We start from the raw sequence: 115343 nt of genomic DNA on the forward strand, positions 1-115343 counted from the left end.
AATGAGATTACTACCGTAGCTAGTCTTTCATATTTACAGACTAACTTTCTATTCGATAACAAGGTACATACGCACTTCCTCCCGGAAGCTTCATACGATGTTGTTCGACGAAGTCTTTTAGCAGCTTATCCATCTTCTTCATCAACTTCGGATCACCATGAAGCCTGAAAGGGCCATGACGTTCTATTTCACGAATGCCTTCCGCTTTTACGTTACCCGCAACGATACCGGAGAACGCTTGACGTAAGTTTGCAGCCAGAACCTCTGGACGTTGGTTAAGGTGCAAATCTAAGTTAGCCATGTTTTCATGAGTCGGCTCAAATGGAAGCTGGAACTCAGGCTCAATTTTCAATGACCAGTTAAAGCTATACGCATCTTCATTGTCTTTACGTTGTTGACGAATTTTAGGCATGGCATTTTTCATGATGCGCGCAGCTTCCGCTGGGTCATCAACCACGATGGTGTAGTGTTTCTGGGCTTCTGGGCCTAATGTTTCACAAATAAATTCATCAATTGAACGGAAATAATCTTCGCTCTCTTTCGGACCAGTTAAGACGATTGGCATCGGCTGAGTTGCGTTGTCCGGATGCATCATAATACCCAGTAAATAAAGCAGTTCTTCAGCTGTACCCGGCCCGCCCGGGAAGATAATGATACCGTGAGCCATTCGAACAAACGCTTCTAAGCGTTTTTCGATATCCGGCATGATGATCAGTTCATTCACGATTGGGTTTGGCGGCTCTGCAGCGATAATTGAAGGTTCAGTTAAACCAATATAGCGTTTATCCGCATAGCGTTGTTTAGCGTGCCCAATCGCCGCGCCCTTCATTGGACCTTCCATCGCCCCCGGACCACATCCGGTACAGATATTTAGCTCACGTAATCCCAGTTCATTACCTACTTCACGGGTGTATTGATATTCGACAGGGTTGATTGAGTGACCACCCCAGCACACCACTAAGTTTGGAGCCGTACCCGGAATAAGCGCTCCGGCGTTACGTAAGATACCAAACACTAAGTTCGTAATGTGTGTTGAGTTGGTGAGATTGAGCTTCTGTCCTTCCGCGATGTGCATATTGACGTAAACAATATCACGCAGCACTGAGAACAGATGTTCCTGAATCCCTTTGATAATGTGGCCATCAACAAACGCGTGTTCTGGCGGATTGGTGAGTTCCAGTTTTACGCCACGTTCACGGCGCATTACCGTGATATCAAAATTCGTGTATTTATCTAACAGTTCTTTTGAGTTATCGGTATGGCTTCCAGAGTTCAGTACCGCTAGGCTACAGTTGCGGTACAGCTGGTAAAGATCACTGGATGCAGTTTTTTTAATCGTTCTACTTCCAGTTGTGAGAGTAAATCCATACTCCCCGCCGGGCTGACTTGAGTGATCATGAGAGCCTCCTTATTTAGAGGGAAAGAAGATCGCGAGGACCTTAATTAAACGCTAGTGGAGATAGCACATCATATACCAATCAAGACGAACAGGTGCTCAGAAAGTGCGTAGGAAGATTCGAGAGCCTCATAACTAGCATTATTTTCTATGCAATGAAAAAAGGCGTAGACGCGAATAAAAAGCAGCAAATCCGTTTCTTGATGGGTATATCAGTATCAATAAGCTAACTTGTTGATATTTCAAGTTTCAATCTAGTGTGCTTTGTATAGTAAGGAGAACACGATACTCTATAAACTGTGATATGTATCGTGTAATTGAAGTGAGTTTGCTTAAAATTTGCTCAGTTTACTTTTATTTGCTGTGCCTTGCTTGCTGCTATTTCCAAGTGATCTGATTTGGACCAAATTTTTTCCCGTTATTCAGCGCTAAATGTAGGCGCTCAAGAACGATTTCAGGAGAATCCGAATCTTTAAACAAGGTACTTGCTGCGCTTAAAGTGATAGTGATGTTTTTGTCACGGAACTTAAACGGCAAATGGGAAATGCTGCGCTGAATTTTTTGCACAATCTGGTAGCACTCTGAATCAGAACGCTCTGGCAGTAACAACACAAACTCTTCACCAGAAAAGCGCGCTACAGTATCAGTATCTTCAATGTTGTTCTTGATAGTGCGAGCGATAATTTTTAGTGCTTTATCACCGGCGGTATAACCAAAACTGTCATTGATCACTTTGAATTTGTCGATATCGAGCATAACAACGCGAAGGTTGTGTTGTGCGCGAATCCAACGGCGGTATTCGAGTTCTAGACGGTCATTAAATGCAGTGCGATTGTAAACCTTGGTGAGCGGATCTTGCAGCATGCGCTGAGCTTGATCTTCTAGGCGACGACGATAATCTTGCGTCACTTCGAAAAGCGTTTCCATTTGATTTTTGGTGTAATCCATACGCTCAATTAGCGCTTGTTCACGAGCTTCTGCCAGTGTCAGTCGTTCAGAGAGTGAAGCTAATTCGCTCATTAATGGATTTAAAGTGCTTTTAAGAGCGTTGATTTCAGTACCATCTCGAACCGCAGTCTGACTTCTTGAGACCAGAGAACTCAGTTCACGATGCATATCTTTGCGGTGTTCGAAATAGTTATGGCTTTGTTCTACGTTCAATGCAGAACTTTTTAAGCTGGTGGACAAAGATGCGTTCACTTGCTCTAAAAACTTTTCAGACGTCTTTCTTTCGTAATTCGTGCCAGCGACAACCAGCTTCAATACTTCTAGTGTGAGCTCGAGTAAAACTTGTGAGCTAACACCGATCAGCAGCTTAGCTCGAATATCACTCAGTAAATCTCCAGACTCACCTTCAAAATCAAGCTCAGTGATGAGCTGTTGTAGCTCTTCGTTTAACTTAAGAAGTATTTCTTTGTCTGCACTTTGAGTCAGCTCTTCAACGACGGCATTCGGATTTGAGGTGATGATTTTTATTGAGCGTTCATAGATAGTAAGAAGGCGTAAAGCTTGCTCTACTTTAGACAGATTCTGCCCAGTCGAAAAACTGAGAAGATCACGAAGATCGCGTTTGATTTTAGACGGTAAACCAGGGATGCGTAGTAATACTTCACCGCTATGCTTTACCTGTTCATCTAAATGTTGGTTCTGCTTTTCGGTGTCTAACGTTTGCTTCTTCAACATGCGCTCCAATACGGCCAAGCGAGGAATTAAAATGCTGACATCTTTCTGCTGCTCAAGCGCTTCTCGTAATTCGACCAAATTTTGGTTGAGGCGACTATCCTCACCTTTACAGGCAAGACTGAGTGATGCGACGATTCGTTTTAGGACTTTTTGCTCTAGTTTAAATTTGAGCGAGCTATCCCTATGTGTTAAACGCGTCTGTTCCAACTGCATTTTGAGTTGGTGTAACTGAATCTGGATATCTTGCTCTAATGCGCCCATTTATAAAAATGCTATATATTTAGGGAGATCTAATCCTACTTACTAATCTGTCGATAATAGCAAATTTATTTGATACGTCATCGTATCTCTTTGTTAATCGGCTGGGAACTAACCATCTTTTAATATTTTTTTGATATTCTCCTCATTATTGTGAGATGAGTGGACTTTTATCAAACCTTGGTTGATAGCGTGCTTACAGGATTTCCGCATGTTACTCGATGCGAAGCTGGCTGCAGGGGCATTATCAATCGCTTTCAAGTACACCCAATGGGAGCAATTTTCCTTCATGCTCAGTTCGCGTGCAGCACTGGTTGCCATCAACAGAATATCCAATAGCTCTTTGTCGTTAATTGCCGTGTAAGCTCTCGGCAAAAATGGATAATCGGTAATCCCCATTCGAATAATTCGGTTGATTTTGCGCTCAGGTTGAAACTCTCGAATCCATTGCTGAATCTTCTCAAACATCTCTTCAGGCGGACTGTCTCTGTCAGTGCTTGGCTCGATGAAGAGTAAGTTTGAATCTGAAAAATGATAAAGCCTTGTCGGTTCATCAATTTTAGATTTTAAGTATTCTCCAAACGCTCGCTCTAGCTCTAAGCCAGCAGTATAACCGTGTTGAAGATACATGTTACGCAGGAATGGTACGTCAATCATGGCGAAACGAAGACGGTCATTCAGTGGTTCATGAATCAGTTCGCCGACATGCCAAAGTTCATAGTTTTGACTACTTCTTTGCAGTGATTTCGGCAGTTTTGCATTCAACATGCGTAAGTTGCGCAGGCGTGAACGAGAGTGAGTAAACAAGTTGTTGTTGAGTTCTTCAATCTCTTCGTTTTGAGTCTGAATAACGTAACTTCGGCGTAAAACTAGCAAAAATAGCGCTCCTGCCACAATAAATAGGGTAAAGGTCAATTTTTGCAATTTTGAGTATTGGCGCTTAGTTTCTTTAAGTTCTTTTTCCTGACCCACTAAGTGCAGCGTTTGCTCGACAAACTCTTTTTGCTGACGGAAAGCATCTTCGCTGATTTGGTTGAGTTTTTCCTGATGGAGACTTTCCAACACGTAGCTGCGTTTCATGGCTTCCAGTGCGAGAGAATGTTTTCCGAGTTGTTCATAACCTTGAGAGAGCAGGCGATAGGCTTGTTGTTCAATATCTTGGTTGGCAATCGACTGACTGATTACTAAAGCTTTCTGAGCATTGCGAATAACCTGTTCGCTTCTATGTTGATGGTAAGCTAGGCTTGCATTAAGCAGCGCAGCTTTCCCTTTCAGATGAGGGATGTCTGCGTACTGAAGAAGGTCTTCGGCACGTTGTAAATACTGTTCCGCGAGCGGGTAGTTATAGAGATGAATATACGTGGCGGCGAGACTGAGTCGTGTTCCGATAACGCTTTCGATATTGTTGTTATTGTTCTCATGATCAATCACGTTGAAATAGTTTACCAACGCAAGGTTGTACTTTCCTAAATCAAAATAGACATCGCCCATGCGTTTTAACACCATGGCAAGCTTTGGTGATTTCTCATAGTTATCGTAAAAATCTGCTGCTTCCGATAGGTGAACAAGGGCTTTATCCAGTACGCGTCGCTCAAAGAATAACTGAGCAAGTAAAGTGTTAGTTCTGGCTAGTCTGGCACTTGAGTTCGACTCAATAGAGCTCCAGTAAGCTATCAGCAGTTCAGAGAGCGCTAGGTTGTAACGTTCATGGTCTAAGTAATGGCTGCCGACCATGATGTGATAGTCGATCTTCGTATCTTCAGACTGGATAAACTCCAAGTCTTCTTTCAGCTCAATAAACAGCTTGTTGGCCAGTTCAACATCATTAGCTTTCGATGCTATTTCAGCCCGTAACAGTTTAATTTTGTAGCCAATTCCACGAGCAGGGAAATCTTTGCTTCTGATGGACTCGTATTGTTGTGTGATATCACGCAGTTTTTCGCGCGCATCAGTGACATCGTCGTTATCCAGCCAACGCAGGCGAATTTGCAGCAACTGAATGTCTAACTGTAAATAGGGTAGGTTGAATTCTTGCGCGGTGTTAAAAGCGTCATCCAATAGTCGAAATGCAGCAATCGGATAGCCGAGATTAAACTCGGCTTGTGCGAGGATTTTCATCGCAGCTACAGTGCTCGCAGGCGTGCGCAGACGGCTGTCGGTTTCGTCTCTTGCAACGGTGGATGGGTTTTGCTCGGATTTCTCCGCCATCTTCCTTACGGTTAAATACTCACTTGTGAGTTCTTTAGCTTGTTGTGGCGATATTTCTATCAAGCTTTCAGCTTCGTTTAGCGTCGGTGATGAATACGTTGCCGCTTGTGAAAATACTGAAAAAAAGAAAAGAGCTAGAGAAAACCAACGCTTCCAGCGAATACATCCCATCCTTAATTGTGTCCTTTTTATTGGCGAGCCATACGTTTGTTGTCTTGTGGTGCGGCTTGTTCTGTTGAACGGAACGGGTTGATATCTAGGCCGCCACGTCGAGTATAACGAGCAAATACAGTCAGTTGCTCTGGCTTGCAGAAGCGAGTGATGTCCGTAAATATACGCTCAACACATTGTTCGTGGAACTCATTGTGTTCACGGAAAGAGACTATATAACGTAAAAGCGCTTCGCGGTTAATTTTTGGACCACGATACTCAATTTCAACGCTGCCCCAATCCGGCTGATTGGTGATCAGACAGTTTGATTTCAAAAGGTGGCTATGCAGAGTTTCGCTAACAATAGTATCTTCCGCAGCCTCTTCTAGCAGTGATTCGTCGAAATCATAGCTATCAATTTCGATGTCTTGATCGTCAATACAATCGCCTTTCATTGTGACAATCGGCTCTGCCGTGTAATCACTTAAAGGCTTGACCTTAACCTCTACGGTTTCACCAGCACAAGCAGAGAGATCCGTAATCAAATGTTGTTCAACCTGTTGCCAGTTCTCAAACTTAGTTTGGTTAAAGCTGTTCAGATAAAGTTTGAACGACTTCGACTCAATTAAGTTTGCACTGGTAGCTGGGATCGCGACTTCACCGATAGCCACTTGTGGCAGACCTTTGGTATTCAACCAAGACAACTCATAAAGTGTCCAGATATCACAGCCTTTAAACGGCAGTTCACTACCTAAATTCAGGTCATCACGGTTTAAGCTACGTGGAACAGGTTGCAGTAGTGTTGGGTCATACAGATGTGAGTAATCGGTTTTTTTACCTAAAGTCAGACCTGCTAACTCTTTGGCATCGGAATATTTGCTCATACTTAATGCTTAATTCGATTAGAATAGACAGAATTTTACGCAATACCGCAGCCTGTGTCATCAAAGGGCTGCTAGTTAGCTCAATCGAATTTGAACAGTGGAGATTTTCATGGCGCATTCTGTTGCAGAAGCCTTACATACTTTTAGTCAGCGCTATCTAGATGCTTATCAAGCCGCACACCAACATTTACCTGAAAATGAAGAGTTGGCGGACTGGGTTTCGCCGTGCGTTAAGCAAAAGTTTGAGCATAGTGTGTATTGGCAGCCTGTTGCCAGAGATGAAGTCGCTGATCTTACTAATGTCGAGAACGGTATTGAGATTGCTTTGCATGAAGATATTCATGCTTTTTACGGCATTCAATACAGTGCGGATATGGCTGCGAGCTGGAATGGCAATGCGCTTAATTTATTGCAAGTTTGGAGTGATGAAGATTATCAACGTTTGCAAGAGAACATTCTCGGTCATCTGGTTATGCAGCGTCGTTTGAAACAGAAACCAACGGTATTTATTGCAACCACTGACGATGAAATGGAAGTGGTATCGATTTGTAATCTGACTGGCAACGTTATTCTCGAAAAATTAGGCACAGATAACCGCCAAGTGCTCAGTGAGGATGTTGCTAGCTTTCTGCTGCAACTTGAGCCGGAGGTAGACGCATAATGTACGTGGTTGAGCTAGAGTTTGAATGTTTTGATAACACCACGATCACAGCGGTAGATAAAGCGATTAATGGATTGATGGATGCACTGCGCTACAACGGTCAGGTGCTAGGTCGTGAGTTTCCCATCGTCATGGGGGATGGAGAATTTAGTGTTCGTGCTGTGTGTCCTGAAAAAGACAGCCTTCATCCAAAGAACCATTCTGATTTTGTTAAAGTGTGCTTTAACCGACTTGCAGATGCTTGCTTACTTGCTCCTAAGTTTCGCTTGCTGGGCAGAGACATCAATTCTGAGCAAGCTGCGGAAGAGGAAACACCTAGCTGGCAGGTTCTTTATACCACCTATGTTCATACGTGTTCTCCACTGCGTAGCGGTGAAACCTTGTTGCCGATTCCTCTTTATCGCAATGAAGCGACGTTTAATGGCGACCATAAGGCCGTTGTTAAATGGCAGACAGAGTGGCAGGCGTGTGACGAGCTACAAATGGCAGGGGGCTGCAAAGCGGAACATGCAGCTTTGAAAGAGATTTGCGATGTAGACAGTGACTTATTCCGTCGTGGTTGGGATTTAAGTAAACGTATTGAATACATTACTAAAATACCGACTTACTACTATCAATACCGTGTTGGTGGTAAAAGCTTGGCGGATGAAAAAGCACGCCCTTGTCCTAAATGTGGCGGGGAATGGCTACTGGATGAACCTCTGCATGATATCTTTTATTTCAAATGTGATAGCTGCCGAATCGTATCCAATATCTCTTGGGATCATCTGAAGTAATTGGCAAGTTTGAACAATCAATAAGAGCCGCTGGTCTAAAATCAGCGGCTCTTTTTTTGAAGAGGCAGTGTTAGGCGATGTGAGTTATTTGGCAGGCGTCCCAGCGTGCTTCAAAGCTCATTGCACTGAGGTTAGTCCTGTGTGCTTCCGCTTTTGCGGAGTACATATGTTTATCCGCGAGACTCAAAATATCTTCTGCTTTCAACCCAGAGTCAGGATAGTAAGAGACACCACCAATACTTAACCCTACGTCATGTTGTACTCGTTGTGTAAAGTCATCGATCAACCGTTGGCCTACTACATTTGCACAATCAATACTGGTGTTAGGTAATAGAATAATAAATTCGTCTCCACCGTATCGAGCTGCTGTTTCAGATTGGCGCAAGGTCTTTTGGCAGGCAGTGGCAAAATCAATCAACACTTGGTCACCCGCGAGGTGTCCAAAATTATCATTAACTTGTTTAAATCTGTTCAAATCGATATAGAGCAGGGTGAAGTGTTGCTCAGATCGGAAGCTTAGCGCCCACAGTTTTTTGAGTTCTTCTAATAGAGCTCGCTGGTTATATAGTCCGGTGAGAGAATCGCGCATTGAGAGTTCTTCAAGCTCTCTGGTTCGCTTTTTAATGCGTCTTTCTATGCTATTTGCGTACTGAAGTAGCTGCTTATTTGCATTATCAACTTCATGATTTTTCGATGAGATATAAGTGTCGAAGATAAATTGATTATCGAAATAGATAACTTTTTGCAGTGCAGCGAGTGTTGAAATCGGGCTGCGACCACATTGTGCAAAATGTTTGTTGATTTCTTGATTAAGTAACGAGTGTATCTGCTGGACGCTGGCAAGATAGAACTTAGGGCTTACCCCCATTCTTTGATGAACCTTGCCAATTTTTATACGCTGTTCAGCATACTTTTGGTTGTAGTTACCACAGAAAATATCCGCCACATATTTCTTCATGGCGTTGTGAAGTCCTCCTAGCGTTTGTTTGTCTGCAATAGTTAGAGCCACTTCAGGTATTTTTATCTGATGTGCGTAAAACTGTTGCACAACCGTTGGGATGAGAGGTAACAACCACTCTTCACATGCTTTTAACAGAACTTCATCTTCTTCCGTAATGTCCATCAGCCCTTTTCGACGATCGAGTTCGTGCTCTGTGATGTTCATTTGTTCTAGAAGTGAAAGAGATAAGTCGTGCATGCTGAGTAAATAATCGTCTAATAAATGGTGCTCAAGCTTAGCGAATAATGACGATAATTAAGCCATTGTAGGTAGAAAAAGGAATATTCCTACAAGCATCTTTTGAACCCAAAAAGCAAAAGGGCTCCAATCGGAGCCCTTTACTATTTTGATAACTGATAGTGATAACAAAAGGTTATCGATTACCAGCCTTTAACCGCGCCACCTTGGAAGATGTCAGATGCAGCTTTTGCTACTTCGTCTGTTTGGTACGCTTTTAGGAACGTTTGTACGTTTTCAGCGTTTACGTTGTCTTCACGAGCAACAAGCAGGTTCACGTATGGTGATTCTTTGTTTTCTACAAAGATACCATCTTTCTCTGGAGTCAGATTGATAGAGCTTGCGTAAGTTGTGTTGATGATAGAAAGCGCTACGTCATCAAGAGAACGTGGAAGTTGAGCTGCGTCTAGTTCAACAATCTTAATGTTTTTAGGGTTTTCTACGATATCACGAACAGTAGCTAGAAGACCTACGTCTTCACGTAGTTTTAGCAGACCTTGTTGCTCAAGAAGTAGCAGAGAGCGACCTAGGTTAGTCGGATCGTTTGGTACTGCAATACGGTCACCGTCTTGGATCTCATCAACAGATTTTACTTGCTTAGAGTAGCCAGCGATTGGGTAAACAAAGGTATTACCTGCAATAGCCAGTTTGTAGCCACGGTCAGCAATTTGTTGATCTAAGTATGGCTTGTGTTGGAATGCGTTTGCATCGATTGAACCATCATCAAGTGCAGCGTTTGGCGTAACGTAGTCAGTGAAAGTTACAAGTTCAACATCTAGGTTATATTTGTCTTTTGCAATTTTCGCTGCCACTTCTGCTACTTGAGCTTCAGCACCCGCAATAACACCAATTTTTACTTTGCTGGTATCAGCTTCTTTATCACCACAGCCAGCTAGTACAAGCGCAGATGCTGCAGCAGCAATGGTCAGTAAACTTTTAAGATTGAATTTCATGGTAATCTCCTTGTTAGAAATTCTTGTATCGTTTTATCTGTGATCAACGCGGCGTACGAATGCATCACCGATTGATTGAATTATTTGTACTAGAACAATAAGCATGACAACGGTTACTGCCATTATCACCACATCGTAACGGTGGAAGCCGTAACGAATAGCCACATCACCTAGGCCGCCGCCGCCCACTGTACCAGCCATCGCTGAGTAGCTCACAAGAGTAACCAGCGTGATAGTTACAGAGTTTAGAATGGTCGGCATTGCTTCTGGTAACAGCACCTTGCGAATAATTTGCATTGGTGTTGCGCCCATAGATTGTGCAGCTTCAACAAGACCAGTTGGAACTTCCAATAATGCCCCTTCAATCAAGCGAGCAACAAAAGGAATTGCGCCGATAGTTAGAGGTACGATTGCTGCTGTTGTGCCAATGAACGTTCCCACAAGCAATTTAGTTACTGGAATAATCGCTACCATCAACACAAGAAACGGTACTGAACGGCCAATGTTGACGATTGCGCCAAGTATGCTGTTCAACTTAGTGTTTTCTAGCAAACCACCTTTTTTAGTCGTGTGCAGAATAACGCCTAGTGGAATACCCAGCGCGAAACCAATAACGCCAGCAACAGCTACCATATACAAAGTCTGCCAAGTTGCTGTTAAAAGCAGGTCACCGTTTAGTGATAACCAGTAAGCAATGGTATTAAAGGACATAACCAAGCACCTCTACTTTTACTTTATTGTCACGAAGGTATTGAATTGCAGCGTTATCGTTTTCTTCATCACCGAAGATTTCCGCTACCATCATGCCGAACTTCACACCGCCAGCGTAATCAAGATCTGAACTCAGAATGCTGACATCAATGTTGAATTTTCGCGAAATTTGCGACATCAATGGTGCATCAACAGTTGCGCCGGTAAATTCCAAACGAACTAATGGGTAACTGCCTTGCACTCGTGTTGGCTGCAAACGTGCTTGGTAATCATCAGGAATCGATAAATCCAGCGTTGAACGAATGAACTGATGAGCAAGTTCTGTTTTTGGATGAGCAAAAATATCGCCCACAGAACCTTTCTCTACTAATTCACCGTCACCGATGATAGCCACTTCATGACATATACTTTTTACTACATCCATCTCGTGGGTAATCAACAAGATAGTGATGTTTAGCTTACGGTTAATCTCTTTCAAAAGCTCAAGAATCGACTGCGTAGTGGCAGGATCGAGAGCACTGGTCGCTTCATCACACAACAATACTTTTGGATCAGATGCCAGAGCACGAGCTATCGCAACACGTTGTTTTTGACCACCACTTAGATTTGATGGGTAAGTGTCACGTTTCTCTGACAAGCCAACCAACTGAAGAAGTTCAGAAACTTTCTTCTCAATATGACTAACACTTTGACCAGCAAGCTCTAACGGCAGAGCAACGTTTTCAAACACAGTACGTGAAGAAAGCAGATTAAAATGCTGGAAAATCATGCCGATGTTACGGCGTGCTTCACTCAATTGCTTCGAGCTCAGCTTAGTAAGGTCAACACCATCAACAATAACGCTACCGTTAGTTGGGCGTTCTAACATGTTCACACAACGAATCAGCGTACTTTTACCAGCACCTGATGAGCCAATAACACCGAAAATCGTGCCTTGTTGGATGTTAAGGTTGATGTCTTTTAAAGCATTGATTTCTTTCGTGCCTTGATAAAACACCTTGTTGACGTGACTAATCTCAATCATTGAAAAACCTGCGCAGGGATAAATCTTGGTTGTTTTGTAACGAGTTACCTTTGTATTACTAAAAAAATAGCAACAACAGAATAAAATATTTAACTCGTTCTAACTTGGTAGAGGATGCTATGGCTTAACTAAGTTCAAGTCAATAGATATTTTTACGTCTAGACGTCTAAATGGTTGTTTGAGTGATACTGTTAAGTAATTAGATAGTGATGAAAGAAATAAAGCGTGCAATAATTCGCTTAGTTTGACTTTAAAGAGATGAATATTTTGGCGAAACCAGCTGTGTTTTTAGACCGTGACGGCGTAATAAATGTCGATCATGGCTATGTAAGCGACGAACATGATTTTGAGTTTATCGACGGTGTATTTGAAGCCGCGAAAACACTGCATGAAATGGGCTATCTACTTGTATTGGTGACCAACCAGTCGGGTATCGCTCGTGGCATGTTCAGTGAAGATCGTTTTCTGTCATTAACACAGTGGATGGACTGGAACTTCGTTGATAATGGCGTTGAGCTTGATGGCATCTACTACTGTCCTCACCATCCAGAGCATGGTGTAGGCAAGTATAAAGAAGATTGTGATTGTCGTAAGCCAAAGCCGGGTATGTTTATCTCTGCTCGTGACTTCTTGAAGATCGATATGGCGAACTCTGTGATGGTGGGTGACAAAGCGGAAGACATGATGGCCGCAGAAGCAGCCGGAGTCGGTACCAAGATTTTAGTTCGTACAGGCAAGCCCGTGACTGAAAAAGGTGAAAGTTTAGCCACTGTTGTACTGGACAGTTTGCGCGAAGTGCCTAACTATTTAAAAGAGCGTAAATAATACCATTACTAGTAATCGGTAGTTGAGACATTGCTGGGGTTGGTATTAATAGGTCGCTTAGGCGGCCTTTTCTATTATTTGAAGAGAGAATCATCATGAATAGAAACGATATCCTAGTCGCATTCTGCTTGGTGGCGCTACCCTTGACTGCACTAACAGCGTGTTCAAGCTCAACCGAAGTCGATGGACTTAAAGTTAGGGACAGTGATTTTCAACATTACCTTTGCGACGATGAGAAGCAGTTTGATGTAGCTTACGTATCTGAAGAAAACGCAGTGTTAAAGACCTCGGAAAGCCTGTATCGCTTGGTTCGTATTCCTTCCGGCTCTGGAGCGAAGTACATATTGGATGACCACACTTCAGCGGTAGTGAATCCTGTTACCTTGTTCACGAAAGGGGATGACGCTAGGTTAGAAGTCAAAGGTATTATTTATAAAACTTGCCGGATTGAGTGAAATTTTGCTTATATATGGCCTTGAGTAGAAGTAGTGCGGTGGTTTTCCACCGCTTTTATCACCTTGCAGACCATATTTCATGAGCAGAAAACTCACCATCCTTGATATCGCAAAACTTTCCGGAGTCGGTAAATCTACCGTTTCTCGTGTACTCACCAATGATCCAAAAGTGAAGCCTGAAACTCGAGAAAAGGTTGAGCGCGTCATTGCTGAATCTGGATATGTTCCTTCTAAATCGGCGCAGTCGATGCGCGGCGGCAGCCAGAAAGTTATCGGTGTGATTATTTCTCGCCTTGATTCGCCTTCTGAAAATCGTTCTGTCAGCAGCATGCTGGAGATTTTTTACGCTCATGGTTATGACGTCGTGATCATGGAAAGTCAGTTCGATCGGCAGAAAACCAACGAACATTTGGACGTCTTGCTGAAGCGTAATGTGGACGGCGTGATCATTTTTGGCTTTACGGATTTAGATGCGCAAGCTTTGGTACCTTGGCAGTTGAAATCGGTGGTGATCGCCACTTATTCTGAGCAGGTTTCCTCAATTAATTACGATAATATCGGTATCATCAATCAGGCATTGGATTACGTTAAGCAGCAAGGGCTAAATCAAGTCAGCTTTATAGGTGTCGATCCTCAAGATGCCACAACCGGCGAAATGCGTTTGCAAGCCTATCTAGATTGGTGTCAGGAGCAACAAATTACGCCCCGTTATCAAACGGGTAAGTTAAAACACGAAAGTGCCTATCAATTGGTTGATAAAGTGCTGTCTGAAAATACTCAAGCCATCGTCTGTGCCAGTGACACCCTAGCGTTAGGTGTGATTAAGCGCTTGCAAGAGTGTCAGCGTGAAGATGTTGTGGTGACAGGTGTCGGCGGTAATGAGTTACTGACTTTCTTGTTCCCTAAAGTCTACACTGTCGATCCTGGTTATCGACAAGCGGGAGCACAGGCTGCGAATCTGTTAATTTCGCATCTTAGCGGTGATGTACAACATCTGGTTCATCTCACTCAAGTTCCTGCCCTCTGAGCACCAACGATATTAACCAATAAGGCGAGAAAATTCGTTCTCGCCTTGAATGCTTTTCGTCTTGAAAGCTTCTCGCTTTGAATAGTATTCGCTTTGATCACTTCTCTCTTTTACCACTTCTTGCTTTGATCATTTCTCTGTTTTTACGTGAAAGCTTGCATATCTTTTGTTGAAAAAAACACCGCCTAATGTGATCGTTCTCAATTTATGGGACTGTTCCCATTTTAAGTCTGATTTGTATGTGCCACTATACTGAAAACTTAATGGGAATGTTCCCATTGTCAATTAGACTAATATAAAAGCTATAAGTAACAGGGTGGACAAAGGTATGAGTAAGATAGCGAGACAAGATGTAGAACGTCTTGTTGAATTGGTTGGCGGTAGTGAAAACATCGCCAGTGTTAGCCACTGCCTAACACGTTTACGGTTTGTACTAAATGAACCAGAAAAGGCTGATAAGCAAGGTTTGGAATCGCTGAGCTTAGTGAAAGGTTGCTTTACTAACGCTGGGCAATTCCAAGTCGTGATCGGCACTGAAGTCGACCAAGTGTTTAAAGTGCTTTTGGACATCACTGGTCAATCTGGCGCTTCAAAAGACGATGCGAAACTCGCAGCACGCCAAAACATGAATCTTTTGGAACGCGGTATCTCCCATCTTGCAGAAATTTTTGTACCGCTGCTTCCTGCGATTATTACCGGCGGTTTGATCTTGGGGTTCCGCAACGTGATTGGCGACATCAAGATGTTCGACGGTCAGACCTTAACGGAAATCAGTCAGTTCTGGGCAAGTGTACACTCATTCTTATGGTTGATTGGTGAAGCTATCTTCTTCTTCCTACCAGTTGGTGTGTGTTGGTCAACAGTGAAGAAGTTAGGCGGAACACCTATTCTCGGTATCACTTTGGGTGTGACACTGGTTTCGCCTCAACTGATGAACGCTTATCTGATTGGTAAACAAGTGCCGGAAGTCTGGGATTTTGGCCTATTCGTAATTGAAAAAGTGGGTTATCAGGCTCAGGTTATCCCTGCGATCTTAGCGGGTGTGATGCTTGCCTTTATTGAAAACACCCTAAAACGAGTGGTTCCAGCTTATCTCTATCTGGTTGTTGTACCGTTTGTTTCATTAATTTTGGCTGTCATCTTAGCGCATACGTTAATTGGACCGTTCGGCCGTGTATTAGGTAATGGCGTTGCCTTTGCTGCAAAAGCTGCAATGACGGGTGATTTCGCGGTACTGGGCTCGATGATATTTGGTTTCTTGTACGCACCACTGGTTATTACTGGTATCCACCACACCACCAACGCTGTTGATCTACAGTTGATGCAAGAGTTGGGCGGCACACCAATTTGGCCTTTAATTGCGCTTTCTAACATTGCTCAGGCTTCAGCTGTTGTAGGTATTATTCTGATCAGTAAGAAACATGGTGAGCGCGATATTTCTGTACCAGCGGCAATTTCTGCTTACTTAGGTGTGACTGAACCGGCTATGTACGGTATCAACCTCAAATACAAGTTCCCAATGCTATCCGCAATGATTGGTAGTGCTTTGGCTGCGGCGGTATGTGGTAGTGCTGGTGTGATGGCGAATGGTATCGGGGTAGGTGGTCTGCCGGGCATTTTATCTATTCAGCCTCAGTACTGGAGTATCTACCTTGTTGCAATGTTAGTTGCGATTGTGGTTCCAGCGGCACTGACTTTAGTAATGTACAAGCGTGCACAAGTCAAAGGCGCTTTATCTACCGCTTCAGCATAACGTTTTTATGAGTGGCTTTTTGCCACTCTTTTTTTCTGTTTTTGATTTTTGGTAAGTGAGAAAAGAATGGCCTTTGCTAATAGTGAATCCGACTGGTGGAAAACTGCATCTATCTATCAAATTTATCCTAAAAGCTTCTGTGACAGTGGCGCAAAAGGAACCGGAGATATCCAAGGCATTATTTCTAAACTGGACTATCTGCAAACTCTGGGCATTGATGCCATCTGGTTAACGCCTGTCTATCAGTCACCAATGATTGATAACGGTTACGACATTGCCGATTACTACTCGATCAATCATGATTTTGGCACCATGAGTGACTTCGATAACCTGCTTGAGCTGGCTCATCAGAAAGGCATTCGCATCATTATGGACATTGTTGTGAATCATACTTCGACACAGCATATGTGGTTTCAGTCAGCGCTGGAAGATAAAACTAGCCCTTATCGTGACTACTACATTTGGAAGTCCCCCGTTGATGGCAAAGCACCGAATAACTGGCAGTCAAAGTTTGGTGGCAGTGCTTGGGAATATGATGAAAAGTCGAACCAATATTACTTGCATCTCTTTGCTAAGGAGCAAGCGGATCTGAACTGGGAAAATCCTCTGGTTCGAGATGAAGTAAAAGAAGTGATCAGCTTTTGGGCTGAGAAAGGTGTGGACGGTTTTCGTTTGGATGTGATTAACCTGATTTCCAAACAACAGAATTTTCCAAACGACGAGGTAGGTGATGGCCGCCGTTTTTATACTGATGGCCCGCGTGTGCATGAGTTTTTACAAGAAATCAGCCGCGACGTTTTCCAAAAGTATGGCAGTGTGACGGTAGGGGAAATGTCATCGACAACATTGGAGCATTGTCAGCAGTATTCATCATTAAATAACAAAGAGTTATCTATGGTGTTTAACTTCCACCACCTGAAAGCGGATTATCCTAACGGAGAAAAGTGGACAAAAGCCCCCTTTGATTTCATACAACTCAAGCAGGTATTTAACCATTGGCAAACTGGCTTGAATGGGAAAGGTTGGGGAGCATTGTTCTGGTGTAATCACGATCAACCCCGAGTGGTCAGTCGTTTAGGTAATGATAGCGAGTACCGTGTTGAGTCGGCCAAAATGCTCGCAACGTCAATACATATGATGCAGGGCACACCTTACATATACCAAGGTGAAGAGATTGGTATGACGAACCCAGGGTATAGCGATATTTCGCAATACCGAGATGTTGAAAGTACCAATATGTACGACATTATGGTCAAGCAGAATGGTGTCAGTGAAGCAGATATGTTGGCGATTCTGGCGCAGAAATCTCGTGATAATTCCCGAACGCCAATGCAATGGAATAATCGTCAATATGCCGGTTTCAGTGTTGGAGAACCTTGGATTTCTGTTGCCAGCAATTATCCTCAAATCAATGCAGAACAAGCTTTAAGTGATGAGGATTCGGTATTTTATTACTATCAAAAGTTAATTCAGTTGAGAAAGGAGATTACCGTTATTACAGACGGTGACTATCAAGATTTACTGCCCGAGCATGAAGCCATTTTTGCTTATCAAAGACGCAGCTCTACACAGACGCTGGTGTGTTTGAACAACTATTATGGTGTTGAAGCAGAGTGTGAATTGCCGCAAGAACTTGAGCTGAACAATGCACGTTATCTTATCGGCAATTATTCAGACATTGAGAATCAGCTAGTTGAGTTTAAGCAAAGATTAAGAGCTTACGAAACCAGAGTCATTTTGATTGAGCACCCCCTGTAGTCTCAATAAACACAAGCCTCTTTTTATAGGGGCTTGTTCTTTTGCGCTAATGCTCTGATATTTTTAGAGTATTCTGAAATGAAAAAAGCCAGCTCAATGAGCTGGCTTTTCTGTATATGGTGGAGGGGGACGGATTCGAACCATCGAAGGCGGAGCCGGCAGATTTACAGTCTGCTCCCTTTGGCCACTCGGGAACCCCTCCAGGGTATTTTCCTAATCTTTTACAAGAAGAGGCTTGAATGAAGTTTTCCCAACGCATCAATCAAGTTTTGCTCTCACAAGAACTTATCGTCTCACAAGAAAATATGGTGGAGGGGGACGGATTCGAACCATCGAAGGCGGAGCCGGCAGATTTACAGTCTGCTCCCTTTGGCCACTCGGGAACCCCTCCAGGGTGTTTTCCTAATCTTTTACAAGAAGAGGCTTGAGTGAAGTTTTCCCAACGCATCAATCAAGTTTTATTCTCGAGAGAACTTATTGTCTCAAAAGAAAATATGGTGGAGGGGGACGGATTCGAACCATCGAAGGCGGAGCCGGCAGATTTACAGTCTGCTCCCTTTGGCCACTCGGGAACCCCTCCAGGGTGTTTTCCTAATCTTTTACAAGAAGAGGCTTGAATGAAGTTTTCCCAACGCATCAATCAAGTTTTGCTCTCACAAGAACTTATCGTCTCACAAGAAAATATGGTGGAGGGGGACGGATTCGAACCATCGAAGGCGGAGCCGGCAGATTTACAGTCTGCTCCCTTTGGCCACTCGGGAACCCCTCCAGGGTGTTTTCCTAATCTTTTACAAGAAAAGGCTTGAATGAAGTTTTCCCAACACATCAATCAAGTGCGGAGCGCATATTATCAAACTCGGACTTTGTGTAAACCATTTTTTTGTCTTTTTGAATTGAATGCTGGCTTTTTGGGCAAAGATGGCCGTAATTCCCCATTTTCTTTTTGAAATAGTGGTTTGAAAAGGAGATGGCAATATCAAATTTACGTTCCTTTACGTTTCCACGTGCTATAACTCGTTATAATAAAAGTTCTTTCTTATATGCTTGATGTGGTTTATGAAAAACGTTTCGATTCTTTCTGCTGTTCTTGCTATTGCCTTATTAAGTAGCCAAGGCGCTGTCGCTGCGGGGCCAAGAAGTGCACCTGCTATCTCTGTCGTCACTGATTTAGTGCAAGTTCATCAAATCTCTCAATCACTTGCTTTAGTTGGCAAACTGGAAGCTGAACAGTCAGTCATTATTTCGCCAGAAGTGGCAGGAAAAGTAGACGTTATTGCGGTCAAAGCCAATCAGGAAGTAAAGAAAAATCAATTATTGGTGCAGTTATCTGACGAAAAAGCTCGTGCTTCAGTCGCCGAAGCAAAAGCGTATTTGCGTGATGAAAAACGTAAGCTGGCCGAATACGAGCGTTTGTTAAAGAGAAGCGCCATCACTCAGACTGAAATTGATGCTCAGAAAACCAGTGTTGATATTGCTCAGGCACGCTTAGAAGCGGCAGAAGCGAACTGGAATGATCTTCATATCAAAGCCCCATTTGCTGGCACTGTAGGTTTTATCGATTTCAGCCGAGGTAAGATTGTCAGTACCAGCACTGAACTGATGACGTTAGATAACCTTTCATTAATGCAGTTGGATCTTCAGGTTCCTGAACGTTATTTGTCGATGCTTTCTAAAGGCATGAAAGTGGTTGGGACAACACATGCTTGGCCGGGCAAGACATTTGAAGGCGAAGTGGTTGGTATCGATACTCGTGTAAATACTGAAACGCTGAATTTAAGAGTGCGCATTCATTTTTCCAATGCTGGTGGTTTACTTAAACCAGGAATGTTGGTTTCAGCGAACTTAGCTTTCCCTGCAATTGAAGCGCCGATTATTCCGGTTCAGGCTCTCGAATACTCTGGCACCAAGCGTTATGTTTACGTTGTGAACCAAGAAAACAAAGCGGTTCGAACAGAAGTGCTTCTAGGCGCTCGTGTTGAAAACCAAGTTGTGATTGAGCAAGGGCTAGAAATTGGTGAGAAAGTGGTTGTTCAAGGCATTGTTAACATGCGTGATGGCGCTAAAGTGTCCGAAGTAACCGCTGAGGGCCTGCCAGTGAACAAGGATGACAACTAATGTTGATCTCTGATGTTTCTGTAAAACGTCCAGTTGCCGCGCTTGTTTTAAGTATGCTGCTGTGCGTGTTTGGTTTTGTCTCTTTTACTAAGCTTGCTGTGCGAGAAATGCCGGATATTGAAAATCCGGTTGTTTCTATTTCAACTCGGTATCAAGGCGCTTCCGCGACCATTATTGAAAACCAGATTACCTCTGTTCTGGAAGAACAGTTAACGGGTATCAGCGGCGTCGACGAAATTACATCAGTGACTCGTAACGGTTCGTCGCGTATTACGGTCACCTTCAACCTTGGTTATGACCTGAATACCGGCGTCAGTGATATTCGTGATGCGGTAGCGCGGGCTCAGCGCTCTTTGCCTGAAGGGGCGGATGACCCTCTAGTGTTTAAGAATAATGGTTCTGGCCAAGCGTCTATGTATATTAACTTGAGTTCATCGACCATGGACCGAACTCAGTTAACCGATTATATGGAACGAGTTCTGGTTGACCGATTTAGCCTGATCTCGGGTGTCAGCTCTGTGGACGTCTCTGGCGGTTTGTACAAAGTAATGTATGTGCGATTGCAACCAGAATTGATGGCGGGGCGGGGTGTGACCACATCAGATATTTCAGCTGCATTACGTCGTGAGAATATCGAAAGCCCGGGGGGCAAGTTCGTAACGATTCTACGGTCATGTCGGTTCGTACCGCTCGAACTTATCAAAAGCCGCAAGACTTCGAGTACCTAGTGGTTAAACGCGTTAACGGATCGCCGATTTATCTTAAAGATGTGGCCGATGTATTTCTTGGTGCTGAGAATGAAAACTCGACGTATAAAACAGACGGTGTCGTGAACGTGAGCATGGGGATTGTTCCTCAGTCAGACGCTAACCCGCTGGAGGTGGCGCAACGGGTTCATCAGCAAGTTGATAACATTCAGAAATTCCTGCCTGAAAACACCAAATTGGTGGTGAACTATGACTCAACCATCTTTATTGAACGTTCTATCGAAGAGGTATACAGCACCTTATTTATTACTGGTGGTCTGGTTGTTTTAGTGCTCTATATCTTTATCGGTCAGGCTCGCGCGACATTGATCCCTGCGATTACCGTACCGGTATCCTTGATCTCTTCTTTTATAGCTGCCTACTACTTTGGTTTCTCTATCAACCTGATCACCTTGATGGCACTGATTTTGTCGATCGGTCTGGTTGTGGATGACGCTATTGTGGTGGTGGAAAACATCTTCCACCATATTGAGCAGGGCGAGAAACCTTTACTTGCTGCCTATAAAGGCACACGTGAAGTAGGCTTTGCTGTTGTTGCCACGACCTTAGTGTTGGTGATGGTGTTCCTGCCAATCTCCTTTATGGATGGAATGGTCGGTTTGCTGTTCACTGAGTTCTCGGTGCTGCTGGCAATGTCGGTGATTTTCTCGTCATTGATAGCACTGACCCTCACGCCTGTGCTGGGCAGTAAGATTCTTAAAGCAAATGTGAAACCGAATGGTTTTAACCGCTTTGTTGATAAGTTATTCGCAAAACTGGAATCGGCTTATCGCACTATGCTGCGTTTTGCTTTGCGCTTTAAATGGTTTGCTCCTCTAGTCATTCTTGGCTGTATTGGTGGCAGTTACCAGTTTATGCAGAGTGTTCCCGCGCAACTGACACCGTCTGAAGACCGTGGGGTTATCTTTGCATTTGTACGAGGCGCAGATGCAACCAGTTACAACCGTATGTCTGCCAATATGGACTTAGTGGAAGCTCGATTGAAACCTTTGCTTGGGCAAGGCTTCTTAAGATCGTTCAGTATTCAGTCGCCAGCATTTGGTGGTAATGCTGGAGATCAGACGGGTTTTGTAATTATGACGCTGGATGATTGGAATCAGCGCAGCATTACTGCTCAAAACGCACTGGGTGAGGTAAGAAAAGCATTAGCAGGCATTCCCGATGTCCGTGTGATTCCATTTATGCCAGGTTTCCGCGGCGGTTCCAATGAGCCGGTACAGTTTGTACTTGGTGGCTCAGATTATACTGAGCTCAAAGAGTGGGCTGAGAAACTAGAAGCGGAAGCGGAAAGCTCAACCTACATGACGGGCGTGGATATCAACTATTCGGAGAAAACGCCTGAGCTGGTGGTGACGGTTGATAAACAAAGAGCATCGGAACTGAATATCAGTGTGCAAGATATTTCGGATACGCTGGAGGTTATGCTGGGTGGTAAGGCGGTTACAACCTTCGTCGAGCGTGGTGAAGAGTATGATGTTTATTTACGCGGTGACGAAAACAGCTTCAATAATGCTGCGGATTTAAGCCAAATCTATATGCGTACTGGAAACGGCGATCTTGTCACTCTGGATACCGTCACCAAAATCGAGGAAGTGGCGTCGGCGATTCGCCTGTCGCACTACAACAAGCAAAAAGCGATTACCATTACTGCGAACTTAGCCGATGGGGCAACCTTAGGTCAGGCTCTGGACTTTATGGATCAAAAAGCTTTGGAAATATTGCCAATCGACATCTCCGTCAGCTATTCCGGTGAGTCTAAAGACTTTAAGGAAAACCAGTCGAGTGTTGCGGTTGTATTCGCACTAGCCTTGTTGGTGGCTTACTTAGTGCTTGCCGCTCAGTTTGAAAGCTTTATCAACCCGATGGTGATTATGTTTACTGTACCTATGGGGGTGTTCGGCGGTTTCCTTGGCCTATTTATTATGGGGCAGGGGATGAACGTATATAGCCAAATAGGTATGGTGATGCTGATTGGTATGGTGACCAAGAACGGTATCTTAATTGTTGAGTTTGCCAACCAGTTACGCGACCGTGGCGTTGAGTTTGAAAAAGCGATTGTGGATGCTTCTGCGCGACGCCTTCGTCCTATTCTGATGACAGCATTTACAACTCTGGCTGGTTCTATTCCTCTGATTGTCTCTACTGGCGCTGGTTATGAAAGCCGTGTGGCTGTGGGTACGGTTATTTTCTTTGGTATGGCATTCGCTACCGTGGTTACCTTGTTTGTTATTCCTGCAATGTACCGTTTAATTTCAGCGAAGACACAAGCTCCGGGGCATGTTGAAGCGGAACTGAACAGAGAGTTGGGGCACGATAACAAAGGCCGAACAACTCACTAAGCCCGTATCCTTGAAGCCAAAATCAAAAAGCCCGCAAAATAGCGGGCTTTCGTTTTTCAATTCTTGTTCAACTTCGTCTAATTGTCTTTCACGGTGTCTAGATATATTTCACCGAGTAACGCGAAGGCTTATGGTTCATCGCTAATACGATGTTGAGTACAACAGCACCTGCGATAGACAAGATAATAATTGACGGTGTTAAGAAGAACAGCGAAGTAAACACAATGATGCAGTCTAAAACGAGTTGTGTTTTGCCCACCGAAATGCCGAATTTGTCCTGAATAAACAGACACAGCACGTTAAAACCACCCAAGCTTGAGCGGTGGCGGAACAGAATCAGCATACCTAATCCTGTCAGTAGGCCTCCAGCTAAAGCGCAGTAGGCGGGATCAACGTGTTCGATAGTGATGAAGTTCGATAAGTGATCAGTAAAGACTGAAACCAAGGCGCAAGAGATAGCCGTGTTGACCGAGAACCTAACCCCAAAGCGTTTCCATGCAAGCAGGTAAAAGGGCATGTTGACGAAGAAGTAGAGTGCGCCGAAGCTCCAAGGGAATACATGCGTCAGTAAAAGTGCTAAACCCGCAGTACCACCTGTGATCAAATTGGCTGCTTTTAGAAAAAATAGTCCCTGAGACACGATAAAGGTGCCAGTGAAGATCGCTACCCAATCTTCCTTCCGTGAATGTGTTTCCATTTAAGATGCCACTAATTGCTAAAAAATAAGTAATTGGTAAAGAATAAGTGGATACTAATTAAAACCTGATCTTTTCGGTAGCTAGCGAACAAAAATTAGGGTAAACCTATGTAATCCCAAATTTACATAGTGTAAAGAAAATGTAGACACTCATCTTAAATGCGCAAAAGATGAGCGGTGTTGTCAATCAACATGAAAAAACTGCATGATAATTTCTGCAATTTGGGCTTTATGATATAAATCAAATTATGTAGAATGCGCGCCATATTACGGTGACGAAAACGTTTGCTTTTGGTCGTTGTGTGGTTTTTTGCTACTTTCAGTCAAATCTGAGTCAGGAGATACAGATGCTTAAGCGTGATATGAACATCGCTGATTATGATCCGGAGCTATACGCTGCCATTCAGGAAGAAACTCTTCGCCAAGAAGAGCACATTGAACTTATCGCTTCAGAAAACTACACCAGTCCGCGTGTAATGGAAGCTCAAGGTTCTCAGCTAACAAACAAATACGCTGAAGGCTACCCTGGCAAGCGTTACTACGGCGGTTGTGAGTACGTTGATAAAGCGGAATCTCTAGCAATTGACCGTGCATGCCAGCTATTTGGCTGTGAGTACGCTAACGTTCAGCCACATTCTGGCTCTCAAGCAAACAGCGCAGTGTACATGGCTCTTCTAAACCCAGGTGACACTGTTCTAGGTATGAGCCTAGCGCACGGCGGTCACTTGACTCACGGTTCACCAGTAAACTTCTCTGGTAAACACTACAACGTGATTCCTTACGGTATCGACGAAGCGGGTCAAATCAACTACGACGAAATGGAAGCTCTTGCTCTTGAGCATAAACCTAAGATGATCATCGGTGGTTTCTCAGCTTACTCACAAATCGTTGATTGGAAACGCATGCGTGAAATCGCTGACAAAGTCGATGCTTACCTGTTTGTTGATATGGCGCACGTTGCTGGTCTGATTGCTGCGGGTGTATACCCAACGCCAATTCCACACGCACACGTTGTTACTACTACAACTCACAAAACACTAGCAGGCCCACGTGGCGGTTTGATTCTTTCAAACGCTGGTGAAGAGATGTACAAGAAGCTGAACTCAGCAGTATTCCCTGGCGGCCAAGGTGGTCCTCTAATGCATGTTATCGCTGGTAAAGCGGTAGCGTTCAAAGAAGCGATGGAACCTGAATTCAAAGCTTACCAAGAGCGTGTTGTTAAGAACGCAAAAGCAATGGTTGCTCAGTTCCAAGAACGTGGTTACAAAATCGTTTCTAACAGTACTGAAAACCACCTGTTCCTTGTTGACCTAATCGACAAAGACATCACAGGTAAAGAAGCGGATGCAGCTCTAGGTGCAGCGAACATCACTGTAAACAAAAACTCAGTGCCAAACGATCCTCGTAGCCCATTTGTCACTTCTGGTATTCGTGTTGGTACACCTGCAATCACTCGCCGTGGTTTCAGTGAGGAAGATGCGAAAGCATTGGCTAACTGGATGTGTGATGTTCTAGACAACATCAATGACGAAGCGGTTATCGAAGCAACGAAACAAAAAGTGCTTGATATCTGTAAGCGTCTACCAGTTTACGCTTAATCGCTTGAACATATGGAAAAGGCCTGCAATGCAGGCCTTTTTTACATCTTTAAACTGGCGAATTCATTGGCTATATAACATCGCCATAGAACTGTGGTTAGTTCTATTTAGCCATACTGATCAAAGTGCCGGATTTACATTTGAACATGTAGTATTTGTTGCTTTCGGTAAACTTACCTAAGCCTTCACCATCACAATATTCAATATTAATCTCGCGCATCACTTCGAGTGTATCTTCACTTGCCAGAGCAAACTTAGAACCATCTGAACAGACAATGCGAACTTTGCCATCGTCGCTGACAGAGTAGATATCGACTTCTGTATTACATAACTCAAAAGAAGCTTCGCGGAAGTTGTCTGTCTGAGAGTTCGAAGAACAACCGGCTGTAATTGCTGCTGTAGTCAGAGCGAAAGCGAGCATCGTTAAATTTTTCATTGTCATTGTCCTTCATGATTTAAGAGTCAGTGGTTAGCCTATAAAACTATTTGCATCTATTCAATCATAGACACAAAAAAGGCGACATATCCGAAGACATATCGCCTTTTCATTGATTTAGTTGTTCAAGTATTGATTACTTTACTTCTAAACCTTGCGCTTGCATATCTGCGTGGTAAGAAGAACGCACAAACGGACCACAAGCCGCGTGAGTGAAACCAAGCTCTAGCGCGATATCTTTTAGCTCATCAAACTCTGCTGGTGGAACGTAACGCTCAACTGGCAAATGGTGACGGCTTGGCGCTAGGTATTGGCCTAGGGTTAGCATAGTAACGCCGTGATCACGAAGGTCTTTCATCACTTCGATGATCTCTTCTTTTGTCTCACCAAGGCCCATCATCAAACCTGATTTTGTTGGAATCTCAGGATGTTGCTCTTTGAATTTTTGTAGCAGTTGTAGTGACCACTTGTAATTCGCGCCCGGACGCGCTTTACGGTACAGGCGAGGCGCTGTTTCCAAGTTGTGGTTGAACACATCCGGCGGGTTGTCTTTCAACAAGTCCAGCGCTACATCCATACGACCACGGAAATCAGGAACCAAAGTTTCAATTCGAATATTTGGATTCAAAGCGCGAATTTCACGGTTACAGTCAGCAAAGTGTTGTGCACCACCATCACGAAGATCATCACGGTCTACAGAGGTGATAACCACATACTTCAGCTTCATATCACTGATGGTTTTCGCTAGCTTTTTCGGCTCATCGGCTTCAGGAGCAACAGGGCGACCATGTGCAACATCGCAGAATGGGCAACGACGTGTACAGATAGCACCTAAAATCATGAAGGTCGCCGTACCGTGGTTGAAACACTCAGCCAAGTTAGGGCAAGACGCTTCTTCACAAACAGAGTGTAGGTTGTTCTTACGCATTGCTGATTTGATGTCTTGGATACGTTGGCTGTCTGCTGGCAGCTTGATCTTCATCCACTCAGGTTTACGCAAGATTTCTTTTTGTTCTGTCGGCATGTTCTTTACAGGAATCAGTGCCATTTTATCAGCGTCACGGTATTTGACGCCTTTTTCCATTTGAATGGGTTTGCTCATACTTTGTTACCGATTGAGGGTGCTTCAGTGCTGAATTCGACATGCTCGTAGCCGAATAGCGGTACGAGTTCTTGGATTAATTGTTTTTCTACTTGGTGGATATCTGCCGGGCCACCTAAGTTGCTTACTTGTACCATTTCCATGCCTTGGTAACCGCAAGGGTTAATTCGCAAGAATGGAGTGAGATCCATATTGACGTTTAACGCTAGCCCATGAAATGAACAGCCTTTACGAATTCGTAGACCAAGTGAGCAGATTTTTCTTCCGTCAACGTAGACACCCGGAGCATCCGGACGCGCTGCAGACGAAATATTGTAAGCTTTCAGAGTATTGATAACCAAATTTTCAATATCCGTTACCAGATCTCTAACACCTAATTTCTTACGTCTTAGGTTAATTAAAAAATACACCACTAACTGACCTGGGCCGTGATAAGTCACCTGACCGCCACGGTCACTTTGTACCACCGGAATATCACCTGTGTTGAGCAAGTGCTCAGCTTTACCTGCCTGACCCTGTGTGAATACTGGGTTGTGTTCGACAAGCCAGACTTCATCACGAGTCTCTTCGTCACGCTGATCGGTAAATTCATGCATAGCCTGCCAAACTGGATGGTAGTCTTGTCGACCCCATTGTCTGACAACTAGCTGGTTATCTAGTGTCATATTCCGTCAGTGGTTGTGAAAATTTTGGTGATTATAAACGCCTTAAGAGCGAGGAACTACTCATAGAGGGCATTTTTTTGACCATAATTTAAGTAATGTTTTCTTAACGTTTTGATAAATATAAAGAAAGCAGCTTAATGCTGCTTTCAAAAATATTTTAATTGATATCGAATTATTTGATTTGGTTCAGTTAAAGAACCATGCGTACAATTTCAATATCACCCAGTTCTTTATACAGGGTTTCCACTTGCACGATAGAAGTGGCGGTAATGGTCACTGACACTGAGTGATAGTTACCTTTCGCACTAGGCTTAACTCGTGGGTTGTAATCGCCAGGAGCGTGGCGTTGAATTACTTCCAGTATAAGCTCAGGTAATTCTGGTTTTGCATGGCCCATCACCTTGTAGGTAAAAGAACAAGGGAACTCAAGCAGGTCTTTTAATTTTGCATCAGAGTTGATGGTCAACATATTGGAAACTCCAAGTTTGGCATTCGATTAAGCGGTGCGGAATATTACAGCCTATCGAAGTGGATCTCAAGTGAACAAAAAAGCCGCTTTACTCTTCCTATTTGAAGCAGCAGTGGCGTTGGCCGAATTCGTTCGCCCCAATCACATAGTTATCTATGCTTATGGGGACTCACTTATTTGCCGCCTACCTGCAGTTCCAAGTAGTTTGAGTAAAAAGCAGCTTCCCTGTCAAATTACTAAAATACTATACCCAATTGCTAGAATTGGTATTAGAACAAGCCTTTGAATAGTAGAACAATGTAGTCCCATAGGCGGCTGAACAAGCTACCTTCATTCACATCTTCTAGTGCTAATAGAGGGTACTGAGCAACATCTTCATTGTCTACTTGGTAGTAAAGCTTACCAACTACATCACCTTTCTTAATTGGGGCTTTTAGCTCTTTTTCAAGTACAAAGCTTGCTGTTAGGTTTTTCGCTTGACCACGTGGAAGAGTTACATAAGTGTCTTCATCAACGCCTAGAGCAACAGTTGACTTGTCACCCATCCAGATTTGTTCTTCAACAAAGGTTTCACCTTTCTTATGTGGTGCAACGGTTTCGAAGAAACGGAAGCCGTAGCTTAATAGCTTCTTGCTTTCAGATTTACGAGCATTCGCATCTTTAGTGCCCATTACAACGGCTACAAGACGCATCTTACCTTCGGTTGCTGAGCTTACTAGGCTGTAACCAGCGTTCGATGTGTGACCTGTCTTGATACCGTCAACGTTCATGCTCTTATCCCATAACAGACCGTTACGGTTGTACTGAGTGATGCCGTTGTAAGTGAATTTTTGCTCAGAATAAAGTGCGTATTCATCTGGCACATCACGAATCAGCGCTTGACCTAGCAGGGCCATATCGTGAGGTGTTGAGTATAAATTTGGATCGTCTAGACCGTGTACGTTCGCGAAATGCGTGTTGGTCATCTTCAGTGAGCTTGCCCAAGCATTCATTAAGTCAACGAAAGCATCTTCTGAACCCGCAATGTGTTCAGCCATCGCTACACAAGCGTCGTTACCAGACTGAATGATAATACCTCTGTTCAGGTCACTCACTTTTACAGTGGTGCCGACTTCGATAAACATCTTAGAAGAGTCTGGGAAATTTTTAGCCCACGCGTTTTTACTAATCACGACATCGTCATTAGGAGAGATATTTCCACGCGCGAGTTCTTGGCCGATAACGTAGCTCGTCATCATTTTGGTCAAACTTGCAGGAGACAGCTTTGTGTCCATCTCTTTTTCAGCCAGAATCTTACCTGAATGAAAATCCATCAGAACATAGCCTTTTGCGGCGATCTGTGGTGCGTCTGGCATAACTATAGGTGCAGCTGCGGCTGTGAATGAGATAAGAGTAGAAAGCGCAGTGGACGACGCCAGAACAGAATTTAGAATCAATTTTTTCATGGTAAATGCGTGTTATCTAGTTGGTTTTGTATATCTTAACAGAAACGACTATTCAAACCAGAGCCGATATGCCTTGGCTCGTCAGTCATTACTGTGCAACTTGGTACTTTTTAATAAATGCGGTTTCGTAACCTAAGGACTTTACACGCTCTAATGTTTCTTGAGTCAGCGTATAGTCAGTAAAAGGGCCTAAAACAGCCCTATGGCTACCATTGCCACTATCGATAAAACTTTGCACCGATAAGCTTTGTCCCAAATTTTGCGATAAAGTTCGAACTCTTTCTTCACTTTGTGAAGAAGCGACTTGAATTATATATCGTGGATCTGATTTTTTAACTTGGTTTGTCAGTGGTTTATCTACTTTGATGACTTCTACCGAGACGTTAGCAGTGCCTGTTTTAATTACATCTAACTTGTAAGCCGCCGCATAGCTTAAGTCAATAATTCGACCAGAATGGAATGGCCCGCGGTCATTGACTCGAACTATGGCTGTTTTATTGTTATCAAGATTCGTCACCTTAACGTAGCTAGGTATTGGCAGTGTTTTATGTGCGGCACTCATTGAGTACATATCATAAATCTCGCCGTTGGACGTAAGGTGTCCATGAAATTTTTTTCCATACCAAGATGCTTGGCCTTGTTCTTTAAAGCCGTCGGTATTTTTAACTATCTGGTATTTTTGACCACGTAATGTGTAGTCCTTATTCCCGCCTCGGCTATATGGCTCATATTGTGGGTGTGCATCTTCAATATGTTCTACCGAAATTGGGGCATTGGGTGCTACATCATCTTTAATATCGTAGCGGCCGCCGGAGCTCGAACAGCCAGCTAAGATCATCAACACTAACAGCGGGAAAAAAACGCTTTTAATTTCATCAAGTCGCCTTTGAAAATGCTTTTCTGTGAGTGTGAACCGACATTAAGATACCGAAGCCAGCCATTAGGGTAACCATAGATGTCCCGCCATAACTAATCAAAGGAAGAGGAACACCTACCACTGGTAGAATGCCACTTACCATGCCAATATTCACAAACACGTAAACAAAGAAGCTAAGAACAACACTGCCTGCCATCATGCGGCCAAAAGCAGTTTGAGCATTGCTCGCCAAATAGAGACCTCGTCCGATAATAAATAGATATACAGATAGAAGTCCTAAGATGCCAATCATGCCCCATTCTTCGGCGATAACTGCAAAGATAAAGTCAGTATGTCGCTCTGGGAGAAATTCTAGCTGAGATTGCGTGCCGTGCAGCCAACCTTTGCCTGAAATACCACCAGAACCGATAGCAATTTTACTTTGGATAATGTGATAACCCGCGCCTAGTGGGTCGGACTCCGGGTTGAACAGTGTTCGTACGCGGACTTTTTGATACTCCCGCATCAGGAAAAACCACAATACAGGGATGAAAGCGCCGACGCCAACTGCCGCTGCGATGATAATTTTCCAACTGATACCAGCAAGAAAGATAACGAAGATACCCGATGCTGCAATCAATATTGATGTGCCTAAGTCTGGTTGCTTGGCAATCAAGATGGTAGGGACCAATACCATCACAATGGAAGCAACCAGTGTTCGAAAACTAGAAGGTAGTGGACGCTTACCCACATAGCGAGCAATCATTAGCGGTACCGCCAGTTTGAGCAGTTCCGATGGCTGGAAACGCACAAATCCCAAGTTTAACCAACGCTGTGCGCCCTTGGAGGACTCACCGAAAAAGAGCACGCCTAAAAGCAAAATAACGCCCGCAAAATAAAGCAGGGGCGCCAGGCTTTCATAAGTTCGTGGCGATATCTGCGCTAGAGCAATCATGACGGTTAATGCCAATACCATGCGCATTGCCTGACGATCCATCATCGCCATACTCTGTCCACTGGCGCTGTACATAACCATGAGCGCAAAAACAAAAACCACTAAAATACCAATCAACAAAGGTAGGTCAATGTGGAGTCTTTCAAATAGAGCCCGACTTTGTCCGGTTGAAGGATCCAGTTTCATTATTCTTCGTCCTCTTGAGCACCCATTATGATGTGATCGAATATGTGTCTAACCACTGGTGCACCATTGGTTGAACCACCACCGGCGTTTTCTAAAACGATGGTAACAATTGCTTGGGGATCATCAACTGGAGCGAAACCAGTAAATAGTGCGTGGTCGCGTAAGTGTTCTGCCAGTTCGTCTGCGTTATATTCTTGTCCTTCCGCTAAACCAAATACCTGAGCAGTACCTGATTTACCTGCACTTTTGTATTTTAGATTCTGGAAAGCTCGTCTTGCTGTCCCTTTTTTACCGTGGTTTACCAGATACATACCTTCGATTGCCATTTCCCAGTATTTTTTAGGAACGCCGGTAATTGGCGGGTAGCTGACATATTCCGCCTCTTTCTGACGAGTGAATTCTTCACCGTTATTGATGGTTGAACGGAGTAAATGAGGCGCCCAAACTTCACCATGGTGAACCAATACAGAGGTCGCTTTGGCGATTTGCATTGGTGTCGCCGTCCAGTAGCCTTGGCCAATACCAACAGGGATCGTATCACCCTGATACCACGGCGTACGATGACGAGACATTTTCCATTCTCTGGTTGGCATGTTCGCTTTACTTTCTTCGTAAATATCGATGCCTGTATAGTCACCAAAACCGAAGCGCATCATCCAGTCAGACAAACGGTCAATGCCCAAATCGTAAGCAATTTGATAGAAGAAGGTATCGACCGACTCTTCAAGTGCTTTGATGATATCGACTCTTCCGTGTCCCCAGCGCAACCAATCGCGGAATGGGCGTGTGGTTGAGTTAGGAATCTTCCAATAACCTGGGTCATTTCGGGTGGTATTGGGTGTAACAACGCCTTCTTTCAGGGCAGAAACCGCAATAAAAGGTTTAACAGTCGAACCCGGAGGATAAATACCTAGCGTTGTTCGGTTAACCAGTGGACGGTTCTTATCGTTCAACAGGCTACTGTATTCTTTACCAGAGATACCATGGACAAAGGCGTTAGGATCGTAGCTAGGACTTGAGACCATAGCCAGAATGCCGTTGTCTTTTGGATCGAGAACAACCGCCGCTCCACGCCTTCCATCCAGCAGTTTGTGCACGTAAAGTTGCAAGTCGATATCTAGGTTAAGAACAATATCTTTGCCGGGAATTGGCGGAACATATTTGAGCGTGCGGATTATACGGCCACGACTGTTCACTTCAACTTCTTGATAGCCTGCGGTGCCGTGAAGTGTGCTTTCATAATAGCGCTCAATACCCAGTTTGCCGATATCGCGAGTTGCTTGGTAGTTGGCAACTTGTTCGTCTCTTTCAAGGCGCTCGATGTCTTTATCATTGATGCGTGAAACATAACCGATAACGTGAGTCAGCACTTCGCCATAAGGGTAGTAGCGTTTCAAGCTTGCAGTAACGGTAACGCCGGGAAATTTATGTTGTTGTACTGAGAATTTTGCGACCTCAGTTTCTGTTAACTGAGTCAGTAAAGGTACTGAGTTAAAACGACGAGAGTGGCGACGCTCTTTCTCAAATGTCGCTATTTTTTCCGGCGTTATTTCGAGGAATTCTTGCAAGCGAGCGATGGTGCCGTCGATATCTTTCACTTGCTCTGGCGTGATCTCCAAGTTAAACACAGGACGGTTTTCTGCCAATAGGCGTCCGTTTCTGTCGTAGATTAAACCTCGATTTGGCGCGATAGGAACAACTTTAATTCGGTTATCGTTAGAACGAGTTTTATAGTCTTGGTATTGGTTGACCTGAATGTTGTAAAGGTTCGCGATAAGAATACCCATCATGAACACTATGCCAACAAACGAGACCACAGCACGGCTTTTAAAAAGCCGTGCTTCAGCAATGTAATCTCGAAACGGGTTACTCTTACGTAACATCGATGCCTATTCTCGGTGATATGGATGGTTGGCAGTGATACTCCACGCCCGATACAAGCTTTCGGCCATGACGACGCGAACTAACGGATGTGGCAAAGTTAAAGGTGATAAAGACCAGCTTTGTTCAGCCGCCGCTTTACAAGCTGGTGATAACCCTTCTGGACCGCCAATCAAAATTGATACGTCTCGCGCGTCTAGCTTCCAACTTTCGAGCTGGCCAGCAAGTTGCTCTGTATCCCAGCGCTTACCGGGAATATCGAGGGTAACAATTCTGTTGCCTTTTGGCACGGCAGCCAACATTGCTTCGCCTTCTTTTTGCAGTATTCTTGCAATATCAGCGTTTTTGCCGCGTTTTCCAGCTGGGATTTCAACTAACTCAAGTGGCATGTCGTGAGGGAAGCGACGGCGATATTCTTGAAAGCCTTCTTCAACCCATTTAGGCATTTTAGTGCCAACGGCAATAAGCTGAATTTTCACCATTAGCTCCAAAGTTTTTCTAATTGGTACATTTCACGCTGTTCTTCCTGCATGACGTGCACCATGGTTGTCCCCATATCGACAACAACCCATTCACCTTCGTTTTCACCGTCCATACCGAGCGGGTCGAAACCGATTTTCTTCGCTTCACTTGCGACGTGATCAGCAATCGATGAAACGTGACGTTTTGAAGTGCCAGTGCAAATGATCATGTAATCCGTCACACTTGATTTGCCTTGTACGTCTAGGGTGATGATGTCAACGGCTTTCATGTCGTCAACTTTATCTGCAAGAAAGGTATTTAATTCTTCGCGTTGCAAGGGGTATTCCTCTGAAGTGGTCTATTGGTACTATTTTTACTATTTAGGCGCGCAGTATAACACTGTTTAAACTGGCAAAGGGATGTTTGCCTGAGGTACGGCGAACTCTACGCTTATTTGATGAAGAAGTGGCCAGCATGGCTGCTCGTATTGAGTTTTAGCCAAGACTTCAATTTGAGCAAGTAATCTAATTAGGTGCAGCAACTTGCTGAGCGATAGTCTTTGCAGAGCCGCTGAATACAATGGGCGCTTATTCTGCCAGACGCGGTGTTTGTCAAAAACAGCACCTATCCCGATGGTGTTAAGTTGCTGTTTCATTTGCAGTAACAGAAACAGTTCCTTTTGCAAGGTTCGCATCAAAATGATTGGTTCAACCGCTTCCGCTTCAAGTTGACGCAGAATTCTTTGTGCACGGTTGGCTTTATCTTCAAGCAACGCATCCATCCAATGAAATGGCGTGAAATGGTTATGTCGATCAAGTGATTCCTGAAGGCGAACAAGGGTTAACTGGCCATCAGGATAATTGAGTGCCAGTTTTTGCAAGCTTTGCATCAACGCAAATAAATTGCCTTCATGCCATTGCGCCAGCATCTGAACCGCTTCGGCATCAGGGGTTAAACCCAATGTGCGGCAACGAGCCATAACAAACTGTGGTAAGCGAGATAATTCTGGTGTTAAGCAGTTAACCAGACAGCCGTTTGCCATCAGTGCTTTAAACCAAGCCGTGTTTTCTTGAGCTTTGGTCAGTTTATTGCCCATGACAATCAAAACAATATCTGGATTGAGGTAATCAGCAACAGTCGCTAGAGATTTAGACAAAGCGGCATTAAGTCCTGATTCTGCAATCTCCAGTACGATAATTTGTCGGCTACTGAATAGGCTCAAGGACTGGCAGCAGTCATAAACTTGCGTCCAATCCAAATTGTTATCGACCGTAAAATGATGTTTTTCTTCAAAGCCTTCACTGAGAGCTTTGTTTTCTATCGCTTTGACCGATTCTTGAGTCAGCAGTGGCTCGCCACCAAAGACAAGATAAACGGGCAATAACGATCTTTGTAACGAGTCGGCAAGTTTATCGGCGTAAACTCTCATTGTTTCAATTACTCAGCAGTTGTTTGAGCCGATGGCTCTTGGTGAGTTTCGATAGTGTCAATGAGATACGATTCGTTTGTCGCAGGTACTTTAGCTGGCTCTTCAGCTTCTGAAATTTCATCCATAGTACCAGCCTGAATCGACGCTTTTAGTCGACCCATTTGGCGAACGATTTGTGTCGCGGCCAGTTTTCGCATTTCGCCTTCAATCATGTCGCGCTCAACAGATTTCGCTAAAGCCGTAAGAGGGTTATCTAAGTAACTACGCGTAACACTAGTTGAAAATGTTTTAGTGCCAATATCAGGTACCGTCACTCGGTATGATGCTCTAAAGGTCAGCTCTTTTTCTGCTGCACGTGTGGTTTGATACAGAGAAAGCGTTCGTTCACTTATCCCTTCGCTGATCAAATGAATGTTAGGTACATCATCAGCTGGCTGTACGATTTCAATTTCGTTCATGCGTAATTGACGTGTCACTATGCGAGTAAAGTTACTGTACTGGTCATAACTGGTAATAGACAGTTTGCTTAGTTCATCTGGCACATCGTAATCTCCGCGCAAGTGAAAGCCGCACGCACTCAGTAAGGTCGCAGAGAGGAAAACCAGTGACAATTTCAAGAAAGATGAACATGTAAAACGCATGGGATTATTATTCTCGTTAGATTACTTATGTTAGAACACAAAGGTTTATGTTCTAACATAAGTAAACAGGGCACAAAGCCCTGTTTACAGACAACATAAGTACGAATTAGTTCGCTACGATATTCAGCAGCTTACCAGGAACGTAGATAACTTTACGTACGGTTAAACCTTCAGTAAATTTCACTACGTTTTCGTCATTTAGACCAAGCTCTTCGACTTGCTCTTTAGTCGCATCAGCAGCCACGGTTAGTTTGCCGCGCAATTTGCCGTTTACCTGAACAACGATCAGTTTTTCATCTTCCACTAACGCTGCTTCATCGAACGTAGGCCATGATGCACTATCAATCTCTGATTCGCCAAGAGCTGTCCACATTTCAAAACAGATGTGTGGTGCGATAGGGTAAAGCATCAGCGTAATCGCTTTTACTGCTTCGTCCAAAATTGCACGATCTTGTTCTGATTCCTGTGGTGCTTTAGTCAGCTTGTTCATCAGTTCCATGATTGCTGCAATTGCCGTGTTGAACGTTTGGCGACGAGCGATATCGTCCGTTACTTTTGCAATTGTTTTGTGAACATCACGACGAAGTGCTTTTTGGTCTGCACTTAGTGCGCTGGCATTAACAGCTACAGCTGCACCTTTCGATGAGTGCTCACGAGCCAGTTTCCAAACACGTTTTAGGAAGCGGTTAGCGCCTTCAACGCCAGATTCTTGCCATTCAAGAGTCATGTCTGCTGGAGAAGCAAACATCATGAACAGACGTACTGTATCTGCGCCGTATTTATCAACCATCTCTTGTGGGTCAATACCGTTGTTTTTCGACTTAGACATTTTGATCATGCCTGAGTGTTCAACGCTGCGACCTTGGGTATCTACTGCGGAAGTAATGTTACCTTTACCGTCACGTTCAACCTTCACTTCAGTTGGTGAGATCCACTCTTTTGTGCCTTTCTCATTTGTCAGGTAGAAAGCATCAGCCAGAACCATGCCTTGGCAAAGTAGCTGTTTGAATGGCTCGTCAGAGGTTACATAACCCGCATCACGTAGCAATTTGTGGAAGAAACGAGAGTACAACAGGTGCATACACGCGTGTTCAATACCACCAATGTATTGGTCTACTGGTAGCCAGTAGTTGGCTTTTTCTGGATCTAGGATGTCATCTGCTTGTGGAGAACAGTAACGAGCGTAGTACCAAGAAGACTCCATGAATGTATCGAATGTATCGGTTTCACGTAGTGCTGGCTCGCCATTGAAAGTGGTTTTTGCCCACTCTTTGTCTGCTTTAATTGGGCTGGTTACGCCATCCATAGTTACATCTTCAGGCAGAATCACTGGTAGTTGATCTGCTGGAACAGGATGAACTTGACCATCTTCAGTCGTCACCATTGGAATTGGCGCACCCCAGTAACGCTGACGAGAGACACCCCAGTCACGTAGACGGAAGTTTACGGTTTTAACGCCTTTACCTTCTGCTTCAAGTTTCGCAGCAATCGCGTTAAATGCTTCTTGGAATTCAAGACCGTCAAACTCTCCTGAATCGAACAATACCCCTTTTTCTGTGTATGCCGCTTCAGAAATGTCTAGCTCGCTACCATCAACAGGCTTGATTACAGGAACAATATCTAGACTGTATTTAGTCGCAAATTCGTAGTCACGTTGGTCGTGTGCAGGTACTGCCATTACAGCACCTGTACCGTAATCCATCAGTACGAAGTTTGCTACATAAATAGGTACTTCACGACCGTTCAATGGATGAATCGCAGTAAGGCCAGTTGCCATACCTTTCTTCTCCATTGTCGCAAGTTCTGCTTCTGCAACTTTGGTGTTTTTACACTCATCAATGAAAGTCGCTAGCGCTGGGTTGCTTGCTGCTGCTTTCGTTGCTAAAGGATGACCTGCAGCGATAGCTACATAAGTTACGCCCATCAATGTGTCTGGACGAGTGGTGTACACTTCGAGATCTTGAGCTTCATCTTTTACTTCAAACTTAAGCTCAACACCTTCAGAGCGACCGATCCAGTTGCGCTGCATGGTTTTAACCATTTCTGGCCAGCCTTCAAGCTTGTCTAGATCGTCTAGTAGCTCTTGTGCGTATGCAGTGATTTTAATGAACCATTGTGGAATTTCTTTTTGTTCAACTGGAGTATCACAACGCCAGCAACAACCATCTTCTACCTGTTCGTTAGCCAAAACAGTTTGGTCATTTGGACACCAGTTTACTGAAGATGTTTTTTTGTAAACCAAGCCTTTTTCGTAAAGCTTAGTGAAAAACTCTTGTTCCCAACGGTAGTACTCAGGACGACAAGTTGCGAATTCGCGATTCCAGTCATAGCCAAAACCCAGCAGTTTAAGCTGGTTTTTCATGTACTCGATGTTTTCGTATGTCCAAGGCGCTGGTGCTGTCTTGTTTTTTACTGCAGCATTTTCTGCTGGTAGGCCGAACGCATCCCAACCGATTGGTTGCATAACGTTCTTGCCTTGTAAGCGTTGGAAGCGAGAAACAACATCACCGATAGTGTAGTTACGAACATGACCCATGTGCAGTCGACCACTAGGGTATGGAAACATAGACAGACAGTAGAATTTTTCTTTGTTTGGGTCTTCACTTACAACGAAAGTCTTGTTGTTATCCCAGTGCTGTTGAACTTTTTGTTCAATATCTTGCGGGTTGTATTGCTCTTGCATCGATGATATCCGGTTCTCTTGGAATTTGTGAGTTCAGTTTGAACAGACTCTTATAGATCGACATAGAATACATAAAGGAGCACAGCACAACAATAGCCAATCCGATTTGAAAGAGAGGTCTTATGCCAAAACAAAAATCTGGTTATGAAGCATTACTGAAAGATGTCGTTGAAACGCTCAAGCATAGCCGTGAGGAAGTCAGCCATATTGTCGAAACTTCTGGCAAAATTGTCAGTGCGGCTAATGATCTAACTAAAGATGAATTATCCCTTATTTCTGAATATGTTAAGTCAGATTTAAAAGAGTTCGCTGAAAGTTATGAAGAGAGTAAAAGTGGCCCATTTTACCTGATGATTACCGATTCCATCTGGCAAGGGTTGCTTGATATCACCGACAGAACCAAAGTGGAGTGGGTGGAGCTGTTCCAAGATCTGGATCACCAAGGCTTGTATCATGCTGGAGAGATGATAGGGCTTGGTGTGCTGGTATGCGAAAGCTGCGGTCACAAGGTGCAATATAACCACCCTTCAGAAATTGTTCCCTGCATTCGTTGCGGTAATAAAGTGTTTGGACGCTTACCACTTAAACCTTAGCGAACCTTGCGTTTTGAGGTGATAGAACAAAAGAGCCCCGTGGGCTCTTTTGACGTTTAATTAATGATGATTCTTTCGCTGGAGAATCAAGCCTAAGGTTAGTCCGAACACCACCCACAAGTACAGCGGCCAACTACCAAACTTATGGTAAGGTGTTTGTCCACGAGTTGGGATGACCTCCGCTTTAAGCACACCCGTTTCAAACTGAGGGATCTGCTTTATAATGTTGCCTCGGTAATCGGTCACTGCGGTTACACCATTGTTGGTAGATCGCACGACAGGTTTGCCCATTTCTAACGCTCTCATTCGAGCGATTTCCATATGTTGAAGCGGACCAATGGATTTACCAAACCAAGCGTCGTTAGACAGCGTCAGGATAAAGTCGGTATCTTCATTGACGTTTTCTCTCACCTGTTCGTTGAAAATAATTTCATAGCATAATGCTGAAGCGAACTTGTGGCCGTTAACGTCGATGTTTGGTTGAATGTAACTGCCTCGGCTAAAAGAAGACATAGGTAAGTTAAAGAAAGGCGCAATCGGTCTTAGAATCTCTTCAAATGGGACAAATTCACCAAACGGAAGTAGGTGGTGTTTGTTATAGCGTCTTGCTGTCTCATATTGATATGCGGTGTTACTGGTTCCGCCGAGGGCTAACACACTATTATAGAAAGCTTTGTTTTCATCTTGATTAAGAATGCCAAGGATAATGCCGCTGTTATTAGCTCGAGCAAGTTCATCAAGACTTTTCAAATAAGAAGGCAGCTCATATTCAAAAGCGGGTACGGCGGCTTCTGGCCAGATGATAATGTCAGCGTCCCAATTCTCTCGACTAAGATCCGTGTACTTCATTATGGTCGGCCAGCGATGAGAAGGTACCCATTTCAGTGCTTGTTCAATATTGCCTTGAATTAAAGCAACCTTCGTTGAACGATCGGCTTGTGGTGTGACCCAATGCGCAGAGCGCAAACCATATCCAGTGGCAAAGATAACGGCAGGAATTATCAACAAAGACCAAGACTTATTGATAAACGAATACGCCAAACAGCCAGAGCACACCAAAACAAGTAGTGTCAGAAGCTCTACGCCACCAAGGGGAGCAAAGTTAGCGAGTGGGCTTTCGATTTGACTATAGCCTAACCACAGCCATGGGAAGCCCGTCATAACCCAACCACGTAACCAGTCAAAGATGAGCCAAAGAATCGGTGCGGCAAGCAGTACTCGAGTTCGGCTATTTGTTTGGAAATAACGATTCAGTACCCATCCGAACAAAGCCGAATAGATTGCCAGATAAGCGACTAAGAGCACCATCAAGAAGATGCTGGCGATTTTAGGCATGCCACCAAAGGTATCAATACTGACATGAACCCAGCTAATCCCGGTGGCAAATTGTCCGATTCCCCACAAGTAGCCTATCCACGCGCCTTGTTTTGCAGACTGTTTATGTAGAAGAAGTAACAGCAGAGCCGGACTGATAAAGGCGAGCGGCCAAATTTGATATGGAGCGAAAGACAGGGTAGTGAGAGCGCCAACAAAAGCGGCCGCAAGTGGCCGCATTAGGCGATGAGTAAAGTTATTATTCATCTGCTACTTTTAATAGACTCTTAGTTGGTAAGAGACAAAAAGAATTATTCTTCAGTAATTTCAGGCATCGATTCCAAATCTGGAATGGTGACCTGAAGCTGGATAACCCGACGGCTATCAGCTGCGGTAACTTTAAAGCTGTAATTGCCAATTTCAACCACTTCGCCGCGAGTCGGTAAATGACCAAATGCCGTCATCACCATACCGCCGACCGTATCTACTTCGTCGTCACTGAATTGTGTTTTGAACGTATCGTTGAAATCATCAATCGTCGTCAGCGCTTTGACTGCGTAAGTGTGTTTGCTTAGCTTACGAATTTCCAGCTGTTCTTCGTCATCTGTCTCGTCTTCGATTTCGCCGACAATCTCTTCAAGAATGTCTTCGATGGTGACAAGGCCAGAAACGCCGCCAAATTCATCAACAACAATCGCCATGTGGTAGCGTTCCTCACGGAACTCTTTTAGTAGACGGTCTACCCGTTTACTTTCAGGCACGACGACGGCTGGGCGTATCACCTCTTCGATATCGAAGGGAGTACTATTGGAACCTAAATACTTGAGTAAGTCCTTCGCTAGCAGAATACCTTCAACATGGTCTTTATCTTCACTGATCACCGGGTAACGAGAGTGCTGTGCATCGGTGATGAGTGCAATCAACGTATCGAGATCGTCGGTACGTGAAATTGTGACCATTTGAGAGCGAGGGATCATAATATCTCTAACTCGCATCTCTGAAATTTCCATAACACCTTCGAGCATGTCGCGGGTGTCGTGGTCAATTAAGTCATTTACTTCAGAGTCACGAATCACATCAACCAATTCTTGGCGATCTTTCGGCTCTCCCTGAAACATTTGACCCAGGCGTTCAAAGAAGGACTTTCTACTCGGACCTTCAGACTTTTCTTTTTTGCCTTCGTTAGAAGGGGGCGAATTGTCTTCGTTCATTATTTCTCAAATTATTAACGCTACCAAAGTGTGGTAGCTCACAAATAAATATAAGGCCAATTTGACCTTATATTTACACTTTTTCTGCCAAATAGGGATCTTCAAAACCCAATTTTTGCATCAATTCTGTTTCGAGTGACTCCATCTCTTCGGCTTCGTCATCCTCGATATGGTCATAACCTAACAGATGCAGGCTTCCATGTACAACCATATGCGCCCAATGTGCTAGCAGTGGTTTGTTCTGCTCGCTGGCTTCTTGTTCAACAACTTGTCGACATATGACCAAATCACCCAGCAGATCCAGCTCCATCCCCGGAGGTGCTTCGAAGGGGAAGGAGAGAACATTGGTCGGTTTATCTTTACCACGGTAATCCATGTTGAGTTGGTGGCTCTCTTCGCTATCGACGATGCGAATAGTCACTTCAGCTTGCTCTTGAAATGGAGTGATCGCCGCTTCTAACCAAGTGGCAAAGTTCGCTTCACTAGGTAAGCCGTTTTCATCTTCAACGGCTAATTGTAAATCGAGTTTAATACTCATTGTTGGTCAGACTCTTTTATGGATGAACTAAGTTCTTCTTTCTGAAGTTCAAGCAGTTTAGACTCACGCTCTTCTCTACGACGTTTTTCGTACTCTTTACGCTCTTTCTGATCTTGTGCTTCCCATTTCTCATAAGCGTTAACAATACGAGCAACAACTGGGTGGCGAACAACGTCATCAGCAATAAAGAAGTTAAAGCTAATTTCTTCTACTTCACTTAACACTTCTACCGCATGACGAAGGCCGGATTTCGCACCGCGAGGTAAGTCGATCTGGGTAACGTCACCCGTGATCACTGCGCGAGAGTTGAAACCGATACGAGTCAGAAACATTTTCATCTGTTCAACTGTCGTGTTCTGGCTTTCATCAAGAATGATAAATGCATCATTCAGAGTACGACCGCGCATGTAAGCGAGAGGAGCAACTTCAATAACGTTACGTTCGATAAGCTTTTCTACTCGCTCAAAACCAAGCATTTCAAACAGCGCATCGTAAAGAGGGCGCAAATAAGGGTCGACTTTCTGGCTTAGATCGCCTGGTAAGAAACCCAATTTTTCGCCAGCTTCAACCGCTGGACGAGTCAGCAGGATACGACGAATCTCTTGACGCTCTAACGCATCAACGGCCGCGGCTACCGCAAGGTAAGTTTTACCAGTACCTGCTGGTCCAATACCAAATGTGATGTCATGTGTGGCCATGTTCATCAAGTACTGCGCTTGGTTTGGTGTGCGAGGTTTGATAACGCCTTTCTTGGTTTTCACAAACACTTCTTTGCCGTGAGTAAACTCTTCAGCGACGTCTGTGTTTTGCTCTAACACGCCGGATTCTTTAATCGCGAGGTGAATTTGTTCCGGTTCAATATCTGGAATTTCACCACGAACAGGCGCGGTATCAACATAAAGAGATTTGATGATATCAAGTGCTGCTGCCGTCGTATGAGGTTTACCCACAATGGTAAAGAACTGGCTGCGATGATTAATTTCAACGCCTAAACGACGTTCTAAATGCTTGATGTTGTCATCGAAAGGACCGCATAAACTGGCAAGTCGGCGGTTATCAGAAGGTTCGAGATTGATCTCTAGGGTAACAATTTTATTGCTCAAATTAGCCTCTCAGTATGGTCATATCAAGGTGTCCGATTTCGACCGGACACCTTATGACTGTTAAAGCTTATGGAGTAAACGTCGCTACTCCTAGCTCATCTTCACGTTTTGTTTTTGCCATCATTTCTGATGGAGAAGTGACAACGCGAAGGTTCATTTCTTTTTCTGTACGAATCAGTTCACCACGAAGTGAGTTCGGGAATACATCAACGATTTTCACGTCAACGAATTGACCGATTAAATCTGGTGAACCTTCAAAGTTTACAACACGGTTGTTTTCTGTACGACCACGAAGTTCCATCAGATTCTTCTTAGAAGTACCTTCAACCAGAATGCGCTGTTCTGTATCCATCATTAAACGAGAATAGCGCATTGCTTGAGAATTGATCTGCTGTTGTAGCTCATATAAGCGATCTTTTTTCTCTTGCTCAGTCAGATCACATGGGTAATCCGCTGCTGGCGTACCCGGACGAGGAGAGAAAATGAAGCTAAAGCTCATATCAAAATCCACTTCGCGAATCAGTTTCATTGTGTCTTGGAAATCTTTATCTGTTTCGCCTGGGAAAGCAACAATGAAGTCAGAACTGATCTGAATATCAGGGCGTGCTTTGCGTAGCTTACGGATAATAGATTTATACTCGATTGCCGTGTGCGGACGTTTCATCATCGTCAGAATGCGGTCACTACCGCTTTGAACTGGCAGGTGAAGGAAGCTCACTAGCTCTGGAGTATCTTCATACACAGCAATGATGTCGTCAGTAAACTCAAGCGGGTGGCTTGTTGTAAAGCGAATACGGTCAATACCATCAATGGTAGCCACTAGACGCAGCAGTTCAGCGAAAGAACAGATAGTACCGTCATGCATTGGGCCACGGTATGCGTTTACGTTCTGGCCTAACAGGTTTACTTCACGTACGCCTTGCTCAGCAAGCTGTGCGATTTCAAATAGCACGTCGTCCATAGGACGGCTAACTTCTTCACCACGAGTGTATGGTACAACGCAGTAAGTACAGTATTTTGAACAGCCTTCCATGATTGATACGAAAGCGGTTGGCCCTTCAGCGCGAGGCTCAGGAAGACGGTCGAATTTTTCGATCTCTGGGAAGGAAATATCCATGACCGGTGCTTTGTCAGTGCGAGACTGTTTAATCATCTCTGGCAAACGATGTAGCGTTTGTGGGCCAAAAATAACGTCTACGAAAGGAGCACGTTCGCGAATGTGGTCACCTTCTTGAGTTGCCACACAACCACCGACGCCGATCACAACGCCTTCTTTTTTGTCTTTCAGCGTTTTCCAACGACCAAGCTGGTGGAAAACTTTCTCTTGTGCTTTTTCACGAATCGAACAGGTATTAAGTAAAAGTACGTCTGCTTCTTCTGGATCTTCAGTCAGCTCATAGCCGTTGGCAGCGTTAAGCAGGTCGGCCATTTTAGATGAATCGTATTCGTTCATCTGGCAACCCCAGGTTTTAATTAGCAGTTTCTTACTCATTTTCACTTTCGCTCGTGTTAATTCTTAAATAAATCTTGAACGTTTTAGAGAGTGTAAACCCTTTGTGTATTCAAAGGTAAACAGCTCTCAGCTCAAATTATAGCCGCCATCTCGGCGGTAAGCCGCGTATTGTACTGCTTTAAAAAGTCACTGACTAGTGATTGGGTGAAATCTCTTAAATCCATTGCTACATCAGGCTTTTTACCCTGTTAACTCTAAGGTTTTGTGACAAAAACGTTCGCAAAAAAAGTGCTGTTCCGTACAATAAGCCACGTTAACGAATAGAGATAATAGTTGGAAAGATGAACGATTTTGACATTGTTGTGATAGGTGGTGGCATGGTGGGTGCCGCAACTGCGATTGGTTTTGCGAAACAGGGCCGGAAAGTCGCGGTTGTAGAAGGTGCAAAGCCGCAGACGTTTGAACCTTCTCAAGCGATGGACGTTCGTATTTCTGCTATCTCGCAGACTTCCGTTGATTTACTGGATTCACTGGGAGCATGGGAAAGCATTGAGGCCATGCGTGTGTGCCCTTACCGCCGTCTGGAAACTTGGGAACATCCTGAATGTCGAACTCGTTTCTCAGCTCAATCACTAGGCTTAGAACAGCTAGGCTATATGGTTGAAAACCGAGTCATTCAGTTGGGCTTATGGAGCAGTATGGAAGCGTATTCGAACATAACCCTGTTTTGTCCGGATAAGTTATCTAATATTCAGTTTGGCGATAGACAATCCATAGAGCTGGATTCCGGATCTCAGTTGGTTTGCGATTGGGTGATTGGTGCGGATGGTGCCAATTCGCAAGTACGTGCCAGTGCCAATATTGGTGTAACTGCTTGGGATTATCGTCAACACTGCATGTTGATTAATGTTGAAACTGAAAAGCTACAACAAGACATTACTTGGCAACAGTTTTTCCCATCAGGCCCTCGCTCTTTTTTACCATTGAATGGCAATCAGGCTTCTTTGGTCTGGTATGACTCTCCAAGTCGCATAAAACAGTTAGGCATGATGACAAATGAACAACTGAGACTGGAAATTCTTAACCATTTCCCGCAAGAGTTAGGGGATATTAAGGTTCTACAGAAAGGTTCTTTTCCATTGACGCGTCGTCATGCTCAGACTTACATAAAGAATCATTGTGTCTTGGTGGGCGATTCAGCGCATACCATTAATCCGCTAGCGGGGCAGGGTGTTAACTTGGGTTTCAAGGATGTCGCCACATTACTGGATTGCACTAATACTTTAGAAGAGCTAACGACAGGTGCGTTTCGCAGTTACGAACGCAAAAGAAGACCTGACAATTTATTGATGCAGACGGGAATGGATTTCTTTTATAAGACGTTTAGCAATGAAATTCCACCGCTCAAATTTGCTCGTAATGCTGCATTAAAACTGGCGGAACAGGCCGGCCCTGCGAAAGAACAAGTATTACGTTACGCGTTGGGTTTGTAGATGGATCTCAATTCACATTGGTAGGTATTTCAATACCAAACGCAAGATACAAAAAACGCTGCACGAGGCAGCGTTTTATATTCAACGAACTAACTATTTCTCTTTCGAGTTATTTAGTTACGCGAAGAACGGCAGTTTCACCAACAGAAACAGTACCAGAAAGCTTGTTCAGCTCTTTGATTTCGTCCATGTTAGAGATAACAACTGGAGTTAGAGTAGATTTTGCTTTTTCTTCTAGTAGAGCTAGATCGAATTCAATGATAGTGTCGCCCACTTTCACTGATTGACCTTCTTCAGCAATACGTTTGAAGCCTTCGCCTTTAAGTTCTACTGTATCGATACCGAAGTGAACGAATAGTTCAACACCATCATCAGACTCGATAGAGAATGCGTGGTTAGTTTCGAAAATCTTACCAATAGTACCATTTACTGGAGCAACCATTTTGTTGCCAGATGGCTTGATAGCGATACCGTCACCAACGATTTTCTCAGCAAACACGACATCTGGCACATCTTCGATGTTTACGATTTCACCAGAAAGTGGTGCGATGATTTCAATTGCACCAGCGTCAGCGCTGTCATCAGAGACTAGCTTTTTCAGTTTGTCAAACAGACCCATTGTGTCATGCTCCTAACGTTTTAAAATATTCTGTCGAAGTATAGTATACCAATCAAAAACAATAGACGACTACTTTTAGTCGTCTAAATCATTGGTATTCACAGATTATTGTGTTTTTTCAGCGATGAATTTTTCAACGCATGCTTCGATTTCTGCAGCAGTTGGTAGAGAAAGCGCTTCCTCAGCCATTGCTTTAACTTCTGCGAAGTTAGAGTTACGAACAACTTTCTTCACTTTAGGGATAGAAATACCGCTCATTGAGAACTCATCTAAGCCCATACCTAGTAGAAGAAGTGTTGCGCGTTCATCACCTGCTAGCTCACCACACATACCAGTCCATTTACCTTCTGCATGTGATGCATCGATAACTTGTTTGATAACAGTTAGTACTGCTGGAGACAGTGGGTTGTATAGGTGAGAAATCATCTCGTTACCACGGTCTACTGCTAGTGTGTACTGAGTCAAATCGTTAGTACCGATAGAGAAGAATGACACTTCTTTCGCTAGGTGGTGTGCAATTGCAGCCGCTGCTGGCGTTTCAACCATTACACCGATTTCGATGCTTTCATCAAATGCATGACCTTCTTCGCGAAGTTCTGCTTTGTATTCTTCGATGGCTTCTTTAAGAGCACGGATCTCTTCAACTGAGATAATCATCGGGAACATGATACGAAGTTTGCCGTGTGCAGAAGCACGTAGGATGCCGCGTAACTGGTCACGTAGAATTTCACGACGATCCAAGCTGATACGTACTGCACGCCAGCCTAGGAACGGGTTCATCTCTTTTGGTAGATCCATATATGGTAGATCTTTATCACCACCGATATCCATAGTACGGATAATGACAGCTTGATCTTCCATTGCTTCTGCAACTTCTTTGTAAGCTTGGTACTGCTCTTCTTCAGTAGGAAGAGATGTACGATCCATAAATAGGAATTCTGTACGGTACAGACCAACACCTTCACCACCGTTGCGTAGAATGCCGTCACAGTCTTTCACTGTACCGATATTGCCGCATACTTCTACACGGTGTCCGTCTAGAGTCTCAGCGTGAAGATCTTTAAGTTTCGCTAGCTCTTCTTTTTCATCGATGAAAGCTTGCTGTACTTTTTCTGCTTCAGCTAATTCAGCAGCAGTTGGATTAACAAAAATCTTGTTGTTAATTGCGTCAAGAACCAGCATGTCACCGTTCTTAACTTGTTTAGTAATATCGTTGGTACCTACAATCGCTGGAAGTTCTAGAGAACGAGCCATGATTGAAGTATGAGAAGTACGACCGCCGATATCACATGCGAAACCAAGCACGTAATCAAGATTGATTTGCGCAGTTTCAGAAGGTGTTAGGTCGTTAGCAACTAGGATAACTCGCTCATTGATGTTAGCGAGTGAAACTACATTGATGCCTAGTGCGTTCTTAACAAAACGAGAACCGATATCACGGATATCTGTTGCACGCTCTTTTAGGTATTCGTCGTCTAGAGATTCAAGCGCAGAAGCTTGCTCTTCGATAACAGTGTAAATAGCGTTATCTGCTGACAGCTTATCGTTTTTGATGAGTGCTAAAATTTCTTCTTCTAGCTCTTCATCTTCAAGCAACATGATGTGGCCTTCAAAGATGGCTTCTTTTTCTTCACCAAACGTTTCAAGCGCTTTTTGCTTGATTACTTCTAACTGTGCAGAAGCTTTGTTGCGAGCGTCGTAAAAACGAGCAACTTCAGATTCTACTTGATCGTCAGAAATGGTGTTTGTATTTAGGACAATTTCATCTTCTTGAAGTAGTAGTGCTTTACCGATAGCAATACCTGGAGATGCTAGGATACCTGAAATCATAGCTTTACCTTAAATTGGTCAACTGTAAACGGGAGATAAATGGACGCAGGCGCTAAAGATATTTTTAGCTTATTCTTTGAATAATATCCAACAAAGCCACTTTGGTTGTCCAAAATGGCTTTGAATTGGAATAGACCTGATTAGTGAAGTTGGTCCATTAGTGCTACTAGGTGGTCAACAGCTTTTTGAGCTTGAGGACCTTCTGCAGAGATAGTTACTACAGTGCCTTTAACTAGACCTAGTGTTTGAAGCTTGAATAGGCTCTTAGCACTAGCACTTTTGCCGTTAGAAGTAACAGTGATATCCGCATCGAAAGCTTTAGCTTCTTTAACGAATTGTGCTGCAGGACGAGTGTGAAGACCGTTTTCTGCAGTAATTTCTACTTTCTTCTCGTACATGTGATATACCCCAATAATTTATTTTTTGTAAGTTTATTAACCAGTTTTAGCTTAACCTTAGAAGCGCGTTTCTGCTAGCAGAGTAACGTGCTTTTCGTGTTAGAACTGATACTGATCTAAAATTCGTCAATCGTATTGCCTGTGAGTTGGCGATTACCATTGAACTGGAATTTTTATTGCTTCTTTATTTTGAAGCTAAAAATAAAACAGGGTGATATTACCAAAGGTAGAAATAGGATCAACAAAAAAGCCCCATCAAGGGGCTTTTTTAAATGAAAAATTGATTTAACCACATATTACTGTTGGTTTTCTTTTTCCGTGAAAATGCCAGCAAATAGGGCTGTACTTAGGTAACGTTCACCTGAACTTGGCAGTACAGTTACAATTGTTTTTCCTTCAAATTCAGGGAGTTCAGCCAAACGGTTAGCTGCAACGACTGCTGCACCTGAAGAGATACCTGCAAGGATACCTTCCTCTTCCATTAGGCGACGAGCCATATCAATTGCTTCGTCAGAAGTTACTGTTTCAACGCGGTCAATTAGGTCTAAATCTAGGTTACCTGGGATAAAACCAGCGCCGATACCTTGAATTTTGTGTGGAGCAGGCTGAATTTCATCACCCGCAAGCGCTTGAGTTATGACTGGAGATTCCGCTGGCTCAACAGCAACAGAGATAATTGCTTTACCTTTTTCACCTTTAATGAAACGGCTTGTACCTGTTAGCGTACCACCAGTACCTACACCTGCAACGAACACATCAACTTGGCCGTCAGTCGCGTCCCAAATTTCAGGGCCTGTGGTTTTTTCATGGATCTGAGGGTTTGCTGGGTTGTTGAATTGTTGTAGAAGAAGATACTTTTCTGGGTTGCTTGCAACAATTTCTTCCGCTTTAGCAATAGCGCCTTTCATGCCTTTTGCTGCTTCAGTCAGCTCTAGATTAGCACCTAGTGCTTTAAGTAGTTTACGACGCTCTAAGCTCATTGACTCAGGCATAGTCAGTGTCAATTTGTAACCGCGAGCAGCAGCAACAAACGCAAGAGCAATACCAGTGTTACCACTTGTTGGTTCTACTAATTCAACGCCAGGCTTAAGTGTACCTTGTTTTTCTGCTTCCCAAATCATGTTGGCACCGATACGGCATTTAACGCTAAAGCTTGGGTTGCGAGATTCAATTTTCGCTAATACTTTTCCTTTGCTGACTTTATTTAGTCGTACTAGAGGAGTGTTGCCAATAGTAAGAGAGTTGTCTTCGTAGATTTTGCTCATTGTTATATTCCTTCATTACGCATGTTTGGGTATCGGTATAACGATACGTTAGCGGATACAAAAAGAGCATATGTGCTCACTTAAAAAGGTAAAAGGATTAAATCGTTATATCTTATAGATAGAAGAGATCTTTCAGCAGTTTACCTAACTTAAGCGATGACATTGCCTTATTAACTTTTGTAGTTGCGTTTAAATTCATTCACCCACATCGCGGTTGCGCCGCAAACAGCGACAGGCATTACGATTAGATTAATAATAGGTATAGTTGTAAGAAAAGCGACCAGAATACCGAAGCCATAAGCTTTGCTTTGTTTTTGTTTCAAACTGTTTCTCATATCCTGAAAGGACACTTTGTGGTTATCAAACGGGTAATCACAGTATTGAATGGCAAGCATCCACGCGGTGAAGATAAACCATGCAAAAGGACCTATGGTTTGCCCAACAGCAGGAATCAATAGCAGGATGAATAACCCAAGCGCTTTCGGTAATACATAAAGCAGCTTTCGCCATTCGCGAGCCATAACTCGAGGAACGTCTTTGACGAAATCTAACACTCCGTCATCATTCACTTTGTCCCCAATCATTTTCTGTTCTACTTTTTCAGCAAGTAACCCATTGAACGGTGCGGCAATAAAGTTAGCTAATGTGCTGAAGAAATAAGAAAACGTTGCAAGAATCGTAAGTACTAGCAGTGGCCACAGAATGTAACTTAGCCAAGATAGAAAACTAGGAATGTGACCCATCCAGCTGTTAATCCATTCATCTAAGTGGATGAAAAGATAATATAAGGCTCCGCCTACTAATAAAATGTTGGCCAGCAGTGGTAGAATCACGAAACGTCGAATGCCGGGTGATACCGCCAGTTCGAATCCGTAGAAAAAATAACCCAAGCCTGAGCGCTGTTTCAAATGCATAGCTTATTCCGTGTCTTATTAAAGTGTCATAAGGATGAGCATTCTATTGTAACCAAGCTAAATCAGAATGAAAGAATGCTAAAAATCTCATTGTTATCTCAACTTATAACATTAAGTTGTTCTAAATCGGGGTAGAGTTTTGGTAGAGTATCTGGATATAAGAAATTTTGCCTCTGGTTGACGTTCTTAGAAAGCGTGAAATTCAGGACATCAAAAATCGAGAAACCGAGAGTTTAAGATGCAGGAATTGCGATTCGTACTCATTATTGTTGGCGCGCTAGCGATAGCCGCTTTGCTATTTCATGGTCTGTGGACCAGTAAGAAAGAAGGGAAATCCAAGTTCGGTGATAAGCCACTTGGTAAATTAGAGGTTGAACAAGAAGATACAGTACCTTCTCGTGCATTTGCTCCTGAAGATGACTACGAGATCATTCGTAAGGATCGTAAAGAGCCTGATTTTGGTTTGTCCGATACTGCAACTGAAGCTGATCCTTTGATTTCTGATTACGAACCAACCGTTGATGCTACAACTGCTATTAATACTGTTGAAGATGAGATGGAACTTGATGTGCCTTCTATGGTTGTTGAGAAAGACAACGATGAGGCAGTGACTGATTCAGTAACTGAAGAACAGCCTTCAGCAACGGATAACAAAGAGCCGAAATCGGATGAAATGGAAGTCATCGTTCTAAATGTCCATTGTGCAGGTAACGAACCGTTTGTGGGTACTAAGCTGTTCGATAGCATGCAACAAAACGGTCTACTTTACGGTGAAATGGATATCTTCCATCGCCATGCTGATATGTCTGGAACGGGCAAAGTGCTCTTCAGCGTTGCAAACATGATGCAACCTGGAACACTAAAGCACGATGACCCAGCGGAGTTTACGACTAAAGGTATTTCATTCTTTATGACTTTGCCTTGTTTCGGTGACCCTGCTCAGAACTTCAAGTTGATGTTGAAAACAGCACAGCAAATAGCAGATGATCTGAGCGGTAACGTACTGGACGATGCTCGTAACATGATGACTCCAGATCGATTAGATGCTTATAGAAAACAAATTCAAGATTTTAAGATCAAAGCTGCTCAGCAGTAAGTGAACAGTTATTATTAAAAGGCTCCAAGTCGGAGCCTTTTTTCATGATTCGAGAGAATAAGAATGCAAAACGTAGAGCAAAGACTAAAAGAACTAAGAGAAACGCTACATATTCACGCGATTCGCTATTACGTTGAAGATGATCCGACCATTCCTGATGCCGAATATGACCGTTTAATGCGTGAATTACTCGATTTAGAGGAAGCTCATCCAGAGTTAGTTACTGCTGATTCGCCAAGCCAACGAGTCGGTGGCATTCCATTAAGTGGGTTTGAACCTGTGACCCATGAAATTCCGATGTTGTCTTTGGACAATGCATTTGATGACGATGAGTTAAACGCATTTAATCGTCGAATGGGTGACCGTGTTGCTGCTGCCAAGCAAGCTGAATTTTGTTGCGAGCCTAAGCTCGATGGTCTTGCGGTTAGCCTGCTTTATGAAAATGGCGTTTTAGTCAGAGCAGCTACTCGAGGTGATGGCGCTACGGGCGAAAACATCACTGAAAACGTGCGCACTATAAAGTCTATTCCTTTAAAACTGCAAGGCGATTCATGGCCGTTACGCATAGAAGTGCGTGGCGAAGTGTTTATGCCAAAAGCGGGTTTTGAACGCATGAATGAGCTTGCGGTGAAAAAAGGTGAAAAGGTATTTGTTAACCCTCGAAATGCAGCAGCAGGGAGTTTACGTCAGCTTGATTCACGCATTACGGCAAAACGTCCTTTAGCTTTTTATGCGTACAGCGTAGGTGTGATTGAAGGTGGAGAGCTTTCATCGAGTCACTACGATCGCTTTATTCAGTTGAAAGGCTGGGGGCTACCAATGTGCCCAGAAACCAGAAGAGTTAAGTCTCTTGATGACGTAAAAGCTTATTATCAAGATATTCTGCAGCGTCGAGCTGAGCTACCTTATGAAATTGACGGTGTTGTGATCAAGCTGGATGATATTGCGCTTCAGGAACAGCTTGGTTTTGTTGCTCGAGCACCACGCTGGGCAATTGCGTACAAATTCCCTGCTCAAGAAGAAATGACGATCTTGAACGATGTTGAGTTTCAAGTTGGCCGAACTGGGGCGATTACCCCTGTGGCTAAATTGGACCCAGTATTTGTCGGTGGGGTGACAGTCAGTAATGCAACCTTACACAATGCCGATGAAATTGAGCGCCTAGGCGTGAAAGTTGGTGATACGGTTATTATTCGCCGCGCCGGGGATGTGATTCCTCAAATTGTTTCTGTTGTGCAAGAGTTACGCCCTGAAACCGCTCGAGAGATTATTTTCCCGGTCACTTGTCCAGTATGCCAATCCTCAGTTGAACGTGTGGAAGGCGAAGCCGTTGCGCGTTGTACTGGCGGATTAGTCTGTCAAGCGCAGCGCAAAGAAGCGCTCAAGCACTTTGTATCCCGCAAAGCTTTGGATGTTGATGGGTTAGGTGACAAAGTTATAGAGCAACTTGTAGATAAAGAAATGGTGGTGACTCCTGCTGATTTATTTAAATTACGAGCAGGTGAATTAACCATTTTGGAAAGGATGGGGCCAAAATCGGCGCAAAACATCGTCAATGCGCTTGAAAAATCTAAGCAAACTACGCTACCACGCTTCCTCTATTCTTTGGGTATCAGAGAAGTTGGTGAAGCGACAGCGTTGAACTTAGCTCAATACTTCTCAAATCTAGGGGCGATTAGCCAAGCTTCAGTGGAGCAGTTAATCGCAGTACCTGATGTTGGCAATGTGGTTGCTAATCATATTCACAGTTTCTTTGCCCAAGAGAACAACAATAAAGTGATTGAGGAATTGATTGAGCTTGGTGTTGAGTGGAGTGATGTAGAACCTCAAAGCGAAGACGCCCCTCAGCCATTGGCAGGAAAAGTGGTTGTCCTAACAGGCTCTCTGTCGCAGCTTTCTCGCAATGATGCCAAAGCCGCTCTTCAGGCTTTAGGTGCGAAAGTGACAGGAAGTGTTTCCAAGAATACAGATATACTTTTTGCGGGCGAAGCGGCTGGCTCGAAATTAGCAAAGGCGCAAGAGCTTGGTATTGAGATTCGCAACGAACAAGATTTGTTAGACTTAATGAAGTAACAACAGTTATTTATCAAAAAGCCTCTGTAATTTATTACTGAGGCTTTATTTTTATGCGTAAAATAACTTTAAACATATCCGTTACAACCGCAACTCTCTCCCCCAGTCTTTCAAATGTAACAGTTTGCATCTTTATGAAATCTTCTTGGAAAATATGCGATGTAATTCAACTAATATAAAATTGAATTTATTTAACTGTTTGTTTTTAAATTAAATTTTCATTTGTTTCATATTGTGTATTTGAGATTGAGATCTCGATCACTTACTCGATTAAAGTTTGCTCAAGTTCATATTTTTTTAGTCGAAAATTAAGTTCTCATTGATGTTTTACTCCATAAAGTTAGTCTAGTTGCATGAATGTACTCGTGCATTCAGAGTTTTTAGAGCGAAGTTAATCGCATTAAAGCTCGAAATATAAGTCTTCTCTTCGGCGGCCAACTTAAGAGAGACGAAACAAACAGCTATGTCTATTTTTAGGAGTTTTTCCATGGAAAAAGTATTTAAACGCACGCTTATCGGTGCGGCAGTCGCTATCGCTTCAACTTCTGCATTCGCAGAAGGCGAAACAGGTCAAATCGGCGTACTTTCAGATTTTAATGTTCAAGCATACGGTGTTGCGGCTATCTCTGCATTCTATCAAGAAGATGGTAATGGCTATGACTATGAGAACGAATCACGCATTGGTTTCCGTGCTAGCAAAGACATGTTCGATAACGTTAACGTATTCATGCAAATCGAATCAGGTTATGTAGGCGAAGATGGTAAAGGTTCTACCCTTGGTGCTCGTGATACTTTCTTAGGTTTGCAAGGTGACTGGGGTAAAGTTCGCTTTGGTCGTATGTTAACACCTCTATACGAAATCGTTGACTGGCCATACTCAAACCCTGGTTTAGGCCGTGTGTTTGACTGGGGCGGCGACGTTAAAGCTCACTATGACCGTAAAGGCGATATTGCACGCTATGATTCACCAGCATTTGGTGGTTTGACTTTTAATGCGTCTGTTGGTCGTGGTGATAAAGATGTAGATGGCTCGAACCACGTAGGTTTCGGTGTTCACTATAATGTTGCTGACATAGTGACATTACATGGTGGCTATGAGTCGAATTCAAAATACAATGGCACAGCCTTTGATTCAACAGCATACATTGTTGGTTTTGAACTGCCTCTACCTGCTGGTTTTGGTTTAGCTGGTGCATACAAGTTTAGTGAAGGTGAGTCTAAAACTGTTGCTGGTCAGGAAGGTGAGCAGGGTCAATACTCTATCATCGGTCAATACTGGAACGGCCCATGGGGCGTGAAAGTAGGTTACGCGGCTAACCTAGATTCGGAAGTGGCTAGCACCAAGCAAAACGATGACGATGAAGTTTTGTCTGCTCAGTTAATGTATGTGAAGAACGGTTTTGTTCCTTACCTACGTGTGGGCCAACATGACGCTTACAACTCTGACGACAAGAAAGCATTTGTACGTATCGGTATGGAATACGGCTTCTAATCGTAGCTAATTACCTTTCTTAATAAAAACGCCGGCCTAGTGCCGGTGTTTTACCTAGCTCCCAAGGATAATAAGTATGAAGAAAAATAAAACATCATTAATAATTTCAACTGTGTTGATTCTAAGTGGCTGCAGCACTTTAGATAGTTCTAGTACATTTGATGATGTCGCGAGCTCGGTCAAAGAGAGACATAACTATGTTCAGGTTGTCGCAAAAGAAATTATGCCGGATACCAAAGCGGTTACCGGTGCTGATGTTGTAAAATCTTCACTCTTCTATGTTGGCAATTTTGCAAAAGAAGCCAATGCAGATGTGAAAGGGTCGTATGTTGATATGAGTGTTACAACATTTAAAAGCTACGACCGTTTTGATAACGTTACTGTGAGTAACGAAAGTAATCCAATTGTTGATTACCGCCCTGTTGCGGAGACTTGTACTGAACATTGTACTGTTACCCAGTGGTTCCAATTTCCTTTAAGTGAAGAAAAAATATCCCAGTTCAAAGGTGATGAAGTTGAGTTCACCTTAGCTTCTAAGACTAACAAGAATGTTGTGCAGTTCTCTGTGCCTAAAGCCTATTTTGAAGCGGTAAAACATGAAGCGGCTTATGCAATGAGTAAACAACCTCAGCAAGTCGTTCCGGTCACTACGCTACCAGCAGAGATTAAGAGTCAATCTCAAGACATGGTTCAATACTGGTTCAATGAAGGTACAGCTGAAGAGCAAAAACAATTTGCAGACTGGGCGTTCAGCCAAAGAACGTCTGTCACGAACATGATTAAGACCGATAGTAAGCCCGTGGAAATGATGGCTTATTGGTATGACAAAGCAAGCAAGGCTGAGAAGTCAGAAATCTTAGCTTGGTTAATTCGTCAGGAGTAATTGCTATTTCGACTAATTAGAGGCATGGTTTAACCATGTCTTTTATTAGTAATAGTTGAACAATGAACATCAGTGAAGTCTCAAAAAAGACAGGTCTGACAGCTAAATCGATCAGACTGTATGAAGAAAAAGGGTTAATTAAACCGCCACATCGCTTAGACAATGGCTACCGAGATTACCATGAGCAACATGTCGCCGATCTCAATTTGATTGCACGATGCAAAGGGGTTGGGTTCAGTCTTGATGAGTGTAAAGCGATGCTCAACTTGGCCAATGACCCTGAAAGAAGTAGTTTCGCGGTGAAAGAAAAAGCACAGCAGAAGCTAAAAAATGTTGAGCAGAAGCTGAAAGAGCTGACCGTTATAAAACAGCAGTTAGAACTATGGATTCAGGAATGCCCCGGTGATGAGGGGAGTGAATGTCCGATCATCGACGATTTGAAAGGACAATGCTGTAAAACGAAATAATGCAAGCCAACACATAAGTTGTAGGCTTGCATTTTCTGTATTTAGACAGCGGTTTACTTTTGCTTAGATAGGTTCAACTTTCACGACAATACCATCTACATGGATAACTTTGACTCGCGTTCCTGCTTTTAGCGGCACATCGCATTCTGCTGTCCATGTGGTGTCACCCAGAATCAAGCGAAACTGACCGGCTTCAACATCCTGTTCAACAACCGAAGTTTTGCCGATGAGTTGCTTGTCTTTCTGATTAAGTTCTCTGTGCGCATCGTCTTCCTTGTCTGTAGAGAGTTGCTTCCTCCACCATAACCAGGTGGTGATTAATGAGAAACTCGCGAATGACATCCATTGCAGTTGCCAACCAATCGGTAGGAAAACGACAACAACTCCCACAATAAGCGCCGAGATCCCCAACCAAAGAAAATACCCTGCGGTTCCAATCAGTTCGACGGCTAACAGACATAAGCCAAGAGCTAACCAATGCCAATGGTTTAGCTGAGTTAAAAATTCAATCAAGAATCAGCCTCTTTTTTGTTGGTTTGTTTAAACATTTCGGCAATACCAGCCACGGAACCCATCAAACCAGTTGCTTCTAGCGGAAGCATAATGATTTTTCCATTCTCTGCCTGACCGATAGCTTTTAGAGCGTCTGTATATCCTTGTGCAATGAAGTAGTTCACCGCTTGCATATCACCTTGTGCGATGGCTTGAGAGACCATTTCTGTCGCTCTTGCTTCTGCCTCAGCCGCACGCTCACGGGCTTCTGCCTGTAAGATGGCTGCCTGCTTTTCACCTTCCGCTTTTAGAATTTCAGATTGTTTTTGACCTTCTGCTTTCAATATTTCAGCTTGGCGAACACCTTCAGCTTCTAATATGGAGGCTCGTTTCATCCGTTCTGCCTTCATTTGCGCATTCATGGCTTCTGTCAAATCGGTTGGTGGCTGAACATCTTTGATTTCTATACGTGTGACTTTAACGCCCCAAGGGTTAGTTGCTTGGTCAACAATTGACAGCAGTTTAGTGTTGATCATATCTCGCTGACTGAGCATCTCATCAAGTTCCAAAGAACCCAGTACAGTACGCATGTTAGTCAAAGTCAGGTTACGAATCGCGTTTTCTAAATCGTTGACTTCATAAGCCGCTTTAGCGGCATCGATGACTTGAACAAAGCAGACCGCATCGATTACAACATTTGCGTTGTCTTTGCTGATGACTTCCTGAGCTGGAATATCAAGCACTCGTTCCATCATATTGATTTTACGGCCCACTTGATCGATGAACGGAATAATGATATTGAGCCCCGGCTTTAGGCTATGAGTGTAACGGCCAAAGCGTTCTACCGTCCAGTTGTTGCCTTGAGGTACGGTTTTAACTGCTGAAAAAATAAAAACAATTGCTAGAAAAACAAAAATGCCGATAGCAATGAGTGAATCGAAAGCCATAACACATGTCCTCAATAAGTTAATTATGTAAGAAGGGATGGAAACTCCCTAAATGCAGTGTGTGGTATAGAGAAGGATTGAACAATATTTAGGCTTGGGTTTTGTAGTAAAGTTCAGAAAAAAGGCAGGTATTATTAACCTGCCTATCTATAGTACTGACTAGTAAAGAAGTGAGTATAACTGACGGCGATACTTGCTTGCGATGCTATTGCCTTGGCCTATAGCACTGAGTATGTCCATAAACGTCTTTTTCATCTCTCCATCTAAGGTATTCAGATCCGATTTTAGGAATCGCCATAATAGTTCTAGGGCATCTTCATCTCGTTTAACTTGATGATACTGAGTGGCCAGTTCAACTGCGATTTTTGCATCTTGAGGGTTTTCTGATAATGCAGCTTCTAATGCTTGAATTTCTGGGCTGTTAGACGCTTGATCATGCAGCTCTAGTTTCGCCATTAAGCTTTTGTAGTAACTGTCTTGATATTCCAATGGGATGAATTCCAGCTCAGCTTTTGCTGCTTCTATCTGACCTGATTCAATAAAACAATCAGCAAGAGCAAGTTTTACATCGCCTTTACTTTTTAGTTCTTCTGGCAGTGAAAGAAGCAGAGGAAGAGCTTGTTGGTGTTGTTGTGCTTGCACCAGCTCTAATGCTTGGTTCAGCGTCATTTCGTCTTGGCTAGGTAAATGACGGTTAAGCATTTCTTTCACGACTTCAATTGGCTGAGGTCCACCGATACCATCAACAGGCTGACCATTGATAAATAAAGCGATAGTCGGTAAAGACTGAACACCAAATTGGGCAGCAATCTCTTGTTCATCCTGACAGTTCAGCATTGCTAGTGTAAATACACCATTGTATTGCTGAGTGAGTTGTTGCAGCGCCGGAATCATCTGCGCGCTTTCTTGGCTTATCGGCGCCCAAAAGTAAAATAGAATTGGAGTAGATGCTGAACTTTCGAGTACCTGACGAAAGTTTTGTTGATTAACGTCAAAGATAAATGGTGACTGCATGGACATTCCTTTTCGCTCCTGAATTTTGAGCACTGTAGTATGTACTTTACATTGGGGCACTATGAAGAATTTCAAGCCACTAATTACAAGATGAAGGCTAGAATAGAGAAACAAAAACGCCACCAATTGGTGGCGTTTTTGTTGATATAGCAGGGTATTAGAGCGTCACAATTAAAATGAGTGCAATACAAATACCAAGCCAATTACACTGGTTTAATGTCATAGATGAACTCAACACACCTTACTCAATACAAATAATTTGCTTAATATCTGCGCAGTATCAATGGTAAATGTTGCGAATAAATGACAATTCTATTTTTAACAAAAAAATTTGATTAATTTCACGCCGCTTTGTAGAGCAATTTGTCCAACATCGCGCTGGGTAACACTCGCTTTAAAATTGCCGCAACTTTGGTTGGTGTTGTTACCCTATAACGTAATTTTGGCTTGGCAGACTCTAAAGCATGGATCAACGGTTCTAAGCAGGCCTCTGGGGGAAGTACGAAACGATTATTGGAAGTTTCTTTAGCTAAACGAGCCAACTGAGCTTCATATTCAGAGTGATGAACACTCTCTTGTACGTTTATCCATTGTTTAAACGCTTGTAATGCATTTGCTCTAAACTCAGTTTCTATTGGTCCCGGTTCAATAATGCTAATTTTTATGTTGGTATGTCTTAACTCAAGACGGAGAGTATCTGTCCAACCTTCTAGAGCAAACTTAGAGGTATTGTAAGCGCCTCTGTATTTCATGGCGGCAAAACCTAAGATCGAGCTGTTTTGTACAATGCGCCCATGTCCTTGTTGGCGAAAGTGAGGCAGTAGCGCTGTTGTTAGTGTATGCCAACCAAATAGGTTGGTTTCCAGCTGCTGGCGTAATGCTTGGGTCGGTAAATCTTCTAATGCACCTGGTTGGCCATAGGCGCCGTTGTTAAATAAAGCGGAAAGCTTGTGGTTTGAAAGCTCAAGAGCTTGCTCTACTGCTCGTTTAATACTCGCTTCATCAGCCAGATCGAGTTGGATGCAGGTTAGTCCTTCGTTGTTGAGCCTTTGTACATCTTGTTGTTTTCTGCAAGACGCAATCACTTGATACCCTCGTTTATGCAAGGCGTGAGCCGCCATATAACCTATGCCCGAAGAGCAACCTGTGATTAATATTGAATGCGTCATGAATATTCCTAAATAAAACTAATTGGCGTACTGAAGTAGGTTTTTTAGTGCGGGTTCAATGTGGGAAAACTGAAACTGGAACTCTAGCTCAGTCAGTTTTTTGGGCTTTGCACGCATGCTATCAATCAACAGTTCAGAAGCTTCACCCATGAGTAATTTTATCGCCCATTTAGGCGTGAATAAAAAGTGCGGGCGTTTAATTGCAGAGGCTAAACATTGGCTAAACAGTGCATTAGTTGCAGGGTGTGGAGCGCATAAGTTAAATGCACCTTGAGCATGCTCTGTCCTCAACAAGAACACAATAGCCTGCACCATGTCTGTCATATGTATCCAAGGGACATATTGTTGTCCAGAGCCAATAGGACCGCCTAATCCCAACTTATATGGTGGGAGCATTTTCTGTAGTGCGCCACCCGCGGGGGAAAGCACGACACCCGTTCTCAATAAGCATACTCTTGTCCTGTCTGATTGCGCTCTCAGAGCAATTTGTTCCCATTTGTCACACACTTGATGGGAAAAGCTTTGATGGTGAACATGCAGACTTTCGTCAAAAGGATGAGACTGTTGGTCTCCGTAATAACCGACGGCAGAGCCACTGATCAATACTGCTGGTGGTTTAGTGCTGGCATGAATCAGCGACACCAGTTGCTCGGTAATGTCCCACCGACTGCGGCATATGCGTAACTTTTGTTTTCGGCTCCAGCGTTTATTTGCAATGGGCTCGCCAGCCAAGTTGATTACCGCATCGAAATGATTGAGGTCTTGTAAATCAAACAAAGAGTTAATGAAGTTGAGATTGCCACTCCGAATATGGCTTAACTGACGCTTTACATTTTCTGTGTTGCGCGTTAATACGGTTACTTGTTCGGTCATCAGTAGCTTTAACAATTCACGCCCGATAAAACCAGTTCCGCCAGTGATAAGTATATTCATAGCCTCTCCTTTGCTACCTAAGTATAGGCAGTATCTACAAGCTCATTCGCAGCACAGCTGTTGTTACCAGAGTACGAGATTCAGTGAGAACTTCCAATACACTGTTTTTACTTGTGATAATTTTTTACTCAGCCCTGTACCTAGGTCACACCAACTTTAGGGTTCTTTTGCCATGATGAGTCATAACAATTGTTATGGGGGAAATATGTCAGGATTGACAGCACTATTTAAAGCGATGTTAGCGAGTATGCGAGACCTGATGCCAATCGTGATGGTTATAGCCTTTTTTCAATTGTTTGTTTTACAAGATGTTCTACCTAATTTCTTAAGCGTTTTATTTGGACTGGTCCTTGTCGTTTTGGGGCTTACTTTTTTTATATTTGGTTTAGAAATGGGGCTGTTTCCGATAGGGGAATCGATGGCTCAAGCGTTTGCTCGCAAGGGGAGCGCATTCTGGCTGCTGGCATTTGCGTTTTGTCTTGGCTTCGGAACGACGATTGCTGAACCAGCACTTACCTCCATTGCAACAGAAGCCGCCAAAGTGGCCGCCGAAGGAGGGATGATTACACATTCAGAGCAAGAAATGGAAAGATACGCTAACGGACTTAGGCTAACCGTTGCTTTATCTGTGGGTATTGCCATTGTGATAGGAGTTATTCGCATCGTTAAAGGCTGGCCGATTCATTACATGATAGCGATAGGTTACATTGGAGTTGTGGTAATGACAGCTTTTGCTCCACCAAGCATCATCGGTATTGCCTACGATTCCGGCGGTGTTACCACTTCAACCATTACAGTCCCCTTAGTCACAGCTCTTGGTATTGGCCTTGCTTCTGCTATTAAAGGCAGAAATCCGATGCTTGATGGATTTGGTCTTATCGCGTTTGCCTCTCTATTGCCGATGATTTTTGTCATGGTATTCGGCATGGTGATGACATGATTTCACTTGGCACTTTCTATTCCACACTCATATCCACTCTTCAGGATGTCTTTCCGATAGCCGTGATCATTGCAGGCTTTCAATTTGTTGTTTTGCGTAAACCACTCGCGAACCCAATGAGAGTGTTAATCGGATTCGCCTATGTGATTTTGGGTCTTACTCTGTTCCTGCTAGGGCTGGAGTTTGCGTTATTTCCTTTAGGGAAAACCATGGCGATGCAATTAACCTCGCCCGACTTGCTGACCGAATACCGGTTGAGTATTGGCGAAAAATTGCAATGGGTTGATTACTACTGGGTATATTTGTTTGCTTTCAGCATTGGTTTTAGTACCACCATTGCTGAACCTTCGTTGATAGCCGTTGCTATCAAAGCAAATCAGGTATCAGGTGGTGCAATATCGGTCAATGGTTTGAGAATGGCTGTGGCGCTGGGTGTTGCGGTAGGTATTACCCTTGGCTGTTATCGGATTGTGGTCGGAGACCCCATTCATTACTACATTATCGCCGGGTACATTGTGGTGGTTATTCAGACCTTTTTCGCACCGCAACTTATTACCCCTTTAGCTTATGACTCTGGAGGTGTAACGACTTCCACTGTAACCGTCCCGATTGTTGCAGCATTGGGACTTGGGCTGGCTTCGACAGTTCCAGGACGAAATCCGATGATTGATGGTTTTGGTCTTATCGCATTTGCCAGCTTATTTCCTATTATTTCGGTAATGGGATATGCACAAATTACTCAGTGGCTTAATCGAAAATCTGAGTGCACAGATGCAACTAGAAAGGAGAAAGACAATGCGGTTTAAGTTAATTCTGGCATTTGTCGAAGATGCAAAAACGGACTTAGTGCTTGATGCCGCAAGAGAAGCGGGGGCAACTGGCGCTACGGTTATTAATAACGCGCGAGGTGAAGGTTTAAATAAGAAGCGAACGTTTTTTGGTTTGACTTTAGAAGTTCAAAAAGACGTTATCTTGTTAGTTGTTGAAGAGCACTTAGCTCGGCATATCCTCGAAACAATCAATGAAGTGGGCGAATTTGATGCGACTTCAGGGCAGGGCATTGCTATTCAAATTGACATTGAAGATGCCGTAGGTGTAGCGCATCAGGTTGAACGTTTAACGAAAGTGGTGGAGGAAAATCTATGAATCGAGAAGACAAAGTTCGCGTCAGAGATGTTATGGCGGGCACCTATGTAATGGTTGATGGATTGACCACGGTATTTGAAGGTATATGCCTTGCTAAAAAGCATCAGGTGAAAGCCCTTATCGTCGATAAACGCCATGAAGATGATGAGTATGGAATTGTGCTGATGAATGACATCGCCAAAAAAGTTCTGGCGAAGAATCGCTCGCCTAAGCGAACCAATATTTATGAAATTATGACCAAACCAGCGCTGTCTGTTTCGCCAGATATGAATGTGAAATATTGCGCGCGCCTGTTTGAACGCTTTGGTATAAGCCGCGCGCCAGTCATTGACGGAGGGAGAATCATTGGCATGGTGAGTTATAACAATATTGTGGTGAATGGCATGGTAAGAGATGACGACTAGTTGCTAAACCATTAAACTTATGTGGTTTTTGCTATGAGGTCTACGATGAAACTGTTTTTTGCTTCCGATTTGCACGGTTCTCTTCCTGCAACTGAAAAAGTCTTGTCTTTGTTTGAGCAATCAGAGTCGACAACGCTCGTCTTGCTAGGAGACCTTTTAAATCATGGACCTCGTAACCCGATACCTGAAGGATACAACCCAGCAGCTGTAGTGGAGCGACTTAATCACTATGCTGACAAAATAGTAGCCGTACGAGGTAACTGTGATAGTGAAGTTGACCAGATGTTGCTGTCATTTCCGATGATGTCTGACTACGCATGGGTGATACTTGAATCTGGACAAAGAATCTTCCTCACTCACGGCCATCTTTACAACCAAGAAAATTGCCCTGCGATGGGGCAACGTGACATTCTGGCTCACGGACATACCCATATTCCATTTGCTCACGAGTGGGAAAAAGGCTTTTTCTTCAATCCGGGATCAGTAACTTTCCCAAGAAATGGCTTTGCACCCAGTTATGGCTTATTGGAAGACAACCGGCTTGTGGTTAAGTCTCTTGATGGTGGTGATGTGATTGCTCAAGCAGACATTTCAAAAGAAACTGTTGACCCGTCCTGATATGGGTTGAAATAAAAGAAGAGCTCAAATGAGCTCTTCTTTTATTTTCTGTCTGAGTGGCCTAAGTCACGTTCAGGATCAATAAGATCTCTAACGCGCTGTTTTAACTCTTTTGCTTCTGGGAAACCGCCATCTTTCTTGCGTTCCCAGATCTGTACCCCGTTACAGAAAATCTCATATCTGCCGCCTGTATCTGGGTGGAGCGATACGGTTTCAATTTCTTCACTGAATGTGTGCAAAAGCTCTTGGCTTATCCAAGTTGCTCTTAGCATCCAGTTACATTGGCGACAGTAAAAAATGTCTATTTTTGCTTTGTCCATATGTTCCTTAGTTGCTGAACAGTACGGTTGAACCGTGGTTCAAGCTTGTTAGCAGCAAAGTCTTGTTATTGACAATATCAACACGTCGGCTTTGCTGAGCTTCCATTTTGAAAAACTGCGTTGCCAATTCAAGTTCTTCTTTGGTGAATTCTTGGTTCTGGCTTTGTGAAACATTCCTAAACTTAGTTGGCGAAACCAATAAGTAGTTATCGCTGACATCCCACTTACCTGTTTCCGAGATATTCATGATGTTCTGCGGGTCATCATTGTTTGCATATAAAATTACATTAGACACACGCACATAGGTACCATTAGGTAAATATTTCACATTTGAAGAAATATCGACGCGACGTAATGGGCCTATAGGCTGATGAGTGGTTGTGTTCTCAATCAAAGTGACCGTTTCTGATTGCCACTCTCTTGAAGATAATTCCTGTTCAATTTTTAAATCACTTCCCCAATAGAGCCAACTGCTGAATGCTACTGAAACAATGCTCATCACTACCGCAATTCTTCTAATCATGATGACTTACCTCGCTGGCAAACTTTGTTTATTTCATCTTGATTCGCCACAATTTTTAACGTGATGTTGGCTGATGAATACTCAGGTTTATGGATGTAATTCAAAGTCAGCACATCATTGTATCCGCCAGTTGCAATAACTTTATCGAGAGCAAATTCGCCTTGGTACAGGGTTATGTATTGATTGATACACAGTTCGATAGAAGGTAACCATTCCGTTATGTCAGGGTGGTTTTGGGGCGTGTCTACCACGACACCTTGATAGCTCGCGAGCCTTCTGAATTCGGACTGAGTAGGATTAGTAAACATCACTGCAAATATTGGTAGCAGCACTGAGAATAAGAACAACAGCTTAGTCACTAGATCAATCGATTGCTTAGGCGTAACAGGTTGCTGTGCAGCTGTAGTTGCTTCGTCATCATGAGATACACTGTTGTCTGTCTCCATGTGTGTTACAACTTCAAGCGGAGCAGCTTGATCTGAAACATCACTACGGTTTTCTTGTCCATCCCACTCAAGATTTTCTGGTTCGTTGACATCAGCACTTACGTCGAACTCGGAAATATCTGTGACTGTAGAAATTAATTGATACCCACGCTTAGGCACAGTTTTCACAAACTGTGGCGACGTAGTCGAATCCTTAAGCTGTTTACGCAGGGTAGAGATAGCTTGAGTTAAGCTGGAATCATCTACTTCAAAGCCTTGTTCTCTCCAGACGAAATCATACAGTTCGTTACGAGAAACGACTTCATTTGGGCGCTGGCAGAATAGAAGTAGTATTCGACTTTCATTGCTGCCCAAACGAACAAGTTCATCGTCAAAAATATTATCAATCAGAGTGTTGCTGATTGAATCGAAAGTAAATCTGTCTCCGAGAAGAAATTTATTGCCTATGCCCGTCATCGATATCTTCTTCATTTATTTTTAGAGTCTTAAATCACGGCTAACTGGAGGATAGTTTCCATGCTAACGAGTTAAGGAGGAGTTAAGACTGCAATGAATATTTATCTTCCTTGATATAAAACTGTGCCAAGCATAATCAATAAATATAAAAAAAACAGTGTTTTTTGACGTTACTGACCTTGAATTTACATTCGCCGACCCTACTTATTTAGCAAATTGGTTATCTTTCTAGTCTGGCTAATTTTTGTGCAATGTGACTGGAAATCTCTAATGTGATGTTATGGAGCTAAAATGAGCGAAACAACGACAGCAAATAAAGAAACACGTGGTTTTCAATCGGAAGTGAAGCAACTACTTCATCTTATGATTCACTCTTTGTATTCAAACAAAGAGATCTTCCTGCGTGAGTTGATTTCTAATGCTTCAGATGCTGCAGATAAGTTGCGTTTTCAAGCATTATCAAATCCAGATCTTTACCAAGGAGATGCAGATCTTGGCGTTAAACTGTCATTCGACAAAGAGACAAAAACGATAACGATCTCTGATAACGGTATCGGTATGACTCGCGAGAACGTGATTGAGCATTTAGGTACTATCGCGAAATCCGGTACGGCGGAGTTTTTCTCTAAGCTTTCTGAAGAGCAAACCAAAGATTCTCAGTTGATCGGTCAATTCGGTGTTGGTTTTTACTCTGCATTTATTGTTGCTGATGCGGTAACGGTTCGCACTCGTGCTGCTGGAGTAGCAAGTAGTGAAGCGGTTCAATGGCATTCGAAAGGTGAAGGTGAGTACACGGTAGAGTCGATTGAAAAGGCAAGTCGTGGTACGGATATCATTCTTCATCTTCGCGAAGAAGGTGAAGAGTTCCTTTCTGAATGGCGTCTTCGCGATGTGATTTCAAAATACTCTGATCATATCGGTATTCCCGTCTTTATTCAGACTGAAGAGCGTGATGACGAAGGTAAAGAGACAGGCAACAAGAAGTGGGAACAAATCAACAAGGCGCAAGCACTTTGGACTCGCAGCAAATCTGATATCACAGATGAAGAGTATCAAGAGTTCTACAGACATGTATCTCATGATTTCGCTGAACCACTCGTTTGGAGCCACAATAAGGTTGAAGGTAAGAACGATTACACCAGCTTGTTGTATATTCCTTCTAAAGCGCCTTGGGACATGATGAACCGCGACCATAAGTCCGGTCTGAAACTGTACGTCCAACGTGTGTTTATCATGGATGACGCAGAGCAATTTATGCCGTCTTACCTACGTTTTGTTCGTGGTTTGATAGATTCAAATGATCTGCCGCTAAACGTTTCACGCGAAATCCTGCAAGATAACAAGGTTACTCAATCTTTACGTAATGCATGTACTAAGCGTGTACTTACTATGCTTGAACGTATGGCAAGTAATGATGCCGAGAAATATCAGTCTTTCTGGAAGCAGTTTGGTCTTGTGATGAAAGAAGGCCCTGCTGAGGACATGGCAAACAAAGAGAAAATTGCCGGCCTACTGCGTTTTGCTTCGACAGAAGTGGATTCTTCAGAGCAAACTATTGGCCTTGCTTCTTATGTTGAACGCATGAAAGAAGGTCAAGACAAAATCTACTACTTGACGGCGGACAGCTATGCGGCAGCTAAGAATAGCCCACACTTAGAACAATTTAAGTCGAAGGGTATCGAAGTTATTCTGATGTACGATCGCATTGATGAGTGGTTGATGAACTACTTAACAGAGTTTGATGGTAAGCAGTTCCAGTCAATCACTAAAGCGGGTCTAGACCTAAGTAAGTTCGAAGACGAAGCAGAAAAAGAGAAGCATAAAGAGACGGAACAAGAGTTCAAGTCAGTTGTGGAGCGTATTAAAGGCTACTTGGGTGACCGAGTGAAAGATGTGCGCACAACATTCAAGCTTGCGACTACTCCTGCGGTTGTTGTAACAGATGATTTCGAAATGGGTACGCAAATGGCGAAGCTTTTGGAAGCGGCCGGTCAGGCTGTGCCTGAAGTTAAGTACATCTTCGAGATCAACCCTGACCACGCTTTGGTTAAGATGATGTCTGACGAGCCAGATGAAGAAGCATTTGGACGTTGGGTGGAAGTGTTACTGGGTCAAGCAATGTTGGCTGAGCGCGGCTCTATGGCTGATCCTTCTCAGTTCTTGACGGCTATGAACAAACTTCTGACTAAGGTTTAATAATCTTAATGAACAAAAAGCTCGCGAAATGCGGGCTTTTTTTATTGAAAAGTGAGCTAACGTCGTTTATTTGTGTCGATTTGTGTTAAACAAGCTCGAGGTTTGAGTGCCTAGTTGCATTCTTTAGTCTTAGATTCGCCTGAGAGACAAATTTATGTGATAGAATGCGAAGCTTGAATATGGTTATCAACGCGTGTATTTTGCACGCCAGCTTGCATTCGCTAGCTGTATCAACTGTTATACCGAAACTTACCGTTCCCCTATCAAGGATGTTCCTCAAGAGGATCTTGCCCTAAAGGATATAGTGAGCTTCGGTATAAATATTATTTTCTAAAGAGGATTAAACATGCGCATCATTCTTCTAGGTGCTCCAGGTGCTGGTAAAGGTACACAGGCTCAATTCATCATGGAGAAGTTCGGTATTCCACAAATCTCTACTGGTGACATGCTACGTGCCGCTATCAAAGCAGGTACAGAACTTGGTAAACAAGCTAAATCTGTTATCGATGCTGGTCAGCTAGTTTCTGATGAAATCATTCTTGGTCTAATCAAAGAGCGTATTGCGCAAGATGATTGCGAGAAAGGCTTCTTGTTGGACGGTTTTCCACGCACTATCCCTCAGGCTGATGGCCTAAAAGAAATGGGTATCGATGTTGACTACGTGATTGAATTTGACGTAGCTGACGATGTAATCGTTGAGCGTATGGCTGGTCGTCGTGCTCACCTTGCTTCTGGCCGTACTTACCACGTAGTGTACAACCCGCCAAAAGTTGAAGGTAAAGATGACGTAACTGGTGAAGATCTTGTTGTTCGTGATGACGATAAAGAAGAAACAGTACGTGCACGTCTAGGTGTATACCACAACCAAACAGCGCCACTTATCGAGTACTACGGTAAAGAAGCTGCAGCGGGTAACACTAAGTACCTGAAATTTGACGGTACTAAGCAAGTTGCTGAAGTTAGTGCTGATATCGAAAAAGCATTAGCTTAATAGATAATACCTATTATCAAAATTTTTAATAATTTTGTTATAGTTAAGCGGCCGAAAGGTCGCTTTTTTTATACCCAAACGACTTGAAGCTACAGCAGTGTTATCTACGTACATTCGAGTAAATGCATCTCAAGTTAATTGGGGTATACACCCATTTTCTTTAAGTCTTAAGCCGGAATACTAGAAATAGACAAAAGGACGCTATGAAAACTATAAAAAAACAAGGTGTCTTGTTAGCCAACTTAGGTACACCTCAAGCTCCCACAGCCGTTGAAGTTAAGCGCTTTTTGGCTGAATTTCTTCATGACAAACGTGTTGTCGATATGAGTCGCTGGTTGTGGTGTCCGCTTCTGCACGGAATCATTCTTCCAATTCGCTCTCCTAAAGTAGCAAAGCTGTATCAGTCGGTATGGTTTGATGGTGGCTCACCTTTGATGGTGTTCTCACAGCAACAACGTAACAAGCTGCAATCATTGCTGGATATTCCTGTTGAGTTAGGAATGACTTACGGCGAACCAAGTCTAAGTAGTGGCTTAGATAAACTTCTGCAACAAGGCGTTGAAGAGGTTACTGTTCTTCCGTTATATCCTCAGTATTCATCGTCAACGACAGCTGCTGTGTTTGATGCGCTGGCAAAAGCGATAAAAGGTATCCCAACTATGCCTCAGCTTACGTTTGTCCGTGATTACTACAGTCATCCTCTCTACATACAAGCGCTTGCGAGCAGCGTTCGCGCATCATGGGAACAAAATGGTCAAGGAGACTTATTGGTTTGTTCCTACCACGGTATTCCTAAGCGATACGCCGATAATGGTGATGTTTATCCTCTGCATTGTGAAGAAACAACTCGCCTTCTTGCAAAAGAGCTGGGGTTAGCTGAAGAAAAAGTACTGATGACTTACCAATCTCAGTTTGGTAAGGAAGAGTGGTTACAGCCATACACCGACAAAACGATGGAATCACTGCCTGAAAAGGGTATTAAGAAGCTTGATATCATCTGTCCGGCATTTTCTGTCGATTGTTTGGAAACTCTTGAGGAAATAGCAGGAGAAAACAAAGCGCTGTTTATAGAAGCTGGTGGTGAGACGTTTAATTACATTCCATGTCTGAATGCAGATGATGCTCACATTGAGATGATGAAAGCACTTGTAACGAACTAAGTTCGAATGTTTCGAGAAACAAAAAGGACCACATCAAGTGGTCCTTTTTACTATTCAAACAGTATTAAGCTGGTTGTACTTCAGCTTGCTTCTCGTCAGCTTCAGTCTCAACATAGCCTTCTGCTCCGTGCATCCAAAATACTAGCTTGTTTGCAAACAGCAGTAGAATGACACCAGAGACAGTTGCAGTAACCGCAATACCACTGAAGATGGCCATTGCGCCTAACTCACCGACATGAGAGCCAACATAGCCAGCAACGTAGTTTGCAATCGCGTTACAACCAAACCATGCACCCATCATTAATGATGCAAGACGTAGTGGAGCCAGCTTAGTTACTAGTGATAAACCGATTGGAGATAAACACAGTTCGCCCAAGGTATGGAAGAAAAATGCACCCACTAACCAAAGCATCGATGTTTTAACTGTGGTGTCTCCGCCTTGTTGCAGTACCGCACCAACCATACATAGGAACCCAAGCGCTAAGAAGAACATCGCAAGAGCAAATTTAACGGGAGAGTTAGGTTCACGTTTGCCCAGTTTTACCCAGAAAACAGCCAGTACGGGTGCTAGAGTAATAATAAAGAATGGGTTAAGTGACTGGAACCAAGCCGCAGGTATTTCAAAGCTACCAATCATACGATCGGTGTATTGCTGGGTGTAGATGTTCATCAGACCACCGGCTTGTTCAAAGCCAGCCCAGAACACTATGGTAAACAGACTCATGATTAAGATGACTTTAATACGGTCAAATTCTTCTTTCGTAAGCGGCTGCTTAGTCTGAGACTTGTTTTTTTCCATTGCACGTTTAGCAGCTGGCACTCTACCGATATCACCAAGCCAAGATTGAGCAAGAGAGATTTGCATTACTAAACTGATAAGCATGCCGATACCTGCCGCGACAAAACCTGCTTTCCAACCGAAAGAGTTTGTTACTGAGCCTGCGACAACACCAGCAAGTAGAGCACCAATGTTGATACCCATATAGAAAATGGTAAAAGCACCATCACGACGATGGTCGCCTTCTTGGTATAAGTCACCAACCATTGTTGAAATATTTGGCTTAAACAGGCCGTTCCCAGCAATCAGCAGCCCAAGACCAAGGTAAAAAGAGTGCATTGGTGAAATACCAATCGCCTCAGCTGGCATTGCTAGGGTGAACTGACCAATCGCCATCAATGCACCACCGATCAGAATTGAACGGCGTTGACCAAGATAGTTATCCGCTAGGTAGCCGCCGATAAGTGGAGTGATGTATACCAAGCCAGTATAGATACCGTAAAGATCGAGAGCGTCTTTTGTTGACCAACCCATACCTCCGTTAAGAGTCGCGTCAGTCAAGTAAAGAACTAGAATCGCTCTCATTGCATAGTAGGAGAAACGTTCCCAAAGCTCTGTGCTAAATAAAAGGAATAAGCCACGTGGGTGACCAAAAATTTGTTGTTGGTTTTGCATATTAGATACTAAAGTCATCATTATATTTTTAGTGGCCGATAGATATACATTGGTCATTAAGATATTTCAAATGATTTAATTTTGTAAATTAGTATGTTTGTTGGGCTTTCGCTCTGGTTGGTGTTATTAATTCAGGATATTTGAAAAAGCTATCATTTGTGAAAACTAATTTTGCGCTGGGGGTCTTTAGTCAGGAGTAGTGCTTGTTATCTCGTCAACTGAGAGAGGAGGTGTGATTGTTTGCGTCTTTAATCATGACTATACATAGTCATAGTGATAGCATTGCCAAAAAAATTATTGGTTAAGAATATGAAACGTTGGTATCTACTTTATTGTAAACGAGGTGAGCAGCTTAGAGCGAAAGCTCATCTGGAAAATCAAGGCGTTGAGTGTTATTACCCGGAAGTCACGATAGAAAAAATCATGCGAGGAAAGCGTCAATCAGTGAAAGAACCGCTTTTTCCTTGTTATATGTTCGTGCGTTTTGATTTTGAAGCAGGCCCCACTTTTACCACGGTTCGATCAACTCGAGGAGTGGCTGATTTTGTCCGCTTTGGTAGTCAACCTAAAGAGTTACAGGGTGATCTGATTTATGAACTTAAACAGATGGATACCAGTGAGCAAAGTTTGACTGCGTCTAAAGTACCTACGCAAGGACAAGTTATGAAAGTGACAGGCGGTCAATTTTCCGGAATAGAAGCCATTTATCAAGAATCGGATGGGGAAACTCGATCATTAATGCTGATTAAACTCATCAACCAACCAGTAGTGATGAGTATTGATAACAAAGATTTAGATCTTAAGTAAAGTTACTCAGCATGTTCATACAACAAAAAGGCGCTCTAGGCGCCTTTTGTCTTTCTTGAAGCTTAGTAAGCTTCGTTGTGAACCGCTTTGACTGCACGGCCTGATGGGTCGATACAGTTTTTGAATGATTCGTCCCATTCAACTGCTTTTGCAGAAGAACACGCCACTGAAGGACCACCCGGAACACATTGAGCCGCTGACTCTAGAGGGAACAACTCCTCAAAAATTTCACGATACACATAGCCTTCTTTGGTTGTTGGCGTGTTGTATGGGAAACGGTATTGCGCGGTTTCCATTTGTTGATCGGTTACTTTCGCTTCAGCAGTTGCTTTTAGCGTGTCGATCCAGCTGTAGCCTACGCCGTCAGAGAATTGCTCTTTCTGACGCCATGCGATGGATTCAGGCAGGTAGTGTTCAAAACACTCGCGAAGGATGTGTTTTTCCATCTTGCCGTTGCCACACATTTTATCGGCAGGGTTTAGACGCATTGCTACATCAATAAACTCTTTATCTAGGAAAGGCACGCGACCTTCAACGCCCCATGCTGCAAGCGATTTGTTTGCACGTGCACAGTCAAACATGTTTAGTGCAAGCAGCTTACGAACGGTTTCTTCGTGGAACTCTTGAGCGTTTGGTGCTTTGTGGAAATATAAATAGCCACCAAAGATTTCATCTGCACCTTCACCAGAAAGAACCATTTTAATACCCATAGCTTTGATCTTACGTCCCATGAGGTACATAGGGGTAGAAGCACGGATGGTTGTGACATCGTAGGTTTCAATGTGGTAAATCACATCACGAATTGCATCAAGACCTTCTTGAATGGTGTAAGTCATCTCGTGGTGAACAGTACCAATTTTCTCAGCTACTTCACGTGCTGCTTTAAGATCCGGTGCACCTTCAAGACCTACTGCGAACGAGTGAAGTTGTGGCCACCAAGCTTCAGATTTTTCATCATCTTCGATACGCATAGCAGCATAGCGCTTCGCTACGGCTGAAGTGATGGATGAATCCAAACCACCAGACAGAAGAACACCATATGGTACGTCTGTCATTAATTGACGCTTAACAGCAGCTTCTAGCGCAGCTGTCAGTTCTTCTTTGCTCGTAGAGTTACCACTTACCGCTGCATATTCGTTCCAGTCTCGCACGTAGTAACGCGTTGGCTCTTTGTCTTGAGAACTGTAGTAGCTACCTGGAGGGAACTCGCTCAGGGTCTTACATACAGGAACCAGCGCTTTCATTTCAGAAGCAACGTAGTAGTTGCCGTGCTCATCTTGACCTTGGTATAGCGGGATAATACCGATGTGGTCACGACCTACCAAGTACTCGTCTTTCTCTTCATCGTAAAGAACGAAAGCAAAGATACCGTTGAGTTCTTCAAGAAGATCCGCGCCTTTGTCTTGGTATAGTGCCAAGATTACCTCGCAATCTGAGTCTGTTTGGAACTCGTATTTACCTTCGTAACGAGCACGAATTTCTTTGTGGTTATAAATCTCACCGTTTACTGCAAGGATAAGTTTCTTATCAGGGCTGTATAGAGGTTGTGCTCCACTATTTAGACCAACAATAGCCAAACGCTCGTGTGCCAGAATAGCTTTGTCAGATGCATAGATACCGGACCAATCAGGACCACGGTGGCGGAGTTTTTTCGACATTTCCAATGCTACTGGGCGTAGCGCAGCCGCATCACTTTTGATGTCCAAGATGCCAAAGATAGAACACATACAACTTCCCTTAGTAAACGAGTTTTAATCAGATGACTCCAATTTGCCATTTTGATTAAAAAAAACAACCCATGATTGGTAAATAGTTTAAATAAACTTGCTATGAGTGAATTTTATTTATCAAAAGGTTTGTTTTGGTGGATGGAGTTTAAATAATGATGAAAAAAACACCGCTTGGAATAAAAAAAGAGCACTTGGTGCTCTTTTTCTTTAAGTGGATGAATGGATTAAGGCTAGTGTTTTACAAATTCAGGCTTCAGTTGTTCACAGACATGGCGAGCAAAACCAGAGCCGGCTTCTCGATAGATGTTAAATGCTGCGTGCGCGCCTTTTTCGAGAAGGTTATCTAACTGATCTGGATATTCTGCAATAGCTGCAATTTGTCCGTTGAATGAGCGCTTTTTCAACTGCTCTAGAGCGATCTGGTTCGCCTGATGGTGTGGCATTGCTAACAGCACCATTTTAACGTTACCAGTATCTAGTATCCTTTCCCAAAAGTCGGGGTCGGTGGCATCTCCAGAGATCACGTTTCGACCTTCGTTTCTGTGCTCCTGAGCCGTATCTTCTCTTAGCTCAACGCCTAAACAGATATTGCCATAGCGTGAATGGAACTCATCGTAAGCACCAGTGCCGATACGTCCCATTCCAAGAATGATCAGTTGAGAGCTGCCCGGATTGATAAACCTATCTCTGATATTTATTCGTTCGGCGGTTTGCTCTTTTAACCAATGAGCTGAGTAATGGTAGATCTCGTGTCCTTTACGCACAATTGGAGCGGTGACTATAAAGGATAGGGGCACCGAAATGGCTAAGGCGACAAGTATGTCCCCTGATAACCAGCCCATTTTAAATGCCAGTCCTCCAACGATCAGGCCAAACTCACTGAAGTTGAAGAGAGATATAGTGGCGAGCAGTGACGTACGGACACGGAAGCGGAACTTGTTTAACACTAAGAAGTACAACACGCCTTTGAGTGGAAGCAACAGTAGTAATAATAGTGAGAGTAAGAAGCCTGTGACAGTCGGTTGTTCTGATAAACCAATGTTCAAGAAGAAGCAGACCAAGAACAACTCTTTCATATTAAACAGTGATTTTGAAAGCTCTGAAGCTTTAGTGTGTCCGGCTAACATCATGCCTAAAATGAGGGCGCCCAAATCCGGCTTCATGCCAACGAACTCAAATAAGCCTGCCCCCACAACTAAAGCAAAGAAAATCCCCGCCAAAACGAGCATTTCACCATGTCCAACCCAATCAAGTACTTTGAAAAACAAAGGACGTATCAATGGGAGCAGGAAAAGAGCAAGTGCATACCACTCTGGAATTTTACCTGTTGAAACCGTTAAGAAAATGACGGCAAAGATATCTTGCATAACAAGAATACCGATGGCGATGGTGCCATAGGTAGCATTCATTTCTCCCTTTTCTTGAAGAGATTTTACGGCAAAAACGGTACTTGAAAAGGAGAGTGCAAAACCAAGTAAAATAATGCTTGAGATTGAAACGAGTGCGAGACTGTCTAATCCTAGGTATTTGAAACCAATAAGAACAATACTAAATACTGCTGTTGATAATAGATTATGTATCGTTGCCCCTGCCCAGATTTCTTTTGCCAGCAGTGTTTTGATATCCAGCTTCAAACCGATAGTAAACAGCAGTAGCGTAACCCCGAGGTCGGCCAAAACGGAGATAGTCTTGTTTGATTCAAAGCCAAAAGCGTGTAACGCAAAGCCGGCGATAAGAAAGCCCACAAGGGGAGGGAGATTGCACTTTAGCGCAATAAAACCAGCGATAAATGCTGTTGTAATTAGAATAATTTCCATTGGTAATATTTGCTTCCCAGAAATAAAAAGGCTGTGTCTAATTAATAGACGCAGCCTCGTATTATAGGGTAATCAGTTGCTTATACCAATGTGGATAAGTCCTAATCTTCCAGAAGTTTTTGTAACAATACACCATTCAACATTGCACGCTTGATCATAGCAAATGCGCTTAATGTTGGTTGTTTATCTAACAGTGAAGCTTCAATGGGTAAGTTAGTATGGAACGATTTGAGAGACTGATTCTCTACATTTCGTTGAATTGCTGGGAACAGAGTGTCTTTTGCTTCTGTAATCGCGCCAGCAATAATGATTTTTTGCGGGTTAAACAAGTTAATGGTAATCGCAATCGCTTTACCTAATTGATTCCCGACACGCACTAAAGCTTGTTGCGAAAGTTCATCGCCGTTATTGGCGTGCTCACATATGTCATGAATCGTAATACCATCGACTTTCGATAGGCTTGATTCATAACCTTGAGCGATAAGTTTGTTTACGCGATTAACGATTGCAGGGTTTGCTGCAACGGTTTCTAAGCAACCAAAATTGCCACATTGACATTGGTCACCTAATGGATCGATTTGTATATGGCCAATTTCACCTACGTTGCGATTGAAGCCTAAGAATACTTGTCCATTGACTATGATGCCCGCACCTGTACCTCGGTGAACACTCACCAATATTGAATCCTGACAATCCTGACTGACACCGAAATAGTGTTCAGCCAATGCCATTCCTCTAACATCGTTACCAACAAAACATTCTACGTGGAAATTGTCTTTGATGATTTCACCGAGCGGTAAAGCATCTATTTTGACATTTGGCATATATTCAACAACACCAGTTTCTGGGTTAACCAAACCTGGTAAAGCGATACCAACCGCGATGAGCTGGCTAATAGAAGAGGTATGTTGATTAGTGAAATCTTTAAGATATTTGAGAAGGCCATCCACCAACTCAGTCTGATTGGTATAGAGAAACTCTTGAAAATCCGAAGCGATCTCTTTCGCTCCCAAGTCAAATAGACTGAACTGAATGTAGTCGCGTCCTAGGCGTACTGCAATAGAGTGAAACGGAGCCACTTCAGTGGTCAAAGATATTGCTCTTCGACCTCCTGTAGAAGCTTGTTGGGCGACCTCTTTGATAAGGCCGCGCTCTAGAAGTTGGCGGGTTATTTTTGTCACACTTGCTGGAGCAAGCTGACTCACATCGGCAACCTGGATTCGAGAAATAGGACCTTGCTGGTCTATTAAACGATATACTGCAGCGCTGTTCAGCTGCTTGACTAAATCTACGTTACCTATTTGTCCGCCATTCATTATTACTTATGCTCGTATTGTCCGTTAACCACAGTCGCTTTTACATTGAAGTCACGGTCAAAAACAGTCAGGCTGGCAATCATGCCGTTCTTAATACGACCCAATTTATGGTCAACCCCAATTGCTTTTGCTGGATACAAAGTAGCCATTCTCAGTGCTTCATCTAAAGCGATGCCGACATGCTCAACCGTATTTTGAACTGCTTCAATCATTGTAAGGGCTGAGCCACCAAGTGTGCCGTTTTCATCGATACACTTGCCATCTCGGTAATATACTTTCTTACCGACAAAAATAAAGTAATCCATCTCCGCGCCTGCAGGAGCTGTGGCATCTGTCACTAATACGAGCTTTTCACCCTTGATTTTATGCGCGATACGGATGTTTGCGTAATCCACGTGGAAACCATCAGCAATAATACCTGCGTAGACTTCTGGTGTGTCAAAAATAGCACCAACAACACCAGGCTCACGGCCTTGCATTGGTGTCATTGCATTAAACAAATGCGTTGCGAAAGTAATGCCGGATTCAAAACCTTTACGAGCTTCTTGATAGGTGGCGTTTGTGTGACCAATTGATACCACAATGCCTGCTTGCGCCAGTTTTTCAATATGTTGAGGATTATTGTTTTCTGGCGCCAACGTTACTTTAGTAATGACATCACTGTTCTGACACATGAAATCGATCATTGCTTCATCCGATTCACGAATAAAGTCAACGCTATGAATACCTTTTCTTTCGATATTCAAATAAGGTCCTTCTAGGTGAAGACCTAAAGAGTGGTGGCTGTACTTTTGGCGGTAGTCACGCTCTGCTGCGATAGCTTGACGCATGTTTTCATCAGAGGAGGTGATGAGAGTGGGTAAGAAGCTTGTACAGCCTGATTTAAGGTTAGCTTGGTGCATCGTATGGATTGTATCTGCCGTTATTTCATCGTTGAACATAACGCCACCACAGCCATTGAGTTGTAAGTCAATAAACCCCGGGCTTAGGTTTGCACCATTGAGATCTTTGCGCTCTATGTCACTCGGAAGATTTTCTTCAGGGATAATAGCGTGAATTGTATCAGCATTAATGACAACAGCATGGCCAGTTAGTACATCGCTGCCTGTGTATACTTTACAGTTAGTTAGTGCGTACATAATTAACGAATCCTCGTCGATAGACATTCTATAATTTTAGGAGCGATAAGCTGATATGGTCTCTAAAGAGTATGGTACGAACGGACTCTTTGCTAACTTTTATCAAATCGCGAAATATCTTTGTGCTCAGCGGTCACTCAAATGGTGCTTCAAGCTGATTATTCGGTACTATTTTTGTTCTGGTTTTGTCACCGGAAAATAGGTTTATTAGCAGCTATAATCTCTTTTGCTATAAGACATTGCATCACTTATTTATTAGCCGAATAGTACCGTTAAATTCATGTTTTTTTATATTGTAAAATAAGTTTTATGATCTCGCTAGCAAAAACCTCGAATTATGCTGCTCTGAGGTGATTACGGTCACAATTGATGAGCTTTTAATTTGCGGAGCAAAATTATTGTCATACACTGATTATGACTAAATTGGGCGACTAAAATAAGTTTGCCGATATTTATAAAATCCTATAGGGGGAACTTACGGTGAATATTCTTGGATATGCGCAAAAGTTAGGTAAAGCATTGATGCTACCTATCGCAACGCTACCTGTTGCAGCGATCTTATTACGTCTAGGTCAGGGCGACCTACTAGACATTCCATTTATGGCAGAAGCTGGTGGTGCGATTTTTGGGCAACTACCTCTTCTATTCGGCCTTGGTATCGCAATCGGTCTTTCTAAAGACGGTTCTGGTGCTGCTGGTCTAGCTGGTGCAGTTGCATACTTCGTACTGACAGCAACAGCAAAAACAATTGATCCTTCAATTAACATGTCGTTCTTCGGCGGTATTTTTGCAGGTATCATCGCGGGTCACGCTTATAACGCTTTTCACGCTACTCGTCTTCCAGAATGGTTAGCGTTCTTCTCTGGTAAGCGTCTTGTACCTATTATGGCAGGTCTGTTTGCACTGGTTGCAGGTGCAATCTCTGGTGTTGTATGGCCAAGCATCCAAGGTGGTCTTGATACTCTAGCTCACGCAGTATCAACTTCTGGTTCAGTAGGTCAGTTTGTTTACGGTACTCTTAACCGTGCTCTAATTCCTGTTGGTTTGCACCACGTGCTTAACTCCTACTTCTGGTTCGGTATGGGTACGTGTCAAGAAATCGTGGTAACGGGGGCTCAAGCGGCTGGTCAAGCACTACCTGCATTACAAAAATTATGTGTGGATCCATCTATTGCTAAAGCTCTAGTGGTTGGTCAAGAGCACACATTTAACTTCCAAAATGCAGTGAATCCTGAGATCACAGCTGTTGTTAAAGAAGTGACTGAAACAATGAAATCTGGCGACCTACACCGTTTCTTCGGTGGCGATAAGAGCGCTGGTGTATTCATGAATGGCTTCTTCCCAATCATGATGTTCGGTCTACCTGGTGCAGCATTAGCTATGTACTTTGCAGCACCTGTAGAGAAACGTCATCAAGTTGGTGGTGCATTGTTCTCTGTAGCATTCTGTTCATTCCTAACAGGTATCACAGAGCCTCTAGAGTTTATGTTTGTGTTCCTAGCACCAGCACTATATGCAATGCACGCAGTGTTTACTGGTCTAGCTTTAGTTGTTGCTAACATGTTTGGTACGCTACACGGCTTTGGTTTCTCTGCTGGTCTAATCGACTTCGCACTAAACTGGGGTCTAGCAACTAAACCTGTAACTCTACTTATCATTGGTCTAGCGTTCTTCGCTCTATACTTCTTCACATTCACATTCGCAATCCGTACTTTCAACTTGAAGTCACCAGGTCGTGAAGATGATGATGAAGCTGTTGCAGCACCTTCTAGCTCAAGTGGAGACAAGAGTGATCTAGCGCGCCAATACCTAAAAGCTCTAGGTGGTCACGAAAACCTAACCACTATCGATGCTTGTATTACACGTCTACGTCTAACACTGAAAGATCGTTCAGTAGCTGACGAAGCTGTATTGAAGAAACTAGGTGCTAAAGGAGTGGTTAAGCTTGGCGAAAACAACCTTCAAGTTATCCTAGGTCCACTAGCGGAAATCGTTGCGGGCGAAATGAAAGCAATCAGTGCTACTGAAGATCTATCTGGCGTGAAACTGCCATAATAGATAAAATTCTTTAGCTGAAATGAAAGCCTTCGCTATATGCGGAGGCTTTTTGCTTTGTAAGACGTTGGCTACAGAACAAGCGAAGTAAATATTATTTCCTAATAAATCCGCAGTTTTTATTGTGAAAATGCCCAGAATTGTGGATCATTGAACGCAATATTTCTGTGGATTGCGGCTAATTTGGCCCAGACAGGAAAACTTTCTGCCAGTATTAAATTATTTTGAGGTGCTATAGATGAGTGAAGCTGAGGCTCGTCCATCGAACTTCATTCGCCAAATCATAGATAAAGATTTAGCGGATGGTAAACACACTAGCGTGCATACTCGTTTCCCGCCAGAGCCTAATGGTTATCTGCATATCGGTCACGCGAAGTCGATTTGTTTGAACTTTGGTATCGCTCAAGACTATCAGGGCCAGTGTAACTTACGTTTTGATGACACAAACCCAGAGAAAGAAAACATCGAATACGTAGAATCAATTAAGAAAGACGTAAGTTGGCTGGGCTTTGAGTGGTCTGGTGATATCTGCTATTCATCTGACTATTTTGACAAGCTGTACGAATATGCGCTGGAGCTTATCAACAAAGGTTTGGCTTATGTTGAAGAGCTGACTCCAGAGCAGATCCGCGAATACCGCGGAACGTTAACCACTCCAGGTAAACACAGCCCTTATCGTGACCGCAGTGTAGAAGAAAACTTGGCTCTATTTGAAAAAATGAGAACAGGTGGCTTCAAAGAAGGTGAAGCATGTCTGCGTGCTAAAATCGATATGGCTTCGTCATTCATTGTAATGCGAGATCCAGTGATCTACCGTGTTCGTTTTGCTGAGCATCATCAGACGGGTGACAAGTGGTGCATTTACCCAATGTACGATTTTACACACTGTATTTCGGATGCGTTGGAAGGTATTACGCACTCTATCTGTACTTTGGAGTTCCAAGATAACCGCCGTCTGTACGACTGGGTGCTGGATAACATCACTATTGATTGCCATCCTCGTCAGTATGAGTTCAGCCGCCTGAATCTAGAATACACAGTAATGTCTAAGCGTAAGCTAAACCAACTTGTGACTGAGAAATTGGTTGATGGTTGGGATGACCCTCGTATGCCTACCATTTCTGGTTTACGTCGTCGTGGCTTTACTGCTGCTTCTATCCGTGAATTCTGTAAGCGTATCGGTGTTACTAAGCAAGACAACATGATTGAGTTCAGTTCACTTGAATCATGTATTCGTGACGATCTAAACACTAATGCACCACGAGCAATGGCTGTATTGGACCCTGTAAAGGTTGTTATCGAAAACTTCGATGCAGAGAGTGTTGAAGTTCTGAATCTTGCTAACCATCCAAACAATCCTGATATGGGTTCTCGTGATGTACCATTTACCCGCGAAATCTGGATTGAGCGTGAAGACTTCCGCGAAGAAGGTAACAAGAAATACAAGCGTTTGGTGTTAGGTAAAGAAGTTCGTCTACGCGGCGCTTATGTCATCAAGGCAGAGCGTGTAGAGAAAGACCAAGATGGCAACATCACAACGATATACTGTACTTACGATCCTGCGACTCTGGGCAAAAACCCAGAAGACGGCCGTAAAGTGAAAGGTGTTATCCATTGGGTGTCTGCAGATAAAGGTTTACCTGCTGAATTCCGTCTTTACGATCGTCTATTTACTGTACCTAATCCAGCAGCAGCTGATGATTTCGCTGCAACGATTAACCCAGAGTCACTGGTTAAGGTGAATGGTTTCGTTGAACCTAGCCTTGCGACAGCAGAAGCTGAAGTGGGTTACCAGTTTGAGCGTATGGGTTATTTCTGTGCAGACAACAAAGATTCAACGCCTGAATCTCTAGTGTTCAACCGTACAGTTGGCCTACGTGATACTTGGGCTAAAATTGAGTCTGAGTAATATCTGACGAAGTAAAACGATGCAAAGCCAGCTTAAAGCTGGCTTTTATTTTTTGAATCGTCATTATGGTATCGGACGTGAGTAGCAAAAATGGATTTTTAGTGTGAGATTGCTGCGATTATTACGGTACGAACACATTTTTTGCGTTATCTCCTATAGTTTTGCTCCTCTTATCCGATATATTTAACAGATTGTTATCTTTATTAATTCATAGCACCTAGCTGAGCCTTATATGCGTCAATTTTTTAAACGCCTGTTACTGCCAATCGCTGTAGCGGCCGTGACTCAGACTTCTTTCGTTAGTGCAGAGAGTATTCGCCTTATTGGTCCGACTGGCGAAGTTCAGTCAGCGCCGCAATATAGTAGTGATATTGTCCGTAATCGAACAACAGCAACGGCAGAGCCTTCACAGGTTATTGGCCCTACTTCTGAAAAAGACACGTTATGGTCGATTGCGTCACGTATACGTCCCTCAAACCAAGTATCTGTACAGCAGACTCTACTGGCAATTTATCGTTTAAATCCTCAAGCGTTTGAAAACCAAAATATCCATAGCTTAATTCCAGGTAGCACATTACGCATTCCTTCGCTCGCTCAAGTGAGCAGTGTTTCAACGGAAGAAGCGGTCAAAGTGATGGCTGCGCATAAAGCTCGTCTCGCGCAACAGCCTGCTAAGCCAGCAACACCCGTCGTAAACACTCCGAAAGCAGAACCGAAACCGACAGTAGATGTGAAACCAGCCGCTGTTGCTCCTGCTGAAACACAGACACCAGAAGCGCAAGTAACACCAACAGAGCCTGTCGTTGCAGAAAAGCCTGTTGTGGAAGCGAAAAATGATGGCAGCATGAAAGCGTCATCAGCCGACCAAAATGAAATTCAGGCACTGGAAGAAAAGAATCACAGACTGCGTTTGATGCTCGCCGAAGTACAATCTGAAGTGAGTGGCTTAAAACAAGAGTTGGGCGATGAAAACCGCATTCGTTCTGAAGTTGAAAAACTGCTGGCTGAAGAGAGAATTAAACGCGAAGAAATGCAACGTCTCGCACCGTCTAAGTTGGATGAATTATTAGCGAACAACTGGATGGTAGCAGGGTTAGCTCTTATTCCGGGCTTATTAATCGCCTTACTCGTAGTGCTATTTTTAGGACGTCGTTCTGGTTCAAATCAAGCGTCAAATTCACCTACTCAAGAAACAGTACTTAATGCGAATTCTAGTGCTGAAGCTGCTGCTCCACTAGCGGTTGGTGATCAGTCGCTCGAAGATTTAGATGATGAATTGCTTCTGGACGATGACCTGTTTGGCAGCATGGATGACAACGACTCACTCTTTGGTGAAGAGAAGAAAGAAGAAACATCAGAAGAAGATGACGGTGATATTTTTGCTGGCCTAGATGAGAGCGATTTAGACTTCGACTTAGAGGGTGAAGACGGCGAAGATTTATTTGCTGCTATTGATGACTCAGGCGACCTTGATACTGACTTTGGTGATTTGTCTTCTGGTAATAACGACATCACTGTCAATGGGGATGAGAAAGCTCTTGGTTTGGAGGAAATGGAACGCGCTCTAGACCAGGCATCACAAAACTATGATGAAGACGACGAGATCGGCTTTGACCTATCTGATGATGGTGAAATGTCGCAAGCCGATATTGAATCTTTGTTGGCTGCGGATGATTCTGAAGAGCTGGATTCACCTTCTCTTGACCAATCTATGTTGGATGAACTTTTTGCTGCACAAGAAGATGATGAAACAAGCTCAGAGTTGTTAGATTTCGACAGCTTGCTTGATGATGAAAAATCGCAAACTAATTCTGAGCCAGAAGCGGCTAAGTTCACTTCAGATGAAGAGTTAGACGACTTATTTGCAAACATAGAAGCTCAGGCTGACTTGGAGTCTTTAGAGGCGAATGCAAAAGATGAGACGGCATTACTAGACGAGTTGCTGTTAGAAGATGAAGAAGACGAGCCTGAAATTGAATCTAATAGCACGGCGCTGCTAGACGAGCTTTTAAATGAAAACGGTTTTGACGAAGCTGATTCTGAACAAAATGTCGCCGATGAGATGATGCTGGAACTGGATGAACTGCTGGGAGATAGCGGTGATTCAGATATTCCTGAGATTGATGAAAACAGTACTGATCTGCTCGATGATTTTGTCGGTGAGCTTAGTGAAGAACCGACAGGTTACGAAGACTTCTTGGCTGATGAAGTCACTTCAGAATCGGAAGACACAGAAGAGAAAGATGAAAGTTTAGAGCTTTTTGATGAGCTGCTGACCATCGAACAAAACGCGGAATCTGAAGAACTGGTTGAAGATTTCAATAGTGCAAACTTCATTGACGACCTTATTACCAATGCACCTAAGTCTGATCCGTTACTGGATGAAGAGTTTGAATCTATTTCAGCACTGAATGAAGACGATTTTGATCTGGATGACTTCGAGTTCAATCCGGAAATTGAAGGTGGAGAGAAGTCGGAAGAAGAGCTAGCGGAAACAGAGCAAGAGCAAGTTGTTGCGAATGAATTCGGTGTTCCACAAGATGACGATTGGGTTTTTGATGGCCTAGAAACAGAAACAGAAACAGAAACAGCGGATATTGAATCTGAAGCAGTAGAAACGGAAGCTTTGGAAACGCAAGACGAAGCGGAACCTGCTGAGGTTTTAGACGAAGAGTCTGAGTCTGAACAGCCAGAGCAAAATATTGCGGCTGAATTCGACGAATTAGACCTTCCAGAATACACCGAAGAAGATGCGCTGGCGGATGTTGAATCTGAAGCAGTAGAAACCGAAGCTCTGGAAACACAAGACGAAGTTGAGCCTGCTGAGGTTTTGGCTCAAGAGACTAAACCCGAACAGCCAGAGCAAAATATTGCCACTCAATTCGATGAGGTAGATCTTCCAGAGTACACCGAAGAAGACGCGCTGGCAGATTTTGAATCTGAAGCAGCAGAAACGGATGCTCCAGACGAAGTGGCACCAGCTGAGGTTTTAGCAGAAGAGACTAAACCTGAACAACCAGAGCAAGATATTGCGGCTGAATTCGACGAGTTAGATCTTCCAGAGTACACCGAAGAAGATGCGCTGGCGGATGTTGAATCTGAAGCAGTAGAAACTGAAACTTCTGAATCGCAAGACGAAGTGGCATCTGCTGAGCTTTTGGCAGAAGAGTCTGAGTCCGAGCTGCAAGAGCAAGATATTGCGGCTGAATTCGACGAGTTAGATCTTCCAGAGTACACCGAAGAAGATGCGCTGGCGGATGTTGAATCTGAAGTAGCAGAAACTGAAGCTCCAGAAGCGCAAGACGAAGTGGCACTTGCTGAGCTTTTGGCAGAAGAGTCTGAGTCCGAGCTGCAAGAGCAAGATATTGCTGCTGAATTCGATGAGTTAGATCTTCCAGAGTACACAGAAGAAGATGCGCTGGCGGATGTTGAATCTGAAGTAGCAGAAACTGAAGCTCCAGAAGCGCAAGACGAAGTGGCACCTGCTGAGCTTTTAGCAGAAGAATCTGAGCCTGAACAGCCAGAGCAAGACATTGCCGCTGAGTTCGATGAGTTAGATCTTCCAGAGTACGCAGAAGAAGATGCGCTGGCAGATGTTGAATCTGAAGCAGTAGAAACTGAAACTCCTGAAGCGCAAGACGAAGTGATACCTGCTGAGGTCTTGGCAGAAGAGTCTGATTCTGAATTGCCAGAGCAAGACATTGCAGAGGAATTCGACGAATTAGAGCTTCCAGAATACACAGAAGAAGACGCGCTTGCGGATTCTGAGTTCGCCGAAGAGTCAGACTTACCAGAAGCCGCTGCAGAGCTTGCGGATGTAGAAATTAATGATTCTGATCTGCCTGAATATACGGAAGAAGATGCTTTAGCGGATATGTTCTCCCAAACGGATGAGCTGTCGGATGAATCAGAAGACGATCATTTAGATGATTCTTCACTGTATGCAGAGGCTGAGCCGGAGACAACAGAAGTTAATCTTAGCGATGTTTCTAAACAAGAGTTTGATGAACAAGCGCTGTCCGATTGGTTGTCTGATGAAGATCGAGCAGAAACAAGCTTTACCTTTGATAAGCCTATTGATGCGAAGTCCGTTGACAGTGCCGGTATGGACATTGACGCCATGCTGGAAATGGGCGGAGAAGATTGGAATGGCTTTAATTTAACGCCTGATCAAAAAGCGACAATACCTGACGAAGTACCAGAGACTGAGAAGGACGTGTGGCATCCTGAGATTCAGGTCAAAGAGCCAGAAGTTGCCCAAGAAAACTGGGGTAATCAGGAAGAGTTTGCTGAATTCGAGCCTGCTAGTCGTCAATTTATGACTATCGACGATTTAATGGCTCAGGTTGAAAACGATGATGGCAGTACTCTTAATCTTGATAATGAAGAGTTAAAGCTAGATGTCGGCCTCAACGAGTTCCCAGATGTGATTGGTGATGTCGGTGATATCGATGTAGACAGTAATTCAGAAGCCGCAGGTAAGCTGGATTTGGCGAAAATCTACATTGAGATGAACGATGATAAAGGTGCGATTAAGCTACTCGAAGAAGCAATCGTGGATGGTAGTGATGAGATAAGGCAGCAAGCGAAACACCTTATTGATGTCATTAACGGTCGAGTGTAAACAGTAATAGTAAAAGAGGCAGCATTGGCTGCCTCTTTGTTTATTCAGCTATCTTAAATAGCAGGTATGATCTTACCGTTGTATGTATTTTGCGGGTTAGAAATCTTAAGCGATTGATATTATACTGCCCGCCCCAAGGTCTTTAGACCTATAGTTTTTAAGAGTGATACACCATGAGAATAGCGTTGGGTATTGAGTATGACGGTACTCATTACTTTGGTTGGCAGCGTCAAAGAGAAGTCGCAAGTGTTCAAGAAGAGCTAGAGAAAGCTCTGTCTGTCGTCGCCAACCATCCTGTTGAAGTTCAGTGTGCAGGACGCACAGATGCTGGCGTACATGGCACTGGGCAAGTAGTGCATTTTGATACAACAGCGACACGCAAAATGGTTGCTTGGACAATGGGAACCAATGCGAACTTACCCAAGAATATAGCGGTGCGTTGGGCAAAAGAAGTGCCTGACGAATTTCACGCTCGCTTCACAGCAACAGCACGCCGCTATCGCTACGTGATTTATAACCATGAATTTCGTCCGGGCATATTGGCTTCTGGTGTGAGTCACTATCACGGGGAACTTGATGCAGAAAGAATGCATCAGGCTGGTCAATATTTGTTGGGTGAGAATGATTTCACGTCATTTAGAGCTGTTCATTGCCAGTCACGTAGTCCGTGGCGTAATATTATGCACTTAAATGTTACCCGCCATGAACGTTACGTAGTGATTGATATTAAAGCGAATGCTTTCGTTCATCACATGGTTCGCAACATTACTGGTAGCCTTATTGCTGTTGGTCGTGGTGAGAAGGAACCAGAGTGGATCCAGTGGTTGCTGGAAGCGAAAGATCGCACATTGGCAGGTGCAACCGCAAAAGCGGAAGGCTTATATTTGGTGTCTGTGGATTACCCACAAGAGTTTGATTTACCTCAACCACCTTTAGGGCCGCTATTTTTACCTGATCATTTGAACTAATGTTGAACTAAAGTGTAGTAATTGGCTCAAAGTTATCAGTTGATTAGCATTCAAAATGAGCAGAATTAGGTGTGTGGGGCTGGTGCAAGAAATAGGTACAACCAGTTTTTTGTCTACAGTTGGCATTTTCTATGCTTTAATCCCCACGCATTATTGTCGAATTTAAATCTTTCGCATTGAGCGGGAGAGCACAGAGTAAAAGGTCTTCTATGAGTTGGCTTGAAAAGATTTTAGAAAAAAGCAACATAGTTACTTCACGTAAAGCATCGATTCCTGAAGGTGTTTGGACGAAGTGTACATCTTGTGAGCAGGTACTCTACCACGCAGAACTTGAGCGCAACCTCGAAGTTTGTCCTAAGTGTAATCATCACATGCGTATGAAAGCGCGTCGTCGTCTTGAAACATTCTTAGATGAAGACAATCGTCAAGAGATTGCACAAGAGCTTGAGCCTCAAGATAAACTGAAATTCAAAGATTCTAAGCGTTATAAAGAACGTCTTGCAGCGGCACAAAAGAGCAGCGGCGAGAAAGACGCTCTTATCGTTATGAATGGTGAACTGCACGGTATTCCACTTGTGGCATGTGCTTTTGAATTCTCATTCATGGGCGGTTCTATGGGCTCGGTTGTAGGTGCTCGTTTTGTTCGTGCCGTTGAATCTGCAATTGAAAGAAACTGTGGTCTAGTATGTTTCTCTGCAAGTGGTGGTGCTCGTATGCAAGAGGCTTTGATGTCTCTAATGCAAATGGCTAAAACCAGTGCGGCGTTAGAGCGCTTGTCAAACAAAGGTCTACCGTTCATTTCGGTAATGACTGACCCAACAATGGGTGGTGTTTCTGCAAGTCTTGCAATGCTGGGTGATATCAACATCGGTGAGCCAAAAGCACTGATCGGTTTTGCTGGCCGTCGCGTTATCGAACAAACTGTACGTGAAGATCTTCCAGAAGGCTTCCAACGCAGCGAATTCCTGCTAGAGCACGGTGCGATTGATATGATCGTAGACCGCCGCGAAATGCGTCAACGCATTGCTGGCTTACTAGCGAAGATGACCAACCAAAAATCTCCACTCGTAGTTTCTGTGAACGATGCTCCACAAGAGGAAGCATATTCAGTACCAGAAGCGAAGAAAAAAGGGTAAAGTAGGCGCTAACTAAACCAAAGAAAACAATGGTTCTACGTTAGATGAAACAAAACCCAATTCCTCAAGCCACATCCCCACTGTCGATGTGGCTTGATTATTTAACCCATATTCATACTTCTGCAATTGATTTGGGCTTAGACCGCGTTCAAGCGGTGGCTAACAAAGCCTCTCTCACTAAACCCGCTCCAACAGTTATCACTGTTGCCGGAACCAACGGCAAGGGTTCTACCTGTGCGTTAATGGAAAGTATTCTTCTGGATGCTGGTTATTCGGTCGGTGTCTACAGTTCTCCTCACCTTATCAGCTACAACGAACGTGTACGTATTAACGGCGTTGATGCTCGTGATGAACTACACACAGAAGCTTTTGCTTATATTGAACAACAGCGTGGCGAGATCAGCCTAAGTTTTTTTGAATTCGGAACATTAGCGGCTCTTCGCATTTTCCAAACTGAAAAAGTCGATGTTGTGCTGTTAGAGGTCGGCCTTGGTGGTCGTCTAGATGCGACTAACGTGGTTGATCACGATGTATCGGTTATTACCAGCTTAGCGATCGATCATGTTGACTGGCTGGGTGACGACATCAATGTAATCGGTTTTGAGAAAGCGGGTATTTTCCGCTCAGGCAAGCCTGCTATTTGTGGTCAACCTAAGCCTCCGTCAACAGTTGCCGCTCACGCCGATGATATTGGTGCGGATTTCTATCAGGTTGGTATCCAGTTTGATTATGAAAAAGTGTCAGACACGGTTTGGCAGTGGAGAAGCGGGCCTTTTGATCTCACCGATCTGCCAGTGCCAACTCTTCCTCTTGCTAATGCCGCAACTGCGTTGATGGCTCTGGGATGTTCAGGTTTAGAAGTCAGCGATGTCAATATTGTCGAAGGTCTGCGCAAAGCGAAATTGGCGGGACGCATGCAACGTATTAGCGATAAGCCAATAATATTGCTTGATGTGGCTCATAACCCTCATTCTGCAGAGTATCTCGCTAGCCAGATTCGTACTCAGTTCCCTGAGCAAAACGTACATATGGTGCTTGGTATGCTGCATGACAAAGATATTAAGTCCACCATTGATGTGCTTAAACCGCTGGTCAAGCATTGGTATCCAGCTTCTTTGTCTGGCCCGAGAGCGGCTTCTGCGAGTGAACTGTGCCAGCACCTTGAACAAGGTCAGGTTGAGTATGCAAACCCTGTTAGTGCATTTGAAAGTGCGATGACAAGTGTTACGGATGGTGATGTCATAATCGTTGCTGGGTCTTTCCACACAGTCGGTGAAGTGCTTGAGCACTGGAAAAATAAAGGAGCGTAAATGGCGAGTAAATTTCAAAGCCGTTTAGTAGGTACTATTATTTTGGTAGCGATAGGTGTCATCGTTTTGCCTGATGTTCTTGATGGCAAAAAAATGCACTATCAAGAAGAGATCACAAGCATTCCGATCAAGCCTGAGCTTAATAGTGATGTAGAAAAGTTCGAAATACTTGAGCCTGTTGAAGATCAAGCTGCTTTACCTGAGTCTCCAGTTTCTATCACTGAACAAACGACTCCGTCTTCAAACTCTTCCGCGAAAGTCGATAAACCGATGGAAACCGTCGTCAAAGAAGTACCTGAGAAAAATGACTACCAAGACAGCGCGTGGATCATTCAGTTGATGGCATTGAAGAACGCAGAAAACGCAAAAAACGTGGTGAGTGATTTACAAAAACGCGGTTATCAAGCTCACACAAAACAAGAAAACGGTTTTACAAGAGTGATCATCGGACCTGATGTCTCAAAAAGTAAGCTTGAGAGACAACTACTGGAATTAGAGAAAGTTACAGGTTCAAAAGGTCAATTGCTCAAATTTAAACCACTAAACCCATAAGAAAACGTTTGCGTCGCGTTTTTTTCTGTTAAAATGCGCGCCAACTTAAGATGTAAGAACTCATGAATTGGTTAGATATTGTCATTTTAAGTGTGATCGGCTTGTCAGCTTTGATCAGTTTGGTACGTGGCTTTGCGAAAGAAGCCTTGTCATTAATTATCTGGTGTGGTGCATTTTTTATTGCTTCACAGTACTACGCAAAACTGGCGGTGTACTTTACCAACATTAAAGACGATTTGATTCGCAACGGCGCCGCCATTGCTGCACTTTTTGTAGCAACTTTAGTGGTGGGGGCGATTGTGAATTATGTGATTTCGCAATTGGTTCAGAAAACAGGTTTATCAGGTACGGATAGAGTCTTAGGCGTTGTATTTGGCGCATTACGTGGGGTTCTAATCGTAGCGGCAGCTCTGTTTTTTGTGGATACCTTTACTGCATTACCAAGCTCTGAGTGGTGGAAGAGCTCGCAATTAGTACCGGAATTTAGCCGTGTGATTGCGCCTCTCTTCGAACACATACAAGCAACATCAAGTTTTCTATCTGACGCGATATAACGCGTCAGTTACTGACGCAAATCGAGGAATAAGACATGTGTGGTATTGTTGGAATCGTGGGCACAACGCCTGTAAACCAGTCTATTTATGACGCTTTAACGGTATTGCAGCATCGTGGCCAAGATGCCGCTGGTATTTGTACCATAGATAGCAATCGTTTTCGTCTGCGCAAGGCGAACGGTTTAGTAAAAGATGTCTTTGAAGCCAAACACATGCAGCGTCTTCAAGGTTCTGTGGGTATTGGGCACGTTCGTTACCCAACTGCAGGCAGCTCAAGTGCATCTGAAGCTCAGCCTTTTTACGTAAACTCTCCATTTGGTATCACGCTTGCTCATAACGGCAACCTAACCAATGCGAATGTTGTACGTGAAAAGTTATTCGAAAAAGATCGTCGTCATATCAATACCACTTCAGATTCTGAAGTACTGCTAAACGTATTGGCGCATGAGATTGATACTGTAAGAGGTAATGTTACTTCTGAAGATGTCTTCCGTGCAGTGGCAAACGTGCATCGCACTATTCGTGGCGCATACGCAGTAACCGCTATGATCATTGGTCACGGTATGATTGCGTTCCGCGACCCACATGGTATTCGTCCACTTTGCCTTGGCAAGCGTGAAGTGAATGGGCGCACTGAGTACATGGTTGCGTCTGAATCGGTAGCACTTGATGCTGTAGGTTTTGACTTTGTACGTGATGTTGCACCGGGTGAAGCTATCTACGCAACGTTTGAAGGCGAGCTGTTCACTAAGCAGTGTGCTGATAGCCCAAGTCTTACTCCATGTATTTTCGAGTTTGTTTATTTTGCTCGTCCAGATTCATTCATCGATAAAATCTCTGTTTACAGCGCACGCGTTGAAATGGGTAAACGTCTTGGTGAGCGTATTAAGAATGAGTTTTCTGACTTGGATATTGATGTTGTTATTCCAATTCCAGAAACGTCAAATGATATCGCGCTGCAAATCGCTCAAGCGATTGATAAACCATACCGTCAAGGTTTCGTGAAAAACCGTTATGTTGGCCGTACATTCATCATGCCGGGTCAACAGCTACGTAAGAAATCAGTTCGTCGTAAACTGAATGCTATCCGTTCTGAATTTAAAGATAAGAATGTACTGCTTGTTGATGACTCAATCGTGCGTGGAACGACTTCTGAGCAGATTATCGAAATGGCTCGTGATTCTGGTGCAGCGAAAGTTTACATGGTATCAGCAGCGCCTGAGATTCGTTTCCCGAACGTATATGGTATCGATATGCCAACAGCAAACGAGTTGATTGCTCACGGCCGTGATAATGCAGATATCTGTAAACAAATCGGTGCTGATGCGCTTATCTTCCAAACTCTTGAAGATTTAGAAGATGCAGTGCGTGCAGGTAACCCTGATATCGCTAAATTTGAAGCTTCAGTATTTAACGGTGAATATGTGACAGGCGACATCGACCAGCAATACCTAGACTACCTAGAGTCGATGCGTGGTGATGATGTTAAGGCACAACGTGAAATTCAGGATCTAGCAAGTCTAGAACTGTACAACGAAGGTGCTTAATCACTTTTAGCGTAAGCATCGTGATAGTCAGTGAATAGCAGAAAGGCTTCCCGAGGGAAGCCTTTTTAATGTCTTACGTTTTTTATCAACCCCACCATTTCAGTATGTGGAGTTGAAAGCAAATCGGTTAAAGCACCATTGCCGCAATCCAACCAAATGCAACTAACGGCAAGTTGTAGTGGAGGAAGGTCGGTACAACGGTTTCCCAAATGTGCTCATGCTGTCCATCTGCGTTTAGACCAGAGGTTGGGCCTAAGGTTGAATCAGAAGCTGGTGAGCCAGCATCACCCAGTGCTGCAGCAGTACCGACTAGCGCTACGGTTGCCATTGGAGAAAAACCAAAAGCGATACACAAAGGCACATAGATGGTCGCGATAATTGGAATGGTTGAGAACGAAGAACCGATACCCATAGTCACCAGCAAACCTACTACAAGCATTAGCAATGCGGCTAAAGGCTTGTTGTCACCAATACTGGTTGATAACGCGCTAACAAGAGATTCAACACCGCCAGTATCTTTCATTACAGCGGCAAAGCCTGCTGCAGAAATCATGATAAAGCCGATCATTGCCATCATGTGAACACCTTTGGTGAACACATCGTGCGTCTCTTTCCATGCGATAACACCGCCGAAAGTAAACACCATAAAGCCAGCTAATGCACCGATGATCATTGAACCTGTCGCAAGTTGAACCGCTAGTGCAACCACGATACCGACGGCGGCAATGCCAACGTGTTTCTTGTCGATTTCGTTCGCTTGATGATGAACAACAGTCAGCTCTGTTTCTTGATACTCACGCGGTTTGCGGTAGCTGAAAAATACCGCGATCAATAGACCAGCGATCATACCAATAGCAGGTAGTAACATCGCCATAGGTACCTGACTCGCAGTGATGTTCTCCAGACCGTTTTCACGTAGGTTCTTAAGCAGAATGTTGTTGAGGAAAATACCGCCAAAACCCACAGGTAGCACCATGTAAGGAGTGATCAGACCAAAGGTAAGAACACAGGCTACTAAGCGACGGTCTAACTTGAGCTTTGCAAATACGCCTAATAGAGGCGGAATTAAAATTGGGATAAATGCAATGTGTACCGGAATGACGTTTTGTGAAGAGACGGCCATCAACAGCAAAGCAACTAGGACAGCGTATTTCAATCCAGTTGTTGCCGCACCATGCTCTTTGCCATGAAGACGTTTGATCACACTTTGTGCTAACAAATCAGTGATGCCAGATTTAGAAATAGCAACAGCAAACGTCCCCAGCATTGCGTAGCTAAGCGCGATAGTCGCACCACCACCAAGGCCGCTTTCGAAAGCCGCTACAGTATCATTTAAGCTCATACCTGCCACTAAACCGCCAACAATGGCGCTGAAGGTTAGGGCAACCACAACGTTTACGCGCATCAGTGCAAGAAGCAGCATGACGCAAACGGAAATGACTACAGGATTCATATAATTCTCAATTCAAGTCGTGTTTGGTTTTAGTTGTTTTCTTGGTTATCAACAGCAGGCCAGCCACCAAGAGCTTTCCATTTGTTGACGATTCCGCAGAACAGCTCTGCAGTTTTTTGTGTATCGTAAAGCGCTGAGTGTGCTTCACGATTGTCAAATTCCATTCCAGCTGCTTTACACGCTTTGGCGAGTACCGTCTGTCCGTAAGCAAGACCACTTAACGTAGCGGTATCAAAAGTGGCAAAGGGATGGAAAGGAACGCGTTTAAGTTTACAGCGCTCGCTTGCTGCCATAACAAAGCTATGATCGAAGTTGGCGTTGTGCGCGACGATGATCGCTCGGCTGCAATCAGAGTCTTTCTGCTCTTTACGAACCAGCTTGTAGATCTCTTTTAGCGCATGATCTTCAGACACTGCGCCACGAAGTGGGCTAAATGGGTCATAGATGCCAGTGAACTCGAGTGCCGCTTTTTCTAGATTGGCACCTTCAAAAGGCTCAACATGAAAGTGAATGGTAGAAGCAGGTTGCAAATCGCCGTTTTCGTCCATACGCAAAGTCACTGCGCAAATCTCTAATAAAGCATCGGTTTGGGCATTGAATCCAGCGGTTTCAACGTCAATAACGACAGGAAAATAACCACGGAAACGCTCTTTTAATGTCTTTGCTTCTTTTAAATCAGTCATGCTGGCTCTAGTTATTGTGACAAGGGCGGCATTATTGCATGTTATGACTATAAGAAAAACCTGAGCACTCTATTTAGAAGGAATTAATTGGTTCACTATTCGGTGGTATCAAATAGGGTCGAATTATCGGTTATCAATCGATTTTAGATTAGAAACTCGGGGGTAAGCTGGCGAGATTTTTGCATTACTCTATTCAGATTTACGTTGGTGGCAATGTGTCGCCACGATGACATGCAGTATTAAGAGATAAAAGTCCTTATGAATAAATGGCTTGTGACAAGTTTAGCCGCTGCCACTCTATTGACGCCTGTTGCCGCTTCGGCACTAGAAAAGCGTTATGTGGCAACGCCACAGCAGTCCACTTGGCAGATGGTGGCGAACACACCACTCGAGTGTCGGCTTGTTCATCCTATCCCCAATTACGGCGATGCGGAGTTTTCTGCGCGCGCCAGTAAGAAAATGAATTTGGACTTTGAACTGAAAATGCGCCGCCCGATGGGGGACACTCGTAACGTAAGCCTAGTTTCAATGCCACCAGCATGGAGACCGGGTGAAAGCGCTGACCGCATCACTAATATTCAGTTCTTTAAACAGTTTGATGGTTATATTGGCGGCCAATCGGCGTGGACACTATTGAGTGAACTGGAAAAAGGCCGTTATCCGACATTCAGTTATCAGGATTGGCAAAGCCGTGATCAACGCATTGAAGTGGCGCTCTCTTCAGTATTATTCCAAGCTCAATACAACGTATTCAGTGATTGTATTGCCAATTTACTGCCATACAGTTTCGAAGATATCTCGTTCACGATACTTCATTACGACCGCGGTAACAGTGTCGATCTGAACAAAGCGTCTCAAAAGCGTTTAGAACAGATTGCCGAGTACATTCGCTACAACAAAGATATCGACCTAGTGTTGGTAGCGGCTTATACAGACTCAGCAGACAGCAAAAACGAGAGCCAAAGCCTGTCGGAGAAACGCTCGGAAAGACTGCGCAATTACTTTAAGTCACTTGGTTTACCTGAAGACAGAATTCAGGTGCAGGGCTTTGGTAAGCGTCGTCCAATTGCCGACAACGAATCGCCAATTGGCAAAGATAAAAACCGCCGTGTGGTGATTTCACTCGGTAGAACTCAAATTTAGAGTTGAACTTGTTACGCACAAGAGAAAAACAAAAACACCGCCATCTGGCGGTGTTTTTTATCGTCAGAACAAAGAAAGATTAACCTTCTAGGCCTGCGCTTGCTTGACGATTTTGGATAAGCTCAATCATGTAACCATCAGGGTCTTTAACAAAAGCGATGTGTGTGGTTCCGCCTTTTACTGGACCTGGCTCGCGAGTAACATTGCCGCCAACCGCTTTAATTGCATCACAAGTTGCGTAGATGTCGTCTACGCCGATAGCTATGTGACCGAAACCTTTACCTAGGTCGTATTCTTCTACACCCCAGTTATAAGTGAGCTCAATAACGGCACCTTGTGACTCATCACCATAACCAACGAACGCTAGAGTATATTTGTACTCAGCATTTTCGCTTTTACGTAGTAACTTCATACCCATTACGTTGGTGTAGAATTCGATAGACTTGTCTAAATCACCTACGCGTAGCATGGTATGTAGAACACGGTTGTTTGACATTTTGGACTCCTAGCTTTCCGGGTAAATTTTATATTTACAGTTCTGTTTTCGAGGCGAACTCACACAGATCTTCAATTATGCAGCTCCCACAACGAGGCTTGCGTGCGATACAGGTATATCGACCATGCAAAATTAACCAGTGGTGAACGTCTAATTTGAATTCTGCGGGAACGACTTTCAGTAGTTTCTGTTCGACATCGTCGACAGTTTTTCCCATTGCAAATTTGGTGCGATTGGACACTCGATAAATGTGCGTGTCTACAGCGATAGTTGGCCAGCCAAATGCCGTATTTAAAACGACGTTTGCTGTTTTTCGGCCTACACCGGGTAACGCTTCCAGTGCTTCTCTGTTTTCGGGAACTTCACCGTTGTGCTTATCAAGCAAAATACGGCAAGTCTTAATCACGTTCTCGGCTTTCGAGTTAAACAGACCTATGGTCTTGATGTACTCTTTAACGCCATCAACGCCCAAATCAAAGATGGCTTGAGGTGTATTGGCAACGGCATACAACTTGTCTGTCGCTTTATTCACACTCACATCTGTTGCTTGAGCGGACAACAGAACGGCGATGAGCAGTTCGAATGGTGAATTCCAGTTGAGCTCTGTTTCCGGTTTTGGATTGTTTTCTCTCAGTCGCTCGAGAATTTGTCTTCTTTTATCTTTATTCATTGCTCTGCGCTGTTTCCAGTCTCTCTAGTTTTTCTATTAAGACGATACGTTGGTGACTCGTGCTCGTTCGATAGTTGGTTTTTCTCGTTTTGGCTGACGCGCTGCAAGCTGCTTATCAATCACATTTTTGAGAGCAATCAGCAGGCCGACGCCGAAAAACGCACCCGGAGGTAATAGGGCAAGCAAGAAGCTGCTATCAAAATGGAAAATTTCAATTCTTAGTACTTTTGCCCAATCGCCCAGCAGCAGATCAGCGCCATCGAACAGGGTGCCGTTACCGATAATTTCTCGCATAGCACCCAGAACAACCAGTACTGAAGTCATGCCTAGCCCCATCCACAGACCATCTTGGGCTGAAGGCAGGACGTCATTTTTTGACGCAAAAGCTTCTGCGCGACCGATGATAATACAGTTAGTCACGATGAGAGGGATGAAGATACCGAGCGACAGATATAACCCGTAAGCGTATGCATTCATCATCAGTTGCACGCAGGTTACCAACGACGCAATGATCATCACGAATACTGGAATACGCACTTCTTTAGGTACGTAATCGCGAACCAATGATACGGTCACGTTGGAACCGACTAAAACCAGTAAGGTTGCGATGCCTAAACCAAGTGCGTTGGTTACGGTAGAAGAAACAGCAAGTAGCGGACACAAACCAAGCAACTGTACTAAGGCGGGGTTGTTTTCCCACATGCCGTTTTTCATCAATGCTTTATGTTCATTGTTCATTACTGATCTCCGCAGTTATAGGTTTGTTTCGCCAGTGCTTCACGATTTTGATTCACGTAAGTCACGGCGTTCTTCACTGCTTTCACCACAGCTCGTGGGGTAATTGTTGCACCAGTAAACTGATCAAATTGACCTCCGTCTTTACGGACTTTCCACTGTTCCTCGTTGTCTGCTGTTACAGATTTACCTGTAAAGTTCAGTATCCAGTCAGTGATTCTCAGGTCAATTTTGTCACCCAGCCCCGGAGTTTCGTTATGTGCCAGAACTCGGGTACCAGTAATCGTGCCATCATTTTTAATGCCGACAATGACTTTAATCGCACCGTTATAACCATCGGGAGCAATAGCTTCGATTGCTATTGCACTAGGCTGGCCGTTCAGTGTCGCCACATAGGCTGGCATTAAATTATCTGTGCCAAGTGCTGGGTCATTAATCAAGATGCACGATTGTGACAGTTCGTTATCGTGCAGCTTTTTAGGAATCACTTGGTTTAAAATCGACAATAACTGAATCTTCTCTTGTTTTTTGATTTGCGATTCAGTCAGTTGATGAGTCAGTGCTACGACACCTGTCGATAAGCAGGCAAAAGTAGCAAGGATGAGACCGTTTTTTCTAATTGCGGTTAGCATAATTGCTCCTTAGTGCCCGTAAGTACGAGGTTTAGTGTAGTAGTCGATTAACGGTACGCACATGTTAGCAAGCAAAACGGCAAATGCCACACCGTCTGGGAAACCACCCCAACTGCGAATGATAAACACCATAGCACCGATGAATGCGCCAAACACTAAACGCCCTTTCACTGTGGTAGAGGCCGTAACTGGATCAGTTGCAATGAAAAACGCGCCCAACATGGTTGCACCAGACAACAGATGAACTAATGGTGATGCCGTTGTACCCGGTGCAAACAGTGTCGCTAATGTGCTCATCACCAACAAGCTCGCGATAAAAGCAACAGGGATATGCCAGTTGATGACTCTTAGTCTCAGAAGAACAAGCCCGCCAGCCAAATAGGCAAGATTGACCCATTCCCAACCAATGCCAGCTAAAGAACCGAACTGAGGCTGAGCCATTACTTCAGATAAAGTGTGACCTGCTTTAAGCGAAGTTTTCACTGAGTCCAATGGTGTCGCCATCGTCATTCCGTCAATACCAGTTCGAACTTGCTGCAGCGATAAACCGTCGGAGTCGAAACCAGTAAAGATCAGAGAAAACGAGTCACTAAAAGAGATGCCATCTGCGCCTAGCTGATGTGGCGCTATCCAGCTTGTCATCTGAACAGGGAAGGAAATAAGCAAAACCACGTAGGCAACCATTGCTGGGTTAAACGGGTTTTGACCAAGCCCACCGTAAAGATGTTTTGCAATCAAAATAGCGAAGATAAGACCGATAACCACAATCCACCAAGGTGACATTGGTGGAATGGCAACAGCCAATAACCAAGCGGTGACAATGGCACTGTGGTCTCTTAATGCAAGATGAGCAGGGCGTTTACGTAGCTTCATCACTGCCGCTTCAAATGACAGCGCGACAATAACTGCAAATCCCAACTGGATTAAGGTACCGAAACCGAAGAAATAGGTCTGGGCAAATAAGCCCGGTAGTGCGCACAACGCTACCCACTTCATTAAATCAGAAGTGCTGCGTTTAATATGAGTATGTGGGGAACTAGCTATAAAGAAAGCCACTAGTTATTCTCCTCGGTATTTTTGTTTTGTTGCTCTGCTTTACGAGCCTTAGCGCGGGCGATCGCTGCTGCAACCGCTGCTTTTTTCGGGTCTTCTGAAGTTTCTGTTTCAGCTTGAGCTTCTTCTTCAGTAGATGCCGATTCTTGCTGCGCTTTGCGAGCTTTGGCTCGGGCAATCGCTGCTGCAACCGCTGCTTTTTTCGGGTCTTCTGAAGTTTTCGTTTCAGCTTGAGCTTCTTCCGCAGGCGTGGATTCTTGCTGCGCTTTGCGAGCTTTGGCTCGGGCAATCGCTGCTGCAACTGCTGCTTTTTTCGGATCGTCAGAAGTATCCGTTTCAGCCTGAGTTTCTTCTTCCGCAGGCGCCGATTCTTGCTGCGCTTTACGCGCTTTTGCACGGGCAATCGCTGCTGCAACCGCTGCTTTTTTCGGGTCTTCTGAAGTGTCCGTTTCAGCTTTAGCTTCTTCTTCAGCAGATGCCGATTCTTGCTGTGCTTTACGAGCTTTTGCACGAGCGATAGCTGCTGCAACTGCCGCTTTTTTCGGGTCTTCTGAAGTGTCCGTTTCAGCTTGAGCTTCTTCAGCAGATGCCGATTCTTGCTGCGCTTTGCGAGCTTTGGCTCGGGCAATCGCTGCTGCAACGGCCGCTTTTTTCGGGTCTTCTGAAGTGTCCGTTTCAGCCAGAGCTTCTTCTTCAGCAGGCGCGGACTCTTGCTGCGCTTTGCGAGCTTTTGCACGGGCAATCGCTTCAGCGACGGCTGCTTTTTTATCGTTAGCTGGTGCTTCTGATGTGTCGGTTTGCTGCTCTTTTTCCAACTTACGTTCACGAGCCTGACGCTTGCGCTCTTCTCGCAGTTTGATCATTTCAGCGTTGTCAGGCTCAGCTACGCCAGTTTTCGCTGCTTCTGCTTGTTTTGCTTTCGCTTTGGCAATAGCGGCGGCAACGGCTGGTTTAACCGCTGAATCGGACGTTGCTGTTGCTTGTTCTTTTTGTGCTTTAACGCGCGCAATGGCAGCAGCAATCGCGTTTTCACCATCGCTGGTGGTCATCTCTTGACGACGGTTTTCTGCTGCGGCTTTAAAGCGATTTTCTCTTTCCGCTTTATCGCGTTCCATACGCTCTTTTTTCTCTTCGAAGCGAATTTTTGCGCGCTCAGCCGCTTCAGATTCCTGCTTGCGAATACGGATTTCTGCTTTGGCTTGACGATAGTATTGAACCAGTGGAATTTCACTAGGGCAGACGTACGCACACGCGCCGCATTCAATACAATCTTTTAAGTGCAATTCTTCACACTTGTCGAATTCTTCTGCTTTTGCATGCCATTGAAGCTGCTGTGGGAGAAGGGATGCAGGGCATACTTCAGCACATTGACCACAACGAATACACGCCATTTCATAGGATTGTGGAGCAATTTCCTGACGCGTCGGAGCGAGAATACAGTTGGATGTTTTGGTCACAGGCACATTGGCATGGGGCAGGGTAAAGCCCATCATTGGGCCGCCCATGATCAGACGCGGAAGCTTTTTATCAGCCTGATAGCCAAACTCATCAAGTAGCGCCTGAACGGGGGTACCAAGCAGTGCCCAGACATTCTTCGGCTTTTTAAAACTGTTACCAGTGAGTGTAACGACGCGGCGAATCAACGGTTCGCCATCAACAACAGCGCGTTTAATGGCTTGCATAGAACCGACGTTTTGCACCATCAAACCAATATCAGCAGGGATTCTGCCATTCGGTACTTCAAGATTGGTAAGAATCTTGATCAGCTGCTTTTCACCACCTGACGGGTATTTGGTTGGAATAACACGAATAACTATGTCTTTATTCAACGCCGCATTTTGCAGCGCTTCAATCGCTTTCGGTTTGTTATCTTCAATGCCAATAATGGTCAGTTTTGGTTTTAGAATGTGTTCGACAATGCTGATGCCTTGGATGATCTCTTGAGCGTTTTCTCGCATCAGAACATCGTCAGCGGTGATGTAAGGTTCACACTCAGCAGCATTAATGATCAGAATGTCAGTGCGTGACAGACCTGATTGAATTTTCTTTGCTGTCGGGAAGCCCGCACCGCCCATGCCTGAAACACCCGCTTGGCGGATGATTTCAATCAGCTCATCTGGTGAGGATTGAGTAAAATCTTCAATGGATGTTTTCTCAATCCATTCATCTTTTCCGTCAGTTTCAATAACGACGCACAACTCGGCAAGTCCAGAAGGGTGCGCTGTCGTTCTTGGTTCGATCGCTTTTACAATGCCAGAGGTCGGAGCATGAATAGGCAGCATAAATGTCGAGGTATATTGAGTTAATGCCTGACCTTTTTTAACGCTGTCGCCAACAGTGACCAGTAGATCACCCGGCTTACCTATGTGCTGCTTAAGAGGCAGTACAAGTTCACTTGGAATACTAGCCTGAGCTATAGCGGATTGATTCGATTGTTGTTTGTTTTCTGGTGGGTGAATGCCGCCCGGAAATGTCCACAGGCTACCCGTTCTGATTTGTTCGATTAATGACAACATATGAATCCTTAATCCCCGCTGTTTTGCTGAGTGGTTGCAGCGTTTGTAACATCAACCACAGGAATCGCATTTAGCTGCCATTTCCAAGTCTCAGTGGTTGTTGCAACAGGGATCATTTCAATACAGTCTGTAGGGCACGGAGCAACACAGAGATCGCAACCCGTACACTCATCTTTAATTACGGTATGAAGTGCTTTGGTACCGCCAACAATCGCGTCAACAGGGCAAGCCTGAATACACTTGGTGCATCCGATACACATATCTTCATGAATAAAAGCAACGGTTTTGACTTTGCTATCGAGATCGTGTGCGGACTCTTGGACGTCAACGCCCATTAAGTCGGCTAATTTTTCGATCGTTTGCTGACCGCCCGGAGGGCATTTATTGATTTGGTCACCATTGGCAATCGCTTCTGCGTAAGGACGACAGCCTGGGTAGCCACATTGACCGCATTGGGTTTGTGGCAAAATAGCATCAATTTGGTCAACGATAGGATCGGCTTCAACTTTGAAGCGGATTGAAGCAAAGCCCAAAATAGCGCCAAAAACGGCAGCAAGTACCGCGATAGCTAATACAGCAATTAATATCGTACTCATTACAACTTCACCAATCCGGTAAAGCCCATAAAGGCAAGCGACATCAAACCAGCCGTGATCATGGCGATAGATGCGCCTTTGAATGGTGCCGGCACATCTGCTACATGAATACGCTCACGCATTGATGCAAACAGGATCAGTACCAGTGAAAAGCCCACAGCAGCGCCGAAGCCGTAGATGATCGACTGTATGAAATTATGGTTTTCGTTGATATTAAGTAATGCCACACCTAAAACTGCACAGTTAGTGGTGATGAGAGGCAGGAAGATACCTAACAAACGATAGAGTGTCGGGCTGGTTTTGTGCACCACCATTTCGGTAAATTGAACCACAACCGCAATCACGAGGATAAAGCTCATGGTGCGTAAGTATTCAATACCCAATGGTTTAAGGATGTAACTTTCTACAAGATACGAACATACGGAGGCTAAGGTTAAAACGAACGTTGTCGCTAACCCCATGCCAATTGCAGTCTCTAACTTTTTGGATACGCCCATGAAAGGACACAAGCCCAAAAACTTTACCAGTACAAAGTTGTTCACCAGCACAGTGCCGACTAACAACAAAAGATATTCGGTCATAATTATATAATGTCTTCGTTCCGATCTCGGTATTATCCTGCTTTGCGTAGTCAATAACAACCAACCAAAGATAAGGTTTTCAATTTAAGAATAAAAAAAGTTTAAACTTTACACTCTAGATTGAACTCGTAGCCCGAATTCGCGTAGAACTCTCAGTTATGATGTTCCCTCTGTATTGCATGACAACATGTTCAGAAAACACTGATTGTTCTGTATGTGTGACTAAGGTGTAATTTAGGTTTATGTACTTACAGTGTAGGGTTATTTATTGTATTTACTGCAAATCATCTTATTTATCGGCAGGTTTTTATGATTGATAAAATTCGTCAGTTTTTTAATTTTTTAGTCAGAGTAAACCCGAACATTGGTCAGGAAACTGACGGCATCGTAAAAGCTGTAGGTGGACTAGAGAACATCGTCCATTCAGGGGCGTGTGCGACAAGATTAAGATTGCAACTTAATGATTCGGCTCTGGTTGATGTTGACTACTTAAAATGCAACGGAGCTTTTGGTGTCGTTCTGCTGGACAAAAGCAACGTGCAAATTATCTATGGAGTAAAAGCGAACAACTATGCTCAAGAGATAGATGCTCGCCTTCAAGCGCTATAGCTAAACCTGATAGGGCAGAGCTTATTGCGCTCTGCCTACTGAGGAACGACGCACTAAGGTCGGCATAAACAGTTTGCACTCAGAGCGTTCAACGTTCTCATTATTTGCTAGTTGCAAAGAAAGTTTCACCGCTTCGTTTGCCATTAATTGAATAGGATAACGAATGGTGGTGAGACGCGGGTAAACAAAGCGAGCCATGTGTCCGTCATCAAACCCAATTACGGACATCTCTTCAGGAATACGAATGCCATTTTCTTGAAGCAGCACCAAACAACCTGCCGCCATATAGTCGTTATAGGTAGAGACCGCAGTAATGTCGGTATTTTTGGCCATCAGGTTGACCATTGCCTGCTCGCCGCCAAGCTCGTCGGGCTCACCGTACTCCACATACTCATCTCTCCCTTCTATACCGTAGTCGCGCAGTGCATCAAAGTAACCTGCTAGTCGGTCATGGGCATCATCAATATTATGGCTAGAGGCAATATAGCCAATGTGTTTATGACCATTTTTAATCAGATACTCTGTAGCGATATAAGCCCCTTTGCGGTTATCTAATGCGATACAGCGCGAAGCGATGTCAGGCACAACACGGTTGATCAGCACCATTCCGGGTACTTCTTGGGCGAGTTTTGTCAGTTCCTGATCGCTCATGCCTTTGCTATGCAGTACAAGCGATTCACAGCGGCTGTTAATTAACAGACTGATAGCGTTACGCTCTTTCTCTGCATCATGATAACCGCTACCAACCAGTAGCTGCTTTTCCTGCTCACTGGCGATGGTATCAATTGCTTTGACCATGATGCCAAAAAAAGGCGCAGACACATCACTGACCAAAACGCCAATGGCATTGGAAGATTTGCTTACCAGTGCGCGAGCATTTGCATTGGGGCGATAGCCCAGCTTTTCCATTGCGGCTTTAACCGCAATGATGGCGGTTTCACTGGTGTGCGGGGCGTTATTTATGACGCGAGAAGTGGTCGCGATAGATACACCCGCTTCCCGTGCAACGTCTTTTATGGTCGCCATAGTGATATTTACCTTAGGTTTCTAAGAGAACGTTTAGTACTTATGCCATACAAGCTTAAGTTGTTTTGCTTAAGTGATTTCAGCGGCTCTCTGAACATGATTCTACTGTTTGTGAAAATGTTTTCAGGTTCTAAGACCTTAGCTGGCACTCATTAAATATCGGTTATTTAGACAACTCAAGTGCTTAAAGTCTAACTACTGCGCAAGCTCAAGCTTTTGGGATTGTTTATGTTCAGCATTTCTCAAACTCCATACTTTCTAACAAAAATAGCGAAACCTGCAGATGCATGGAAACGTTTCCATGATTATGGCTTTAATCACAGAAAGTTCTTCAGTTTTGCTTATGATATCGAAAATTAAAAGGTTTGAAGGGAACAGACAGTGACGGAGCCAGTATTAATTAACTTAACCGGTAAACAGAGCCAGATCATCGTTGAGGTCGGAGAGTTTGCAGAGATTCTCTATTGGGGCAAACCCGTTCAAGGTGCTTTGGAAAACTATAGGAAGAGTTTGTATCGTCCTGTGCCTTTTGGTCGCCTCGATAAAGATGTCTCAATGACATTAAGCCCAGAATTGGGCCGTGGTGTTTTCAGTAGTCCGGGTGTCGAAGGGCATCGCGACGGCTTGGACTGGGCTCCGGTCTTTGTTGTTCAGCAAATAGTAGAAATTGACACCGGGGTGCGTATTGAAAGTGTTGATGAACTGGCAGGTTTGTCGCTGACGACGGAACTGTGTTTAGACGCTGATGACGTGGTGAAAACCCGTCATACTTTAACCAATTTAAAGGCGGGTGTTTATCAGGTTAATCGCTTAGCCAATACTTTACCTTTGCCTGCTAGAGTCAATGAACTGATGACATTTTTTGGCCGCTGGGTTCACGAGTTTCAAACTGCTCGCCAGCCTTTAATACATGGTGGTTATCAGCAAGAAAACCGTCGCGGGCGCACGTCTCATGAACATTATCCAGCATTGATTGCAGGCCAGCAGCATTTTGATGAGTTGCAGGGTGATGTGTGGGGGTTCCATTTTGCTTGGAGCGGCAACCATCGCATGCGTGCGGATGTTAAGGCCGATGGGCGTCGCCTTTTGCAAGCTGAAGTGATTTATTTCGCTGGTGAAGTTTCATTAGCGCAGGGAGAAAGTGTCACATCGCCATGGCTGTATGCCAGCTACAGTGATAAAGGTCTGAACGGCATGAGTCAGCAGTTTCACGCTCATGTACGTCATCGTATTTTACCGAAAGAGTTTGTAGCAAAGCCTCGCCCAATTCACCTCAATACGTGGGAAGGTATCTATTTCAACCACGATCCTGAATACATTATGTCAATGGCAACTCAGGCGGCAGCCATGGGTGTCGAACGTTTTATTATTGATGACGGTTGGTTTAAAGGTCGAAATGACGATAAAGCTGCGTTGGGTGACTGGTTCCTTGATGAAAGGAAATATCCTCAAGGTCTCACTCCAGTTGTTGAGCATGTTAATCAACTCGGTATGGAATTTGGTTTGTGGTTTGAACCAGAAATGATTAACAAAAATTCCGACCTTTACAGGCAGCATCCCGATTGGTTGCTGGCTGTGGAAGGGTATGAGCAGCCTACAGGACGCAATCAGTATGTGATTGATCTGCAAAACCAAGAGGCCTTTGACTATCTGTTTGAGCGATTAGATCATTTTCTTTCCACTTACAATATCGCTTACATCAAATGGGATATGAACAGGGAAGTGGTTCAGCCTGCTCATGGGGGGATGGCCGCTGCTCATAAGCAAACGCAGCGTTATTACCAGCTGGTGGATAAAGTTCGCGCCAAGCACCCGAATGTGGACATTGAATCCTGCGCCGCAGGTGGTGGCCGTATTGATTACGAGGTACTGAAAAGGACTCATCGTTTCTGGGCGTCGGATAACAACGATGCTTTAGAGCGTCAGACCATTCAGCGAGGAATGAGCTATTTCTTCCCGCCTGAAGTGATGGGGAGTCATATCGGCGCTAGCCATTGCCACAGTACACGTCGTCGCCACAGTATTGAATTCAGAGGCTTAACGGCTCTGTTTGGCCATATGGGTATTGAGCTAGACCCTGTAAAAGAGAGCCAAGAAGAGAAGCAAGGCTTTGAACACTATGTGAAGCTACACACAGCGCTGCGCCCATTGTTGCACAGCGGAACAACTTGGCGGATTCCAAGTGAGGATAAAGCGCATCAAATTCATGCGGTGGTATCGCAAGACAAATCACAAGCGGTAGTATTGGTTTCTCAGCTCGCTATGCCAACGTATTCATTAAGTGGTCATCTTCGTATTGTCGGATTAGACCCAGAATCAACTTACCAAGTATCAGTGATTGATAAGCCGGAGAACTTCAACCACATAGTGGCTTGCCAACCTGAATGGACAGCATCTGGTTGTAAAATGTCTGGTGAGTGGTGTCAGAACGTCGGCTTAACTATGCCAATTCTCGACGCAGAAAGCGCAATATTGATTGAGCTGAAGCGGGTGAGTTAGACATTTCTATCGATAATCGATAAATAAAATAAGCCGAAAATAGGATTTATTTTCGGCTTATTAACTTAATGATTATTTGATTGCAGAACTGTTAATTACTGAACTGTTTCGTCTAAGAAGCTCGCAGCCCAAAAGAATGGAGCATTCCAGTTAATCGTAATTTCATTCAGTGTCCATGCACCAATATCATCTTTCCAACAAGTCTGCCCAATACACTTGCCCTTCATCGACGCTGCAACAGGGTCACTGAAGTTGATTGAATTCGGGCCTCCAGACATAACACCAGGAGCGACTAACGGCGAATTGCTGTCCGCGGAATGTGCCCAAAAACGGTGGTGAGGATTAAGCAGCGGGCGGCTACCGTAGCCTGAAACATATGATTGGTCCAAAGCGTTACGTCCTAAGATGTAGTCCATCGCATTGATGATGCCATCGATGTACTTTTGATCTTTGGTGAAATCATAAGCAACTCCTATGAAGATACTGCGATTCATTAAGTTTGAATTTGAACCCCATGGGTACTCTTTTGTGCTGTAAGGAATTTGATAGCCTTCACTCTCAATAGACTGGTAGTAAGCATCCGCAGTTTTGATAATGTTAGCGCGCGCTTTTTCTATCTCTTTTTCCGGTAAGCTATTTGGAACAATCGCTAGAGACAAAGTCCCTGCAGCGCTCACTCCTTGCCAGTAGAGATCTCCGGTCGCTTCAATATCTCCTTTCGGAGTTACGAGATAATAAGGTGATGATAGAACTGCCTTTTTGTACTCTTCTTTCCCTGTTGTGATAAATAATTCTGCTGCCGCCCAGTAAAACTCATCGTCTAGCTGAGTATCATCATAGGGACCGGAGCCGACAAAGTTGTCGTAGGCATACACGTTTTTATGCTGATTGGCCGCTTTCCATGCTTTTTCTGCAGAAGTTAAGCAGCGCTTGGCGTAGCTTGCATCCAGATCTTGCCAAACTCGAGCACATTGAGCGGCAGTTGCAGCCAAATTAAGTGTAGCGGCGGTTGTTGGATAGCTCAGGAAGCGATCGCGTGGATCTTTGTGAGGAGGTAAAGGCATTCCCGTCCAAGCGTCATCTGCGACCTTATGAAAAGCCATACCACTGGCATCAATTTCCGTTAGCTTCAAATGATCCAGTTGGTTGGATTGATCGCCAACAGGAACCGAAACTTTGCTGTTTTCAGGCGCTTGCATTGACATCATGAAGTCCATCATCCAGCGAGATTCATCGAGAAGATCGTTGAAGTTGTTTTTGTTTTCCGGAAGTTTGGCTTTTCCATCCGCAAAAGCGTTAGCACGGGCGGCCAGTTTTTCTCTTTCGTAGTAATTGGTCAGTGTCCACAATGAAATACCACCGTTTACTACGTACTTCCCATGATCGCCCGCATCATACCAGCCACCTGTGACATCTAATGATAAGTCACAACCTGGCCACTGATTGCCCTTTGCATCGGTTTTATTAAAGCAAGTAACGACTTCTGGCTTGTGTCCAGCTGGTCGAGCGAGATCGGTTCTTTGAACAAATTCAGGGAGAATATCAATACCGCTTCGTTGCTGATAGAAGAAAGAGAGAGCGTCATACTTCATATTGCTATAGATGGCGTTATCAATGGCAAATGGATGGCTCTGGTGTCCGTCGACTTCCAAGGTCGTTTTCTTTGTCGGAGTTTGCACGCTGCTGAAATCGATTAATTGAACATGTTCACCAGAGGCTTTATTTAAGCCAAATGGAATCGTCTGACCTTTAGCGATTAGCTTCTTGTCAGCGTCTAACAGCTTCCAATCCATAGGTGATGTTTCTTTAGTAACAACCGTTGCGTGTTTAGGGCCACGGACAAAGTAGCCGACTTGGTTCACTCTAACGCTAGCAAGGTCGCTTTCTTTAACATATTGAGGTCCGGTTAAAGATACATTTTTGACGCAAACTGTTGTTGGCGTTTCCGTTCCCATTTGAAATTGAAACTGAACACTATCGTCATCACCAGATGGCTTGAATGAAAACTCAAACGGTTTCAACTCTTGATTGAGATAAATATCCTTAACAAAATGGTTGGTGTATGGCGCGCCATTATGTTGAACGAGCGCTTTGACGTTTATTGACTGCTTCGCTAACGCACTAAATTTTAGATGGTAGTCTTCGCCCTTTTTCAAGGCCAGTCCCGATTGTCCAAGGATAACATCCCAAGGGTTACTTCCCCTTTTGGTAAACGTTATACAGCCCATTTCATCGATAGCCTGTAAATCAGCTCCTGCTGCCCACCAACCGTCTGTACCCTGTGAAAAGTTGCCATTAGTGATGAGCTCTTCTTGACCCATGCTGGTATTATTTGCCGTAGTTTTCTCAACAGCACAGCCACTAAGTCCAATAAAACCACAACTAACAATAGCAACGACACCTAGCCGTTTTTTATTCATTTTAACCTCGTGAAATTTTATCAATACAAATAGAAATCTTTGTTCTCGTCGTGAACCCTTGTGGGGTAGAAATGTATTTTTAGCTTTTAAATTTGGATTTTTATAACACGACATGTCTATGAATATTACAAGTGGCATTCATGTGTATTTGGCAATGGTTTTCAACGATATGTTTATTTTGTTTGCTAGTTAAATAATTTTACTAGCTCCAAGAAACTATTTCATGACGAAGAAGGAATTGTGATAGTGCCTATTGTTTCAAGTTTTCATAAATGACTTGTTTGCGATTTTCATAGATAGGTATAGACAAATTTTAAGAAATCATTCTAGAGTTATTCCTGAAATAAAAGAGGAAACAAAGATATTTTGCTGTTGTGCTTTGTTCTTGAAAACTATGAAGTTATACATCGGGTATATTATCCTAGCTAAGAGATTAACCATGAACACTATTCTACGAAACTGTAGTTATGCGGTGCTACTTAATATTTTGTTTGCTTCTTCCAGTTACGCTTTGAATTGGAGCGGGATGAACTGGCTTGTTTCTGATGGTTGGAAAAATGGGGGAAGTGAGTTTGATTGTACATGGAAAGCACAAAATATTTGGCGCGAAGCTGACTTATTAATTATGCACGCAAAGTCAGAGTCTTATGGAAAGAGTTGCTCTGAAATTCGAACCGATCAATATGTCCGACGTGGTCGCTATGAAGTCGAAATGCAGGCTGGTGCTGTACCTGGAACCATAAGTTCCTTTTTTACTTATGCGGGAGAAGCTGGCACATACAGTCATTATGAAGTGGATATTGAGTTAATGGGAGGAACCAATTTACTGCACACTAACGTATGGATTGGCGGTCAACAGTTCCCTTTAGACATTGACTTGGGGCAGTATGGTATGTCGATTTGGAGCATGGAAAAATATGCATTTACTATCGATGAGTATGGTGTGACTTGGGAAGTATTCAGCCGCTATCAAAATAGATGGGTTCAAGTTCGAAGAGCGAATCAAAAAGTTTCAGACTATATGCAAATTTTTATTAATAACTGGATAAGCGCCAATCCTCAATTTCCACCAAGCTATTACAATGGTTATCCTGTATATGCCAAATATAAAACAGTTAGATTTATTCCATATGAGTAACGCCTAGTGTGAAAATATGCAACTCCAAGGTGGATTTTTAATTTTTATTTATATTTTAAATGAAAGAATGCTAAATAATTACTGTTGTTAAGACATTCAAATATTATTGATGGAACATTGCTATTCACAGGCTTCACATAAGTCCTACTTCTATGGAGGTAGGGCTTAGTTATTTTTAGAGCATTGAAGTGATGCATAATGAACGTGATTTTTGGGGAACGCTTTTTTATGAGTTATAGAATAAAAATAATGAGTATCGCGGCTTTTAGTCTCTTCGCCGTTGTGGGGTGTGGCTCAGATGCAAATAATTTCAAGCTAGGTGAGCAATCTGTTGTGTTAGAAAAAAGCTATTACACAGATATGTATCACTGGAATGAAAGCAAAGGGCTGAGCAACACGCTACTTGGACGGGGCATTAATATGGGAAATTATCTGGAATCTCCCACTTACGAAGGAGAGTGGAATAGCAACCTGACCATTAAGGCGAGTGATTTTAGAAACATCAGTCAATCAGGTTTTTCAAGTGTAAGGATTCCCATCCGTTGGAGCGCACATACACTGCCTAGCGATCCCAATACTATCGATGATGCTTTCATGTCACGGGTTCAAGAGGTGGTTGATCAAGCAATCCAAGAAAACTTAAAAGTAATTATTAATACCCATCATTTTAATGAACTATTTTATGACGATAGAGATTATAGCTATCAGCGTTCACGGCTATTAAAGTTCTGGCAGCAAATATCTAACCGTTTCCCTATAAGTCAATACGGAGAGGAGAAGCTGATTTTTGAGTTTCTAAATGAACCTCATGAAGACGTTGGGGTGAGAGAATGGAATAGCCTAGTTGTAGATTTAACCAATCTTGTTTGGAACAAGAATGCTAACACTCAAAACAATGCTCTTGGGCAACGCAAGGTCATGATTGGAACTGCGGATTGGGGCGGAGTGGCGAAACTGCCATATCTCCGACTTCCGAGGGCGGCGAATCCCAAAAATACAATCATCACTGTACATTTCTACGAACCGTTTAAATTTACTCATCAGGGAGCTTCATGGGTTGAAGGCGCAGATGGATGGATCGGTACTCGTTGGTTAGCGACGCAATCCCAGCGTAACGTGTTGCTCGATTACCTAAATGTTGTAGATAAATGGAATGCGGCACCAAATCGTGGCTTTGAGATAAATATTGGTGAGTTTGGGGTATACAGCCTATATGCTCCGCCAGAGGATCAGCAAGCTTGGACTGCATTCATTACAAGGGAAGCAGAAAAGAGAGGGTATAGCTGGAATTATTGGGAGTATAGCTCCGGTTTTGGTGCTTACGACCCACATTCCGGACATTGGCGAAAAGCACTACTTGGTGGATTAATACCAGAAGACGTGGATAGTCTTTGAGTTGCCGTATCTCAGATAGACTTTGGACGCTTACTTTTAGGTATCTCTGCCAGAGTTTTAAAGGTGTTATAAAGCCTAAAGGCTTTAGCTAGTTCGCTTTCGAAACGCGTAAAAAATCCGATATTAGATAACTAATATCGGATTTTAGTCTTACGTTTGAATTAACGAACGATAATACCTAGCAAGATACCAATTGCACCGAAATCGGCATCACTAAAGGTGGTGTTCGCAAAACCAAGGTCACCAAGAACAGGTAATAGGAATACTGGTAGGAATGTGATCAGCAGACCCTGAGCGAATGCACCTAAAATAGCACCGCGACGTCCACCAGTAGCATTACCGAATACACCGGCAGCAGCACCAACAAAGAAGTGCGGAACAACACCCGGAATAATGACTGTTAAGTTCATTACATAAAGTAGAAGCATACCAATAAGGCCTGCGGCAAAACTCGATAAGAAGCCAACTAATACGGCATTCGGCGCGTATGGGAATACAACAGGACAATCTAATGCAGGTTTTGCATTTGGTACCAATTTATCGGAGATCCCTTTAAATGCTGGCACAATTTCAGCGATGATCATTCGAACACCTTGCAGAATGACGTAGACGCCACCAGCAAAGGTAATGGACTGCATCAATGCAAACATGAACCAGTGTTTGCCACCACTCACTTCACGAACATAGTCACCACCTGCAAACAGGCAAGTAATAATGAAAATAATGCCCATTGTGAAAGAGATTGCGACTGGAGTATCACGTAAGAACAGCAAACTCTTTGGCACATCCATATCTTCAGTCGAGTGTTCTTTATTACCCAATTTGCTGCCGATAAATCCAGCTAACACATAAGATAGGGTAGAAAAGTGACCGATTGCGACATCATCAGAGCCTGTTACTTGCTTCATATAACGGTGAGCAATCGCTGGGAAGAACACCATTACGCTACCTACAACGACAGATCCCAATGCGATAAGTGGAACACCTTTCATTCCGCTAGTCGAAAGAATGGCAGCGACCATCATAGACATGAACAGAGTATGGTGACCTGTCAGGAATATGAATTTCCATGGCGTAAAACGCGCAATTAAAATGTTAACCAACATACCAAAGAACATGATCATCGCCATTTCGCGGCCAAATGCTTTTTGTGCAATAGATACGATGGCTTCATTGTTTGGTACTACGCCAGTGATGCCAAATGCATGTTGGAAAATGGTAGCAAAGTCTCCTAGAGAGCCGACAACCAAGCCAGCCCCTGCGCCCAAGATGATGAAACCGAGAATGGTTTTTACCGTACCTTTAATACATTCAGTCACCGATTTTTTCTGAGCGATTAAACCGATCAAAGCGATGAGACCAACCAGTACTGCTGGCTCTGAAAGGACATCATTCATCAAGAAATTAAAGAATTCCATATCCCCTCCTTATAAAACACCAAGCTCTTGAAGTGCTACTGACAAGCGCTCTTTCATCGCCACTTTGTCGACCATATTGTTCAGAGCAACGATACGAGGCTCTACACCCAATGTGTTGAGCTGTTCAGCTATATCATTTGTACCGACAAAGATGTCGCAATCTGTTCCTTTTGCGGATCCTAAATCAACGTGGTCGACGGTTGCTTCAACATTAAGCTCTTTGACAATACTTTTTATGCTCATTTCCATCATAAGGCTGGTGCCAAGGCCGTTTCCGCACACAACGATAATCTTCATAATTTATACCTTTTGTATTTGTAGGGGTTACCCATCAGATGATGGGAATATCAGGAGGTAAAGTTAATATTTGCCAATGACATC

98 protein-coding genes, 4 tRNA genes and 2 pseudogenes (1 of these 104 cut by a window edge) are annotated in these 115343 nt (G+C 43.8%); 40 read left to right on the forward strand and 64 right to left on the reverse strand.

The window, feature by feature from the left end:
* Positions 1 to 40: 40 nt before the first annotated feature.
* From ppnN to queF, 4 genes and pseudogenes are all read right to left on the reverse strand, one after another.
* Positions 41 to 1398 (reverse strand): annotated as a pseudogene (gene ppnN / locus P4S58_RS03125) (nucleotide 5'-monophosphate nucleosidase PpnN).
* Positions 1399 to 1774: 376 nt separating this feature from the next.
* Positions 1775 to 3340, reverse strand: coding sequence for a GGDEF domain-containing protein (locus tag P4S58_RS03130; RefSeq protein WP_102968308.1), 1566 nt, complete (start codon positions 3338 to 3340; stop codon positions 1775 to 1777).
* Between the two features lie 108 nt (positions 3341 to 3448).
* A complete protein-coding gene (locus P4S58_RS03135) occupies positions 3449 to 5707 on the reverse strand; it encodes a tetratricopeptide repeat protein (RefSeq protein ID WP_180980424.1) in 2259 nt (752 codons plus the stop codon).
* A gap of 26 nt (positions 5708 to 5733) precedes the next feature.
* Positions 5734 to 6579 (reverse strand): NADPH-dependent 7-cyano-7-deazaguanine reductase QueF, encoded by an 846-nt coding sequence (queF, locus tag P4S58_RS03140; protein WP_102968306.1) that lies wholly within the window; start codon positions 6577 to 6579, stop codon positions 5734 to 5736.
* Positions 6580 to 6688: 109 nt separating this feature from the next.
* Here queF and syd point away from each other — a divergent pair, with 109 nt between their 5' ends.
* Positions 6689 to 7240: a SecY-interacting protein gene (syd, locus tag P4S58_RS03145; protein WP_102953729.1), complete on the forward strand. Its 552-nt coding sequence runs from the start codon at positions 6689 to 6691 to the stop codon at positions 7238 to 7240.
* Complete coding sequence (locus tag P4S58_RS03150) at positions 7240 to 8016, forward strand: Zn-ribbon-containing protein (protein ID WP_102964401.1); 777 nt, start codon at positions 7240 to 7242, stop codon at positions 8014 to 8016. The genes syd and P4S58_RS03150 overlap by 1 nt, the downstream gene beginning before the upstream one ends.
* A gap of 70 nt (positions 8017 to 8086) precedes the next feature.
* On the opposite strand, the gene P4S58_RS03155 is transcribed toward P4S58_RS03150, so the two are convergent.
* The 4 genes from P4S58_RS03155 to metN form a co-directional block, all read right to left on the reverse strand.
* Positions 8087 to 9214, reverse strand: coding sequence for a GGDEF domain-containing protein (locus P4S58_RS03155; RefSeq protein ID WP_102964400.1), 1128 nt, complete (start codon positions 9212 to 9214; stop codon positions 8087 to 8089).
* Between the two features lie 182 nt (positions 9215 to 9396).
* Positions 9397 to 10206, reverse strand: coding sequence for a MetQ/NlpA family lipoprotein (locus P4S58_RS03160; protein WP_042488896.1), 810 nt, complete (start codon positions 10204 to 10206; stop codon positions 9397 to 9399).
* Positions 10207 to 10239: 33 nt separating this feature from the next.
* Entirely contained in the window at positions 10240 to 10917 is a 678-nt protein-coding gene (locus tag P4S58_RS03165; protein ID WP_102968305.1) for a methionine ABC transporter permease, read from the reverse strand.
* Positions 10907 to 11941 (reverse strand): methionine ABC transporter ATP-binding protein MetN, encoded by a 1035-nt coding sequence (gene metN, locus P4S58_RS03170; protein ID WP_042488892.1) that lies wholly within the window; start codon positions 11939 to 11941, stop codon positions 10907 to 10909. Before metN ends, P4S58_RS03165 begins: the two co-directional genes overlap by 11 nt.
* Before the next feature lie 267 nt (positions 11942 to 12208).
* Here metN and gmhB point away from each other — a divergent pair, with 267 nt between their 5' ends.
* From gmhB to treC, 5 genes are all read left to right on the forward strand, one after another.
* Positions 12209 to 12766: a D-glycero-beta-D-manno-heptose 1,7-bisphosphate 7-phosphatase gene (gmhB, locus tag P4S58_RS03175; RefSeq protein ID WP_102953897.1), complete on the forward strand. Its 558-nt coding sequence runs from the start codon at positions 12209 to 12211 to the stop codon at positions 12764 to 12766.
* Between the two features lie 95 nt (positions 12767 to 12861).
* The gene (locus P4S58_RS03180; RefSeq protein WP_102953733.1) at positions 12862 to 13221 is read left to right on the forward strand and encodes an MliC family protein; all 360 of its coding nucleotides are present in this window, start codon (positions 12862 to 12864) and stop codon (positions 13219 to 13221) included.
* A 79-nt stretch (positions 13222 to 13300) separates the two neighbouring features.
* Entirely contained in the window at positions 13301 to 14248 is a 948-nt protein-coding gene (treR, locus tag P4S58_RS03185) for a trehalose operon repressor TreR (RefSeq protein WP_102968304.1), read from the forward strand.
* Between the two features lie 328 nt (positions 14249 to 14576).
* Positions 14577 to 16001, forward strand: a complete 1425-nt coding sequence (gene treB / locus P4S58_RS03190; RefSeq protein WP_180980422.1) for a PTS trehalose transporter subunit IIBC — start codon at positions 14577 to 14579, stop codon at positions 15999 to 16001.
* A gap of 66 nt (positions 16002 to 16067) precedes the next feature.
* On the forward strand, positions 16068 to 17759 hold the full coding sequence (gene treC / locus P4S58_RS03195) for an alpha,alpha-phosphotrehalase (RefSeq protein ID WP_102968302.1): 1692 nt from the start codon (positions 16068 to 16070) through the stop codon (positions 17757 to 17759).
* Between the two features lie 117 nt (positions 17760 to 17876).
* Here the strand turns inward: treC and P4S58_RS03200 are convergent.
* From P4S58_RS03200 to P4S58_RS03215, 4 genes are all read right to left on the reverse strand, one after another.
* Positions 17877 to 17961, reverse strand: a tRNA-Tyr gene (locus P4S58_RS03200).
* A gap of 104 nt (positions 17962 to 18065) precedes the next feature.
* A tRNA-Tyr gene (locus tag P4S58_RS03205) sits at positions 18066 to 18150 on the reverse strand.
* 104 nt (positions 18151 to 18254) lie between these two features.
* A tRNA-Tyr gene (locus tag P4S58_RS03210) sits at positions 18255 to 18339 on the reverse strand.
* Between the two features lie 104 nt (positions 18340 to 18443).
* Positions 18444 to 18528, reverse strand: a tRNA-Tyr gene (locus P4S58_RS03215).
* A gap of 287 nt (positions 18529 to 18815) precedes the next feature.
* On the opposite strand from P4S58_RS03215, the gene P4S58_RS03220 reads away from it, so the two are divergent.
* Together P4S58_RS03220 and vexH are read left to right on the forward strand one after the other, a co-directional pair.
* Positions 18816 to 19874, forward strand: coding sequence for an efflux RND transporter periplasmic adaptor subunit (locus tag P4S58_RS03220; RefSeq protein WP_102969180.1), 1059 nt, complete (start codon positions 18816 to 18818; stop codon positions 19872 to 19874).
* Positions 19874 to 22980, forward strand: a pseudogene (gene vexH, locus P4S58_RS03225) (vibriobactin export RND transporter permease subunit VexH). The gene P4S58_RS03220 and the pseudogene vexH overlap by 1 nt, the downstream one beginning before the upstream one ends.
* Before the next feature lie 97 nt (positions 22981 to 23077).
* Here the strand turns inward: vexH and P4S58_RS03230 are convergent.
* Complete coding sequence (locus tag P4S58_RS03230; protein WP_042486501.1) at positions 23078 to 23677, reverse strand: YitT family protein; 600 nt, start codon at positions 23675 to 23677, stop codon at positions 23078 to 23080.
* A gap of 347 nt (positions 23678 to 24024) precedes the next feature.
* On the opposite strand from P4S58_RS03230, the gene glyA reads away from it, so the two are divergent.
* The gene (gene glyA, locus P4S58_RS03235; protein ID WP_102953738.1) at positions 24025 to 25275 is read left to right on the forward strand and encodes a serine hydroxymethyltransferase; all 1251 of its coding nucleotides are present in this window, start codon (positions 24025 to 24027) and stop codon (positions 25273 to 25275) included.
* 103 nt (positions 25276 to 25378) lie between these two features.
* On the opposite strand, the gene P4S58_RS03240 is transcribed toward glyA, so the two are convergent.
* The 13 genes from P4S58_RS03240 to leuS form a co-directional block, all read right to left on the reverse strand.
* A complete protein-coding gene (locus P4S58_RS03240; protein ID WP_042486494.1) occupies positions 25379 to 25711 on the reverse strand; it encodes a hypothetical protein in 333 nt (110 codons plus the stop codon).
* A gap of 136 nt (positions 25712 to 25847) precedes the next feature.
* A complete protein-coding gene (lipA, locus tag P4S58_RS03245; protein WP_102965399.1) occupies positions 25848 to 26813 on the reverse strand; it encodes a lipoyl synthase in 966 nt (321 codons plus the stop codon).
* Positions 26810 to 27478, reverse strand: coding sequence for a lipoyl(octanoyl) transferase LipB (lipB, locus tag P4S58_RS03250; protein ID WP_042486489.1), 669 nt, complete (start codon positions 27476 to 27478; stop codon positions 26810 to 26812). The genes lipA and lipB overlap by 4 nt, the downstream gene beginning before the upstream one ends.
* Positions 27479 to 27668: 190 nt before the next feature.
* Positions 27669 to 27947 carry a DUF493 family protein YbeD gene (gene ybeD, locus P4S58_RS03255; RefSeq protein ID WP_102969178.1) on the reverse strand — a complete coding sequence of 93 codons (279 nt, stop codon included), beginning with the start codon at positions 27945 to 27947 and terminating at the stop codon, positions 27669 to 27671.
* Positions 27948 to 28216: 269 nt separating this feature from the next.
* Positions 28217 to 29392 (reverse strand): serine hydrolase, encoded by a 1176-nt coding sequence (locus tag P4S58_RS03260; RefSeq protein ID WP_042486485.1) that lies wholly within the window; start codon positions 29390 to 29392, stop codon positions 28217 to 28219.
* An 88-nt stretch (positions 29393 to 29480) separates the two neighbouring features.
* A complete protein-coding gene (locus P4S58_RS03265) occupies positions 29481 to 30230 on the reverse strand; it encodes a septal ring lytic transglycosylase RlpA family protein (protein WP_337162904.1) in 750 nt (249 codons plus the stop codon).
* 37 nt (positions 30231 to 30267) lie between these two features.
* Positions 30268 to 31389, reverse strand: coding sequence for a rod shape-determining protein RodA (gene rodA, locus P4S58_RS03270; RefSeq protein ID WP_102969175.1), 1122 nt, complete (start codon positions 31387 to 31389; stop codon positions 30268 to 30270).
* Positions 31389 to 33272, reverse strand: a complete 1884-nt coding sequence (gene mrdA / locus P4S58_RS03275) for a penicillin-binding protein 2 (RefSeq protein ID WP_102953743.1) — start codon at positions 33270 to 33272, stop codon at positions 31389 to 31391. The genes rodA and mrdA overlap by 1 nt, the downstream gene beginning before the upstream one ends.
* Positions 33273 to 33278: 6 nt before the next feature.
* Complete coding sequence (gene rlmH, locus P4S58_RS03280; RefSeq protein ID WP_042486506.1) at positions 33279 to 33749, reverse strand: 23S rRNA (pseudouridine(1915)-N(3))-methyltransferase RlmH; 471 nt, start codon at positions 33747 to 33749, stop codon at positions 33279 to 33281.
* Between the two features lie 2 nt (positions 33750 to 33751).
* Positions 33752 to 34069, reverse strand: a complete 318-nt coding sequence (rsfS, locus tag P4S58_RS03285; RefSeq protein WP_042486474.1) for a ribosome silencing factor — start codon at positions 34067 to 34069, stop codon at positions 33752 to 33754.
* A gap of 66 nt (positions 34070 to 34135) precedes the next feature.
* The gene (holA, locus tag P4S58_RS03290; RefSeq protein WP_102969174.1) at positions 34136 to 35161 is read right to left on the reverse strand and encodes a DNA polymerase III subunit delta; all 1026 of its coding nucleotides are present in this window, start codon (positions 35159 to 35161) and stop codon (positions 34136 to 34138) included.
* 8 nt (positions 35162 to 35169) lie between these two features.
* Positions 35170 to 35802: an LPS-assembly lipoprotein LptE gene (locus P4S58_RS03295; protein WP_102969173.1), complete on the reverse strand. Its 633-nt coding sequence runs from the start codon at positions 35800 to 35802 to the stop codon at positions 35170 to 35172.
* Between the two features lie 106 nt (positions 35803 to 35908).
* Positions 35909 to 38485, reverse strand: coding sequence for a leucine--tRNA ligase (gene leuS, locus P4S58_RS03300; protein ID WP_102969172.1), 2577 nt, complete (start codon positions 38483 to 38485; stop codon positions 35909 to 35911).
* Positions 38486 to 38607: 122 nt separating this feature from the next.
* On the opposite strand from leuS, the gene P4S58_RS03305 reads away from it, so the two are divergent.
* The gene (locus P4S58_RS03305) at positions 38608 to 39078 is read left to right on the forward strand and encodes a zinc ribbon-containing protein (RefSeq protein ID WP_042486463.1); all 471 of its coding nucleotides are present in this window, start codon (positions 38608 to 38610) and stop codon (positions 39076 to 39078) included.
* Positions 39079 to 39138: 60 nt separating this feature from the next.
* On the opposite strand, the gene lnt is transcribed toward P4S58_RS03305, so the two are convergent.
* The 5 genes from lnt to miaB form a co-directional block, all read right to left on the reverse strand.
* Positions 39139 to 40659 carry an apolipoprotein N-acyltransferase gene (lnt, locus tag P4S58_RS03310; protein ID WP_102969171.1) on the reverse strand — a complete coding sequence of 507 codons (1521 nt, stop codon included), beginning with the start codon at positions 40657 to 40659 and terminating at the stop codon, positions 39139 to 39141.
* Positions 40660 to 40703: 44 nt separating this feature from the next.
* Positions 40704 to 41603: a CNNM family magnesium/cobalt transport protein CorC gene (gene corC / locus P4S58_RS03315; RefSeq protein WP_042486459.1), complete on the reverse strand. Its 900-nt coding sequence runs from the start codon at positions 41601 to 41603 to the stop codon at positions 40704 to 40706.
* Positions 41604 to 41676: 73 nt separating this feature from the next.
* Positions 41677 to 42141 carry an rRNA maturation RNase YbeY gene (ybeY, locus tag P4S58_RS03320; protein WP_102965406.1) on the reverse strand — a complete coding sequence of 155 codons (465 nt, stop codon included), beginning with the start codon at positions 42139 to 42141 and terminating at the stop codon, positions 41677 to 41679.
* Entirely contained in the window at positions 42138 to 43244 is a 1107-nt protein-coding gene (locus P4S58_RS03325) for a PhoH family protein (RefSeq protein ID WP_042486456.1), read from the reverse strand. Before P4S58_RS03325 ends, ybeY begins: the two co-directional genes overlap by 4 nt.
* Positions 43245 to 43311: 67 nt before the next feature.
* A complete protein-coding gene (gene miaB / locus P4S58_RS03330; protein WP_042486452.1) occupies positions 43312 to 44736 on the reverse strand; it encodes a tRNA (N6-isopentenyl adenosine(37)-C2)-methylthiotransferase MiaB in 1425 nt (474 codons plus the stop codon).
* Positions 44737 to 45038: 302 nt separating this feature from the next.
* Here miaB and P4S58_RS03335 point away from each other — a divergent pair, with 302 nt between their 5' ends.
* A complete protein-coding gene (locus P4S58_RS03335) occupies positions 45039 to 46190 on the forward strand; it encodes a 2-octaprenyl-3-methyl-6-methoxy-1,4-benzoquinol hydroxylase (RefSeq protein ID WP_102962778.1) in 1152 nt (383 codons plus the stop codon).
* 109 nt (positions 46191 to 46299) lie between these two features.
* Here P4S58_RS03335 and crr read toward each other — a convergent pair whose 3' ends face one another.
* The 5 genes from crr to cysZ all read right to left on the reverse strand — a co-directional run bounded on the left by crr (position 46300) and on the right by cysZ (position 51216).
* Positions 46300 to 46809: a PTS glucose transporter subunit IIA gene (crr, locus tag P4S58_RS03340; protein WP_042486447.1), complete on the reverse strand. Its 510-nt coding sequence runs from the start codon at positions 46807 to 46809 to the stop codon at positions 46300 to 46302.
* Positions 46810 to 46914: 105 nt separating this feature from the next.
* Positions 46915 to 48639 (reverse strand): phosphoenolpyruvate-protein phosphotransferase PtsI, encoded by a 1725-nt coding sequence (gene ptsI / locus P4S58_RS03345; protein WP_102969170.1) that lies wholly within the window; start codon positions 48637 to 48639, stop codon positions 46915 to 46917.
* A 140-nt stretch (positions 48640 to 48779) separates the two neighbouring features.
* Entirely contained in the window at positions 48780 to 49037 is a 258-nt protein-coding gene (locus P4S58_RS03350) for an HPr family phosphocarrier protein (protein ID WP_042486442.1), read from the reverse strand.
* 296 nt (positions 49038 to 49333) lie between these two features.
* Positions 49334 to 50302: a cysteine synthase A gene (gene cysK, locus P4S58_RS03355; protein WP_042486437.1), complete on the reverse strand. Its 969-nt coding sequence runs from the start codon at positions 50300 to 50302 to the stop codon at positions 49334 to 49336.
* A gap of 170 nt (positions 50303 to 50472) precedes the next feature.
* The gene (gene cysZ / locus P4S58_RS03360) at positions 50473 to 51216 is read right to left on the reverse strand and encodes a sulfate transporter CysZ (RefSeq protein ID WP_102953751.1); all 744 of its coding nucleotides are present in this window, start codon (positions 51214 to 51216) and stop codon (positions 50473 to 50475) included.
* 238 nt (positions 51217 to 51454) lie between these two features.
* On the opposite strand from cysZ, the gene zipA reads away from it, so the two are divergent.
* From zipA to cueR, 5 genes are all read left to right on the forward strand, one after another.
* Complete coding sequence (gene zipA / locus P4S58_RS03365; protein WP_102962776.1) at positions 51455 to 52312, forward strand: cell division protein ZipA; 858 nt, start codon at positions 51455 to 51457, stop codon at positions 52310 to 52312.
* 63 nt (positions 52313 to 52375) lie between these two features.
* Positions 52376 to 54385, forward strand: a complete 2010-nt coding sequence (gene ligA, locus P4S58_RS03370) for an NAD-dependent DNA ligase LigA (protein ID WP_102969169.1) — start codon at positions 52376 to 52378, stop codon at positions 54383 to 54385.
* A 487-nt stretch (positions 54386 to 54872) separates the two neighbouring features.
* The gene (gene chiP / locus P4S58_RS03375) at positions 54873 to 55877 is read left to right on the forward strand and encodes a chitoporin (RefSeq protein WP_042486426.1); all 1005 of its coding nucleotides are present in this window, start codon (positions 54873 to 54875) and stop codon (positions 55875 to 55877) included.
* A 76-nt stretch (positions 55878 to 55953) separates the two neighbouring features.
* Positions 55954 to 56760 carry a hypothetical protein gene (locus tag P4S58_RS03380; RefSeq protein WP_102969168.1) on the forward strand — a complete coding sequence of 269 codons (807 nt, stop codon included), beginning with the start codon at positions 55954 to 55956 and terminating at the stop codon, positions 56758 to 56760.
* Positions 56761 to 56822: 62 nt separating this feature from the next.
* Complete coding sequence (cueR, locus tag P4S58_RS03385) at positions 56823 to 57227, forward strand: Cu(I)-responsive transcriptional regulator (protein WP_102969167.1); 405 nt, start codon at positions 56823 to 56825, stop codon at positions 57225 to 57227.
* Positions 57228 to 57290: 63 nt separating this feature from the next.
* Here the strand turns inward: cueR and P4S58_RS23675 are convergent, their stop codons facing one another.
* From P4S58_RS23675 to P4S58_RS03410, 5 genes are all read right to left on the reverse strand, one after another.
* Positions 57291 to 57740, reverse strand: a complete 450-nt coding sequence (locus tag P4S58_RS23675) for an NfeD family protein (protein ID WP_042486418.1) — start codon at positions 57738 to 57740, stop codon at positions 57291 to 57293.
* Positions 57737 to 58666, reverse strand: a complete 930-nt coding sequence (locus P4S58_RS03395) for an SPFH domain-containing protein (protein WP_102969166.1) — start codon at positions 58664 to 58666, stop codon at positions 57737 to 57739. The genes P4S58_RS23675 and P4S58_RS03395 overlap by 4 nt, the downstream gene beginning before the upstream one ends.
* 159 nt (positions 58667 to 58825) lie before the next feature.
* Complete coding sequence (locus P4S58_RS03400; protein WP_102969165.1) at positions 58826 to 59680, reverse strand: co-chaperone YbbN; 855 nt, start codon at positions 59678 to 59680, stop codon at positions 58826 to 58828.
* 341 nt (positions 59681 to 60021) lie between these two features.
* Positions 60022 to 60849, reverse strand: coding sequence for an SDR family oxidoreductase (locus P4S58_RS03405; RefSeq protein ID WP_102969164.1), 828 nt, complete (start codon positions 60847 to 60849; stop codon positions 60022 to 60024).
* A gap of 18 nt (positions 60850 to 60867) precedes the next feature.
* Positions 60868 to 61782 carry a TIGR01777 family oxidoreductase gene (locus P4S58_RS03410; RefSeq protein WP_102969163.1) on the reverse strand — a complete coding sequence of 305 codons (915 nt, stop codon included), beginning with the start codon at positions 61780 to 61782 and terminating at the stop codon, positions 60868 to 60870.
* A gap of 205 nt (positions 61783 to 61987) precedes the next feature.
* Between P4S58_RS03410 and P4S58_RS03415 the strand changes: the two genes are divergently transcribed.
* From P4S58_RS03415 to yfcE, 5 genes are read left to right on the forward strand one after another with little or no spacing between them, the layout of a single operon-like run.
* Positions 61988 to 62722 (forward strand): DUF1538 domain-containing protein, encoded by a 735-nt coding sequence (locus P4S58_RS03415; RefSeq protein ID WP_042486403.1) that lies wholly within the window; start codon positions 61988 to 61990, stop codon positions 62720 to 62722.
* On the forward strand, positions 62719 to 63528 hold the full coding sequence (locus tag P4S58_RS03420; protein WP_102965415.1) for a DUF1538 domain-containing protein: 810 nt from the start codon (positions 62719 to 62721) through the stop codon (positions 63526 to 63528). The genes P4S58_RS03415 and P4S58_RS03420 overlap by 4 nt, the downstream gene beginning before the upstream one ends.
* A complete protein-coding gene (locus tag P4S58_RS03425; RefSeq protein WP_042486396.1) occupies positions 63518 to 63868 on the forward strand; it encodes a P-II family nitrogen regulator in 351 nt (116 codons plus the stop codon). Before P4S58_RS03420 ends, P4S58_RS03425 begins: the two co-directional genes overlap by 11 nt.
* Entirely contained in the window at positions 63865 to 64272 is a 408-nt protein-coding gene (locus tag P4S58_RS03430; RefSeq protein WP_042486393.1) for a CBS domain-containing protein, read from the forward strand. Before P4S58_RS03425 ends, P4S58_RS03430 begins: the two co-directional genes overlap by 4 nt.
* A 45-nt stretch (positions 64273 to 64317) precedes the next feature.
* Entirely contained in the window at positions 64318 to 64890 is a 573-nt protein-coding gene (yfcE, locus tag P4S58_RS03435; protein ID WP_102962767.1) for a phosphodiesterase, read from the forward strand.
* A gap of 41 nt (positions 64891 to 64931) precedes the next feature.
* Here the strand turns inward: yfcE and P4S58_RS03440 are convergent, their stop codons facing one another.
* From P4S58_RS03440 to P4S58_RS03450, 3 genes are read right to left on the reverse strand one after another with little or no spacing between them, the layout of a single operon-like run.
* Positions 64932 to 65210: a SelT/SelW/SelH family protein gene (locus tag P4S58_RS03440; protein WP_102953763.1), complete on the reverse strand. Its 279-nt coding sequence runs from the start codon at positions 65208 to 65210 to the stop codon at positions 64932 to 64934.
* 7 nt (positions 65211 to 65217) lie between these two features.
* A complete protein-coding gene (locus P4S58_RS03445) occupies positions 65218 to 65733 on the reverse strand; it encodes a regulatory protein ToxS (RefSeq protein WP_042486386.1) in 516 nt (171 codons plus the stop codon).
* Positions 65730 to 66635: a transcriptional regulator gene (locus P4S58_RS03450; protein WP_102969162.1), complete on the reverse strand. Its 906-nt coding sequence runs from the start codon at positions 66633 to 66635 to the stop codon at positions 65730 to 65732. The genes P4S58_RS03445 and P4S58_RS03450 overlap by 4 nt, the downstream gene beginning before the upstream one ends.
* A 291-nt stretch (positions 66636 to 66926) precedes the next feature.
* On the opposite strand from P4S58_RS03450, the gene htpG reads away from it, so the two are divergent.
* From htpG to hemH, 3 genes are all read left to right on the forward strand, one after another.
* A complete protein-coding gene (htpG, locus tag P4S58_RS03455) occupies positions 66927 to 68831 on the forward strand; it encodes a molecular chaperone HtpG (protein ID WP_102965419.1) in 1905 nt (634 codons plus the stop codon).
* Positions 68832 to 69177: 346 nt separating this feature from the next.
* Positions 69178 to 69822, forward strand: coding sequence for an adenylate kinase (gene adk / locus P4S58_RS03460; protein WP_042486378.1), 645 nt, complete (start codon positions 69178 to 69180; stop codon positions 69820 to 69822).
* Positions 69823 to 70025: 203 nt separating this feature from the next.
* On the forward strand, positions 70026 to 70982 hold the full coding sequence (gene hemH, locus P4S58_RS03465) for a ferrochelatase (protein WP_102969161.1): 957 nt from the start codon (positions 70026 to 70028) through the stop codon (positions 70980 to 70982).
* Between the two features lie 64 nt (positions 70983 to 71046).
* Here hemH and P4S58_RS03470 read toward each other — a convergent pair whose 3' ends face one another.
* The gene (locus P4S58_RS03470; protein WP_102962763.1) at positions 71047 to 72435 is read right to left on the reverse strand and encodes a peptide MFS transporter; all 1389 of its coding nucleotides are present in this window, start codon (positions 72433 to 72435) and stop codon (positions 71047 to 71049) included.
* 309 nt (positions 72436 to 72744) lie between these two features.
* Between P4S58_RS03470 and rfaH the strand changes: the two genes are divergently transcribed.
* Positions 72745 to 73242, forward strand: a complete 498-nt coding sequence (rfaH, locus tag P4S58_RS03475) for a transcription/translation regulatory transformer protein RfaH (RefSeq protein WP_042486358.1) — start codon at positions 72745 to 72747, stop codon at positions 73240 to 73242.
* 62 nt (positions 73243 to 73304) lie between these two features.
* Here the strand turns inward: rfaH and asnB are convergent, their stop codons facing one another.
* The 4 genes from asnB to nagA form a co-directional block, all read right to left on the reverse strand.
* On the reverse strand, positions 73305 to 74969 hold the full coding sequence (asnB, locus tag P4S58_RS03480; RefSeq protein ID WP_102953769.1) for an asparagine synthase B: 1665 nt from the start codon (positions 74967 to 74969) through the stop codon (positions 73305 to 73307).
* 233 nt (positions 74970 to 75202) lie between these two features.
* Complete coding sequence (locus P4S58_RS03485; RefSeq protein ID WP_102962762.1) at positions 75203 to 76789, reverse strand: cation:proton antiporter family protein; 1587 nt, start codon at positions 76787 to 76789, stop codon at positions 75203 to 75205.
* Positions 76790 to 76890: 101 nt separating this feature from the next.
* Complete coding sequence (gene nagC / locus P4S58_RS03490; RefSeq protein WP_102962761.1) at positions 76891 to 78105, reverse strand: DNA-binding transcriptional regulator NagC; 1215 nt, start codon at positions 78103 to 78105, stop codon at positions 76891 to 76893.
* A 2-nt stretch (positions 78106 to 78107) separates the two neighbouring features.
* On the reverse strand, positions 78108 to 79244 hold the full coding sequence (nagA, locus tag P4S58_RS03495; protein ID WP_102969160.1) for an N-acetylglucosamine-6-phosphate deacetylase: 1137 nt from the start codon (positions 79242 to 79244) through the stop codon (positions 78108 to 78110).
* Positions 79245 to 79724: 480 nt separating this feature from the next.
* Here nagA and nagE point away from each other — a divergent pair, with 480 nt between their 5' ends.
* The 9 genes from nagE to purF all read left to right on the forward strand — a co-directional run bounded on the left by nagE (position 79725) and on the right by purF (position 93899).
* Positions 79725 to 81299, forward strand: coding sequence for an N-acetylglucosamine-specific PTS transporter subunit IIBC (gene nagE / locus P4S58_RS03500; protein ID WP_042486339.1), 1575 nt, complete (start codon positions 79725 to 79727; stop codon positions 81297 to 81299).
* 238 nt (positions 81300 to 81537) lie between these two features.
* Positions 81538 to 83208, forward strand: a complete 1671-nt coding sequence (glnS, locus tag P4S58_RS03505) for a glutamine--tRNA ligase (RefSeq protein ID WP_042486336.1) — start codon at positions 81538 to 81540, stop codon at positions 83206 to 83208.
* Positions 83209 to 83440: 232 nt separating this feature from the next.
* The gene (locus tag P4S58_RS03510; protein ID WP_337162913.1) at positions 83441 to 87832 is read left to right on the forward strand and encodes a FimV/HubP family polar landmark protein; all 4392 of its coding nucleotides are present in this window, start codon (positions 83441 to 83443) and stop codon (positions 87830 to 87832) included.
* Positions 87833 to 88005: 173 nt separating this feature from the next.
* Positions 88006 to 88800: a tRNA pseudouridine(38-40) synthase TruA gene (truA, locus tag P4S58_RS03515; protein ID WP_102962757.1), complete on the forward strand. Its 795-nt coding sequence runs from the start codon at positions 88006 to 88008 to the stop codon at positions 88798 to 88800.
* A gap of 209 nt (positions 88801 to 89009) precedes the next feature.
* Positions 89010 to 89936, forward strand: a complete 927-nt coding sequence (accD, locus tag P4S58_RS03520; protein WP_042486327.1) for an acetyl-CoA carboxylase, carboxyltransferase subunit beta — start codon at positions 89010 to 89012, stop codon at positions 89934 to 89936.
* A 44-nt stretch (positions 89937 to 89980) separates the two neighbouring features.
* Positions 89981 to 91246, forward strand: coding sequence for a bifunctional tetrahydrofolate synthase/dihydrofolate synthase (folC, locus tag P4S58_RS03525; protein ID WP_102969556.1), 1266 nt, complete (start codon positions 89981 to 89983; stop codon positions 91244 to 91246).
* On the forward strand, positions 91247 to 91798 hold the full coding sequence (locus P4S58_RS03530) for an SPOR domain-containing protein (RefSeq protein WP_042486321.1): 552 nt from the start codon (positions 91247 to 91249) through the stop codon (positions 91796 to 91798).
* 62 nt (positions 91799 to 91860) lie between these two features.
* The gene (locus P4S58_RS03535; RefSeq protein ID WP_042486318.1) at positions 91861 to 92352 is read left to right on the forward strand and encodes a CvpA family protein; all 492 of its coding nucleotides are present in this window, start codon (positions 91861 to 91863) and stop codon (positions 92350 to 92352) included.
* A 35-nt stretch (positions 92353 to 92387) separates the two neighbouring features.
* Entirely contained in the window at positions 92388 to 93899 is a 1512-nt protein-coding gene (gene purF / locus P4S58_RS03540; RefSeq protein WP_042486316.1) for an amidophosphoribosyltransferase, read from the forward strand.
* Between the two features lie 127 nt (positions 93900 to 94026).
* Here the strand turns inward: purF and P4S58_RS03545 are convergent, their stop codons facing one another.
* On the reverse strand, positions 94027 to 95352 hold the full coding sequence (locus tag P4S58_RS03545; RefSeq protein WP_102969555.1) for a Na+/H+ antiporter family protein: 1326 nt from the start codon (positions 95350 to 95352) through the stop codon (positions 94027 to 94029).
* Between the two features lie 29 nt (positions 95353 to 95381).
* Positions 95382 to 96035 carry a ribonuclease T gene (gene rnt / locus P4S58_RS03550; protein WP_102969554.1) on the reverse strand — a complete coding sequence of 218 codons (654 nt, stop codon included), beginning with the start codon at positions 96033 to 96035 and terminating at the stop codon, positions 95382 to 95384.
* A 258-nt stretch (positions 96036 to 96293) separates the two neighbouring features.
* Between rnt and motY the strand changes: the two genes are divergently transcribed.
* A complete protein-coding gene (motY, locus tag P4S58_RS03555) occupies positions 96294 to 97178 on the forward strand; it encodes a flagellar protein MotY (RefSeq protein ID WP_102965428.1) in 885 nt (294 codons plus the stop codon).
* Between the two features lie 79 nt (positions 97179 to 97257).
* Here motY and gloA read toward each other — a convergent pair whose 3' ends face one another.
* The 8 genes from gloA to rsxA are packed head-to-tail and all read right to left on the reverse strand — an operon-like array spanning position 97258 to position 104457.
* Positions 97258 to 97674, reverse strand: a complete 417-nt coding sequence (gloA, locus tag P4S58_RS03560; RefSeq protein WP_102940182.1) for a lactoylglutathione lyase — start codon at positions 97672 to 97674, stop codon at positions 97258 to 97260.
* A 34-nt stretch (positions 97675 to 97708) separates the two neighbouring features.
* Positions 97709 to 98344, reverse strand: coding sequence for an endonuclease III (nth, locus tag P4S58_RS03565; protein ID WP_102953777.1), 636 nt, complete (start codon positions 98342 to 98344; stop codon positions 97709 to 97711).
* 36 nt (positions 98345 to 98380) lie between these two features.
* Positions 98381 to 99082, reverse strand: coding sequence for an electron transport complex subunit E (locus P4S58_RS03570; RefSeq protein WP_102969553.1), 702 nt, complete (start codon positions 99080 to 99082; stop codon positions 98381 to 98383).
* Positions 99082 to 99711 (reverse strand): electron transport complex subunit RsxG, encoded by a 630-nt coding sequence (rsxG, locus tag P4S58_RS03575; RefSeq protein ID WP_102969552.1) that lies wholly within the window; start codon positions 99709 to 99711, stop codon positions 99082 to 99084. Before rsxG ends, P4S58_RS03570 begins: the two co-directional genes overlap by 1 nt.
* Positions 99712 to 99720: 9 nt before the next feature.
* Positions 99721 to 100767 carry an electron transport complex subunit RsxD gene (rsxD, locus tag P4S58_RS03580; protein WP_102940178.1) on the reverse strand — a complete coding sequence of 349 codons (1047 nt, stop codon included), beginning with the start codon at positions 100765 to 100767 and terminating at the stop codon, positions 99721 to 99723.
* Complete coding sequence (gene rsxC / locus P4S58_RS03585; protein WP_102969551.1) at positions 100767 to 103280, reverse strand: electron transport complex subunit RsxC; 2514 nt, start codon at positions 103278 to 103280, stop codon at positions 100767 to 100769. Before rsxC ends, rsxD begins: the two co-directional genes overlap by 1 nt.
* 8 nt (positions 103281 to 103288) lie before the next feature.
* Positions 103289 to 103876 (reverse strand): electron transport complex subunit RsxB, encoded by a 588-nt coding sequence (gene rsxB, locus P4S58_RS03590; protein ID WP_042486242.1) that lies wholly within the window; start codon positions 103874 to 103876, stop codon positions 103289 to 103291.
* Positions 103876 to 104457 carry an electron transport complex subunit RsxA gene (gene rsxA, locus P4S58_RS03595; protein WP_042486237.1) on the reverse strand — a complete coding sequence of 194 codons (582 nt, stop codon included), beginning with the start codon at positions 104455 to 104457 and terminating at the stop codon, positions 103876 to 103878. Before rsxA ends, rsxB begins: the two co-directional genes overlap by 1 nt.
* 309 nt (positions 104458 to 104766) lie before the next feature.
* On the opposite strand from rsxA, the gene P4S58_RS03600 reads away from it, so the two are divergent.
* Positions 104767 to 105066 (forward strand): PTS transporter subunit EIIB, encoded by a 300-nt coding sequence (locus P4S58_RS03600; protein WP_042486233.1) that lies wholly within the window; start codon positions 104767 to 104769, stop codon positions 105064 to 105066.
* A 21-nt stretch (positions 105067 to 105087) separates the two neighbouring features.
* Here the strand turns inward: P4S58_RS03600 and P4S58_RS03605 are convergent, their stop codons facing one another.
* Complete coding sequence (locus tag P4S58_RS03605; RefSeq protein ID WP_337162921.1) at positions 105088 to 106092, reverse strand: substrate-binding domain-containing protein; 1005 nt, start codon at positions 106090 to 106092, stop codon at positions 105088 to 105090.
* Positions 106093 to 106473: 381 nt separating this feature from the next.
* On the opposite strand from P4S58_RS03605, the gene P4S58_RS03610 reads away from it, so the two are divergent.
* Positions 106474 to 108591, forward strand: coding sequence for an alpha-galactosidase (locus tag P4S58_RS03610; RefSeq protein WP_102969549.1), 2118 nt, complete (start codon positions 106474 to 106476; stop codon positions 108589 to 108591).
* 95 nt (positions 108592 to 108686) lie between these two features.
* Here the strand turns inward: P4S58_RS03610 and P4S58_RS03615 are convergent, their stop codons facing one another.
* Positions 108687 to 111011, reverse strand: coding sequence for a glycoside hydrolase family 9 protein (locus tag P4S58_RS03615; RefSeq protein ID WP_102969548.1), 2325 nt, complete (start codon positions 111009 to 111011; stop codon positions 108687 to 108689).
* Positions 111012 to 111450: 439 nt separating this feature from the next.
* Here P4S58_RS03615 and P4S58_RS03620 point away from each other — a divergent pair, with 439 nt between their 5' ends.
* Both P4S58_RS03620 and P4S58_RS03625 read left to right on the forward strand, forming a co-directional pair.
* A complete protein-coding gene (locus P4S58_RS03620) occupies positions 111451 to 112149 on the forward strand; it encodes a family 16 glycosylhydrolase (protein ID WP_052404605.1) in 699 nt (232 codons plus the stop codon).
* A gap of 198 nt (positions 112150 to 112347) precedes the next feature.
* The gene (locus tag P4S58_RS03625) at positions 112348 to 113544 is read left to right on the forward strand and encodes a glycoside hydrolase family 5 protein (protein ID WP_112403356.1); all 1197 of its coding nucleotides are present in this window, start codon (positions 112348 to 112350) and stop codon (positions 113542 to 113544) included.
* Positions 113545 to 113705: 161 nt separating this feature from the next.
* Here the strand turns inward: P4S58_RS03625 and P4S58_RS03630 are convergent, their stop codons facing one another.
* The 3 genes from P4S58_RS03630 to P4S58_RS03640 form a co-directional block, all read right to left on the reverse strand.
* Positions 113706 to 114962 (reverse strand): PTS ascorbate transporter subunit IIC, encoded by a 1257-nt coding sequence (locus tag P4S58_RS03630; RefSeq protein ID WP_102962748.1) that lies wholly within the window; start codon positions 114960 to 114962, stop codon positions 113706 to 113708.
* Between the two features lie 9 nt (positions 114963 to 114971).
* On the reverse strand, positions 114972 to 115259 hold the full coding sequence (locus P4S58_RS03635) for a PTS sugar transporter subunit IIB (RefSeq protein WP_102969546.1): 288 nt from the start codon (positions 115257 to 115259) through the stop codon (positions 114972 to 114974).
* A 63-nt stretch (positions 115260 to 115322) separates the two neighbouring features.
* Positions 115323 to 115343, reverse strand: partial view of a PTS sugar transporter subunit IIA gene (locus P4S58_RS03640; protein WP_102962746.1) — the end only. It continues 423 nt past the right edge of the window; 21 of the gene's 444 nt are visible here — the last part of the coding sequence; the start codon falls outside the window, past its right edge; its stop codon occupies positions 115323 to 115325.

The organism is Vibrio sp. Hal054 (assembly GCF_037162405.1).
Lineage (GTDB): Bacteria > Pseudomonadota > Gammaproteobacteria > Enterobacterales > Vibrionaceae > Vibrio > Vibrio diazotrophicus.

Coding starts and splice junctions, on each gene's coding strand:
- P4S58_RS03130 (WP_102968308.1), bottom strand. CDS start 3,340: ATGGGCGCATTAGAGCAAGATATCCAGATTCAGTTACACCAACTCAAA.
- queF (WP_102968306.1), bottom strand. CDS start 6,579: ATGAGCAAATATTCCGATGCCAAAGAGTTAGCAGGTCTGACTTTAGGT.
- syd (WP_102953729.1), top strand. CDS start 6,689: ATGGCGCATTCTGTTGCAGAAGCCTTACATACTTTTAGTCAGCGCTAT.
- P4S58_RS03150 (WP_102964401.1), top strand. CDS start 7,240: ATGTACGTGGTTGAGCTAGAGTTTGAATGTTTTGATAACACCACGATC.
- P4S58_RS03155 (WP_102964400.1), bottom strand. CDS start 9,214: ATGCACGACTTATCTCTTTCACTTCTAGAACAAATGAACATCACAGAG.
- P4S58_RS03160 (WP_042488896.1), bottom strand. CDS start 10,206: ATGAAATTCAATCTTAAAAGTTTACTGACCATTGCTGCTGCAGCATCT.
- P4S58_RS03165 (WP_102968305.1), bottom strand. CDS start 10,917: ATGTCCTTTAATACCATTGCTTACTGGTTATCACTAAACGGTGACCTG.
- metN (WP_042488892.1), bottom strand. CDS start 11,941: ATGATTGAGATTAGTCACGTCAACAAGGTGTTTTATCAAGGCACGAAA.
- P4S58_RS03180 (WP_102953733.1), top strand. CDS start 12,862: ATGAATAGAAACGATATCCTAGTCGCATTCTGCTTGGTGGCGCTACCC.
- treR (WP_102968304.1), top strand. CDS start 13,301: ATGAGCAGAAAACTCACCATCCTTGATATCGCAAAACTTTCCGGAGTC.
- treB (WP_180980422.1), top strand. CDS start 14,577: ATGAGTAAGATAGCGAGACAAGATGTAGAACGTCTTGTTGAATTGGTT.
- treC (WP_102968302.1), top strand. CDS start 16,068: ATGGCCTTTGCTAATAGTGAATCCGACTGGTGGAAAACTGCATCTATC.
- P4S58_RS03220 (WP_102969180.1), top strand. CDS start 18,816: ATGAAAAACGTTTCGATTCTTTCTGCTGTTCTTGCTATTGCCTTATTA.
- P4S58_RS03230 (WP_042486501.1), bottom strand. CDS start 23,677: ATGGAAACACATTCACGGAAGGAAGATTGGGTAGCGATCTTCACTGGC.
- glyA (WP_102953738.1), top strand. CDS start 24,025: ATGCTTAAGCGTGATATGAACATCGCTGATTATGATCCGGAGCTATAC.
- P4S58_RS03240 (WP_042486494.1), bottom strand. CDS start 25,711: ATGAAAAATTTAACGATGCTCGCTTTCGCTCTGACTACAGCAGCAATT.
- lipA (WP_102965399.1), bottom strand. CDS start 26,813: ATGAGCAAACCCATTCAAATGGAAAAAGGCGTCAAATACCGTGACGCT.
- lipB (WP_042486489.1), bottom strand. CDS start 27,478: ATGACACTAGATAACCAGCTAGTTGTCAGACAATGGGGTCGACAAGAC.
- ybeD (WP_102969178.1), bottom strand. CDS start 27,947: ATGTTGACCATCAACTCTGATGCAAAATTAAAAGACCTGCTTGAGTTC.
- P4S58_RS03260 (WP_042486485.1), bottom strand. CDS start 29,392: ATGAAAAAATTGATTCTAAATTCTGTTCTGGCGTCGTCCACTGCGCTT.
- P4S58_RS03265 (WP_337162904.1), bottom strand. CDS start 30,230: ATGATCTTAGCTGGCTGTTCGAGCTCCGGCGGCCGCTACGATATTAAA.
- rodA (WP_102969175.1), bottom strand. CDS start 31,389: ATGAAACTGGATCCTTCAACCGGACAAAGTCGGGCTCTATTTGAAAGA.
- mrdA (WP_102953743.1), bottom strand. CDS start 33,272: ATGTTACGTAAGAGTAACCCGTTTCGAGATTACATTGCTGAAGCACGG.
- holA (WP_102969174.1), bottom strand. CDS start 35,161: ATGAGAGTTTACGCCGATAAACTTGCCGACTCGTTACAAAGATCGTTA.
- P4S58_RS03295 (WP_102969173.1), bottom strand. CDS start 35,802: ATGCGTTTTACATGTTCATCTTTCTTGAAATTGTCACTGGTTTTCCTC.
- leuS (WP_102969172.1), bottom strand. CDS start 38,485: ATGCAAGAGCAATACAACCCGCAAGATATTGAACAAAAAGTTCAACAG.
- P4S58_RS03305 (WP_042486463.1), top strand. CDS start 38,608: ATGCCAAAACAAAAATCTGGTTATGAAGCATTACTGAAAGATGTCGTT.
- lnt (WP_102969171.1), bottom strand. CDS start 40,659: ATGAATAATAACTTTACTCATCGCCTAATGCGGCCACTTGCGGCCGCT.
- corC (WP_042486459.1), bottom strand. CDS start 41,603: ATGAACGAAGACAATTCGCCCCCTTCTAACGAAGGCAAAAAAGAAAAG.
- ybeY (WP_102965406.1), bottom strand. CDS start 42,141: ATGAGTATTAAACTCGATTTACAATTAGCCGTTGAAGATGAAAACGGC.
- miaB (WP_042486452.1), bottom strand. CDS start 44,736: ATGAGTAAGAAACTGCTAATTAAAACCTGGGGTTGCCAGATGAACGAA.
- P4S58_RS03335 (WP_102962778.1), top strand. CDS start 45,039: ATGAACGATTTTGACATTGTTGTGATAGGTGGTGGCATGGTGGGTGCC.
- crr (WP_042486447.1), bottom strand. CDS start 46,809: ATGGGTCTGTTTGACAAACTGAAAAAGCTAGTCTCTGATGACAGCGCT.
- ptsI (WP_102969170.1), bottom strand. CDS start 48,639: ATGATTTCAGGTATCCTAGCATCTCCAGGTATTGCTATCGGTAAAGCA.
- P4S58_RS03350 (WP_042486442.1), bottom strand. CDS start 49,037: ATGTACGAGAAGAAAGTAGAAATTACTGCAGAAAACGGTCTTCACACT.
- cysK (WP_042486437.1), bottom strand. CDS start 50,302: ATGAGCAAAATCTACGAAGACAACTCTCTTACTATTGGCAACACTCCT.
- cysZ (WP_102953751.1), bottom strand. CDS start 51,216: ATGCATTTGAAACAGCGCTCAGGCTTGGGTTATTTTTTCTACGGATTC.
- zipA (WP_102962776.1), top strand. CDS start 51,455: ATGCAGGAATTGCGATTCGTACTCATTATTGTTGGCGCGCTAGCGATA.
- ligA (WP_102969169.1), top strand. CDS start 52,376: ATGCAAAACGTAGAGCAAAGACTAAAAGAACTAAGAGAAACGCTACAT.
- chiP (WP_042486426.1), top strand. CDS start 54,873: ATGGAAAAAGTATTTAAACGCACGCTTATCGGTGCGGCAGTCGCTATC.
- P4S58_RS03380 (WP_102969168.1), top strand. CDS start 55,954: ATGAAGAAAAATAAAACATCATTAATAATTTCAACTGTGTTGATTCTA.
- cueR (WP_102969167.1), top strand. CDS start 56,823: ATGAACATCAGTGAAGTCTCAAAAAAGACAGGTCTGACAGCTAAATCG.
- P4S58_RS03395 (WP_102969166.1), bottom strand. CDS start 58,666: ATGGCTTTCGATTCACTCATTGCTATCGGCATTTTTGTTTTTCTAGCA.
- P4S58_RS03400 (WP_102969165.1), bottom strand. CDS start 59,680: ATGCAGTCACCATTTATCTTTGACGTTAATCAACAAAACTTTCGTCAG.
- P4S58_RS03405 (WP_102969164.1), bottom strand. CDS start 60,849: ATGACGCATTCAATATTAATCACAGGTTGCTCTTCGGGCATAGGTTAT.
- P4S58_RS03410 (WP_102969163.1), bottom strand. CDS start 61,782: ATGAATATACTTATCACTGGCGGAACTGGTTTTATCGGGCGTGAATTG.
- P4S58_RS03415 (WP_042486403.1), top strand. CDS start 61,988: ATGTCAGGATTGACAGCACTATTTAAAGCGATGTTAGCGAGTATGCGA.
- P4S58_RS03420 (WP_102965415.1), top strand. CDS start 62,719: ATGATTTCACTTGGCACTTTCTATTCCACACTCATATCCACTCTTCAG.
- P4S58_RS03425 (WP_042486396.1), top strand. CDS start 63,518: ATGCGGTTTAAGTTAATTCTGGCATTTGTCGAAGATGCAAAAACGGAC.
- P4S58_RS03430 (WP_042486393.1), top strand. CDS start 63,865: ATGAATCGAGAAGACAAAGTTCGCGTCAGAGATGTTATGGCGGGCACC.
- yfcE (WP_102962767.1), top strand. CDS start 64,318: ATGAAACTGTTTTTTGCTTCCGATTTGCACGGTTCTCTTCCTGCAACT.
- P4S58_RS03440 (WP_102953763.1), bottom strand. CDS start 65,210: ATGGACAAAGCAAAAATAGACATTTTTTACTGTCGCCAATGTAACTGG.
- P4S58_RS03445 (WP_042486386.1), bottom strand. CDS start 65,733: ATGATTAGAAGAATTGCGGTAGTGATGAGCATTGTTTCAGTAGCATTC.
- P4S58_RS03450 (WP_102969162.1), bottom strand. CDS start 66,635: ATGACGGGCATAGGCAATAAATTTCTTCTCGGAGACAGATTTACTTTC.
- htpG (WP_102965419.1), top strand. CDS start 66,927: ATGAGCGAAACAACGACAGCAAATAAAGAAACACGTGGTTTTCAATCG.
- adk (WP_042486378.1), top strand. CDS start 69,178: ATGCGCATCATTCTTCTAGGTGCTCCAGGTGCTGGTAAAGGTACACAG.
- hemH (WP_102969161.1), top strand. CDS start 70,026: ATGAAAACTATAAAAAAACAAGGTGTCTTGTTAGCCAACTTAGGTACA.
- P4S58_RS03470 (WP_102962763.1), bottom strand. CDS start 72,435: ATGCAAAACCAACAACAAATTTTTGGTCACCCACGTGGCTTATTCCTT.
- rfaH (WP_042486358.1), top strand. CDS start 72,745: ATGAAACGTTGGTATCTACTTTATTGTAAACGAGGTGAGCAGCTTAGA.
- asnB (WP_102953769.1), bottom strand. CDS start 74,969: ATGTGTTCTATCTTTGGCATCTTGGACATCAAAAGTGATGCGGCTGCG.
- P4S58_RS03485 (WP_102962762.1), bottom strand. CDS start 76,789: ATGGAAATTATTCTAATTACAACAGCATTTATCGCTGGTTTTATTGCG.
- nagC (WP_102962761.1), bottom strand. CDS start 78,105: ATGAATGGCGGACAAATAGGTAACGTAGATTTAGTCAAGCAGCTGAAC.
- nagA (WP_102969160.1), bottom strand. CDS start 79,244: ATGTACGCACTAACTAACTGTAAAGTATACACAGGCAGCGATGTACTA.
- glnS (WP_042486336.1), top strand. CDS start 81,538: ATGAGTGAAGCTGAGGCTCGTCCATCGAACTTCATTCGCCAAATCATA.
- P4S58_RS03510 (WP_337162913.1), top strand. CDS start 83,441: ATGCGTCAATTTTTTAAACGCCTGTTACTGCCAATCGCTGTAGCGGCC.
- truA (WP_102962757.1), top strand. CDS start 88,006: ATGAGAATAGCGTTGGGTATTGAGTATGACGGTACTCATTACTTTGGT.
- accD (WP_042486327.1), top strand. CDS start 89,010: ATGAGTTGGCTTGAAAAGATTTTAGAAAAAAGCAACATAGTTACTTCA.
- folC (WP_102969556.1), top strand. CDS start 89,981: ATGAAACAAAACCCAATTCCTCAAGCCACATCCCCACTGTCGATGTGG.
- P4S58_RS03530 (WP_042486321.1), top strand. CDS start 91,247: ATGGCGAGTAAATTTCAAAGCCGTTTAGTAGGTACTATTATTTTGGTA.
- P4S58_RS03535 (WP_042486318.1), top strand. CDS start 91,861: ATGAATTGGTTAGATATTGTCATTTTAAGTGTGATCGGCTTGTCAGCT.
- purF (WP_042486316.1), top strand. CDS start 92,388: ATGTGTGGTATTGTTGGAATCGTGGGCACAACGCCTGTAAACCAGTCT.
- P4S58_RS03545 (WP_102969555.1), bottom strand. CDS start 95,352: ATGAATCCTGTAGTCATTTCCGTTTGCGTCATGCTGCTTCTTGCACTG.
- rnt (WP_102969554.1), bottom strand. CDS start 96,035: ATGACTGATTTAAAAGAAGCAAAGACATTAAAAGAGCGTTTCCGTGGT.
- motY (WP_102965428.1), top strand. CDS start 96,294: ATGAATAAATGGCTTGTGACAAGTTTAGCCGCTGCCACTCTATTGACG.
- gloA (WP_102940182.1), bottom strand. CDS start 97,674: ATGTCAAACAACCGTGTTCTACATACCATGCTACGCGTAGGTGATTTA.
- nth (WP_102953777.1), bottom strand. CDS start 98,344: ATGAATAAAGATAAAAGAAGACAAATTCTCGAGCGACTGAGAGAAAAC.
- P4S58_RS03570 (WP_102969553.1), bottom strand. CDS start 99,082: ATGAACAATGAACATAAAGCATTGATGAAAAACGGCATGTGGGAAAAC.
- rsxG (WP_102969552.1), bottom strand. CDS start 99,711: ATGCTAACCGCAATTAGAAAAAACGGTCTCATCCTTGCTACTTTTGCC.
- rsxC (WP_102969551.1), bottom strand. CDS start 103,280: ATGTTGTCATTAATCGAACAAATCAGAACGGGTAGCCTGTGGACATTT.
- rsxB (WP_042486242.1), bottom strand. CDS start 103,876: ATGAGTACGATATTAATTGCTGTATTAGCTATCGCGGTACTTGCTGCC.
- rsxA (WP_042486237.1), bottom strand. CDS start 104,457: ATGACCGAATATCTTTTGTTGTTAGTCGGCACTGTGCTGGTGAACAAC.
- P4S58_RS03600 (WP_042486233.1), top strand. CDS start 104,767: ATGATTGATAAAATTCGTCAGTTTTTTAATTTTTTAGTCAGAGTAAAC.
- P4S58_RS03605 (WP_337162921.1), bottom strand. CDS start 106,092: ATGGCGACCATAAAAGACGTTGCACGGGAAGCGGGTGTATCTATCGCG.
- P4S58_RS03615 (WP_102969548.1), bottom strand. CDS start 111,011: ATGAATAAAAAACGGCTAGGTGTCGTTGCTATTGTTAGTTGTGGTTTT.
- P4S58_RS03620 (WP_052404605.1), top strand. CDS start 111,451: ATGAACACTATTCTACGAAACTGTAGTTATGCGGTGCTACTTAATATT.
- P4S58_RS03625 (WP_112403356.1), top strand. CDS start 112,348: ATGAACGTGATTTTTGGGGAACGCTTTTTTATGAGTTATAGAATAAAA.
- P4S58_RS03630 (WP_102962748.1), bottom strand. CDS start 114,962: ATGGAATTCTTTAATTTCTTGATGAATGATGTCCTTTCAGAGCCAGCA.
- P4S58_RS03635 (WP_102969546.1), bottom strand. CDS start 115,259: ATGAAGATTATCGTTGTGTGCGGAAACGGCCTTGGCACCAGCCTTATG.